We start from the raw sequence: 114,573 nt of genomic DNA, 5'->3' as shown, positions 1-114,573 counted from the left end.
CGTCCAGCAAGGCATCGCGCAGGTCGTCAGCCACCTGGAAGGCCTCTCCGATGAGGGCGCCAAGGTCCAGCCATTCCTCGGAGGGATGGCCCGAGGCGATGGCGCCCATCTCCGTGGCTGCGATGAACAGCGCCGCCGTCTTGGAGCGGTGGTAAGCGCCAAGGTCGATCTCTGCCTCGCTTTCCCAGCCCTGCCCGGCGCAGATACCGTTTGGCATCCCCGTGCGCCGGCTGAGCGCCAACAGCAGTTGTGCGCCCCGGCCGGGATGATCCACTGTCGCCCGCGCCAGCACCTCGAAAGCAAGGATGATGAGGCTGTCGCCGGTCAGCACCGCCAACGGCTCGGAATAGGCGCGATGCACGGACGGTTTCCCGCGCCGCAGGTCCGCATCGTCGAAACAGGGCAGATCGTCATGCACAAGGCTTGCGCAATGGATCAGCTCCAGCGCGGCAGCGGCGGCATCGGCCAGCGCCGGGCGGTCATCGCCACAGGAGGTGGCCACTGACAAGAGGATCGTCGGACGGATGCGTGCGCCGCCGGGCTGAGTGGCATATGGCAGGGCAGAGGCCAGTTTCGCCGGGGCCGATCCCCCTTGCGACAGCGCCAGCGCCCGGGCAATCGCCCTTTCGATCCGTGCGGTCATGGGCATTGCACACCTCCGAAGTGTAATTCATTAATTACATTCATAGTGTAAATTACAATGGACACATTGAGACCCCGAGTCAATAATTGCCGCATGACAGTTTCCGGGTTCAGCACAGACCAGGGGCGCGACGTCCTCATCGTCGGGGCCGGGATCGGCGGGCTGGCCGCCGCCGCGCGGCTGGCCCATGCCGGTTTGCGCGTCACGGTGGTCGAACGAGCCGCCACCTCGGGCGGCAAGATGCGCAGCCTGCCCTCACCCGCCGGGCCGGTGGACGCGGGCCCGACCGTTCTGACCCTGCGCCCGGTGCTGGACGACCTGTTCGCCAGCCTTGGAGAGAGACTGGATGCACACCTCGACCTGATCCGCCAACCGCTGATCGCACGGCATTTCTGGCCGGACGGCTCGCAGCTGGACCTCTTCGACACCGAGCTTGAAACCCATGAGGCGCTACGCGCCTTTGGCGGCGCCCGCGCCGTGGCGCAGTTCCAGGCCTTTTGCGACAGGGCGCGCGGTCTGTTCGAGGCCTTTGACGGGCCAGTGATGCAGGCGGCCGACCCATCTTTGACCGCACTTGCCGCCCAGACCCTGCGCAATCCCGGCCTGTTGCGAAGCATGGCCCCGCACCGCAGCCTTGCCGCCCTGCTGGACAGAACATTCGACGACCCACGCCTTGCGCAGCTCTTCGGGCGCTATGCCACCTACGTCGGCGCCTCGCCCTACCGCGCCCCAGCCCTGCTGTCGCTGGTCTGGCAGGCGGAATACGCGGGCGTCTGGAAAATCGCGGGCGGGATGCACCGGCTGGCCCGCGCGCTGGAAGCCATCGCCTGGGCGCGCGGCGCACGGTTCTGTCACAACGCCCATGTGACGCGGATCAATATCACTGAGGGCGGCGCGCAGGGGGTGACCCTGGCGGATGGCACGAGGCTGCGGGCGAACCGGGTGCTCTTCAACGGCGATCCGCGCGCGCTGGCGACGGGTGCACTGGGATCGGGGGCCATTCCCGCCGGCGGCCAAAGCGCGCGGCGGCGCCGCAGTCTTTCGGCGCAGGTCTGGGCCTTTGCGGCGCGGATCCAGGGGCCGGAGCTGGCCCATCACAACGTCTTTTTCCGCGCCGACCCAAGACCCGAGTTCGAGGCCCTGGCGCGTGGCGCGCTGGTGCCGGACCCCACGCTTTACCTCTGCGCGATGGACAGGGGCGGCCCCGCGCCGCCGCCAGATCTGGAACGGTTCGAGATCATCGCCAACGCGCCCCCGCTTCCCGCCCCCGACCAGGAGCCTGACCAATGCCGCACCCGTTGTTTCGACACGCTGGCCAGGGCGGGGCTGAGCTTTGCCCCGATGCCGGGACCGCAAAGCCTGACCACACCGAGGGGCTTGGAGAGCCTGTTTCCAGCCTCGCAAGGCGCGCTATACGGGCAGAGCCCGGAGGCGCTGATGGCGGCCTTTCAGAGACCGAAGGCGCGCAGCCCGGTGCCGGGTCTTTACCTGGCGGGGGGCGGGGCACACCCGGGGGCGGGCGTGCCGATGGCCATACTCTCCGCCCGGCACGCGGCCGAGGCGATCTTGAAGGACCGAACTTTTCCCTCGCCGTGCCGCCAAACGGCTACGCCTGGTGGTACATCGACGGAATCCGCGACGGTGGCGGGCGGGCGGTCAGCATCATCGCCTTCATAGGCTCGGTCTTTTCGCCCTGGTACGCCTGGTCCGGACGGCGCGACCCGGAAAACCACGTTTGCCTGAATGTCGCCACTTACGGGCCCGGCGGCCGATTTGCCATGACGGACCGGGGGCGCGACGCGCTGCGGCAAACGTCTCAGAGCATGACCATTGGCCCCTCCTCGCTCCGTTGGCAGGACGGCCAGCTGGAGGTCTTGATCGACGAGCGCGGCGCGCCGCCGATGTTCGGGCGCCTGCGCGGACGCATCACCGTGACGCCTTCGGCGGTGACGCAGGTCGAACTGCCCCTGACGCCGGACGGCGCGCATGTCTGGCGGCCATTCGCCCCGACCTGCCGGATCGCGGTCGACCTGGATGCGCCCGGCTGGCGCTGGCAGGGGCACGGCTATTTCGACGCCAATTTCGGCACCCGCGCGCTGGAAGAGGATTTCGACAGCTGGACCTGGGGGCGATTTCCCACCGGCACCGGCAGCAACTGCTTCTATGACGCCATACGGCGGGACGGATCGACACTTGCCGCTGCGGTCCGCTTTGACGCGGACGGCGCGGCCTGCGCTGTGGAACCGCCGCCCCCGGCGCGCTTGCGTCGCTCGCTCTGGCAGGTGGCGCGGCAGACGCGGGCCGATCCCGGCCATGCGCCCCGCCAGGTGCAGAACATGCTGGATGCGCCGTTCTATAGCCGCAGCATGGTGACAACCCGGCTGGACGGAGTGGAAACGACCGGCGTGCACGAGGCACTGGACCTGCGCCGCTTCCGGTCCCCGCTGCTCAAGCCAATGCTGGCGTTGCGCGTGCCGCGACGGGCGCGCTGGCCCTTCGACCCGGGCCGTTGAGCGGTTCAGGCAGGCGCCACGTTCGGGTTGCGGCGCAGGACCGAAAGGTTCAGCGCCCAGGCCACCGAAACCCAGCAGAGGTAGGGCACAAAGGCCAGTCCCGCCCAGCTATCCACTTGCCAGAGCGCGACCATCCCGGCTGCGACAGAAACCCACAATGCGCTGAGCACGATCAGCCCGGCCCGCATCCGCCGCAGCCCGAAAAAGACAGGCGTCCACAGGGTGTTGAGCGCGATCTGCAGCGCCCAGAGCGCAAGCGCCAGGCCATTGTCCGGCGCCAGCGCCACACGCGCGCCCGCAAAGGCGATCAGCAGGTAGAGCGTCGTCCAGGCCACGGGAAAGAGCCAATCCGGCGGCGTCCAGCGCGGCTTGTCCAGCGACCTGTACCAGTCGCCCGGCGGGAACATCCCGCCAGTGGCCCCGGCCGAGAAACAGGCCGCCAGAAAGATGATGAAGAGAATCCAGAACATGAAGTCTTACCTAGCGGCGCGCATGGGTGGCATCAACGGTGCGCGGCGGTTTTGCTCCTGCAACTTAAGCGCAACCAGCGCCTGGTGCAGGTTCTCGCTCCAGTCCGGCGCGGCGTCCTTGGCGGCGGCGCGAACCAGAAACTCCGTTTCCGGCAAGGCGCGCGCATGGATCACCGCCGAGCGCGGCAAAGCCACCGTCAGCCCCGCGCGGAGGCTGGAGAGCATCAACCAACCCAGTTTCTGGCCGCCCGAGGTCCGGGCACGGCGGGTGACGGAATCAAACCCGTTACGCGCCACCGAACCGCCGATCCCGGCATAGATGAACCGCGCCGCAAAGATCCCCGGGCGCGCCGACAGCGGCAGCGCGGCAATCCCGGCCTCTGAGCGATGATACAGCGCCCCGGCCTCGCGCAGCAGGCGCCGCAGGACAGCCGCCAACTCGGGCGTCGGTCTCGGGTCGCGCAACAGCTCGGCAAGATCGACGCCCGCCCCCGCCAGCCAGTCGGTCGGCAGGTAGAGCCGCCCCTCGCGCGCATCCTCACCCACGTCGCGGGCGATGTTGGTCAGCTGCATGGCAACGCCCAGGTCACAGGCCCTGGCCAGCGCATCCCGGTCGCGCACCCGCATCAGCACGCACATCATCGCCCCCACCGCCGAGGCGACACGGGCCGAATAGGCGCGCAGGTCCGACAAGGTGGCGTAGCGGCGTCCCATCGCGTCCCAGGCCAGCCCTTCAATCAGGGCATCGGGCAAGATGCGCGGCATGTCGAAATCCTCGATCACAGCGGCAAAGGCACGATCGGCAGGCGCGTTCAGCGGACGGCCCGCATAGGCCCGGTCCAGCCTGTCGTGCAGGCGCAGGACCGCATCCGCCTTTTCCTGCTGCAGGTCCACCGCGTCATCCGCCAGCCGGCAGAAGGCATAAAGCGCCAGCGCTGGCTCCCGCACTCTTGCGGGCAACAGGCGCGACGCCGCGTGGAAAGAGCGCGACCCATGCCGGATCGCCTCGACGCAATGGGCCATGTCCCGGGGCGCGATCATTGCGCCGCCACCGGCAGGTCCATGACCGGATGACCATCGGGCACCAGTTGGTCCAGGATCTCGGCGCTGCCGACAACCCCCGGCAGCCCCGCGCCGGGATGCGTGCCCGCCCCCACAAGGTAAAGCCCGCGCACCTCTTCGCTGATATTGTGGGGGCGGAACCAGGCGCTTTGCAGGATACGCGGCTCGATCGAGAAGGCGGCGCCATGCGGGCTGAGATACCTGTCCCGAAAGGTTTCCGGGGTAAAGACCAGCGACTCGGTCAGGTGCTCGGACAGGCCGGGCAACACTTCGCGCTCCATCACCTTGAGAACACGGTCCCGGTAGTGGCCTGCCATGTCCGACCAATCGACGGGCGCCTTGTGGCCAAGGTGCGGCACGGGGCTGAGCGCGTAAAAAGTGTCTCCGCCCTCGGGCGCCACACTGGGATCGGTGACGCTGGGGCGATGGATGTAAAGGCTCATGTCCTCTGACAGGTGGCCCTTGATGAAGATGTCGCGCAGCAGGCCGCGATAGCGGGGACCGTTGAGGATCGTGTGGTGCCCCACGTCGCGCCACTTGTCGCGCGTGCCCCGGGTGCCGAAATACCAGACAAACAGGCTCATCGACCAGCGCGTGCGCCGCAGGCGCGGCGTGGTCCAGCGGCGGCGGACGTGGCCGCGCAAGAGATGGTCGTAGGTATGCCCGGCATCGGCGTTGGAGACCACGATATCCGCTGAAACCTCCTCGCCCCCGGTCAGCCGGACGCCCCGTGCCCGCCCCTTCTCGACCCGGATCTCGTCGACCTCGGCGCGCTGGCGGATCAACCCGCCCTGATCGGTCACGACCTCTGCCATCGCCTCGGCGATCCGGGCCACGCCGCCCATCGCGTAATGCACGCCAAAGGCGGACTCGAGGTGGTTCACCAGGGCGTAGATCGAGGTGACATGGCAGGGATCTCCGCCGATGAAAAGTGGGTGGAAGGATAGCGCCATGCGCAGTCGTTCGTCCCGCACGCGGCGCGCCGCATGGCCATAGACCGACCGATCCGCCCGCAGGCGCGCGAAGGTCGGCAAGACTCGGATCAGGTCGGACAGGCGGTGCATCGGTCGGCGGCCCAGGTCCTCGAACCCGATCCGGTAGCGTTCTTCGCTGTCGCGCAGGAACCGGGTGTACCCCGCCAGGTCGCCGGGCGACAGGCGCGCCACCTCTTGCCGCATCGCCTCGGCATCCGGGCCAACGCGAAACCGGGACCCGTCCGGCCAGCGGATCTCGTAGAACGGGTCGAGCGGGCGCAGGGTCACGTCATCGTCGAAACGCCGCCCGCAGGCCGCCCAAAGATCGCGAAACACCTGCGGCACGGTGACGATGGTCGGCCCCAGATCAAAGCGGTGCCCGCCCTGGTGGATGGCCGACCCGCGCCCCCCGGGTGTCTCCAGCCGGTCGAGAACGGTGACGCGGTAGCCCCGCGCGCCCAGCCGCATTGCGGCGGCAAGCCCGCCCAGCCCGGCCCCGACGATCAGGGCCTTCGGGGCCCCGGGATCGACCGGCCTGTGCTTGTGAAAGGAGTCCGCGACTGCAAACATATTTCGAGCCTACATGTGTAAATCAAAATTGACAATCTCGCATTGCACCTCTTTTCCAGAGGGAAATTCCGTGTCAGGATACCCTGACACCAACCAAGAGGAGGAGAGGCCATCCAGGTCGTCAGCCTGAGCTTCTTTCGCTTTCCGCGCGGGGTCAGCCGGCTCTGGGCCTTTGCGATGATGGGCCTTGCCCGCCCGGCCATGCGCCGGACCAAGGGAATCGGTTTCTGGAAACTCTGCGGCTCGGGCACGGGCGAAGGGTTCACGCCGCTGCCGGAAACCGGTGTCTACGCGATCCTTGCCACCTGGCCTGACCTGGACTGCGCGCAACGGCAGACGCGCGATGCCCCGGTCTATCGCCGGTATAACGGGCGAGCGACAGAAAGCTGGACGCTGTTCCTCTCCCCGATCTCGGCCCGCGGGGCCTGGTCGCGGCAAACCCCGTTCGAGGTGGGGGACACCACTCCCGGCCCCGGCCCCGTCGCGGCACTCACCCGCGCGACGCTGCGGATGTCGACTCTCTGGCGCTTCTGGCACCGGGTGCCGGACATCAGCGCCGCCATCGGCGCCGATCCCTCCGTCGTCTTCAAGGTCGGCATCGGAGAGGTGCCCCTGCTGCACCAGGTGACCTTTTCGATCTGGCCCGACAGCGCCAGCATGGCCCGCTTTGCCCGCGCCGACGGCCCCCATGCCCGCGCCATCCGCGCCGTGCGCGAGGGCGACTGGTTCCGCGAGGAACTCTACGCCCGGTTCCATATCCTCGGCGCCAGCGGTCACTGGCCGGGCGGGCCTTCCCTGACACCAGCCGGACCGATGCAATGACCCAGAACTTTCCCTTTTCGGCCATCGTTGGCCAAGAGCAGATGAAACAGGCGATGATCCTGACCGCCATCGACCCCGGGCTTGGCGGCGTTCTGGTCTTTGGCGACCGGGGCACCGGCAAGTCCACCGCCGTGCGCGCGCTGGCCGCGCTCCTGCCCCCGATCACCGTTGTCGCCGGATGCCCGGTCAATTCCGAGCGGCTCGAGGACATCCCCGACTGGGCCGGGCCCGTGGACGGCACTCTGGCGGAACGCCCGACACCGGTCGTGGACTTGCCGCTGGGCGTGACAGAGGATCGCGTGACCGGTGCGCTGGACATCGAGCGCGCCCTGACCCGTGGCGAAAAAGCCTTTGAGCCGGGGCTGCTGGCGCGGGCCAACCGGGGGTATCTCTATATCGACGAGGTCAACCTGCTGGAGGATCACATCGTCGACCTGCTGCTGGACGTGGCGCAATCGGGACTCAACGCGGTCGAACGCGAGGGCCTGTCGATCCGCCACGCGGCGCGCTTTGTCCTTGTCGGCTCAGGCAACCCCGAAGAAGGCGAGTTGCGCCCACAACTGCTGGACCGCTTCGGCCTTTCGGTCGAGGTCCGCTCTCCCGACAGCATCGAGGAACGGGTCGAGGTCATCCGCCGCCGCCACGCCTATGAGACAGATCACGATGGCTTCATGGCCCGCTGGCAGGCCGAGAACGCGGCGTTGCGCACAGCCATCCTTGCCGCGCGTGCGGCCCTGGCCGGAACCGAGCCGACCGAAGAGGTGCTGACCGATTGCGCCCGGCTGAGCATGGCGCTGGGGGCCGACGGGTTGCGGGGCGAACTGACCCTTTTGCGCGCGGCGCGCGCCCAGGCGGCCTTTGAAGACAGCGCGATCACCCGCGATCACCTGCGCGGCGTGGCGCCATTGGCGCTAAGCCACCGATTGCGCCGCGATCCCCTGGACGAGGCGGGGTCGGCCGCGCGGGTGGCCCGCGTCGTCGCCGAGACCCTGCCATGATCACCGCGCCACCGGATTGGATTCGTGCGCAGCGGGCGCTTGCGGCCTTGGCCATCGATCCGGCGGGACTGGGCGGCATGGTCATCCGCGCCCGGCCCGGCCCGGTGCGTCAGCGGCTGGAACAGGCGCTGGAGACGCTGCCCCTGCCCCTACGCCGCGTCCACCCCAGGCTGGACGACATTCAGCTCTTTGGCGGGCTCGATGTCGCGGCCTCGCTTGCAGGGCGCGGACTGGTGCGGCAGGTGGGCCTCGCTGACCATGCCGCCGCGCTGGTCATGCCGATGGCAGAACGGGTGCCGCCCGGGCTGGCCGCACGCCTGGCCGGACTGCTGGATGGGGACAGAGGGCATTGCCTTGTCCTGCTGGACGAGGGCGCCGACCCGGACGAGACCGCGCCGCAGGTGCTGACCGACCGGCTGGCCTTTCACCTGGACCTGTCCGAGATCCGGGCCGGGGACGCCCTGCTGCGCCTGCCTGCACCGGCTGACCTGGATGCAGCCCGCGCGCGGCTCCCACGGGTCGAGGTGCCGGACGATCACCTTGCCCAGCTTGTCCACCTGGCCGCGCGCTTTGGCATCCACGGGCTGCGCACGCCACTGCTGGCCCTGCGCTGTGCCCGCGCGCTGGCGGCGCTCGATCTCCACGACCGCGCAACAGGCGACCACCTGCGCGAAGCGGCCGAGCTGGTCCTGCCCAGCCGCGCCACTCAGGTTCCCGAGGCACCGGACGAGGACGACAGCCCGGACCAGCCCCAGCAACAAGAAAGCGAAGCGCAGGGCGATGGCACCTCGATGCAGGACATCCCGGACGAGCTACTGGTCGAGGCCATTGCCGCCTGCCTGCCGCCGGACTTGCTGACCCGGCTGGACCGGGGCGGCAAGGCGCGCGGGGGCGGACAGGGTTTCGGCGCCGGGGGCAAACGCAAGGGCAACCGGCGCGGGCGTCCCCTGCCCTCGCGGCCCGGTCGCCCTGACGGACGCGCCCGGATCGACGTGGTGGCCACACTACGCGCAGCCGCGCCCTGGCAGCCCCTTCGGCGCGCGGCAATGCCCGGCACGACGCGCCTTGTCGTCCACCCGGGCGACCTGCGCCTGCGCCAGACCGAGGAACATTCCGACCGGCTTGTGATCCTGGCGGTCGACAGCTCTGGCTCTGCCGCGCTGGCCCGCATGGCCGAGGCCAAGGGCGCCGTCGAACTCTTGCTGGCGCAGGCCTACACCAAGCGCGATCTCGTGGCGCTGGTCACTTTCCGCGACACCCACGCCGACGTGCCGCTGCCGCCGACGCGGTCGCTGGTCCAGGCCAAGCGCCGTATCGCCGCCCTGCCCGGCGGCGGCGGCACACCACTGGCGGCAGGGCTGCGGGCGGTGCATGACCTGGCGCTGCAGGGGTTGCGCAACGGGCAGAGCCCTTGCCTGGCCCTGCTGACGGACGGGCGCGGCAACATCGCGCTGGACGGCAGCCCGGGCCGCACCGCAGCCGCCGCCGATGCGCGCGATATGGCCCGGCTATGGCAACGCCTCGGCCTGCCCGCCATCGTCATCGACACCGCCAACAGGCCCGGGGCCGAAGGCGCCGAGCTGGCAGCCTGGCTGGGCGCCCGCTACCTGGCCCTGCCGCGCGCCGACGCGCGGCGCATCAGCGCCGCTGCCGACGCTGCCCTGTCGCGGTAGCCGCCGTGGACTGGGACAGGGATTTGCCGACCTGGCCGCTCAACGCCCTGTCTCGGCGCATCGCCCAGCGCCCGCACCTCTGGCATGTGCAGGAAACCGGCTCCGGCGAAACGGTGCTTCTGCTGCACGGCGCGGGCGCTTCGACGCACAGTTGGCGCGACGTGATCCCCCTTCTGGCCGGGCGATACAGGGTGATCGCGCTGGACCTGCCCGGACAGGGATTTACCGGACTGGGCAGCCGCGCCCGTTGCAACCTGGCGCATATGACAGAGGACATCGCCGCGCTGTGTGACGCTCAGGGCTGGCGCCCCGCCGTGGTGATCGGCCATTCCGCAGGAGGCGCCATCGCCCTGAACCTGGCGCGCAGGTTGCAACCCGCGCCCGCCGTGATCTGCCTGAACGCCGCGCTGGGCCGCTTCGACGGAGCAGCGGGCTGGCTGTTTCCGATCCTGGCGAAACTGATGGCGGCGACGCCTTTGGCGGCGATGGCCTTCACGGCGGCGGGCGCCAGCCCGGCGCGCACCCGCCGCCTGATCGCCAGCACCGGCAGTCGGCTGAGCGACGCGGGCATCGATTATTACACTCGGCTGACCGCCGACCGAGAGCATGTGGACGGCACGTTGCAGATGATGGCCCGCTGGAACGTCGACCCGGTGCTAGACTGGCTGCCCCGGATCGAAACCCCTTGCCTGATGCTGGCGGCAGAGGGTGACCGGGCCGTCGATCCCGCCCTGTCGCGTCGCGCAGCCCAGCGCCTGCCACAGAGCAGCCACGTTTCCCTGCCCGGCCTGGGCCATCTTGCGCATGAAGAGGACCCGGGCGCCGTCATGCGCCCGGTTCTGGACTGGCTGTCGGACCTGCCCCCCGCCTTGGGAGCGGCCAGCCCAGCCCGGTGAGCCCTTACAGACCCACCGCCGCGAAGGCGCGGGCCAGCTTGTCGACCAGTTCCGCCGCCTGATCCTCTGTCAGGATGAAGGGCGGCGCCAGCAGGACATGCGCTCCCTGCTTGCCGTCGATGGTGCCGCCGCCCGGGTAGCAGATCAGCCCCTCGGCAAAGGCCGCCGCCTTGACCTGGGCATGGATCTTGCGCGCCGGGTCGATCGGCGCCTTGGTGGCCCGGTCCTGCACCAGTTCGAGGCCCAGGAACAGCCCCCGGCCCCGGATGTCGCCGACATGGGGGTGCTGGCCGAACCGCTCTTCGAGCAGCCCGCGCAGCACCGCGCCCATCGGATGCACTCGGCCCTGCAAGCCGTCCTTCACCAGCCGGTCCAGCACCGCACCCGCCGCTGCACAGGCGACCGGGTGGCCGACATAGGTGTGGCCGTGCTGGAAAAAGCCGCTGCCCCGCGCGATCACATCGTGCAGGGCCTCGGTGCAGAGCATCGCCCCGATGGGCTGGTATCCCGCGCCCAGCCCCTTGGCCACGCAGAGGATATCCGGCGCCACCCCGTCCTGTTCGCAGGCGAACAGCGTCCCGGTCCGGCCCATGCCGCACATGACCTCATCCAGGATCATCAGGATGCCGTGGCGATCACAAATCTCGCGGATGCGCTTGAAATAGCCGGGCACCGGGGGCACCGCGCCCAGCGTCGCGCCGACCACCGGCTCTGCCACGAAGGCCATGACACTTTCGGGTCCGACGCGCGCGATCTCTTCCTCGATCTCGGCGATCAGGCGGTCACAGTAGTCAGCCTCGGTCTCGCCTTCCTGCAAACCGCGATAGGCATAGCAGGGCGACACATGGCTGACCTCCATCAGGAGCGGCGCAAAGGGTTCGCGCCGCCAGGCGTTGCCGCCGGTGGCCAGCGCGCCCAGCGTGTTGCCGTGATAGCTCTGCCGCCGGGCGATGATGCGGCTGCGGCCCGCTTCGCCCCGCTCAAGGTGATACTGCCGCGCCAGTTTCAGCGCAGCCTCCATCGCCTCGGACCCGCCGGACACGAAATAGACGCGGTTCAGATCTCCCGGCGCCAGCGCCACCAGCCGATCGGCCAGCGCCTCGGCCGGGAGAGAGGTGAAGAACCCGGTATGGGCAAAGGCGACCTCGGCCAGCTGGCCCCGGATCGCCTCGGTAACATGGGCGTCGCCGTGGCCCAGACAGGACACGGCGGCGCCGCCGGAGCCGTCCAGGTAGGCCTTGCCGGACTGGTCATAGAGATAGGCCCCCTCGCCGCGGGAAACCGCGGGCGGCGCCGTGACGCTGCTGCGATGGAAGACATGGGACATGGGCGTTTTCTACCTTGCTTGGGTAAATTCCTCCGACCCGGTGGCGGGGGCCAGGGCGGATCGGAACTGACGGATATTGTCGGCGGTGCTGACGGCCAGAGAGCCATCGGGGCGGTGGATGTTGTTCTCGAACCCGATGCGGACATTGCCGCCGCGATTCGCGACCTCGACCAGCACCGCCTCTTCGGTGGGACCAAAGGCGCAGGCGGCCCAGTCGGGGAAGCCGCGTTCAAGCGCCTCGACGGCCTCGGGCACGGCATCAACACGGGCGGGAACCGGGGGTTCATAGGTGCCGAAAACCAGCAGCACCGAACAGTCCCCGGGTGGAATGACACCACCGGCACGAAAGCCGCGCAGGGTCTGCAAATCCCCCAGGTCATACAGGATGTGCTGCAGCGCGATCCCCGCCTCGTCGGCAAAGGCGTAAAGCCTGCCGGCGGTCTCGACATCTCGGGCCATTTCCCGGGTCGAGACGCTGGCGCCTTCGGGCACAACCTCGCGCAGACAGTCGAACTGCGCGGCGACCGAATAGCGGCCCACCGCCTCTGTCGTGATCTGGACGAACAGGCCCGGCGCGGCGCATTGCACCTCGGCGATGGCCTCGCGGTACAACACCTGGTCCAGCGAATGCCGGCCCAAGGTGTCGCGCACATGCATATGCAGCGCCCAGGCGCCGGCATCCTGGCAATCGCGCGCCTCTGCCGCCAGTTCTGACGCCGTCATCGGAAGGGCGAGATGATCCGATTTCGTCCGACGGGCGCCGTTCGGCGCGGCCATGATTTTCACGGAAGGTACGGATGACGCGAGGTCATGGCCCATGACAAAGGCACTTTTCGGCTAGGCTGCGAATGAGAGAAGCTGGCCACACTTGAAACATATGTTTCCAATCTTGACAACAATTAAAACATATGAAACACGCTGAAACAGTCGAAACGGTCCAGGAGAGCGGATGCCCGCCAAGCGTCTCGAAGCGCGCATTGCGCACCGCTACGGCGGGTTGAGCCACAAGTTGAGGGAGGCGGCGGACTACGTGATCGCCCATCCCGTCGAGGTGGCCACCCGTTCGCTGCGGTCGGTTTCGGCAGCCAGCGCCGTGTCCCCCGCCACCTTCTCCCGGCTGGCGCGGGCGCTGGAGTTCACCAGCTACGAAGAGTTGCGCGAACTCTCGCGACAGGCCATCGGCGACCAGGTGGTGTCCTTTGCCGAAAAGGCGGCGCAGTTGCAGACCCCCGGCGAGGAAGATGCTTCCATGCTGGACCGGCAGGCGGGCGCCTGCATGTCGAATATCGCCGGTCTGGTCCAGGGGATCGACCACGACCGCCTGCAAGAGGCAGTGGACGCCCTGGCGCGGGCGCGCCGCGTGACCGTTTTCGGGGCCTTCGCCTCACATGGGATCGCCGAGCATCTTGCCTACCTGGCCAATTATTTCCAGTCCGACTGGACCGTCCTGTCGCGTGCGGGCAGCGCGCTTTCGGCGGCGATCGGACTGATGGAACCGGGCGACGTTTTCCTGGTCATCACCAAGACGCCCTACGCCCGCCGCGCCGTCCTTGCCACGCAGATGGCACGCGAAAGCGGCGCAACGACACTCGTTCTGACCGACAGTCATACAAGCCCGGCATTGATGTATGCCGACTTTGGCTTTTGCGTTCCGTCGGACAGCCCGCAGTTCTTTTCCTCTTACGTGGCGACACTTGCGCTCATGGAAACTCTGGTTGCGATGCTGGTCGCGCAGTCCGAAGATGACATAGGCGAAAAGATTCGCCTGGTAGAGGAAAGAAACCGACGCCTGGGAGACTTCTGGGCGGATGAGACCTCACCATAACGACAACAGGAGAGAAAGTTATGTTCGATAATGTGAAACTCGGCGCCGTCGTGGCCCTGGGTGTGGCGTGCGCGGCACCGATGGCTTCGGCGCAGGAGTTCATCTCGATCGGAACCGGCGGTGTGACAGGCGTCTACTATCCCACCGGTGGCGCGATCTGCCGTCTCGTGAACAAGTCCCGCAAAGAGCACGGCATCCGCTGTGCGGTCGAATCCACCGGCGGGTCTGTCTACAACATCAACACCATCAAGGCAGGCGAGCTGGAATTCGGCGTCGCCCAGTCCGACTGGCAGTACCATGCCTACAACGGCACCTCGAAATTCTCCGACAATCCCTTCCCCGAAATCCGCGCGGTGTTCTCGGTCCACCCCGAGCCCTTCACCCTGCTGGTACGTGGCGACAGCGGCATCACGGACTTCGAAGGCCTCAAGGGCAAGCGCGTGAACGTCGGCAACCCCGGTTCGGGCCAGCGCGCCACCATGGAAGTGGTGATGGACGCCTTCGGTATCACCATGGACGATCTCGCGCTCGCGACCGAGTACAAGGGCTCGGAAATGGCCAAGCAGCTTTGCGACGGCAACATCGACGCGATGATCTACACCATCGGCCACCCGGCCGCCGCCATCAAGGAAGCGGCCACCACCTGTGACGTCAAACTGGTCGACGTCGTGGGCGAGCCGATCGACAAGCTGGTCGCAGACAACCCCTACTACCGCGTCGCGACGATCCCGGCGGGCATGTACTCGGGCAACGACGAGGACACCACGACCTTTGGCGTCGGCGCCACCTTCGTCACCTCGGCCGATGTCTCCGAGGACGTGGTCTACGTGGTCGCCAAGTCGGTGATGGAAAACATCGACGACTTCCGCCAGCTGCACCCGGCCTTCGCCAACCTGGAGCCGGCGCAGATGGTCAAGGACGGCCTCAGCGCCCCGCTGCATCCGGGCGCCGAGAAGGCCTACAAGGAACTGGGCCTGATCGAGTAATCCTCGGGCCACGGACGGCGGCAGGGCAACCCTGCCGCCGTTTTTCCTTGGCAGGACAAATTTCTTCGAAGAGATTTGAAATACGCCTAATGCGTTTTCCGGCGCCCGCGACGCGGCGCTGCTGACAGATACTCGGACGCGCCCGCACCCGGGCGCGCACGATCAAATGTCTTCGAGGGCATTTGCAGGGCATCCCGAACCGCCCGCGACAAAGAAAAAACACAGGGGGACATCATGGCCGATCCACAGGCTCAGGACCGCAGCGCCGACGACATGGTCGCCGAAGCGGATACCGGCGCGCGCAATCCGCAGGCCAGATGGCAGGCGCAGCTCATCATCGGCACCTGCATCGTCTGGTCGCTGTTCCAGCTTTACATCGCCTCGCGGGTGCCCAGCATGGTTGCGACGGCCACCGGCATCAGCTTTTTCGCCAATATCGTGGCGCAGGCGCGCTTCGTGCACCTGGCCTTTGCCATCGCCCTGGCGACAATGGCCTTTCCGCTGACGAAATCCGCCCCGCGCGACCGTATCCCGGCCTATGATTGGGCCCTGTTGTTCCTGGGCGTTGGGGCCTGTCTCTACCTTGTGGCCTTCCGCTTTCAGATCGCGGACAGGCCCGGCCTGTGGAACACCTCGGATATCGTGATGTCGGCCATCGGCATGATGGTCCTGATGGTATCGGTCTACCGATCTCTCGGCCTGCCGCTTGTCATCATCGCCTCCTGTTTCGTGCTCTTCGCCTTCTTCGGCGGCTATTCCGAATGGGCGCGAAACATCACCAACTACGGCGGCGCTTCCCTGTCCAAGGCTCTGGGCCACTACTGGATGCAGACCGAAGGGGTCTTCGGCGTCGCACTCGGCGTGTCCACGACGATGATCTTTCTCTTCGTGCTGTTCGGCGCATTGCTGGACCGCGCGGGTGGCGGCAACTGGTTCATCCGGGTGGCCATCGCGCTTCTGGGCGCGCTGCGCGGCGGACCTGCCAAGGCCTCGGTCCTGTCCTCGATGCTGACCGGGATGATCTCGGGATCGTCCATCGCCAACACCGTGACCACCGGCACATTCACCATTCCGCTGATGAAGCGCATCGGCTTTCCGGCGGAAAAGGCCGGCGCGGTCGAGGTGGCCAGTTCCACCAACGGCCAGCTTACCCCGCCCGTCATGGGCGCCGCCGCCTTCCTCATGGTGGAATACGTCAACATTCCCTACATCGACGTGGTCAAACACGCCTTCCTGCCGGCGGTGATCTCCTACATCGCGCTGCTTTACATCGTGCACCTTGAATCGCTGAAGATGGGCCTCAAGGGGCTGGAGAAACCCGGCCGCAAGATCGGGGTCCTGATGATCCTGATCCTGTTCCTGTCGGGCTTCATCTTCCTTGGCATCTGCGCCTTCCTGATGATCGGTCTGCGCGGCATCCTCGACCCGATCATGGGCGATTCCATCTATGCGGCAGTGGCGCTGGTCGGCGTGCTCTACGTCGCGCTGGTCTGGCTCTCGGCCCGTTATCCCGACATCGAGGAAGACACCGAGGGCGAACCGACCGCCCCCCGCCTGACGCCGACGCTGATCGGCGGGCTCTATTTCTCGGTGCCGATCTTCATCCTGGTGTGGAACCTGATGGTCCGGACCGAGAACCTCGACCGGCTCTCGCCCGCGCTTTCGGCCTTTTGGGCGACGATCTTCATGATCATCATTGCTCTCACCCACCGCCCGCTCAAGGCGCTGTTCCGCGGTGAGGGCCATGTAACCGAGGCGGTGCAGGGCTGGGCCGATTTCGTACAGGGCCTGATCCTGGGTGCACGCAACATGATCGGCATCGGCGTTGCCACAGGCGCCGCCGGCATCATCGTGGGCACCATCAGCCTGACCGGCGCACATCAGGTCATCGGCCAGGTGATCGAGGTGATCTCGGGCGGCAACCTGATGATCCTGCTGCTGCTGGTGGCGGTGCTCTCGCTGATCCTGGGGATGGGCCTGCCGACGACGGCCAACTATATCGTCGTCAGCTCGCTCATGGCGCCGGTCATCGTCAGCGTGGGCGCCCAGGCGGGCCTGATCGTGCCGCTGATCGCGGTGCACATGTTCGTCTTCTACTTCGGCATCCTCGCGGATGACACGCCACCGGTCGGCCTTGCCGCCTACGCGGCGGCGGCCATCTCGCGCGGGGACCCGATCAAGACGGGCGTCCAGGGCTTTGCCTATGACATCCGCACGGCGCTGCTGCCCTTCTTGTTCATCTTCAACACCGACCTGCTGCTGATCGACGTCGGGCTGTTCAAGGCGATCTTCGTCTTCTTCATATCCTTGACGGCGATGCTACTCTTCGCGGCGGCGACGCAGGGGTATTTCATCGCCAAGTCCAGGCTCTGGGAAACCGCGGTGCTGCTGCTGATCGCTTTCATGCTGTTCCGACCGGGCTACTTCCTCGACCAGGTCAGCGAAAAGTACAACAGCGCCGAAGGACCGGCCGCGCTGGCGCTCATGGCCGATGTGCCAGAGGGCAAGGACGTGCGGATCACCGTCGAGGGCCCCGATTTCGACACCTTCGAGGTCAGGCCCGTGACCATCGTCCTGCCCTCCGCCGGGGCCGAGACGCTGGAGGCCCAGGGGCTCCTAGTCAACGAGGAGGACGGCAAGCTGCTGCTGGACGAACCCTTTGGCGGGCCGGACCTGATCCAGCCGGTCAGCGGACAGGAGTTCGACTACTACGCCGACGATCCGGTCCAGGTCACCCGGGTCGAGATCGAGAACGAGCGCCTGCCCAAGGAGCTCTTCTTCATCCCGGCGCTGTTGCTGCTGGCGGGCATCGTCCTTGTGCAGCGCCGGCGCGCCACCCAGCCGCCGTTCTGAGCCGGCAAAGAGGAGAGAAAAGATGTACAGCAAGATCCTTCTCGCGGTCGACCTGAACGACGCAAGCGGTGCCGCACGTATCGCCGAGTATGGCGGTAAACTGGCCCGCATGTGCGAGGCAGAGGTCCATGTGATCAGCGTGGTTCCGGCGATGGGCTTCGCCCTCGTCGGCTCCGCCTTCACCGGCGATTTCGCCGGTACGATGATGGAGGAAACACGCGGCAACCTGCACAAGTGGATCGACGAGGTGCTGGGGATCGAGGCCCATGTCCACGTCGATCAGGGCACGGTCTACGACAAGATCATCCGCACGGCCCAAGACATCGGCGCCGAGGCGATCGTCGTCGGCGCCCACCGGCCAGAGCTGCGCGATTACCTGGTCGGCCCCAACGCCGCGCGGGTGGTGCGACACGCCAAACAATCGGTCCTGGTCGTTCGCTGAGCCCCCCAAAGACAAGCTAGGCCCCGGTCCCCAGGACCGGGGCCTTTTTCATGTGCCCTGTAGCCGGATCAAAGCGCCCGACACCACTCGGCCCTCAGCCTGTTCCCCGGAGCCCTCCGTCGCTTGAGGCCGATCAGAGCCAGGGCGTGGAGCGATGCAAGGGGCCGCAGGCCCGCCGACAGGCGGCTTGCCCTTGCATCGCACCGTGCGCTGGCTCAGGCCCTCAAAAAGCGAGGGAGGGCTTCGGGGAACAGGCAAGGCTTGTTCCTTGGTGACTCCCGAAGCCAAAACAGGCGCAGCCTGTTCCAAAGGGTCGGCGGGCGGGCGCCTTTGCGGCGCAGCCGCAAACAGTCCCGTCCCGGCGACGCGCTCAGTAATCCCGTTCGAAGAAAACGCCCAGCCCGCTCGATCCGTCGGAGCCCAGGCGCCCCCGCACCGTCACGTCGGAATTGACGTTCAGGTTCAGGTTGATCTCGGTCTTGCCCTTGGCATCGACGCTGACGTCGCTGTAGATATTTTCGCCCAGGTAGGCGCCGACACGGGCCCGGGCCGTGCCATCGTCATTGGTCCCGATGTCCAGATCCGCAACTCCCAACCCGCTGCGCAGGGATTCCGTCAGGCCCAGACCGCCACGGCCGGACAGGGTCCGGATCGCCGAGGCCAGCTGGACCGCCTGCAGCGCCGACAACTCTGTCACCGAGCGGCCAAAGAGGAAAAAGGACATGGCCTCGTCCTGGGGCAGTTCGGGCATCGAACCGACCTTCAGCTCCGGCGACGAGGCCGGCCCCTCGATGGTGATGGTGATATCCGTGTCCTCGACGCGCGTGGTCGCCACAAAGCGCACCACGGGGTCGAAACTGCCGCGCAGGAATACCGCGCCCTCCGTCAGATCCAGCCGACGGCCCAGCAGGTCCAACCGGCCCCGGATTAGGTCGAACTGCCCGACGGGCACGATGTCCGAGGTGGTGCCGTTCAGGCGGAGGCTGCCGCCCAGCTCCGCATCCAGCCCCCGGCCCCGCACAAAGATGCGGTTCTGCGCACGGACCGTCACGTCCAGCGGGAAGGCAGGCAGGGGCGCCGCGGCGGCCTCTGCGCTGCGATCCATGCCCGCATAGCGCAGGGTCACGGCCACATCGCCCGGCATTCCGCGGTGTTCCAACCCGTCCAGCGCCGCATAGCTGGCGCCGATATTCGGAATTCGCGCCTCGACATCACCGAGGTCGATGGTTCCCGCGATCCGTGCACCGCCGGTCAGGGGGCCCTCGATTTGGATGCGCCCGTTCGCCGTGGTCTCGAAGAGATCCGGCTGGCGCACGACCGCGCTTTGCAGGCGCAGGGCCAGCCCCGCGGTATAGGGCGCCGAAAGGCTCACGGGACCTTCCAGCGACACGCGTCCGCCGCTGTCGAGGGCGCCCGACATCGCCACATCAGCGCGCCCGCTGGACAGGCGGATCTGCCCGCCCAGTCCACTCAGCACGATGTTCTGCGCAGGGGCGGCGAACCGCGCGCCATCGGTCGAGATCGTGCCCGAAAGGGACGAGAGCGCGGGTCGGCCGGACAACCCCAGGTCAAACCGTGCAATGCCGCTGACCACCTGCGGCGCCAGCCGCCCGTTGGCCAGGGACAGCGGCGCCGATCCCGTCAGCGCTACGTCCAGGCGGCTGAAGTCCGCGGCGGCAGAACCACGCAGACGCGCGCCGATGCCCGCCGGTCCGGTTCCGTCCAGCGACAATTGCCAGGGGCCGCCGCTGCGCCGGGCGCTGCCCGTGACCTGCGCCGCGCCGGGCAGATCCGGCACGATCTGCCCAAGGTTGGCCAGTGCCAGCACCAGGTTCAGGTCCGCTGCCTCACCGGGGCCATAACTGCCGCTCACCCGCGCGTCGATGCCGCTGGCATCCAGCATCGCCTCATCAATGCGATAGGCGCCACTGTCCAGCCGCGCCACCTGCAGGTCCAGACGGGAAGTTCCCGCCAGCAGCGGGTCCACCGTGGGATTGCCGATCCCAAGCCCCTGCCCTCGCACAACCGCCGTCAGGGACAGCGGTCCATCCAGCACGCCGCCCGATGCCTCGGCCTCGACCTGGGCCGCACCGCGCAGGGCCTGCCCGGTCAGTCGCGACAGGGGCGACAGCGAGGCCGCGCTGGCGGTCAGTTGCCCGTCCACCTGCGGGCCAGAGGTGCCGCCCGGGTCCACCGTACCGGTGAACCGGGCGTTCACCACCCCATCCAGCCGCAGCGGGTCAAAGCGGATTGCCCCGTTGCCACTGCGCGTGGCCTTGACGCTCAGCGCGGTGCGGCCCACCAGCAGCGGGTCGATCTCCGGCAGGCCCAGGCGCACGTCGGTCACGCGCCCCTCGGCACTGACGTCAAACCCGGCGCCATCCAGGCTGCCCCGGCCCGTCACGGTCAGGTCGGCACTGCCGCCCAGGCGACGCCCGGCCAGACCGGAAAAGGCCGACAGGCGGGTCAGGGTCGCTTCGAGCCGTCCATCGGCAAGCGGCACATCGGGGCCAAGATCCACCGTCCCGGCATAATTCAGCCGCCCGGCGCGCGCCAAATCGCCCTCGGCCCCCAGCGTCCAGACATCGCCCGCCTGGTCGGCGCGCAGGGTCAACGTGGTCGGGCCGTTCAACTCGGGCAGGATAACCGCGGTTTCGCGAATGCGCGCCTCGGCCCGCAGGGTGCTGGCACCGGTGGCCAGCGTGCCGCCGCCCTCGATCCGCGCCTCTGGCGTAATCAGCAGGAGTTTCTCGGCCCTCAACCCGGCCTCATCGCGCACCGCCTCAACCTGCAGGCTGCCGACGCCCGCGATCAGCGGATCGACCTGCGCGATGCCGGTGGCAAGGCCGCGCGTCGTGCCGTCAAGAACAAGGTCGAAGCCGCCGGTGACCGGTGTCACCTCGCCCCGGATGGTCAGGTTGGCGGCCCCGTCCAGGGCAACCCCCGAAAGCGCGGCAAAGCGCGACAGATCTTCGGCCGCCAGCTGCAAGTCGGGCGAGACGCGCGGGTTCAGCGATTCAGCGTCGGTAAACGTGATCTCGCCGGTCAGGCCATAGTCGGCCCCCGACAGGTCGAGCCCCCGCAGATAGAGCGGCGCACCGGGTTGCCAATCGACAGAGAGCGCGCCGCGCAGCGCCGTGCCCACCGCCTCGGCCAGAGCCGGATCGGACAGTTTCAAACCACCCGCCGCCAGCATCAGGTCGCCGGTGACACGGGCCGCATCGCGGTCGATCTCGCCCACACCGCTCAGCAGCAGACGATCCGCCTGACCGGCCCCGGTGGTGATGCGGTCGGATTGCAGTCGCAGCGCCCAGCCATTGCCCTGCGACGCGTCAAAGGAGCCTTCCAGCGTGACGCCGGTGACATAGACCTGCTGTCCCGGCAGCGGCAAAAGCACCAGGTCGCCCTCGGGCGGCGTGATCTGCCCTTCGAGCGCCAGCCGTTCCGGCCAACCGTCGCCGGCGATCATCGCAGACCCGGTCAAGAGAAGCGCCTCGGCGCTCAACCGCAGGTCCTGCAGGGCAATGGCGCCGTCCGCGCTGCGCGTCGCCTCGGCCTTGAGCGCGATTTCGTCGCCCAGGAATTCGCGGTAGGAGGGCGCCAGCAACGGCGCCAGGTCACCGCCGATATCCAGCGAGACGCGCTGTGTCTCGGTATCGCCATCGGCACGCAGGACCACCTGCCCCGCAAGCCGTTCGACCCCATCCGTCGACAGGCGCAGTCGCGCTTCGAAATCGTCGATGGGCGCGTCGCCGGTCAGGCTGAGCGCCACGGCGGGTTCGCCCTCAAGGCCCAGCGCGCGGGCCACAAGGCCACCAGCCGGTTCCTCGAAACTGGTGTCCAGCGTCAGCACGCGGCTGGTGTTGGAATAGGCCCCCGACAAACGCAGGTTGCCGCCCTTGTCCAGACGTTTGACCTGTAGCTCTGCATTACCATCACCGCCTGACAGCCGGGCATTGCCGGTGACCCGGAGCACCAGGTCCTCGGTTGCGACGGGCGCGCCCAGAACCACTTCGCGCAGGTCAAGCTGTTCGAGGTTCAGGGACACCGGCAGTTCGGGCAGCTGAAAGGGGCTGCGCGCCTCGGGCGCGGGCGGCGTATCGCGGGCCAGCGGCACCGGCAGGCGCGGCATGTCGATCCGGCCCACGGTGATCTCGTCGATTTCGACCGCGCCGCGCACCAGCGCGGTCCGTGTCCATGTCATGGCCACGTCCGTCGCGGTCAGCCAGATACCATCCTCGTCGGCGATGGTGATCCGGTCGATCGTGGCGCGCGAACTGAGCGCCCCGGCAAACCCCTCGATCCGCACGTCGCGGCCCGCATCGGACAGCGCGTCCTCCAGCAGCCCCTGGATATAGCCACGGTCGTCAGTCTGTGCCAAAGCCGCCAGCGGCCAGAGCACCAGCACCAGAAAAACCCGTAAAAGTCGCATCAGAATGCCTGCCCGATCCCGATATAGATCTGTACGCCGTCGCCCGTGTCGCCACCCACCGGCCCGGCCACGTCAAAGCGGATCGGCCCGACCGGTGTGTCGTACCGCAGGCCCAGACCCGCGCCGGCATGCCAGTCGCCGGACCCATCCACGAAACTTTCGGCGCCGACATAGCCCGCGTCGGCAAAGCCCACGACGCCGATGGTGTCGGTCACGTCATAGCGGACCTCTGTCGAAAGGCCCATGAAGCTGCGCCCGCCCAGGCGCGTACCGGAATAATCCACATCCAGCGAGCGGTAGGGCTGGCCGCGCACGGTGCCGCCCCCGCCGGAGTAAAGCAGAAAGTCCGGCGGCGCGGTCTGCGCATCCGGGCCGACCACCCCGGCCAGTTGCAGCCGCCCGGCCAGCACGAGGGACTCGTCGCCCCCAAAGGCCCGGTAGCCGCGCAGGTCCAGCGCATAGCGCGCGCCGGCCTCGCCGTGGCTGACGATGGAAAAGGGTTCCAACTCGGCCCGCAGGTACAGACCCTCGGTCGCGTTCAGCGGATCGTCCCGCCGGTCGATGGTGAGCGCCGTTGGCAGCGACAACAGGGTAAGCATCCGGGTCGGATCGCCCGGCAAGTACAGATCGGTGATGCGCGAGCGGCTGTAGGCGATGCCCAGTTCGCCGCTGACCTGCTTGGAAAACTCTCGCGTGACCCCCATGCCCAGCGTGAAGGAGCGGTCGATATAATCCGGCTCATCGTCATAGCTGAGTCCCGTGGTGGCATAGAACATCGTGTCAGCGCCATAGACCGCCGGTTTCTCGAACCGGGCGTTCAGCGCGTAATCCGGCCGCATGCCCGACCCGCCCAACTGGGTGGCCTCGCCCTCGACGCGCAGCCGTTCCGCCCCGCCAAAGAGGTTGCGATGCAGCCAGAACGCCGACAGCCCGACCCCCTCGGATGAGGACAGTTCGGCCCCGAAACCGAAGCGGCGCGGTTTGCGGTCGGTCACGTCGATCATGATGTCGAGCGTGTCGTCGGGACCGCCCTGCTCTGCCTCGGAGACGGTGACTGATCGGAAGGTGCCGGTTGAGCGCAGCCGCCGCGCCGCATCCTCGACCTCGACCGGGTCGAATGTCTTGCCGCGCGGGATGCCCGCGATCTGGCGGATGCGGCCCTCGCGCACCGCGCTTTCCGAGGTGACGAGCACGTCACCGAAGCGGAATTGACGGCCCTTTGCGACCGCCAGTGTAACGTCCAGCTCTGCCGATGGGTGGCGCGCGGTGATGGATTGATCCGCGATGCCGGCCTTGGCATAGCCCGCCGCGCGCCAGCCGTCGACCGCTGCCTGGGCGGTGTCGCGCACCACGGTGGCGCGGGCAGGTTCGCCCCGGGCAAAACCCTCTGGCAGGGGCGTGCGCTTGTTGACCGGGGCAACGATCGCCTTGCCGAAGGTAAATGTCGGCCCCGGGTCCACCTTCACCTGCACCTTGCCGATGCGATCGGGCGCGGAGAACGGCGGGATGGTCGCGGCCTCGCGGCCGTCGATCAGGATGCGCACGACGGCCGAATAATAGCCCTGTGCATACAGCGCCTCGACCAGCCGCGCATAGTCGCCCTGGGCCGCAGCCAGCACGTCCTGAGGCGCGCTATCCTCCTCGCCTTCGAGCTGCGAGAGAATCGAGACCGAGCGCAGGCTCTGGATCAGCGCCTCCTTGTCGGGTCCGGCGACTTTGAAGCTGAGATTGTCATAGCTTTCCGCAGGGCGCGGAAGCGTCAGGCAAATGCCCGTCAACACGGTAAAAACGGTGCCGCGCAACAGACCACGCAGCCGCCCGGCCCCTGCCGGACCCCGGATGCGCCTGCTTGGACGCGTGGATATATCTAGACGTTGCCCCATTCTTCTACCCTATAACATGTGACTCCGGCGCAAAGAGGCAAATTGCAGTCCAGGGTCACTTTCGCGCGGGGTGGGCGCCGGATCGCGCAGCCGGGTCGGTCGAGGGCGACGGCCAGTCGGGACAACCGCAGCCAGAGCGCCGCCGCCTCGGGTGCCGGACCCCGGACATAGAGTGCCCCCCCTTCCGATAACACCAGATGCGCGCCGGACGGCAGCGGATCACCGTCACATTGCAGACCGACACGCTGGCGCTGGTCCACGCGCGTGGCCTCGGGCGTGAACAACGCGCGACGGCCGAAATACCCATCCTGCCGCCGGTCGCGCGGGTGCCCCGGCCGCAGTTGAGAAACAGCCCCTCTGGTCCGGCGGGGCCCAGGATGGGCGAGCTGTCGGGGACCAAGTCGACCACGCCGGCCCATTGGCGAAGCGGTTTCAGCTGACCAAAGGCCGGGACCGTTTCGAGCAGGCCCGACACGATGGTTTCCTGCATCGGCAGGTTGCCGCGCCGACAATGCGCCGGCACCCCACCGCCGAAGATCCGATCACCTTTGTCGGACCCGCTGACACAGGTGCCGGTGCCGAGGTACAGCAGCACCGTGTCCAGCATCGGTTTCACCGGCTCCGAGGCGACAGCCTGCAGCGCGTCGTCATGGATGGGCAGGCGGCCCCCAAGAGGCGCGACAAGACCCGGCACCGCCCTGCCAGACGCAGCCAAGGCATTGAGAGCGGGCATCGGGCGCGTTGTTGAGCAAGGGCAGGCGCGCACGGGCCTCCTCTGGCCCCATCAGACTGCCGTCCACACCATTGAGCATCATCATGGCATTGGCCTGTGGGCGGCGATCAGCATCCCGCGCTGGCTGAGCATGACGTTGTAGTTCAGCTCGTGGCTCACCCCATCGTAGAGCCGCAAGGCCAGATCGTAGAGCGCAACGCTTGCGGGAGAGAGAGTTCGACCGGATCACCGTGGCGTTGCGCCCGGTGTTTCCATCCCCGATCCAGCCCTTTTCAAGCGCGGCGCCCCGCCTGACGCCGTGGGTTTTTGCCAGGTCGTCGGCTGTTACCAACCCGTGCCCGCCGCCGACGACGATGACCGCATCATTGGCGGGTTTCGGGTCCGACTTGCGTCAGGCGGTGCGCCAGCCCTTGTGACCGCGCAACCGCTCTCGGGCCAGGGCAAGTGCGAAATAGCGCGTCATTCGGCAAGGCTCCGGGCGATGCGCTTGAAGTCCTCGACCTCGCTCGCGGCGGGGTGTCGGCCGGTGAAGCAATAGAGATACCCCGCGACCCTGGACAGGCGCTCCTCCAGCGTTTCGGACAGTTCCAGCGCGTAATAGCCGATCTGCTGGTAATAGAGCACGCGGGCCCGAATATCGGCCTCTTGCGGTGTGTATCCGTGGCGGGTGAACATCTCGGCAATGGCTTTTTGCCGGGCGGTGTCGGACCGGTCGAGCGCGGCGCGCACCGTCTCGTCGCGGCGGGCCCATTCGCGCACGGCAAAATCCAGCCGGTGGTTAAAGCCCTTCGGGTCCACGACGCAACGAAAGAAATTGTTGAGCGCGGCGGTGATGGTCGGCGCGGGCATCGCGGCATGGGCAATCATGACGCCGGTGTTGGTCCGCTCCCATTCGGCCAGCAACTGGTCGAGCAGGTCCTGACGGCTCTGGAAATACCAGTAGAAAGACGAGCGCGACACGCCGAGGCGCCCGCCGATGGTCAAGACCTTGACCGATTGCACGCCGTCAGAGATCAGCACCTCCATCGCGGCGTGCAGCCAATCCTCTCGTGTAACCTTGGTGTTGCCGGGGAGGTCGGTTGCCTCAACCTGCACCTGCTTTCCGGTGTCCTGTCCTGCCATCAATCCGCCGGCGCCGCGCCGCCCTCCCCGGTCCGTTTGGCGATGAAGCGGTCCAGCGCGGCCAGACGGTCGCCGGTGGCGCAGGCGGGGGCCTTGTGATCGGCCAGGATCCGCTGCCAGAGCGCCAGCGCGCGGTCATTGGCATCCAGGCTGCCGCGTTCCGTCCAGGTGCCGAAGTTCGACCAGTCCGCCACCAGCGGTTCATAGAAGGCTGTGGCATAGCGCTCCATCGTGTGGCCACAGCCGAAGAAATGCCCTCCGGGCTGCACCTCGGCCAGGGCGTCGAAGGCGATGTCCGCGTCGGAACAGGGCGTTGCGGCACAAAGCTCGGCCATGACCTGGACCATCTCCATGTCGGTGATGAACTTCTCGTAGCTGACGGTCAGCCCGCCTTCGATCCAGCCCGCGGCGTGAATGACGATGCTGGCGCCGGACATCAGCGCGCCCCAGGCGCTGATCTCGGTCTCATGCGCGGCCTGGGCATCGTTGGTGTTGGCCGCACATCCGGCGGCGTTGCGCCAGGGCAGCCCGACAAGGCGCGCCAGTTGCCCGGCGGCCAGGCTGGCCTTGACCTGTTCGGGGGTGCCAAAGGCGGGGGCACCGCTTTTCATGTCGACGTTCGACGCAAAGGCGCCATAGCAGACCGGCGCGCCGGGACGCGCCAATTGGGTCAGCGTGATGCCCGCCAACGCCTCGGCATGGCTCAGCGTGACCGCGCCCGCCACCGTCACCGGCGCCATCGCCCCCATCAGGCAGAACGGCGTGACGACCGAGGGCTGACCGTAGCGGGCAAAGTCGATCAAGCCCTGCGCCATTGGAATGTCGATCTGGCGCGGCGAGTTGGTGTTGATGATCGTGTAGCAATGCGGCTGCGTGCGGAACTCCATCTCTGTCAGGCCACGGAACTCGGCGATCATCTCGAAGGCGTCCAGCGCCTGCGGCGTGCCGCGCGAAAAGACAAAGGGCACCTTGTCCGAAACGCTGAGCTGCATCCGGGTAAAGGCGTAGTGGCGCAGGTGGATGGGGATGTCCTGCGGTTCCACCCCCGGCGAGAGCATTTGGATCGCGTCGAAATGCTGGACCAGCTTGGTCAGTTCCTCCACATCGCGCAGGCTGCCCGCGCGGCGTCCGCGCAGGAGGTCGGAACAATTGGGCGCCCCGGCTCCGGACTGGAAGGCCAGCGTGCCAAGAGCCATGTCCAGATCGCGCGAAGGATCGCCGCCATGCAGCATAAAGCGGCGGGGGGCGGTGGCCAGCGCGGCCTCGACCACCTCTCGCCCGATGCGGACCATCTGGCTGTCCTCATCCACAATGCAGCCCGCCTGCGCGTACAGCTTGCGGGCCTCGGGCAGCAGCACCTTGATGCCCAGCTCCTCCAGCACGCGCAGGGCGGTGTCATGGATCGCGGCGATGCGATCCTCGGGAAAGACCGCCTGCGGTGTGAACGGATTGGTCAGCTGGCGATAGTTGACCTTGCGCGCCGGGGCCGCCTCGTCGCCACCGCGTTTGCGGCGGCGACGGACCGGGGTCTGCGTTTCGGCGGCCATCAGACCGGCTTGCCGCGCATGGCACTGCCCGCCGGATCATAGGGCGACGGCGCGATCACGCGGGCGGGCCGTTCGGCGCCGACCACATGGACGGTGAGATCCGTGCCCTCGGCTGCCGCTTCGGCGTCCATCATGGCCAGGGCATAGGATTTGCCCAGCGTGTGACCATAGCCACCCGAGGTGACAAAACCCACGCGCTTGCCGTCTTTCCAGACCGGCTCGTACCCGCTGGCATCGGCATCCTTGGCGTCCACCTCCAGCGTCACGATACGGCGTTTTGCGCCCGCCGCGCGTTCCGTCAGCGCGGCCTCCTTGCCGATGAAGTCCTTGTCCCAGTCGATCCAGCGATCCATGCCGGTTTCACCCGGCGTGTAGCCCTGGGTAAATTCCGCCGACCAGATGCCAAAGCTCTTTTCCAGCCGCAGCGAGAGCATGGCGTTGAAGCCGTATTCGCGGATTTCCTGGTCGGCGCCCGCCTGCAACAGCAGCTCGCGCAGCTTGATGTGATCTCCCATGCGCACGTTGATCTCGTACCCCAACTCACCGGCCACGGACATGCGGGCGACGCGGGCGCGGAACAGGCCAACATCCAGCGCGGCGCAGCCCATGAAGGGCAGATCTCCGGCGCCTTCACAGACCTTTTCGATCACGGCGCGGGCGCGCGGGCCGGTCAGGGCAAAACCGCAGACCTCTTCGCCCAGGTCGCGCACCGTCACGCCCCCGGACAGGTGATCCTGGAACCAGCGCATGTGCCATTCGCGCAGGTAATAGCTGCCCATGATCCACCAGGTGCCGTCGCCCCAGTTCATCACCGTCAGGTCACCCTTGAGCCGCCCACCCGGTTCCAGCATCGGCGCCAGTTTCGCGCGGCCCGGCTTGGGCAGTTTCGACGCCATGATCCGGTCCAGCCATTTTTCCGCCTCCGGCCCCGAAACCTCGAAGCGCGAAAAGCCGGTGATGTCGATCAATCCGACCTTGCTGCGGACATGGCGGCATTCGGCACCCACGAGATCGAAGGCGTTCGAGCGTTTCAGCGTCGGCGTCTCTTCGAAGCCTTGCGGCGCAAAGTAAAGCGGCACCTCCAGATCCCAGCTACAGCCCCATTTGCAGCCTGCCTTGTTCATGGCGGTATGGGCCGGCGCGGTCTTGAGCGGGCGTCCGGCGGGCAGTTGTTCATTCGGGTAGGTCATCACGAAACGGCGCGAGTAGAACTGGCCGGTGGTTTCCTTGATGTACCGCTTGTTCTGGGCAAAATCGCCATAGCGCGCCACGTCCATCGGCCAGGCGTCGGCCTCGGGCTCGCCGTGGATCATCCATTCGGCCAGCGTCTTGCCCACGCCGCCGCCCTGAAGGAACCCGGCCATGACCGCGCAGGCCGTCCAATACCCACGCTTCCCGCGCACCGGGCCAACCAGCGGGTTGCCATCGGGCGAGAAGGTGAAGGCGCCGTTGACCCAGGTCTTGACCCCGGTGTTTTCCAGCACCGGGTAGCGGTGGAAGCCGCAGGTCAGTTCGTGTTCGATCCGGTCGGTCTGTTCCTGGAACAGCTCCATCCCGTAGTCCCAGGGCGCGCCGTCCATCGCCCAGTGTTCGTGCTCGATTTCGTAGATGCCCAGCAGCAGCCCATTCTGATCCTGCCGCATGTAGGTGAAACCTTCGAGGTCGACGGTCATGGGCACCTCGAAATCCAGCGCCGCGATCTCGGGGATGCTCTCGGTCACGAGGTAGTGGTGTTTCAGCGGAGAGACGGGCAGTTCGATGCCCGCCATGCGGCCCACCTGTTTCGCCCAGAGACCGGCGGCGTTGACCACATGTTCGCAGGTGATGGTGCCCTTGTCCGTCACCACCTTCCAGCCGTCCGCCGTCTGTTCCAGCGCTTCGACCTTGGTATGTTCGAAATAGCTGGCGCCGCGTTTCCTGGCGGCCCTTGCGTAGGCGTGAACGGTGCCGGTGGTGTCCAGATAGCCCTCGCGGTCGGCCCACATGGCGCCGAGGATGCCCTCGGTCGACATGATCGGGCAGCGGCGCTGCGCCTCTTCCGGGGTCAGCAGTTCGCAATCCTCGATGCCGATGGACTGGAATACACGGTAGGCCGATTGCAGCCATTCCCAGCGATCGGGCGTGCCTGCCAGCGTCAGGCCGCCGGTCATGTGCAGGTTGATATCCTGCCCGGATTCCGCGCCGATCTCTGACAGCAGGTCGATGGTATAGGCCTGAAGGGCGGCCATGTTGGGGTCGGCGTTCAACGCGTGGATGCCACCCGCCGCATGCCATGACGACCCCGCGGTCAGGACGGAGCGTTCGAGCAGGCAGACATCGGTCCAGCCGAACTTGGCAAGGTGATACAGCACCGAGGCGCCGACGACGCCCCCACCGATCACGACCACACGGTAATGCGTATTCATCTCCGCCCCTCCCCGGATTCGTTTGTCCCAGGCTAGGAGGGGCGCTGGGCCAAGTATAGACAGAAATGTCCAGAGATTGGCACAAGAGCGACATGGGGGCTTGGCCGCCGGGCACTGGCGTCGTGGGGGTCGCAAGTCTTGCGCACCCGGTTTGCTATATTTCAAAGGCTCCCTGCGGATGGTGAGGGACCGGTGCGCATGGCTTGCGCACCGTCGAGCCGATCAGACCGTCACGTCCTCGGCCAGGTCATCCTCTTCCTCTTCGGGAAGGTCGTAGCTTTCCCACTTGGAGGCATTTGGCAGCATCAGCTGTTCATAGAAACCGCCTGCACCAAAAGGATCGTCCCCACCCGGCGCCGGATCGGGTGTCGGATCGGGGATCGGGTCCGGCTCGGGTTCGGGTTCGGGTTCGGGCGCCGGATCCGGATCTGACGGGGCCTCGCCCTGCCACCTGTCCGCATAGCTGCCGAGGAACCGCGCATAGAGCCCGCCGGGGGCAAAGGCATCTGCGGTGGCCGGGTCCTCGGGCTCCGGGTTCTCGGGCTCCGGGTCCTCCGGTGTCGGATCCTCGGGCAAGGGATCTTCCGGGACAGGGTCTTCCGGAGCGGGATCCTCCGGCGTCGGATCTTCGGGCTTCGGGTCTTCCGGTTGCGGGTCTTCCGGTTCGGGATCGGGTTCGGGCTCCGGCAACGGGTCATCGAACCGCTCTCCGTCCACGAGGCTGTATTGCTCCGAGACATACTCGCGCAGGACCCAGTCGGTGTAAGGCTCGCGCAAGTCCCCGTTCTCGCCGGTCACCGCAGGGTCGAAGGCCGCGTAGGTCTCAAAGACCGAGGTGACCAGATCGGTCTCTTCCGGGGTCAGGTTCTCTTCCCCGGCCCAGCTTTCGTATCCGGTATACAGCGTGACACTCACGTCCTGGCCGTAGAGTTCCAGCGCCGCTTCGGCGAACTCGGTGGCATGAACGTGATCGCTGTGCTCGATCTCGCTGGAGTCGTCCTGCAACATCACCTCTTGCGGGGCATGCCGCGTCATGATCGCACCCAGCACCTGGGTCAGCTCCCCGGAGGTGTAGGTCACCGCGCCGTCCACGGTCGTCACTTCGGCCAACTCGCCCTTGGCCAGCTGCTCGAGGCTGCCAAAGCCATACGGCTCGGTCCCCGCGCCATCGATCCCGTCGGGCGTGCGCAGGAAATACAGCCGCACTTGGGGCGCATCGGCCAGATAGCTGCTCTGCACCTCCCAGGCCTCGCCACCGATGTCCAGGGTCACGGTCTCATCCACCCAGGCATCCGGGTCGGACCCGGCCATCTGGGCATAGGCGGCCTTGGCCCCGGCCTCGCGCGCCTCCCAATAGTCGGCGTTCTGTCCGGCATCCCCTGCCGTCAGGTAGACCGTGGTCATGGGATCGCCCGCGGCGATGGTCTCGGCAATGGTCGGGTTCATGAACAACAGGTCATCGTCTGTATGGGCAACGATCGCCATGTCTCCGCCCAGCTCCGCCGGGCTGAGCGGTTCGATCGTCATGTCGATCACGATGGGATCAAAGGCGGTCGCCAGGCCGGCCAGGTCACGGACAGGCAGGCCCACCGGTACCTCGGCCTGCATCTGCGCCAGCGGCTGATCGTCCTTGAGGATCGACATCACCCCATCGTCGTCGATCTGGGCCGAATAGGTGGCGGTTTCCCCGGCCACCAGCGCATCCTCGGCCACCAGGCGATAGGTCTCGTCGCCCTGGATGAAATCAAAGAAGAGATCGGCACTGGCGCCCAACTGGCCAAAGACAAGCTGGGGCACCTCGCCCTGGGCGCCCAGCGCCACCAGCGGCTTTGACGTGCCATCGCCCAGCGTGTCGAACTGCAGCGCCACGTCGATACGCAGCGGGCCTGTGAACAATCCGTTCAAGGTCGGCAAAGCCATTCGCCCAAGATCCCGTCCTGCTGCAGACCCTTTCGTTCCGGGGGCCTGCCGATCCGGTCCGGGCACGGGGTGCGCCCGACTCTGGCCATTAAAATGCCACACTCTTACCCGGCGACAAAATACACATACCACCATTGCGCGAGTCGGGTTTTGCGATTCAGCCCCGGAAAAACTTTGTCCCGGGGTCGCAAACGAAACAAAGCCCTTTCTTTGCGCGCACTAGTGACCGCTTTGCGCCAAAGCCTCGCAATGCCGTGACCATTCTGCCACGCAGCCGCGCAAAACCCAGCCCACCGCCGCGAATCGCGGCGGGGCCCGCGCAAGCGCCTATGCTCTATCGCCCCAGGAAAGACCCGACGGATGCCCCTGCCGCTTCGCCGTATTTCCGTCCTTTTAATGCTGCTGGCCTACAGCCTGATGCAGCCCCGCGCCCTGACCGCACAACCGGAGGGGCAAACAGGCTGGCCCGGCGGCGGCACCGTGACCGGAACCACGCGTGACGGCGTCCTGCGTGGCACATGGACCGAAGGCGGGGAAAGTGGAGAGTTCATCTTTGTGCTTTTGGCTGACGGCCAGAGCTTTGCCGGGCGTTTCGGCTCCGGCGGCTAATGGAACGGGCATCGCGCCCACGGACATCCTCGACAACGAGGGGCGCTTCGTTGAGCTGCGCTGGCGTTTCTCGCGCGAGACGATGGCAGTGCTGCCCGACATCTACGCGGCGCTGGAAAAGATGCCCCTGGCGCCGGGCCTAACCGCGCCACCGCCCCTGTCACAGGTCTTTGCCACGCGGTAGGCCATCCTGGCACGCGCGGCCTGTCTGCAGGCCAAGGCCTCGGGTCTGGAGATCTGGCAATGGATGGGCGTGCTGGCCTACCTGGGCGTCATGGCGCGGGTTCTGGTGTCGGGCCTCTCCGCGATGCTGCTGATCCTGGCCAGCGCCGCGCTGGCCTACCGCATCGTCTCGCTGGTCTCTGGCGCGCTGATGGCCAAGGCGACGCAGACCCGCGCCTACACGGACGAGATCGTCCTGTCCCAGGCACAAGGCCTGATGAAACTGCTGATCGTCATCGGGGCGGTCATCGCCTGCGCCGATGTGGCGGGCCTGCCCTACGAAGGCGTGCTGACCGGCCTGGGGATCGGCGGCGTGGCGCTGGCCTTTGCCGCACGCGAAACCGTGTCGAACATCATCGGCGGCGCGATCCTTCTGTCCGACCGCCCCTTCCGCAAGGGCGACCTGATCGAGACGGCGGATACGCTGGCGGTGATCGAGACGGTGGGCCTGCGGTCGACACGGCTGCGCAGGCTGGACGACACCCTGATGATCGTGCCCAACGCACAACACTCGGACCAGGTGATTTCAAATTGGGGCAGCCGGAGGCGGCGCCGCGTGTTGATGAAGATCGGCCTCACCTACGAAACTCCGCGCGCGCAGCTGGAACAGTTCGTGGCACGGCTGATGCAGGTCTACCGCGATCAACCAGAGGCCGAGGCCGATAATGTGACCATCGGGATCAAGTCGCTTGGCCCCCACAGCATCGACATCGAACTATGGGGGCATTTCCGCGTCTTCAGCTACGAGGCGCAGATTGCCGCGCAACAGGCACTGATCCTCGACATCCTGTCCCTCGCCGAAGAGCTGGGCGTCAGCTTTGCCTACCCGACGCAGACCGTACACTTGGCCGGGGCGCCGGGGACGGCTCCGACCACCGCCTGAACTAGGGCCAGCGCCGCACAGCCGGTCGCGGTCAGATCGACAGCCGCCGTTTCCGGGCCCCGCCGCGCCTTTGCGGCTGTGGCAAGGGCAGATCCAGCGGCACCGCCGGACGGCGGATCGACTGCTGCAGCATTTCGCAGAATACCGCCACCGCCGGATCGGTTCCGGCAAAGGGCTGGGCGCGCCTCCAGGCGCGCATCGCCTCTTTCTCGTAGCTCGCACAGCCCGGCAGGCTGCCCAGCCATTGCATGTACCCCATGCTGGCCAGTTCCCGCGCCCGTTCCGGCGTGTCGGCCCTTGTCTGCAAAAGGGTCAGTACCCGTTCGATTGTCATCGCGCCCTCCGCGCAAAGCTGGGGCGGGGGGTCATGGATCGGCGGCAGGACGGGCGGCAGGTTGCCGAACGTCTTTCGCGTCTCCGGGGCACCCCGCCCGGGTTGAGTGGCTTGGGCGCAAGGCGCCCGGCGATGGCAGGTCTCCTGACTTGCGGGTCAAGGCGCTTTCCCGAACCTTCCCGGGCCTTGCGGCCCAGTGGTCACTTCGGGATGGCTCGCCGCTTACAGTTGCGGGGGCAGTCACGGAATTGGGGCATGGCCCCGCACCGCGTTCCCTTTTCAGACCGCGCGAACGCGGTCACCATCAGGCTTAAAAATGGCGCAGCACCGCCACCCGGTCAAGCCGTTCGCTTGGGTTCGGTTTCCTTCAAGATAGCCGGACCGGACCCTTTGCACCGGTCCCGCAAGAAATCCTTCAAGGATTTCGCGCCCCTGCCCTTCGCTTGCGCCAGAGCGCCGCAGGCGACAAACTGCGGAAATGGGCCAGATCACCGTCAAACAACTCGAAGCCTTCGTGCAGGTGGCCGACCTGGCCAGCTTTCGTCGCGCGGCGGACCGGCTGAACACGACGCAGCCCAATATCTCGGCCCGGATCTCGGCACTGGAATCGCTGCTGGGGCTACGGTTGTTCAACCGCGACGCGGGGTCCGTCCGGCTGACGCCCACGGGCCGGACGATGCTGCCCCGCGCCCGGGCCGTGCTGACCGCGATGGACGGGTTCGTCGCCGCCGCCGGAGAGGATCACCTGTTCGAAGGCGTGCTGCGGCTGGGCGTGACCGAAATGATCGTGCACAGCTGGCTCGGCCCCTTCCTGCGCGCGCTCAAGGACCGGTTTCCGGCCATCGACGTGGAGCTGACCGTGGATCTGTCGGCCAATCTCTCACCCGCGCTGTTCAGCCGGGGGCTGGACCTGACGCTGCAAAGCGGGCCGTTCGGGCGGCAGATCTCGGGCGGGGTGGACCTTGGCGCCTTTCCGCAGGTCTGGGTGGCCGCGCCGGGGCTGGGGCTGCACGGACAGGCCCTGTCCTTGCGCGATATCGCCCGGCACCCGGTGCTGACCCATGCGCGCGGCACCCTGCCCCATGAACAGTTGCGCGACCATGTCGCCTCTCACCCGGACGTGGACGTGCGGCTGGTGCCCTCGACCAACCTGGCCGCCTGCCTGCAGATGACACTGGACGGGCTGGGCGTGGCCTGCCTGCCCGAGGTCATGCTGCGGGACCGGATCGCCGCCGGGCGGCTGGTGCCCCTGCGCTATCTCTGGGTGCCGGACCCGCTGCGCTTTCGCGCACGTTACGACGCGGGCCTTGCCCCGTCCTACGTGGTGCGGGCGGCGGAACTGGCGCAGGAGGTGGCACGGGCCCATCTGGCGGCCCCGGAAGATAAAGAAAAGCTATCCTCCTGATCCGATCAAATAATTGGATTGCATTGAGGCGCCTCGCTACGCTTCCCCGGACCACCGACAGGAGCCCATCATGCCCGATCCGCTTTACCGCCTTGGCGTCGACATCGGCGGGACCTTTACCGACGTTGTGCTGGAAGGGCCGGAAGGGCTGACCTCGACCAAGGTGCTGACCACCCATGCCGCGCCGGAAGAGGCCATCGTTGAGGGGGTGCACCGGGTCTGTGACCTTGCGGGTGTGGCGCCGGGGCGGATTTCACAGGTGATCCACGGCACCACGCTGGCCACCAATGCGCTGATCGAACGGCGCGGGGCAAAGACCGCCCTGGTCACGACCCAGGGCTTTCGCGACGTCATCGAGATGCGCACCGAAAGCCGGTTCGAGCAATACGACCTCAACCTGGTCCTGCCAGAGCCGCTCTTGCCCCGGAACCGCCGCTATACCGTGCATGAGCGCATGGACGCGGACGGCGGCGTGCTGATCCCGCTGGACCGGGCCGAGGTCGAGGCCCTTGCCGAGACCCTGCGCGCGGGCGGCTATGACAGTGTCGCCGTGGGCCTGCTGCACGCCTATGCCAACAACGCGCATGAGCGCATGGTGGCCGAGGTTCTGGCCGAGTCATTGCCGGAGGTGGATGTTTCTCTGTCGTCCGAGGTGTCGCCACAGATGCGCGAGTATGAGCGGTTCAACACCACCATCGCCAACGCCTATATCCGCCCTTTGATGGCTTCTTACCTGGGCCGCCTCAAGGATCGGCTAGCGGCTGAGGGCGCCGATTGCCCTGTGTTCCTGATGCATTCGGGCGGTGGCATCCTCTCGCTGGAGATGGCGGCGAAATTCCCGGTGCGGCTGGTGGAAAGCGGCCCGGCGGGCGGCGCGATCTTTGCCGCCGAGATCGCCGCGCAGCACGGGCTGGACAAGGTGCTGAGTTTCGACATGGGGGGCACCACCGCCAAGATCTGTCTGATCCGAGACATGGCGCCCAAGACGGCGCGGGTGTTCGAAGTGGCACGCAGTTATCGGTTCAAGAAGGGATCAGGGATGCCGATCTCGATCCCCGTGATCGACATGGTGGAAATCGGCGCGGGCGGCGGGTCTCTGGCCACGGTGGACGCGATGAACCAGATCCGCGTCGGCCCCGAAAGCGCCGGGTCCGAGCCCGGTCCGGCCTGTTATGGCCGTGCCGGGATGCGGCCTGCTGTCACCGATGCGGACCTCGTTCTGGGCAAGCTGGACCCGGCGAATTTCGCCGGGGGGTCAATTGCGCTTTACCCGGACCGGGCCGAGGCCGCGGTGCGGGCCGAGATCGGTGAGGTCTTGGAGATGGACGCGCTGGAAGCGGCCTATGGGCTGGCCGAGGTGGTGGATGAGAACATGGCCAATGCCGCGCGCGTACACGCGGTGGAAAACGGCGAGGACCTGAGCCGCTACACGATGATCGCCTTTGGCGGCGCCGCGCCTCTTCACGCCGCGCGCCTATGCGAGAAACTGGGCGTTTCGCGCTGCCTCGTGCCCCGGGGCGCGGGCGTGGGATCGGCCATCGGCTTCCTGCGCGCGCCCTTCAGCTTCGAGGCGAACCGGTCGGTCTTTACCCGGATGGCGGAGTTCGACGCGGCGTCGGTCAAGGCACTGTTCGACGAATTGCGCGAAGAGGCGGAGAGTTTCGTGCGCACCTGCGATGCAACGGCGCACATCCGGGCCGAGGCCAAGGTCTTCATGCGCTATGCCGGACAGGGCTGGGAAATCCCGGTGCCCGTCCCGCCCGAAGACATGAAGGCGCCCAATGCCGACCGGCTGCTGGCGCGGTTCGAAGCGGAATATACCGCCCTTTTCGGCCGCACGGTCGAGGGGCTGGAGGCGGAAGTCACCGTCTGGTCCGTCAACGCCTTCACCACCCGGCCCGCCGCCGAACGGGTCGCGGCGCCCACCCGCGCAGACCGGGTGACGGGCGACGCCACCCGCCCGCTGTTCGACCCCGCCCGCGGGGAGCAGCTGACGGCGCAAGTGCTGGCGCGCGCCGACCTGCGCACAGGGGCTCTTGTCACCGGTCCCGCGCTGATCACCGAGGACGAGACCACCGTTGTCGTGCCCGCCAGCCGCGAGGTCATCGCCCTGCCCGACGGCACGCTGGACGTGCGCCTGCCGAAGCCCGCAGACCAGAAGGACGCCGCCCATGTCTGAGCCGTCGAAGGTCGCCTACCAGGTGATGTGGACCCGCCTGATCTCTGTCGTCGAGGAACAGGCGCAGGCGCTGGTGCGTACCGCCTTTTCGCCCTCCGTCCGCGAGGCGGGGGACCTGTCGGCCGGGGTCTATGACGATGCGGGCCAGATGCTGGCGCAGGCGGTCACTGGAACGCCGGGCCATGTCAACGCGATGGCCGATGCGGTGGGTCATTTCATCCGTCGCATCGGGCGTCAGGCCATGTTTCCCGGCGACGTCTACCTGACCAACGATCCCTGGGAAGGCACCGGCCACAAGCATGACATCACCGTGGTCACGCCGGTCTTTCGCGACGGGGCGCTGATCGGGTTCTTTGCCTGCACCGCGCATGTGACCGACATCGGCGGACGCGGCTTTGGCGCCGATGCCAATGACGTGCACGAAGAGGGGCTGTACCTGCCGATCATGAAATTCGCCGAACGGGGCAAGGTCGACCGGACGCTCTTGCAAATCATCCGGGGCAACGTGCGCGAGCCCGACCAGCTGGTCGGCGACATCCACGCGCTGGCCACCTGCAACGAGATCGGGCAGCGCCGCCTTCTGGAAATGATGGAGGAATTTTCGCTTTCGGACCTTGCAGGCGTGTCCGACTTCATCCTGACCAATTCGCGCAAGGCCACGCTGGAACGGATCAATGCGCTGCCACCCGGCAAGGCGAGCGGGCACATGACCATCGACGGTTATGCAAGCCCCATCGACCTGCATGTGCGCCTCAGCATCGAGGAAAACCGCATCCTCTGCGACTGGACCGGCACCAGCGGTGTCGATCCCAAGGGCATCAACGTGCCGATGGTCTATACCAAGGCCTATGCCTGTTACGCGCTGAAATGCGCCATCGCGCCGGAGATCCCGAACAATGCCGCCTCGCTGGCGCCCTTCGAGGTGACCGCACCGGAGGGGACCATCGTCAACGCCCCCTTCCCCGCGCCGGTCGCCCTGCGCCACGTGATCGGCCACATGGTGCCCGACACGGTCTATGACGCGCTGGACAAGCTGCTGCCGGACACCGTGCCCGCCGAGGGCGCCGGGTGTCTGTGCAACTTCATGCTGTCGCTGCGGCCCGCGCCGGGGGCCATGACTGCGCGGCGGGCCGAGGTGCTGACCTTCAACTCCGGCGGGTCCGGCGCGCGGCCCGGGCTGGACGGGATGAGCGCCACGGCCTTCCCCTCGGGCGTGATGACCATGCCGGTGGAGGCGACGGAACAGACCGGGCCGGTGATCGTCTGGCGCAAGGAGCTGCGTCCCGACAGCGGTGGCGCGGGCCAGTATCGCGGCGGGCTGGGCCAGTTCATGGAGGTCGGCGCACGCGAGGGCCATGTGTTCGACTTTTCCGCCATGCTGGACCGGATCGATCACCCGGCGCGCGGGCGGCGCGGCGGCGAGGCGGGCGGCGCCACGGTCATCGCCCGGTCGGACGGCACGCAGATGCGCGGCAAGGGGCGGCAGGGCGTGCCCGAGGGGCAGCGCGTCCTTATGGAATTCCCCGGCGGGGGCGGCTATGGCCCGCCGTCGATGCGCGATCCGGCGCAGGTCCGCCGTGACCTTGCGCTGGGCTACATCACGCCCGACCACGCGGCCACGAATTACGGCATGACACCGGAAGAGGCCGCGCAGATCCTGAAAAATGCCCAAGACGGAGAGCACTTTTGATGGCGACCCCCGGTTTCTCCCCCACGCCCACAAAAACCACCTATGACGTGGTCATCATCGGCGGCGCGATCATGGGATCGGCCACCGCCTGGTTCCTGTCGGACAACCCCGATTTCAACGGCTCGGTCCTGGTGGTGGAACGCGACCCCAGCTATGCGCAATGTTCGACGGCGCATACCAACTCCTGCATCCGGCAGCAGTTTTCCGACCCGCTGAACATCCGCATTTCACAGTTCACGGCCCGCTTCATCAAGGAACTGCCGGAACGGATGAACGATGCCCGCGTGCCCCGGCTGGACGTGCAGAGCTATGGCTATCTCTACCTTGCCGACACCGAAGGGTTTGCCGATGTCCTGCGCCGCAATGCCGAGGTGCAGCGCGCCGAGGGCGCGGGCACCGAGATCCTGAACCGCGAGGAGATCGCGGCGCGCTATCCCTTCTACCAGCTGGATGACATTGTCGCCGGATCGATCAACACCCGGGATGAAGGCTATTGGGACGGCGGCACCCTGTTCGACTGGTTCCGCCGCTCGGCCCGCGACCGGGGCGTGGAATATGTCGCGAACGAGGTCACGGCGTTGACCCGCGAGGGCGGGCGCATCACCCATGTGACGCTGGCCAGCGGCGAGCATATCGCCTGCGGGCATGTGGTGAACGCCGCCGGGCCGCGCGCGGCGCGGGTGGCGGCGATGGCGGGGATCGAGATCCCTGTGGAACCGCGCAAGCGGTTCACCTGGGTCTTTTCCGCCGAAACCCCGCTGGACCGGGACTTGCCGCTGACCATCGACCCTTCGGGCGTTCACGTCCGGCAGGACGGGCCGACGACCTATCTTGCCGGCGCCGCACCCGATGAGGACCTGCCCGTCGATCCGGGCGATTTCGCGATGGATCACGCCCGCTGGCAGGATCACGTCTGGCCGATCCTCGCCACGCGCATCCCCGCCTTCGAGGCGATCCGCGTCGTGACCGAATGGGCGGGGCATTACGCCTATAACACGCTGGATCAGAACGCCATTCTGGGACCGCACCCGGAGATCGAAAACTTCCTGTTTCAGAACGGGTTTTCCGGCCACGGGTTGCAGCAAAGCCCGGCGATGGGACGGGGGCTGGCGGAGTGGCTGACCTATGGCGCATACCGCAGCCTCGACCTGACGCCGTTCAACTTTGACCGCATCACCGAAGGCCGCCCGATGATCGAACGCGCCGTGATCTGACGCACGGCAGAAGGAAAGGACACGACATGAAGAAACTCGTTCTGACTGGCGCCGCGGGACGGCTGGGGTCCTACCTGCGCGAACCGCTGTCGCGTCTGGCCGAGGAACTGGTGTCGACGGACATCGCCGAGGGTGTCGGCACGCTCTATCCCGGGGAACGCTATGTTCAGGCCGACTTGGCCGACCTGAACGCCATGTCGGAGGTGATCGAAGGGGCCGACATGGTGGTGCATTTCGGTGCCATCGGGGACGAAGCGCCCTTTGAGCAGATTCTCGGCCCCAACATCGTCGGCGCCTACAACGTCTGGGAGGCGGCGCACCGGCACGGCGTGCGGCGCGTGGTCTATGCCAGTTCGATCCACGCGGTCGGCATGTATCCCCGGCAAGTGCGGATCGGCACGGATGTGCCGCACCGGCCCGACACCTTCTACGGGCTGGCCAAATGTTTCGCCGAGGATCTGGCGCGCCTGTACTGGGAGAAACGCGGGGTCGAGGCGGTCTGCCTGCGCATTCTCTCCTGCGCGCAGGTGACGGGGGCGCGGGCGCTGGGGACCTGGCTCAGCTACGGCGACCTGATCCAGCTGGTGACGCGGGCGATCGACACGCCGACGACCGGCTTTACCGTGGTCTATGGCGTGTCGGACAACGACCGATGCCCGGTGGACAATTCCGCCGCGCGTTACCTTGGCTATGCGCCAAGGGACAACGCCGAGCAGTTTGCCGCACAGGTGCTGGCCGCCGAAGGGCCGGGTGATCCGCGCGATCCGGCACAGATGTGCCACGGCGGGCCTTTCGCGGCAGTGGACCTGGGCCAGAGCGGGCAGGCGCAGATGAACATCGTCGACGACCGCAAGGAGCCCTGAACCGCCCGATGACGGGGCCCCGGGGTCAGCCGCTGGCGCCGTTGCGGATGTTCAGCATCTTGCGCAGCAAGCGCTTCAGTTCGGCGGTTTCGGTCTGGGACAGGCCAGCGGCGCCGCCAGCCTCGTGCTCGGCCAGGATCGGACCCAGCACGGCAACCCGCGCCTCTCCGGCCTCTGTCAGCCGCAGTTCCATCGCGCGCTTGTCGTCTTCGGGCACGCGGCGCAGGATCAGCCCCTCGTCCTCCATCTGGCGCACCATCTTGGTCATATGCGCCCGCTTGATGCTGAGCGACTTGGCCAGCATGCCCTGGCGGATGCCCGGGTTTTCGTGCAGGACCATCAGCACCGTCAGTTCGCCCGGGCGGATGTCTTCTGCCTCGAACGAGCGAAAGAACCCGGCAAAGCTCTTCAGCTGCGCAAGACGCAGCAGAAAACCCATGGCCTCGGACAGCGGTCCGTAATGCACCGTGCCGTCCGGGCGGTCTTTGCGCGGATCATCCACGGCCGCATTCCCCGGTGCCCTGCCCGGCACGGACTCCTGTCCCCTCAGCGCCAATGGCCATGCAGATCCTCCCATGTTTCGCTGTTTGCGATATCATTATTGTTTCCCAGTAGACAATTTTTTCGATTCGAGTCAACATCCCACCCGTCAGATCAGGGGGGGTTCCCCCGGCCGTGCAGGAGGAGACATGGCCCATTTCCCGAGGCACCCGCGCCGATGTACCGGCGCAGATGATGCCATCCAGGGCGCGTTCACGCGCCGCGCCGACGCGCCTCCCGTCGAGAAGGTGACCCGATGACCCCAGAATTGCTAGCACAGATCCTTGCCCGCACACCCGGTTGGGCAGAGCAGGCCGCGCCCGCCGGGCTGGACGATACCGCCGTGGCCCAGATCCTGGGCGAAACCTTCAAGCTGGCCGAGGACACCCTAGCCCCGCTGGCCGCCACGGCGGACGCGGCGGGCTGTCAGGTCGAGGGCGGGCGCGTCCGCACCCCCGAAGGCTACGCCGCCGCCTACCGCGCCCTGGGCGAGGGCGGCTGGCTGGCCGCCGACCTGCCCGATGACCTGGGCGGCATGGGTCTGCCGCTGGCGCTGCATGTCGCCGCCGCCCTGCCGATGGAAGGCGCCGCCCTGCCCTTCATGATGCTGCCCGGCTCCAGCCGTGCCGCCGCCTTCTGCCTGGCCGCCAACGCACCAAAGCTGGCGGCAGACTGGTGCCCGAAGCTGGCCGAGGGCACCTGGGCCGCGACCATCTGCATTTCAGAACCGGATGCCGGATCGGACGTGGGCCGTATCCGCACGCGGGCCAAAGCCGAGGGCGACGGCTGGCGCATATCGGGCACCAAGTGCTGGATCAGCTTCGGCGATCAGGACATGACCGATCGGATCGGCCACCTGCTGCTGGCGCGCACCGGCACCCCAGAGGACGGCACGCGTGGTCTGTCGCTTTTCCTGGTGTCCAATGTCACCGACGCAGGTGCCACCAATGGCATCCACGTCGAGCGCATCGAGGAAAAGCTGGGCCTGCACGGCTCGCCCACCTGCGTGCTGCGCTTTGACGGGGCCGAAGGGGTGATGATCGGCGCGCCGGGCCGCGGGCTGCCCGCCCTGTTCCACATGATCGAACGCATGCGACTGCAGGTCGGCACCCAGGGCGCCGGGGTGGCCGCCACCTGCGCACGCCTGGCCCGCGCCTATGCCGAGGACCGCCGCCAGGGCGGCGCCCCCTCTGCCCCGCCGGTCGCTCTGACCGCGCATCCCGACATCCAGCGCATGCTGCTGACGCTGGATGCCCGCGCCATGGTACTGGCCGCGCTGGTGCTGGAAACGGCCACCGTGCTGGACATGGCCAAGGACGGTGACGATGGCGCTGCCGCCCTGGCCCCCTTCCTGTTGCCGCTGGCCAAGACCTTTGGCGGCGAGTTGGGACAGGACAGCGCCAGCGACGCGATCCAGGTTCTGGGCGGGGCAGGCTATACCCGCGAATGGCCCGCCGAACGCTATTTCCGGGATGTCCGGATCACCACAATCTACGAGGGCACCACGGGCATGCAGGCGCAGGACCTGGTCCTGCGGCGCCTGCTCAAGGACGATACGGCGCTGACTGCCTTCCTGGCGCGTGCCAAGGCGGCGCCAGGCAGCGCGGACCTGACCGGGCGGTTTGCCGCGCTGGTCACGCGCCTGCGCGAGGCCGCGCCCGAGGCCCGGCTATATGCCGCCGACTCTGTCCTGCGCGCCGCCTGGGTCGCGCAAAGCGCGGTGCTTGCCGAACGTCTGAAAGGCATCGACGCCGACAGCGACCGCGCCCTGGATCTCTGGCTGGCGCAGGGATCGGCCCGCATGGCGCTGGCGGAATCGGGCGTCGACTGGGCACTGACTCAGCCCGCCTAGAGGAGACTTGCAATGCCGGCCAAATCCCTTCCGGCCGGCATTGACTCCCCTCTCCAAAAAAATTCTATCTTGCGCATGTGTTTATTGTCGCAGTGACGCTGTCCGCTGTTTCCAGCGGCAGGCTTCCGTGACGTGATAGCGCCGGACCGATCAAGGTCCACGCCGTTCATGAGGATTGTGCCATGTCAGCCTTTATCAAGGGCATCGCCCGCAGCCTTGCCGTTGCCATTCCCGTCGCACTGGGCGCGCTGACCGTGGCCTATTCCGAAGATCTCAAAAGCCCCCCGGCCGCCAAGGAGGTGAAGCGTCCGCCAACCGCGGTTCGCGTCGTGACGATGGCCCCCGTGGACTTCGTTCCGCGCGTCAGCGGATTTGGCACCGTCACCCCGGCCCGCGAATGGCGCGCCGTGGCACGGGTGGATGGCGAGGTGATCGAAAAAGCCGACGGGCTGGCCAATGGCGGCGTCATCGCGGGCGGGACGCTGCTGTTGCGGCTGGACGATGCCGAACTGCAGCTGTCGCTGGCCCAGATCGACACGCAATTGGCCGCGCTGGACGTCAAGGACCGGACCCTGGCCGCAAGCCTGGAGATCGCAACCGCCGATCTGGATCTCAGCCGGTCGGAACTGGCCCGGCAGGAAACGCTGACGGAGCAGGGTGTGGCGACGCAGGTGCGGCTGGACAGCGCCCGGCGCGCCGAACTGGGCGCTCGCGCCAAGGTCGTGGAGGTCGAGAACCAGCTGGCGCTGAACGCCGCAGAGCGCGACGTCCTGAAAGCCCAGCGCGCGACCGTGGCGCGGTCGCTGGAATTCACCGAGATCACCGCCCCATACGACATCCGGATCGCCGAGGTCTCGGCGGAACTGGGCCAGGTGGTGACGCGCAACCAGACGCTGGTCAGCGCCGAGGGGATCGAGGCGGCAGAGGTCGCCGCGCAATTCTCGATCGGGCGGGTCGGGCCGATCCTGCGCATGATGGGAGACGGCGCAACGGTCGAGGACCTGAAGGCCCGCGTGCGCCTGCCCGCACCCGGTCACCTGGTAACGTGGGAGGCCAAGGTCGACCGCGTCGGAGAGGCGCTTGACCCGCGCACCCAGAGCACCGCCATTGTCGTCCGGATCGACGATCCCTACGCCCAGGCCGAGGCGGGCAAGCGCCCGCCCCTGCGCCGCAACACCTTTGTCGAGGTGATCCTGATGGCGCCAAAGCGCCCGGCGCTGGTGGCCCCGCTGGACGCGGTGCGCGGCGGCCAGGCGCTGGTGGTCAGTGCCGAGGGGACGCTGGAAAAACGCGCCGTGACCCTAGGGGTCACCATCGGCGACATCGCCGTGGTGACTGACGGCCTGGTCGAGGGCGACAGGCTGGTGGTGACGGACCCGGCCATCGCGGTCCCCGGAATGGCTGTCAAAGCCGTGGAGGACAAACAGGTGCTGGCCCAGATCACCGCCGCCGCCGGTGGCCAGGGCAAGCCGAAGGGCAACAAGTGATGATCCGTCTCTTTGCCCTGCATCCGACCGCCGCCAATATCCTGATGCTGGCGCTGGCCGTCCTTGGCCTTGCCGCCCTGCCGACGCTGCAGCGCGACACCTTTCCCCTGACCCCGCCCAGCCTGGTCGAGCTCCGCATCGCCTATCCCGGCGCCTCGCCCGCGGAGGTGGAAACCGGGATCTGCCAGGTCGCCGAGGACCCGCTGCGCAAGATCGACAACCTCGTGGAACTGTCCTGCCTGTCGCGGGACAACATGGCGGTCATCACCGCCGAGATCGCGGAAGGCGCGGACATGACCCGCTTTCACAACGATCTCAAGGCGGCGGTGGACGGGATCAACACCTTTCCCGAACGGGCCGAGGACCCGGTGACGCGCGTGGTCGAACGGGTCGCTTCTGTCGCCTCCATCGCCGTGACCGGCCCCGACGACCCGCATGTCCTTCTCGCCTATGCCGACATGCTGGCGGAACGGCTGCGCGCCGATCCTGAGATTTCGCAGGTCGAGATCGCGGGCTTTTCCGACCGCGAGATCGTCATCGAACTGGATGCGGCGGCCCTGCAGCGCCACGGGCTGCGCATCTCGGACCTGGGCCCGCTCTTGACCCGCAACAGCCTGGACATGCCCGCCGGCACGCTGGAAGGCCGCCAGGGCGACGCGGTGATCCGCTTTCTCGGCGAAAAGCGCAGCATAGGGGATTTCGCCCGCCTGCCGTTGACCAGCTCGGCCAATGGTGCCGAAATCACACTGGGCGAAGTGGCCAAAATCTCGCTGGTGTTCAGCGATCCGGCGCAGGCGGCCTATTACAACGGCGAGCGCGCCGCCATCATCCAGGTCAACAAGAGCGCAAGCCAGGACGCGCTGCGCGTCAAGGCCGCGCTGGACCAGATCATGGCAGAGGCCCAGGCCGAGGCCCCGGGAAACATCGCGCTGGCGATCTCGCAGGACAGCACGATGAACATCCGCGACCGGCTGCGCATCATCGCCGAAAACGGCATCCAGGGCCTGCTTCTGGTGCTGGTCGTCATGTGGCTGTTCTTTGGTTTCCGGTTCTCGTTCTGGGTCGCGATGGGCCTGCCGATCTCCTTCCTGGGCACGATCTTTGCGATGCAGCTTTTCGGGCTTACCATCAACATGATGACGATGGTCGCGCTGCTGGTGGCCATCGGCCTGCTTATGGACGATGCCATCGTCATCTCGGAAAATATCGTGCGCCGACGGCAGGCGGGAGAAACCGCGATGCAGGCGACGGTGAACGGCGCCGTGCAGGTGGCGCCGGGGGTCATCGCCTCTTTCCTGACCACGGTGATGATCGTCGGTCCTCTGGCCTTCATGCAGGGGCAGATCGGGGCGGTGTTGAAATACATCCCCATCGTGCTGGTGATGACCCTGATCGTCAGCCTGGTCGAGGCCTTCCTGATCCTGCCCAGCCACATGCACCATTCCCTGTCGGGTGAACTGCGGCCCAACCGGATCAGCCGCGCGGTGAATGCCGGGTTTGACTGGCTGCGCGACCGCGTGGTGGTGCCCCTGTCAGGCCTCAGCCTGCGTTACCGCTATTTCACGCTGGGCCTCGCCGCTTTCATGGTGCTCTTTTCCATCGCGCCCTACACCGGCGGGTTCATCAAGTTCCAGAGCTTCCCGGCGCTGGAAAGCGACACGGTCGAGGCGCGCCTGCTGCTGGTGCAGGGCTCGCCCCTGGAGCGTACGGAACAGCGGGTGGCGCGGGTCGTCGCGGCGCTGGACAAGATGAATGCGGATCTTTCCCCCGATCAGCCCGATGGCCAGCCGCTGGTCCAGAGCTACACGATCACCTACAGCGCCAATGCCGACACGCCCGAAACCGGCGCCCACATGGCCACCGTCAGCGCCAAGCTGCTGCCCGCCGGCATCCGCACGACCGAGGTCACGCAAATCGTCGACACGTGGAAGAAACTGGTGGGTCCGATGCCCGACATGGCCGCCTTTCGCATCACCGACAAGGAGCGCGGCGCCGGCGGCAAGCCCATCGACATCCGTCTGCAGGGCGACGACCTGGACGCGCTGCGCGCCACCGCCCGCGAGATGCGCAGGTTCTTTCGCGAGTTCGAGGGCGTGCGCGACGTGACCTATGACCTGCAGCCGGGCAAGACCGAGTACATCGTCACCCTGCGCCCCGCCGCGGCCTCGGCCCTAGGGGTCAGCGCGCAGGCCGTTGCGACAGAACTGCGCGCCGGGTTCCGGGGCGATTCCCCGCTGGAGGTCCGCGACGGGCTGGGTACGCTGGACATCGTGGCCCGCCTCTCAGACGAAAACCGGATGAGCCTCCAGGATATCCTGGAGATGCGCGTACCGGGGGCCGAGGGCGCGCTGGTGCCGCTGACGGCGGTGGCGGACGTGCGCATGGGGCGCGGGTTCGCCTCGATCAACCGGATCGACGGCCAGCGCACCGTGGCCGTTCAGGGCGCGATCAACCCCGCCGTCGCCAACGCACGCGAGCTGATGGCCGCGCTTCGTGCCGACTATCTTCCGGGGCTGGCCGACAAGCGGCCCGGCGTCTCCGTCACGATCCTGGGCGAGGCAAAGGACACGGCAACAACCGGCTCTTCGCTTGCGCGCAACATGATGATCGGATTGGTCGGGGTCTACCTGATCCTGTCGTTCCAGTTCCGCAGCTTTGTGCAGCCCCTCGTGGTGGTTGTCGCGATTCCGCTCAGCCTGATCGGCGTGATGTGGGGGCACATGGCGCTGGGACTGCAGATTTCCCTGCCCAGCCTGGTGGGACTGGCCACGCTGGCCGGCGTGGTGGTGAACGATTCGATCCTGCTGGTGACCTTCATGAAGGAACGTTTCGCAGAGGGCGAGGACATGCTGGCCGCCGGCCAGGCCGCCGTGCGCGACCGCTTTCGCGCGATCTTCCTGACCTCGCTGACGACAGTCGTGGGCCTTGGGCCGCTTCTGTTCGAACAAAGCACCCAAGCGCAATTCCTGCGCCCGATCGTGGCCAGCCTCGCCTTCGGCCTGACCGGCGCGACACTGCTCGCGCTCTTTGTCAGCCCAGCGGTCTTTGCCATCCTGCACGACCTGCGCCTGGTCCGGGCGCAGGAGGCCGCGGACTGACCACGTCAAGGCGCAGGCGGGTGTCCCCTGTCTGCGCCACGTGGGCGCAACCGGTGCAAGAACCCCCACGAAAAACGCGTCGATTGCAAGCGACACAAGTGCTTGGTTGGGAAAGCTGTTCCCAGCTGCGCGGGTGTTCATTTCAGGAGCAAGTGGCAGCCCGTAGGGGATCGCCACCTGCGCGAAAAGCTCAAGAAATAAAGAGGGAGGTGCCCCACGCCTTGGCAAAAGTCGACTCACGGAAAGCAACGACTTAACGTCCACTTGCCCCACGGGTCGGATCATGTCCAGCGGTCAAGTTACAGTCCTTGCCGGGCTTCAGCCTGCCGGATCACACTGCGGCACGCATTTCCGTGTGCACGTCGTCACGCTGCCCTGAACCTGACCCCCGCTGGCCCCTTGTTTGGGAACAGCACGAGACCGCCGATGCGGATGGTGATCACGGTCTCGGGCCAATCGGACTATCCTGAGGCTGCGCAGATTTTCCAACGACTGATGGCAGGATAACTCCGGCAAGCGACAAATTTCTGCGACTTCCAATGGCTTGCTTATCCCCTCACATGGCGGCACATTCATTTTGCGGGAGCCAGCTGGGCGGCCTACAGGGGTAAGGCGGAGAGATATTCTTGCAGTTCAACAATGCCACTTTGCAGAACGGCGTGGACGTGTTGCGTTCGCGCACGCCGCAAGAGTATCGAGCGAAGGCAGATAACTACGTTTTCGAGGAAGCGGTCTCGGACGAGCGGAGAGCGACGTTCGAAGCGTTCATCGGCGATTGCGCAAGTGACCAAGCGGTGATGGATGGTCATGTCGATTACGTAAAGGAAAATCTCGAGATCGAAGGCGAGACACCTGACACATTCCGAATTGATCTCGGACCTTCCGGAATGGGCGATCGGGATGAAGCGCAGGATCTGGTTCGTGTCGAGGGATTACGTGGCCCACTGGAAACGCATTTCGGGTTCACGGCTTCTGACGGCGTTGATGTTCTGCTCCAGCACTACGAGAAGTTGAAGGAAGCGTGGGAAGACGGCAGCCCTGAGGGGAATGCCTTGATAGATAAATTTCTCGCGACGTGGAAGCGCGACGAGCGTCCAGGTTTTGCTGCGTTCCTCGATGGTCTAAGGGACGACGCCGAGCACCCAGATTGGCAGCACTTGCTGCGCGATCGGTTGGGGCTCGCACACTACCAGCCGCAGCCCGGCACGCCGATCCCGGTCGCCATGATGGTCTACAGCGTCAGGGAAGTTACAGCCGCAGCGCGTGCGGACGCCGTGCCGATGACCTGTCCGACGGTGCTGGATTCCAAGCCGTGGCAGTATTACTTCCCGGCTCCGGAGGTGATCCCTTACGGTCGCGCGATGGCATTGCGAACCGATGGAGGCGAAGAGAGCTTGCAGCCGGAGCTGCTCCATACGAAAATAGAGTATAAACGAAGCCACATTAAAGCTATGGCATTGATCGAACGGCCTTGGGGGCCAGAGGAGCTTAGGAGCTTGCGCAACCACCACCTTCTGAAGCTTCGACTGGCGCTGCTGGACGAGCCGGCGGCGGCCGGGCGACCGGAGTTTGGTGAGGACATGCCCTGATGGGTCTGGCGTCCGACATAGCAGAAGGTGCACGCCATCCGTGGATCGCGGTCTTCGAGGCCGATCCGGAGACATCCTACGATCGGCTCATTCGCGGCTATGCCGAGGTGCCGCCCTATGAGCGCGCTGATGCGCCAGACGCGGCGCGCATGCTGTTCGGCCCGCTCGCCGCTGAAGATCCGGCACGGGCACGACTGGGTGACGCAGTTACAGCCTGGCTGAACGCGCGGCGGCGCGAGCCGATCCCGGCCGAACGGCGCAAGCGTGGCCGGCTGATCCGAGAGATTTCAGAGAGCTTCGAGATCATCCGCGCGCTGGCACCGGGCGAGGCGGCGCTGTGGGTGCATGACAACCGCATCAGGCTGATGGACTGGACATCACGACTCGTTGACACGCCGGCACGGGATGCACGGGCGGCCTTCCTGCTGACCTTGGCGGTCACGCAGCCGGTCGTCGACGGTGAGGACCTGACGCGGCTTTGGATGGACATCTGCCGCGAGGCTGGTGGGGTCTTGCCGGGGGATTACCTGGACGTTGGGCTGATGGGTCTGCGCCGATTGCCGCAGGTGGCGCACCAGACGTCGGAGGTGCCTTGGCTTGCGGGGCTGGCCCAGTGGGCGATGGCGCGGAAGCCCTCCGAGCAGGAATTCGCGGCGGAATGGCTGCCGTTGAAGAAGGTTTATCCGCGCAACCCCACTCAATGGCGGAAAGAGATATCAGCGCTCCTACGCACCAAGCAATACCAAGACGCAGAAATCGAGCCGCCGGCTTGGTGGGCGTGCGACCCGCAAATGGCGGTTATGGGTAGGCCGAATTTCCAGCCGGCCGACGGTTACCGTTCGCCGATGCCGGACGAATGCAAGGCGCTGATCGAACGGCTGCAAGCTACGTCCTATGGCGAGGTGGCGCCGGCGATTGAGACCTTCATGCAGGCGCATGTCCGGTTCGTGCGGGCGACGGGGATCAGCCAGCACATGGTCGCTGCGGTGCATCAACTTGGCACCGCGCTGGCCGCGACAAGCGACGAAGCGGCGTGCGTTAGGGCCGAGGAACTCGCGCGCGTCGCGCTCCACTGGCAGCCGTTCAATGTTTTGTTGTGGACCCTCTGGGCCGACGCGTTGGAAGCGCGCGGCGCGATTGCAGCGTTGGAGATCGTGCGGAGGGAGCATGTGCGGAGGCTGCCCTTCGATGTCGACGCGCGTAATCAACTCGCCGAGATGTTGATCGCGCTGGACCGTTGCGAGGAAGCGCGGACGATCGTCGACAATTGTTTTCCGGAGGGACTTGCTGACGAGGCGACGCATTCGCTCCGGATTCGGCTTACCGCGCATCGCGACGGGATCGAGGCGGCGCGGCATGTGGCGGCAGTGGCGGTGGAAGAGTTCCCAGAAAACCGGATCTTGGCCGACTACGCAGCGCGAATCGACCGCGAAGAGAAACCCGGGTTGATCGCCGCGCGCTATCAGGCAACTCGGCCGACATCGGCGTCAGATGCGCTGACCGCGTCGGAGGTTGCGGAGGACAGGACTGTCGTCCGATTGCGGGAATTGGCATCTGCGCGGGCGCTGGGGGAGCGGCTTATGTCCGGTCAGGACGACCTCGCTGTTGCCGAGGTCCGAGAATTACTGGCAGAGCAGCCGGACTTTGCGTATGCGCAACTGCTCGCCGTGCGGGCCGGCATCTGGGCGGGCGAGCATGCGGAACTCCCCAGCGTGCCAGCGGCTTTCGAGCGGGCGTTGGGCGACGAGGACGCGGAGATGTTGTCCCGTGTGACGAAGCGCGCCCCGAAGCTCGAAGCCCTGACGCTGGTGGCGCGCGCCCTGTTCGGCGATGTCGACGCCCAGAACCGGATCGCCGACTGGCTTGATGAGTCCCAAACGGACGAGTCGAGCCCGGTTGCTGACATGCGGCCGAGGCTGCGGATAATCTTGGGCGGCGCGACCGGCGCCGATGACGTCGCCACTGGTCTGTCATCCCAGCGCGAAAAAGTCCTGAACGTCCTTCGGCGGGTCAACGAGGCAATGATCGATTCAGACCTGATCGCCGCCTGAACGAGGCGCCGTCGGGGCCAGCTAAGACTGGCGCGATAGGGAGTCGTTCGAAGGGGGCGACAAATCCAAGGCTCCTTCAGAACAATGAAAAGCAAGCATCACCTCGACAGTGCGGCGTTTCTGTCAGGCCGCCGACCTTGAGAATCTTGGCGTCTTTCGAAAGGTCCGGAAAAAGTTTGTATCCACAACGGGATGCCTTGCAGAAACACAGTTGGATCGGTTCCGGGCGCTTCGGCTTCGACCAATATCCTTCCTGCCGTCCCGTCGTGGGGCGGTAATACCCGGTAATATCGCTACCGAGTATTACACCCCAGCCGGAGACGACAGATGTCCAAGCACGAAAAGACCTTCAATCCCGACGCCGAGATCGACCCCGATCTGCTACGCCGCACCGAGACCGCGATCCTTGCCCTGACGGCTGAGAACAACGGCAAGATGCCGACCCAGCAGGCAATCAACGAGCGTGTGAAGACGTCCTTCACGCGGCTTGGCCCCGCTGTGAATGCGGTCAAGGCGCGCTTGCTGGCGACCCAGACCAAACTCGCGAACATGCCGGAGATTCCCGAAGATCTGCGGCTCGCACACGAGCAGATGCTCAAGGACCTCTGGGCCCGCACGCGCGACCTTCAGAACGGCGAGATCGTGGACATGCGCCGCGCCCAGGCTGCGAAGGATGAGAGCCATCGCCAGGATATGTCCGAGCAGCAGGACATCATCGCCATGCTCGAGAACGACCGAGACAATCAGGCGGCGCGAGCCGAAGCCGCCGAGGCTGCGTGCGCTGAGCTCCATGAGCAGCTGAAGGCGGCAACCACCGACCTCGCCGCCGCACATGCCCGGCTGGCCGAGCGCGACGAGATCTTTGCCATGCTGGCATCGCGCGAGAGCGCTGAAGCTCACATTGCGGACGCCACAGCCGACGCGGAGACAAAGAAGACCTCCCGTCGCTCCCGGAAGACAGACGACCCCGAGACGGGTGACCTTCCCGTTCCGGATATCACTACCGAACAGGGGTCCGGTCCTTCCGCTTGACCTTCGGGCCCTCTTCGATCTGGTCGCGGTGCTGCGCGGCCAGATCGGGGCTCAACGCTTTCCCGATATCCTGGCGACCTGTGTTCAGATCGAAGCCCCTGTGGGCGGCACCGCCCTCGAGCACCTGCATCCCAATTTCGAACTTCGCCCGCAGCGGCGCATCCCCTTCGAGCAACCGGACGGCGTCGCGCGTCGCCATGTAGGCTGCGCGCAGATCCAGATTGGTCGTGGCGTTGAGGCGCTCCCCGATCTTCTTGGGATCGGCTCCCGGTGAGATCGCCCACGCCCCGGGAAAGCTGGCCTCGCTGTAGGCCGCAGCCTCGGCATTCGCGACCTCGCGCAGAGCCTCCGGCACAGCCTGCCGACTGCGCTCCAGCTCCTCGGCGACGACAGCCGCCCGGCGACGCAGCTCTGCTTCCTCTTTACGGCGTGCCGCCTCGCGCGACGCTTCCTCCTTGCGCCGACCGAAGGCGCGCTTGGCAATGTCGACCACGAAATCATAGGCCGGGCGGATAGCGTCGATCAGCGAGGCGCGGTCATTCTTCTCCACCGGGGCATTCGGCCCGAACTTCAGGCCCTCGCGCTTCTCTTCAGTCTTCTCCTGATAATCCACCTCACGGTTCTCGACGGCATCCCAGCCGCGGAGCATCGCCTTTTGAAGTGCCTCCGCGTCCGCCGCCTGGCGCGCTCCGCGTTCGATCGCTTCCTCGCCCTGCGCCTTGGTGGTGGCCGCCTCGTTCGCCTGCACGAGAACCCCGACCTTGTCGATCTGGAGCTCAACCGACTGGCGTGTGAGATCCTGCGCCGCTGCCCCCGCCTCACGGAGCATCTTGCGAATCTGATCCTCTTGGCGCGTGATCTGCGCCGCCAGAGCCTCGCTGCGCATCTGGTCTTTGGCGGCTTGTTCCTGTGCCGCCATGCGGACGTTGTATTCTGCGGTGGTGAGGCGCTCCGCTCCAGGTCCCATCCGGAGCAGACCGAACTTCCGGAAGACGTTTTTGTAGATCCTGTCCTGCCAAGCGCGCATTGCATCGCAGTAAGCGCGGTTGCCCGCCTTGCGGACGTCCTTTGGATCGTCATTGGTTCCTTCATACCCCGCATGGAACGCGGCCTTGGCCTTCTTTCCGGGGTGTAGGTGATCGACCCGCCCCTTCTTTGGATCAATCGTGTAGAAGTGTGCGTGAACCATTCTCTCGTCGAGATGGATCACGCCCATCATCATCTTCCCGCCGAGAGGCTGCATGCGCTCGGCTTCATCCTTCATGGCCTCCTCAAGCGCATTCCGACATTGCTCAAAGAGCACGGGATTCGCGAGGGCATCAGCCGATTTGACGGGAAGCGACATGACTGTCGTATGAAGGGTTGGCGCATCGGCACGAAGCTTTCGCCGACGTGTCTGCATGCTTCCGTCCTTTTTCGTATATCGGAAGCTCTCCTTCCGCTCAGCAGCGGCGGCATGCGCATCCCGTAGTGCCTCGAAGGTCGACACCTCACCGGCCATAATCACCGGCGGCGGTCCGCCTTCGTCCACGTGCAGGGAGGCCAGTTCCTTGCGCTCCGCCTCGTCGATGATTTCCCGCGCCGTCCAAGCCCTCTGCCCGTTCTTTTTCTTCGCGGTCGAGTCGGGCCCGGCGCCCGGCGCGCCCTTGACCGAGTAGGTCTCCATGTGGGCAAACTGATATCCCTGCATCGCTGCGCTCCGCCTCCTGATTTTGATTGAAGCGGAGGGGAAATAGGTAAGACCTGCTGGTTCGGAAAAATGGTCAGTGACGCCCGCCGGGAACCGGGCGCAATACTCATAGGGACCGACTATGCGTATTCCGAGACGCCCCTGAGGGGCTGAATACGCGCGGCTCTCCGAGGGCCCCACGCCGGGGAGGCGGTCCTGCGCGGACGGCGGCAGGGCGTTCGCCACCCCTGAACTCCGGCGCCTTCCGGCGGATCGAGGGGCATCGTTCGCCACTCCCCCTCGAACCCCCCTGGCGTCTCCGACGGCGCGGGGGAGCGTCGTTCCGCACTCCTCCCCCGAGACCCCCACCTGCTCGCCGCTCCCCACGGCCGGCGAAGAGAGGAGGGCCTCTCCTCGACCTCTCCCAACGGGCAGCCGGCGAGGCCGGCACGGAGAACAGATGCCGTGTCGCTGGCGACGGGAAAGAGATGCGGAGTGGGCGCGCTGGCCCATCCTTTCGTGCCGGCTCCTCGGGGCGAGAGCCGACACGAAAGGATGAACCGAGAGGCGCGAAACCACGAGATGAAGGTGAATCAGACGAACGCTTGACCCGGCCTTGGCGCCGGCCACTCCGAAGAATGGAGATACCATGTTCGATCTCACCGACGATCTCATCACCTCGCAATCGCCGACCCTCCGTGACCTGCGGTCCTTCACGGCCGAGAACGCCGACGCGCTCGCGTGCGCCGCCGCGTTGCTGGGCGCGGCGCCGGGCGTCCGCACCGCGCTGACGGCGCTGGACGGTCTGGCCGATCCCGGCCACCCGACAGCACGCACGATGCGCGCGCTCGACGATCTGGTCGACCTTCTCATGCTCGAGCATGTGCATGACCCGTATCGGATCGAAGCCACCTGCTTCGCGGCGCTGGACCCCGCCGAGCCAGTCGTCGAGGAAATTTGCATCCTCGCCGATGGCCTCGCCAACGCGCTCGAGGCATACCGCGAGGACGCGTGCGAGCCGGTCGCACCGGGAGTGGCGGCATGAGCAGGCCCCTCACGCTCCCCCGCTTCAGCGCCCTGATCGAGGGCATCGAGATGACGCCCGATCTGATCGCAGGGATCGTCACCGCGGCGCTGATGCAAGCCGATGCGGTTGCGGACGAGCTCTACGACACCGTCACCCCGGAGCTACCACCTGCGCAGCGCGCGTTCCCGTCGGCGATCGCGAGCAAGATCGCCCGTCGCGACATCTTCGACGACAGCTTCGCCCGGGATCTCAGGACGCTCATCGAGAGATTGGGCGGGCAGGTCAGGAACCGCACGCACGTCTACTTCCATGCCGATGAGAACCACGTCCGCGGGGGCTACGAGAGCATCTTCCGCGAGCCCGGAGCGCAGCCTCTCGCAGCCGCGCTTGGCGAACTCGATCTGCTCTACGATCTCGTCACCGCAGCCCTCAGCGCCGCGGGCGCGGCGCGCGTTGCGGCGAACATGATCGACGGATGAGCATCACGGCGCCCCTCGACGGGGCGCCGTCCTTGAGGGTCGAAAGACCCATGCCCGCGCACGGATCATCGCGGGTCGGTGCGCCGGCATTCCCTCCGACTGCTGCTCCAGCCGGCGCGCCATTGACCAGAATCACCTTCCGAGCAAGAAAGATTCAATTCCGATCAATGGATTGAGGTAAATCTCTCGCTCCGATGCGATTTTTCTTCGGATTTCGGCGACTCGATCGAAAGCGATCCACCCACTCTTCTTCCGTCAAAGGAAGTGAAGACCAATGCCCGCCGCTCAGCCATCCCGATCCTCAGTCTCCAACGTGATCCACGCCATGATTGCCGCCGGCCTCCAGCCGGGTGCTGTTCGGGTGAATCCAGACGGATCTTTTTCGGTCGATGTGGCGGGCAATACGAACTAGGCGCCGTCGGGGCGCCGGATGACAACCAACGGGCACAGTATCAGCGCGGAAGCCGATGAGGCCCTATCCTGGGAAGATGGAATATGAAGATCGAGAAGACCTATGAGGGCCTTTGTGAAGAGAAAACGCCGGCGGGGACACCTCGCTGGCGTGTTCGCGTTGAAGGGCAGAAGACGAAGAGGATCACCATCCCGGTGGGTCCGGACCACGAGGATTTCGAGGACCATTACCTTTCCGCCCGGGCTGGGTTGAAGCTGATCGTGAACGAGAAACCCAAGCCGGCGAAGAACACCGTCGACGAGCTTTGCGAACGGTTCCTTGCCTGGATGGAGGTGCAGGTCAAAGCCGGCAACCTCAAGCAGCCGACGGTCAACAGCCGCATTACCGGCCTCACCCAAGCTCGAGAGTGCCTCTCGCCCAACAAGAAGGTTCGCATGGGTTCGATGAAGGCCTCGCTTCCGCGCGAAGCCTTCGCACACATCCGGGATTCGTTCGGGGTCCACACAGGTGCGGCACATACCTGTCTGAAGGCTCTTCGCGCCGCGTATCGATGGGGCGAAGACCACGGCTATCCTGTCGACAGCCCGGTTCACAAGGTCAAGAGCGGACATGTCGAGAAGGGCGGCGCGAAACCGTGGAGCGACGCGGACGCCGAGAAGTTTCTGGCACATCACGGACCGGGAACGATGGCGCGCCGGTGGTTCCTCTTGGCCGAGGCCACCGCGGGCCGCATCGGCGACATGCACCTCCTCGGACCGGAGCACGAAATGACCCGCAATGAGCGTCTCTACATCCGGTATCAACCGTCGAAAAAAGGCTCTTCCGAGGTTCAGCTACCGCTGCCCTGGAACTTCATGCTCGAGGTCGCGGATCTCCCCGTGGACGCTCCGGCCTACCTTCTGACAGCGAAAGGCGCGCCTTTCGCATCGTCGGGTTCGCTCGACAACGCGGTGCGCAAATGGATCATTGCCGCTGGTCTCTGCGAACCAGTGCTCGACGACGACGGCAATCCGGTGCTGGAGAAGAACGGGAAACCGAAGGTGCGCGCGACCCGCTCCCAGCACGGTATTCGAAAGCGGCGCGCCGAGCAGATCGCCGAGGCGTCTGGATCGGTCTACGAGGTCATGGCGCACCTGTCGCACAGCGACCCGAAAACCGCCGCGATCTATACCAAGCGGGTAGACCGCGCGCGCCTGGCCGAGCGTGCCGCGCTGCGCGCCGAAGCCGCCGCAGAAGCGCAACGTCTCCCACGCTCCGAAAATCGTGGGACCCTGGACGACGCAACGTCCAGTAAACTAAGGGAAAATGAGGAAAAGTGGCAGCCCGTAGGGGAATCGAACCCCTCTTTCCAGGTTGAAAACCTGGCGTCCTAACCGATAGACGAACGGGCCACTCTGGTCCGCCGTGGCGCTGTCTGTGTGACCATCGCTGCGGCGTGAGGCGGGTTCTATGAAAAGCGCGCGGTGCTTGCAAGCACAAAATTCAGAAATTTTCGCGCCCCGGTGACAAAGGCAAAAAGCGCCTCGATTCAGTCCTGAACAGCGGCCGGAGCGGCGTCGTCAAGGCGCAACTGGACCGTCGTCCTGCCTTGCCAGAAATTCACGTCCAGCTTGCCCGCAAGGTGGAAGCGTGCGCCCTTGTGGTCCTCTAGCGCCGGTCCCAACGGCCCGTCGAAGGCCGAGAACATAATCGCATCCAGCGAGGCGCCCATTCCGTCAGAGACCGTCAGTTTCAGGTGCCCCTGCCCGACCCGCCGCGCGTAGCGGATCTGCATGTCGGGCAGCACAAAGCGCGGTCCGGGCACCGCCGCGCCAAAGGGGCCGGCGCGTTCCAGCTGTTCGACCAGCTCCACGCTGGCCGCGCCCGGCATCAGCAGCCCGTCGACCCGCAGATCTGCCGCACCACCCTGCCCTGCGCCCTGGCGTTCCAGCAGTTCCGACAGGCGCGCCATGGCCGGTTCCAGCTGATCGCGCAACACCGTAAGTCCGGCGGCCATCTTGTGGCCACCGCCCTTGACCAGCAGCCCCTCGGCGGCCAACTTCTGGATCGCGGCGCCCAGGTCGACACCGGGCACCGAGCGTCCCGATCCCTTGCCCTCGTCGCCCTCGAACCCGATCACGATGGAAGGACGGTTGGTCTGTTCCTTGAGACGAGAGGCGACAATCCCCACCACGCCCGGATGCCAGCCGTCCTCGGCGGCCCAGACCAGCGGCGCCTCCAGCCCGCGCGCCTCGGCCTGCGCCAGCGCGGCCTCGCGCACTGTCGCCTCGATCTCTCGCCGCTCGGTGTTGAGCTGGTCCAGGCGTTCGGCCATGGCCTGCGCCTCGGCGGGGTTGTCACAGGCCAGAAGCCGCGCGCCAAGGTCCGCCTTGCCGATCCGACCGCCCGCGTTCACGCGCGGCCCCATGACATAGCCCAGGTGATAGGCGGCGGGCGCCCGTTCCAGCCGCGCCACGTCCGACAGGGCGACAAGCCCGGGCCGCGCCCGGCCCGCCATGACGCGCAGCCCCTGGTGCACAAAGGCCCGGTTGACGCCTTTCAGGGGCGCCACGTCCGCCACCGTGGCCAGCGCCACCAGATCCAGGGCCGCCATCAGGTCAGGCCCCTTGGCCCCCGCCTCGCGCAGCTGGCGCCCGGCTTCGACCAGCATGAGGAAAACAACCGCGGCCGCACAGAGATGCGCCAGCGCGCCATCCTCGTCCTGACGGTTGGGGTTCACCACGGCCACGCAATCGGGCAGCGTCTCGCCCCCCAGGTGGTGGTCCAGCACCACGACATCCGCCGCCCCTTTGGCCGCCGCGATGGGTTCGTGCGAAAGCGTGCCGCAATCGACGCAGATGATCAGGTCATGCTCGGCGGCCAGCGCCTGCATGGCGGGCACATTGGGGCCATAGCCCTCGTCGATCCGGTCCGGAACGTAAAGCGTCGCCTGCCGCCCCATCTGCCGCAGCCAGTCCAGCAGCAGCGCCGCAGAGCTGCCGCCATCCACGTCGTAGTCGGCAAAGACCGCGATCCGCTCACGCCCCCGCACCGCCTGCAGGAACCGTGCGGCTGCCCGCTCCATGTCCTTGAGCGATCTCGGATCGGGGAGCAGTTCGCGCAGTTTCGGGGCCAGGTAGTACTCCGCCTCCTCGGCGCCCACGCCCAGCCGCGCCAGCACGGCACAAAGCGCGTGAGTCAACCCGGTGCGCTGCACCAGTGCCTCGGCCTGCCGGGTTTCCTCGGGGCCGGGACCGACCCAACGCCGCCCGGTCAGACTGCTTTCGACCCCCAGATAGGACAAACCCTCTCCCGGCTTCTTCTTGGAAAAAATACTTCAGCGGTGGTCGACCGAAGGGAGCCAGAGGTCATGCGAAAGTCATACCTTCGACTCGACGCCCCGACCAACAGCCGCCTGCGCCCCGCTCAGCCGCCGCGATTGACCGGGTTGCGATAGCTCATGCGCCGGACGGACCCGGTCTTGGAGCGCATCAGCAGCGTCTCGGTGGTGATCCAGCCGATCTCGCGCTTGATCCCCGGCAAAAGCGATCCCCCGGTCACACCGGTGGCGGCAAAGATCACATCGGCGGTCACCATTTCGTCCCGGTCATAGATCTTGTCCAGGTCGGTGATTCCCGCCTTGGCCGCACGGCCGCGTTCGTCATCGTTGCGGAACAGCAGGCGACCATAGATCTGCCCGCCCATACATTTCAGGGCCGCAGCGGCCAGCACGCCCTCGGGCGCGCCGCCGGATCCCATGTACATGTCGATGCCGGTCATGTGGGGTTCGGCGCAATGCATGACACCGGCCACGTCACCATCCGTGATCAGGCGGATCGAGGCGCCGGTGGCACGCACCTCTGCAATCATTTCCTCATGGCGGGGCCGTTCCAGGATGCAGACGGTGATGTCGCTGGGGCCACAGCCCTTTTCCGTGGCCAGCGCCGAAACGCGGGTGGCGGGCGGCATGTCCAGAGTCACGATCCCCTCGGGATAGCCCGGACCGATGGCCAGCTTGTCCATGTAGACATCCGGCGCGTGCAGCATCGAACCGCGCGGCCCCATCGCGATCACGGTCAGCGCGTTGGGCATGTCCTTGGCGGTCAGCGTCGTCCCTTCGAGCGGGTCCAGCGCAATGTCCACCCCGGGCCCCTCGCCATTGCCGACCTCTTCGCCGATATACAGCATCGGCGCCTCGTCGCGCTCGCCCTCGCCGATGACGACGACCCCCTTGATGTCCAGCTTGTCGAGCTGTTCGCGCATGGCGTTGACGGCAGCCTGATCGGCGGCCTTCTCGTCGCCGCGCCCGATCCAGTCGGCACTGGCGATGGCGGCCTGTTCCGCCACGCGGGCAAGGCCGAGAGAGAGCATGCGGTCATTGAAATCGATGGGCGTGGACATGGGATTTCCTCGAAAACTTCTTCTTCTTCGTCTACCCGGCGGTTTCCGCCGGGGCAAGGCCGCCGGCGGGTGCCGTCTCAGACTTCCTCGATCCGCAGCGCGACCGGCGCGGTGATGACGACGCCGGTGGCCTCCATCGCCACAAGCGCCTGGTCCAGCGCGTTGCGCGTGGTCTTGTGCGTCACGATCAGCACCGGGGCGCTGTCGTCGGTATGGTTGTACTGGCGCATCCGGTTGATGGACACCCCGGCCTCGCCCAGCGCGGTAGCCACCTTGGCCAGCGCCCCCGGCTTGTCCGCCAGCGTCATGCGCAGGTAGTAAGGCGCAGGCGTCGAGGCGCGCGCCGGCGTCGCCTCTGTCAGGCTATCGGCCGGACGGCCAAAGGTCGAAACCCGCAAGCCCCGCGCCACGTCCATGACATCGCCCATGACGGCGCTGGCGGTGGGGCCTTCGCCGGCACCGGCCCCGCGCATGACGATCTGGCCCACCTGGTCGCCCTCGATCACCACCATGTTGGTGCCGCCCTGCAGCTGTCCCAGCGGAGAGTTCGCCGGCACCAGGCAGGGCGCCATGCTCTGCTCCAGCCCACGGCCGGTCATCCGGGCCACGCCCAGCAGCTTGATCCGGAAGCCCATGTCCGCAGCCTGGCGGATATCCTCGATGGTGACGCTGCCGATGCCTTCCAGCTCGACCGCGTCGAAATTCACCTGCGTCCCAAAGGCGATGGACGACAGAAGCGACAGTTTGTGCCCGGCGTCGATCCCGCCCACGTCCAGCTGCGGATCGGCCTCAAGAAAACCGAGGGCATCGGCCTCGGCAAAGGCCTCTTCATAGGTCAGGCCGCCGTCCTCCATCCGGGTCAGGATGTAGTTGCAGGTGCCGTTCATCACGCCCATCACCCGCTCGATGTCATTGCCTGCCAGGCCCTCGGTCAGCGCCTTGATGACAGGAATGCCGCCCGCCACCGCCGCCTCGAAGCGCAGCACCGCGCCATTGTCCTCGGCCAGCGCCGCCAGCGCCTGGCCGTGATGCGCCAGCATCGCCTTGTTGGCGGTGACAACATCCTTGCCCGCCTTCAGCGCGGCCTCGACGGCGGCCTTGGCCGGTCCGTCGCTGCCGCCCATGAGCTCGACAAAGACATCCACATCGTCACGCGTGGCCAGCGCCACCGGGTCGTCTTCCCAGGCATAGCTGGACAGGTTCACGCCGCGATCCTTGTCGCGGGTCCGGGCGGAGACAGCGCTGATCTCGATGCTGCGGCCCGACCGTTCGGTCAAGAGCGCAGCCTTCTGCCGTACGATCTTGACGACCCCTGTGCCCACGGTCCCCAGACCGGCAATACCAAGACGGAGTGGCTGGGACATGGGCGGGCTCCTTTTTCCCTAGGGGTCAATTCCGGATCGGGGTTATCGCCAAGCCTCGCCGGGGACAAGGGCGTGCGGCACGACACGGGGCTTTGACCCTGTCATCCGCCCGAGTGATGCGCAAAGACACCGCAACTTGCGGCGCTCTACTCCGACCGAAGCGCCGCAGCCTTCCGCCGCAGGCGCAACAGGCGGCCATCGACACCGCGCGGGGCGATCTCCACACGTTGCAACCGGCTGGCCCGCGCCTTCAGCGCGGCCACCCGCCCCTCGACCGCGGCGGCCTCGCCGGGGGTGGCGCGTGGCACGGCCCCGTTCAGAAGCGCGTCCAGCGGCAAGAGGTCCGGATAGGGCGCGTCGGCCACACCCGGCGTCTGCGTCGCGTCCAGTTCAGGGAACTGGGTGCAGCCGGTCAGCGCCGCCAGGACAGCGGCGCAAAACAGCGGATATGGGAACCGAACAGCCATGTGTCAGTCATGCCCCAGCCCGCGCGGGCTGGCAAGCATCCGGGTTGATCTGAACGCCCGTTCAGATATTGATGGGGACATGGCACGCACCCAGGGAAGCCACGCCGGGATCACCGGCCCACGCATCCGCGACGCGGCGCTGCGGCTTTTTGCCGAACACGGTTTTGCGGCCGTCTCGATGCGCCAGATCGCCTCGGCGGTGGGCCTGCAGGCCGGGGCGCTCTACAACTATACCCCCGACAAGCAGGCGCTGCTGTTTTCGCTGATGAAGGAACACATGGACGACCTGCTGGGCGATCTCGCCCGCCTGCCATCCAGCGCCTCTCCGTCAGCGCGGCTGGAGGCCTTCGTCCGGTTCCACATCGCCTTTCACCTCGAACGCCCGGAACTGGTCTTCATCGCCTACATGGAACTGCGCAACCTCACGCCCGAGAATTTCGCGGTGATCGAAGGCCTGCGCCGCGACTACGAAAATGCGCTGCAGAGGATCCTGAGCGACGGAGTCGCCTCGGGCTGTTTCGAGGTCGCCGATACCAAGCTTGCGACGCTGGCCGTGATCGCCATGCTGACCGGCGTCACCACCTGGTATCGCCCGGACGGCCGCCTGAGTGTCCCCGAGGTGCAGGATCTCTACTGGGACATGGTGCGCAAGTCGGTCTCCGCCTGACGGCGCCCCTCGGGACGCGTCACATGTCGGCCCCCAGCCTGTTCCCCGGAGCCCTCCGTCGCTTGAGGCCGATCAGAGCCGGGGCGGGGGGCAATGTAAGGGGCCGCAGGCCCGCCGACAGGCGGCTTGCCCTTGCATTGCCCCGCGCGCTGGCTCAGGCCCTCGAAAAGCGAGGGAGGACTCCGGGGAGCAGGCGAGGCTTGTTCCTTGGTGACTCCCGAAGCGAAAAACAGGCGCAGCCTGTTCCAAAGGGTCGGCGGGCGGGCGCCTTTGCGGCGCATGCCGCAAACAGTCCCGTCCCGGCGGCCCTCAGCGCTCCACCTGGATCGATTCCAGGTATTCGGCCAGCGCTACCAGCTTGCGCGGCGTCGGCGTCGGCTTGCCGTCGCCGCTGTCGTAGGGCACCAGGTCGCCCTCCAGCAAGGCTCCAAACTCCGGCATCCAAGAGGCCGACCGGTCCGACCGCGCATAGCCGTCGATGATCGACATCACCTTGGCCCGCGGAAAAACGTCACCGTGGCGCACCTTGATCAGCGTCAGGTTCTTCGGCGCGACGCTCATCGCGCGCGCCATCTGCCCATTGCCCTTGGCATCCGCCCCGTGACAGACCGCGCAGTTCTCCATGAAGAGCGACCGTCCGTCCGAGGCCCCCGGCATCGCGGTCTCCTCGACGCAGCCCGCCAGTGCCAGTGCCGCCACAAGTCCGAGTGTCATTCTGACCATACCTGCCCCTTTCATGCCTGCTTCCCCCGCTTCCTGCCAAAGCCCCGTCGCCTCGGCAAGCCCGTTCAGCCGTCGGCGGCGACTTGCAGCCCCTCGATATGGGCCACCACGTCCAAAAGCCCCTTGGGTGTCATGATCACCTCGCCCGAGGGCGCGCGCCATTCCACCACAGGGCCGCTCAGCTCAGCCGCGAATTCGGGCATGGAGCCGCGGTGGAACTTGCCCGGGTAGCCGTAGATCGTCTCCATCACGCGTTCGGCGGGAAAGACGCCGCCGTTGGCCAGGGTCAATCCGGTCAGGTCAGGCGGCGCCACCGGCAGATCCGTGGCCAGCGCGCCATCGCCACGCCCCTTGGCGCCGTGACAGCCCGCGCAGTTGGTCGCGTAGATCCGTGCCCCCGGCTCAACCGGCTCGCCCCTGTCCTGCGACGGGCTGAACCAGCTGCGGCTGGTGCCCCCCTGCCCCGGCCAGAACACCGCGCAACCGGACAGTGCGATCAGCGCGGCCCCGGCCAGTATCCTCATGTGCATGTCCCGCTCCGTTTTCCTGTCCGGTCCCTGGACGGCCCACCGGACCGGCGCCCCCCCCTGCCCCCGTCCCGGCCCAAGGCCGCGTGACAGTGCCCGCGCCTCCGGTCATAGTCGCGCCGGAAAGACGGGAGGTCCACATGCTCGATCCTGCCACCGCACAGCATCTGTTGAAAGAGAATTTCGCACCCTGGGTCCAGGCCCTGCAGCCAGAGATTACCGAGATCGGCCCGGATCAGGCCGTGCTCGAGATCCCCGTGCGCCCCGAGATCGCCCGCATGGGCGGCATCGTCTGCGGGCAGGCGCTCGCAACGCTGGCGGATACCGCGATGGTCTTTGCCTGTGCCGGACGGCTGGGCCGGTTCGAGCCGGTGGCCACCACCAACCTGGAAACCCGCTTTCTCAGCGCGGCCCGGGGCGAGGCCGTGCGCTGCACCGCGCGGGTGATCAAGGCCGGGCGGGCGATGATCTTTGCCGAAGCAACGCTGATTCGCCTTCCGGACGCGGCCACGGTGGCCGCTGCCAGTGCCACGTTCTACCTGCCGTCATGAAGGGACCCGGGATGACACAATACGCGGTGATCATGTTGCTGGCGGGGATCGGCATTCCGACGCTGGCCGCGCTCAATGCCGCGCTGGGGCAGCGGCTCGGCTCTCCGGCGGCCGCCGCCCTGGTGCTGTTCTGCGTGGCCCTGATTTCGACCGGCACGGTCTGGGCGCTGATGGGGGCGAAGGGCTTTGGCGGGCTGGCCACAGCGCCCAGGCATCTCTTGCTGGGCGGCTGCCTCGTGGCTTTCTACGTGTTGTCCGTCACCTATATCGCGCCGCATTTCGGGGTCGGTAACGCGGTCTTCTTCGTGTTGATCGGGCAGCTTATCAGCGCGGCGGCGATCGATCATTTCGGGCTGTTCGGGGCGCGGGTCTCACCGCTGACCCTGACGCGGGCGACGGGACTCGCGGTCATGGCGCTGGGGGTCTGGATCACCCAGCGCGCGTGACCGTCCGTCTCAGGCCCCGGCGAGTGACCGCAACTGCTGCCAGAGGGCATCGGGCAGGTCGATTGCCTGCTGCACGGCGCGGCCCGCGCCGGGCATCCTTGCGCCTTCGTCCTGGGTGACCACCCGGCCCAGTTCCGCAAGCCGATCGTAGAACGCCCCCTGTCCCGGGTCGATCAGCAGGAAATACTGGCCAAGATCATGCGGGGCACCCTCGGGCGCCTTGAGCGGCTTGACCTCCGAACTCAGCACGCCACCGCCCAGACAGGCGGCCAGGATCTCGGCCATCAGGCCAAAGCCCCAGCCCTTGTAGCCCCCCGCACTGGTCAGCGATCCGGCCAGCGCCGCCTCGGGGTCGGTGGTGGGGGCGCCTTCGGCATCCACGGCCCAGCCCTCGGGGATCGAGCGCCCCGCCGCCTTGGCCAACGTGATATGGCCCAGAGCCACGGTGGTGGTGCTCTGATCGAACATTATTGCAACCCCGCCCTTGCCGTCGGGCACGGCGAAAGAGATCGGATTGGTGCCGATCACGCGGGTCTTGCCGCCCGGCGCCGCCACGATGGGCGAAGCATTTGTCAGCCCCAGCCCCAACGCGCCGCCGCGTGCGATCTGTTCGGTGAAATAACCCAGCGCGGTGCAGGTATGGGCGTGGTGCAGGGCCAGGCTGACAACTCCGGTTTCCTGCGCCGCCTCCAGCGCCAGCGGCAGCGCGGCGGCAAAGGCTGGCTGGGCAAAGCCATGCGCCGCATCGACACGGATTTCCGAGGCCCGTGGCCGACTGATACCCGGCACGGCCCGGCCATCGACCCGGCCAGAGGTCAGCTGCTGGCAATAGCTTTCCAGGTAGTAGAGGCCGCAGATCCGGTTTCCCCGCGCCTCGGCCCAGGCGATGGCCCGGGCCATTTCGGCGGCGATGGCCGGTCCAGCCCCATGCGTGGCCAGGGCAGTTTCGGAAAGGCGCTGGATTTCGGCAATGGCGATTTCGGGCATGGACGGCTCCTGCGTGTTTGGCAGGACCCTAGTGCGCGTATGCCGAAACGAAAAGGGAGGGGTCAGAACCGGTCGAACCGGCTTTCATGACGGCGTCGGGCCAGGTCAAGCCGGGTGATCAGATGGTTGAGCAAGACAGAGAGGATGAGAACCGGCCCCAGCCCCCACCACGACCACAGCAGCACAAAGACCCAGAGCAGGTTGACGAAGATCAGGACCATGTTGGCGGTCGTGTAATCCTCGACCGGTTGCGGATGACGGTTCTCCATCGCGGTGCCTCCTGCCTGCGGCTGCATGCAAAGACCATTTTAGCGCATCCGGCCTGCAAGTCAGGTCAGGATTCCGCGATCAGCTGAAATTTCGGTTAATGGGCGCCGTTTTGCCTAGGCCGAGACGCTTTCGCGGGCCGCGGCAAGTGCTCCGGGCAGCGCCTCTTCCAGCACGGCCAGATCCTCTGCCCTGCCGGCGCTGATGCGGATACAGCGATCCTGCGGCGCGACAAAGGGCATGCGGACAAAGACGCCGCGCTCGATCAGGGCGGCCAGCACCGCGCGGGCGAAATCTCCGTCGCGCCCGCAATCCACGGTCACGAAATTCGTCGCGGAGGGCAGCGTGGTCAGACCGTTCGCCCCGGCGATGCGGGTGATCTGGTCGCGCGCCTCTTCGGTCAGGCGCAAGACCTCTTCGAGCCATTCGGTATCCTGCAAGGCCGCCAGAGCCCCGGCCAGGGCCATGCGGTTCATGCCGAAATGGTTGCGGATCTTGTCAAAGGCGCGGATCACCGGCGCCGCCGAGATCGCATAGCCGATGCGCGCGCCCGCCATGCCATAGGCCTTGGAGAAGGTGCGCAGACGCACGACGCGGTCATCCTCGGGGTCGATCCGGGGCGCGGTGCCATCGGGGGCGAACTCGATATAGGCCTCGTCCAGCGCCAGCACGCAGCCATCGGGAAGCGTGTCGAGCGCCGCCTCGATCGCGGCCCCCGAATGCCAGCTGCCCATCGGATTGTCGGGATTGGCAAGGTAGATCAACTTGGCGTCAACCTCTGCCGCCTTCTCGATCAGCCCACCGAGATTCTCGTGATCGCCGGCATAGCGGATCCTGTGCAGCACCCCGCCGTATCCGTTCACATGGTAGTTGAAGGTCGGATAGGCGCCGTCAGAAGTCACGACCGAGTCACCCGGCGCAACCAGCAACCGAACGAGATAGCCCAGCAGCCCGTCGATCCCCTCTCCGATCAGGATGTTGTCCGGGGCACAGGCCATCTGCGCGGCCAGCGCGCCTTTGAGGTCCAGGTGCGAAGGGTCTGCATATTTCCAGACCTCCGCCGCCTCGTCCTGAATCGCGGCAATGGCGAAGGGGGACGGGCCAAAAACGCTTTCATTGGCGCCAAGGCGGGCCTTGAAGGTAGCGCCACGGGCGCGCTCCTGCACCTCGGGCCCGACGAAGGGCACGGTTTCCGGCAGGGCGGCGATCAGGTCGGGATAACGAGGTCCGGTCATGGCGCATTTATGAAACGCGCACGGCCCGCGTCAACGCATGAATTTGCGCCGCGCGTCCCGGGCGATTTCGTACCGCATCTGCAAATCCGCGATGCGGCCCATCAGACGCTTCTTGTCGTCCGGATCAGAGGCCCGCTGCCAGTCGACCCGGGCGGCATCCAGTTGCGCCTTCAGGCCCACTTCCTCGGGCAAGGCACCGGCCTCGGCCATGATGCGATAGCCGACCGCCTCACCCGCGTCGATCAGCGCATCGCCGGGCCGCTGCGGCAGGGGCTTGCCCTCACCTTCGAGGTTTCGAAGCTTGCCTTCGGCCTCTGCTTTGCGGATCTGCGCCTCGGTCAGGCGGCTGAAGTCGGGCATGGGGCAGCTCCGCTGTTGGGATGATCCAAGGATAGACCTGCGCCGGCCCGCTCACAAGCGCCACCACAGCTTGACCCCGGCGGGGCAAAAGGCCAGTTTCCCGCGCGAGCAGCACAAGAAAGATCGCAGATGACGCGCCAGCCGCCGCCTTTCGCCCCTTTCGAATGGATGATCGCCTGGCGCTATCTGCGCGCCAAGCGCGCCGAAGGCGGCGTGTCGGTCATGACCTGGATTTCGCTGATCGGAATCACGCTGGCGGTCTTTGCGCTGATCGCGACGCTGGCGGTCCGGTCGGGTTTTCGGGCGGAATTCGTCGATACCATCGTCGGTGCGAATGCCCATGTCACAGTCTACCACATTCAGCGCACCGGCGAGGATGGCCAGCCGACGCGCACCCTGCCCGATTATCAGGCAATGGCCGAGCGCGTGCGCCAAGTCGACGGCGTGACCCGTGTGGCCCCGCTGGTCAAGGGGCAGGTCATGGCCACGGGCAAGGGCCGCAACGCGGGTGTCGAAGTCTTCGGCATCGCCGAGGCCGACCTGATCGAGATCCCGCGCATCGCCGACATGGAAACCGGTATCGGCAATATCGTGGATTTCGACATGGGGATCGCCATCGGGTCAGGCGTGGCGCAGGTGCTGGGCGTGGGGCTGGGCGACAGTATCGACCTGATCTCTCCCAACGGGGTCAAGACGCCGTTCGGGGTCAGCCCGCGGGTCAAGAGTTACCAGGTCACCTATATCTTTACCGCCGGGCGCTATGACATCGACCGCACGCGGGTCTACATGCCCTTCGAGGAGGCGCAGCTGTATTTCAACCGCGAGGGCGTTGCGGACGAGCTGGAAATCACTGTCGAGGACCCCGAACAGGTCGAGCAATACACCCGCGCCATTGGCGAGGCAGCAGGCCCCGGCGCGCTGGTCTGGACATGGCAGGATGCCAGCGGCGGTTTCCTGCGGGCGCTGGACATCGAGGATAACGTGATGTTCGTGATCCTGTCAGTCCTGGTGCTGATTGCGACCATGAATATCGTCTCCGGCCTCATCATGCTGGTCAAAAACAAGGGCCGCGACATCGGCATCCTGCGCACGATGGGGCTGACCGAAGGGTCCATCATGCGCGTCTTCTTCATCTGCGGCTCTTTCACCGGGCTGATCGGCACGGCGCTGGGGGTTCTCCTGGGGTGCCTTTTCGCAATCTACATCGACCCGATCTTTGCCGCCGTGAACTACCTTTCCGGCGGCGGGGTCTGGGATCCGTCTATCCGGGGTATCTATGCCCTGCCCGCCGAGTTGCACCTCAAGGACGTGCTGTCGGCGGTGGGCCTGTCCCTGGGGCTGAGTTTCATCGTCACGATTTTTCCGGCCCGGCGCGCGGCCCGGATGAACCCGGTGGAGGCGCTGCGCTATGAGTGACACGGTCCTGCGCCTGACGGGCATCGAGAAGAGCTATAACAAGGGACTTCCGAACGAGGTGCAGGTCCTGCGCGGCATCGACCTGGAGGTCGCCCGAGGCGAGGTGGTGGCACTGGTCGCCCCCTCTGGTGCGGGCAAGTCGACGCTGTTGCATATCGCGGGACTGCTGGACACGCCGGACGCCGGCACGGTCGAGATCGGCGGCGAGGCGATGCAGGGCCAGAGCGACCGCCGCCGCACGGCGGTACGCCGCGCGGACGTGGGCTTTGTCTACCAGTTCCACCACCTGCTGCCGGAGTTCACGGCGCTGGAGAACATCGTGCTGCCGCAGCTGGCCAATGGCGTGGCCCGTGGTGCCGCCGAAGAAAGGGCACTGGCACTGCTGGACAGTGTCGGCGTGAAGGACCGCGCCGCTCACCGGCCTGCAGCCCTTTCGGGCGGCGAACAGCAGCGGGTCGCGTTTTGCCGCGCGATGGCCAATACGCCGCGCCTGTTGCTGGCGGACGAACCGACCGGCAACCTCGACCCCTCGACATCGGACCGCGTGTTCGGCGCGCTGATGACGCTGGTGCGCGAGACCGGGCTGTCCTGCCTGATCGCGACGCACAACCTGGAGCTTGCGGCCAGGATGGACCGCCAGTTGCGGCTGGACGCGGGCGGGCTGCACGCGGGGTGATCTCTCATCTGTCGCGACGACAGCAGAGCCGACGCCGCGTCTTTTACCCTGTCACGACCTTGACGGCAGCCTCCACCGCCCCTGCCCCGTGAGGGATTTCCAGCGCCGTCAGCCCGGCCTCGACCGTGCCAATCAGGCCAAGGATGCCATGCGCGTTCACATGCCCCATGTGGCCGAAGCGGAAATAGCCCGAGCCGGTGGGGTCCTCCGGATCGCCGACGCGCAGCCCGACGCCCAGCACCAGGCCCGCCTCGTCACGGCACCAGTGGCGCAAACGGTCCCCCAGCGGCGCGCCAAGCTGCGCTGCCGTCACAGCGTGCGAGCGATGCGCGCGCTCCGGCACGTTCAAGCGGAACGGGCCGTCCTCGGCCCAGGCCTCGCCCGCGGCCCAGATCGCCTGCGCCAGGGTGGCATGGCGCGCCCAGATCGACTCGATCCCTTCCTCGCGGATCATGTCCAGCGCGGCGCGCAGGCCATAAAGGTGGTGCGTGGGCGCAGTGCCCCCGAAATACTGGTAGAACATCGCCGGATCCGCGCGCGGCCCCCAGTCCCAGTAGCGCGAGACGCGCGGCATGGCGCGGCGCACCTCCGCCGCGCGGGCGTTGAAAAAGACAAAGCCCAGCCCCGGCGGCACCATCAGCCCCTTTTGCGAGCCGGTCACCATGACGTCGGCCCCCCAGGCGTCCATGCGAAACTCGTCGCAGCCCAGCGAGGCGATACAATCGACCATCAACAACGCCGGGTGTCCGGTCTCGTCCAGTACGGCGCGCAACGCGGCGATGTCCGACCGAACGGAAGACGAGGTATCGACATGCACCGCCAGCACCGCCTTGATGCGCTGGCCCTTGTCCGCCAGCAGGGCGGCGCGGACCCGCTCGGGGTCAATCGGTGCCGTGCGACCGTGGTCGATGATCTCGACCTCGGCGCCCAGCCCCTGGGCCATCTCGGCCCAACCGTGACCGAAGGCACCGGTGGTGGGCGCAAGCACCGCCTCGCCCGGGGCCACGGTATTGGACAGGGCCGCCTCCCAGGCGCCGTGGCCGTTGCAGATATACATCGCCACCTGTCCCTTTGTCTGCGCCACATGGGCAAGGTCGGGAACGATGCCAGCCACCATCTGATGCAGTTCCGGCGAATAGATGTCGGGCGCCGGGCGGCGCATCGCCTGCAAAACGCGGTCGGGCATCATCGACGGCCCCGGCAGGGCCATGTGAGGGCGGCCGTTGGACAAGGGCATGGGCGACTCCTGTAACTGTGCGGCGCGACGTTAACGGGCGGCGCCCTGCCGTCAATATCTGCCCTTGCTGGACAGGCCGCGGAATGCCGCGTAAACCGCGCGCCTGAACGTCGGGGATCCTATCGCGCATGCTGGCAAAACTCTGGAGCAGGCTGGACAAGGCGGAGCGCAGGCTGCGCCGCTCGTTTGGCACTGATATCTCGACGCCCGAGACACGGCGCTGGTCGTCCCTGCACTACAACCTGTTCGACCATGCCTTTCTGCGCGTGCTCTGGACCAATTTCTTTCAGATCGCGCCGGGAGTTTACAGGTCGAACCAGCCGACACATCGACGGTTCGAACGCTATGCCGCGATGGGCATCCGGACTGTCGTCAACCTGCGCGGCGAAGACACCTACGCCCACTACCTCTTTGAAAAGGAAAGCGTCGAGGCGCTTGGCATGACCTTGGTCGATGCCAAGCTCTGGGCACGCGAGGCCGCGCCGCGCAAACGGATCATCGGCGTGATCGACGCCCTACGGGCCGCGGAACGGCCGATGATGTTCCACTGCAAGTCCGGGGCCGACCGGGCCGGTTTCGTCGCGGCCATGTACCTGCTGATCTTCGAACACGCCCCCATCGCGGAGGCCAAGAAGCAGCTGAGCATCCGCTACATGCACCTGGATTTCACCAAGACCGGGGTGCAGGACTACGTCCTGCGCGTCTTCGAGGCGCGCCAGGGTCTGGGCGAAATCGGCTTCGAGGACTGGATCCGGACCGAGTACAGGGCCAAGGCGATCCAGCCTGCCTGGGAAGCACGGCGCCCCGAAATCGACTGCGCGCGGGAGATGATGGGTGGCTAGTCCAAAGGGCGAACCCAACCGGAAGGGCCTGTTTCGCTGGCTCTGGCGGCACTACCTGAAACGCTACGCCGGGCTGATGGCGCTGGCGATGGTTTTCATGTCCATCGAAGGCAGCATGTTCGGCCTGCTCAGCTACATGATGAAGCCGATGTTCGACGATGTCTTTGTCGGCGGCAATTCGGATGCGCTGGTCTGGGTCGGACTGGCGGTCATGGCGATCTTTTTCGTGCGGGCCGTGGCCAGCGTGGTGCAGAAGGTGCTGCTGACTCGGGTCTCGCAGATGTCGATGGGCGACATTCGGCAGGACCTGCTGGAACACCTGATGCGGCTGGATCCCGGGTTTCACCAGGAACACGGACCGGGCTACCTGATCCAGCGGGTCGAAGGCGACGTGAACGCGATTGCCAAGGTCTGGAGCACGCTGGTCACCGGCGCTGGCCGCGACGTCGTCGCGCTGATCTCGCTGTTCGGCGTGGCGTTGGCGATCGACTGGCGCTGGACGCTGGTCGCACTGATCGGCGCACCGCTTCTGGTCTTTCCCTCGGTGCTGCTGCAACGGTTCGTGCGAGGGAACGCGCGCGAGGTCCGCGATATCGCCGCGCGCCTGTCGACCCGTCTGAACGAGGTCTTTCACGGCATCACACCGGTCAAGCTCAACCGGCTGGAAGGCTGGATGGCGGGGAAATACCGCCACCTGACGCGGGCCCGCATCCGGGTCGAGACACGCAGCGCCGCCGGGCAGGCCTCTCTGCCCGGGTTGATAGACCTGATGTCGGGGATCGGCTTTGTCGGCGTGCTGTGGTTCGGCGGCGGAGAGATCCTGGCCGGCGAAAAGACCGTAGGCGATTTCATGGCCTTCTTCACGGCCATCGGCCTGGCGTTTGAACCCCTGCGTCGCCTCGGTGCCGTGTCCGGCGTCTGGCAGGTGGCCGCCGCCTCGATCGAGCGGATCATCGAGATGCTGAACACGCAGCCCGCCATGCGCGACCCGGACAGCCCCCTGCCCCGGCCCGTCGGCGTGCCCGGGATCACCCTGCGGGACGTGGACCTCAGCTATGGCGAGGCGCAGGTTTTGCGCGGCATGACGCTTGAGGCGGCGCCGGGGCAGACCACGGCGCTGGTCGGGGCCTCCGGTGCGGGGAAATCGACGGTCTTCAACCTGCTGACACGCATGGCCGACCCGCAGGCGGGCGCGGTGGAAATAGGTGGCGTGCCGGTGGCCTCCCTGCGGCTAGCGGATCTGCGCGGCATGATCTCTGTCGTCAGCCAGGAGGCGCTGCTTTTCGACGAAAGCCTGCGCGACAACATCGTCCTGGACCGCGAGGTGCCCGAGGCGGACCTGCAGCAGGCCCTGGATGCGGCGCATGTCTCGGACTTCCTGCCGCGGCTGGAAGCGGGGCTGGACACACAGGTCGGCACGCGCGGTTCTCGCCTGTCCGGTGGCCAGCGCCAGCGTGTCGCCATCGCCCGGGCCTTGCTGCGTGACACGCCCGTGCTGCTTCTGGACGAGGCGACAAGCGCGCTGGACGCCCAGTCCGAGGCCGTGGTGCAGGCGGCATTGGAACGCCTGTCCGAGGGGCGCACGACGCTGGTGATCGCACACCGGCTGTCGACCGTGCGCAACGCCGACCGGATCGTTGTCATGGAAGCGGGCCGGGTCGTCGAGACGGGCACCCACGATGAGCTGATTGCCCGGGGCGGCGCCTATGCCGATCTCTACCGCCTGCAGTTCGACGAGGCAGAGTAAGCCTTTCGCCTACCGCCGGTAACGTCGCGCCAGCCGGGCCACATCGCCCCCCGCGAAATAGCGCGCCAGCGTGCCAAGGTTGTACGCCCCGCGCCGCAACCAGCCCTGGCGGCGGTATTTCTCGGCCGAGGTCACGGCGGTCGCGGGCAAGGCGCGCAGGCGACGTTTCAGGCGCCGGGCCAGGGCCACATCCTCCATCAGGGGCAGGTCCGGATAGCCGCCGACCGCCTCCAACACGTCGCGGTGGATCAGCAAACCCTGGTCGCCATAGGGCAGGCGAAACAACCGCGACCGCAGGTTGGCCCAGCCCGCAACCCAGCGCGGCATGAGTCCGTTCGCATCGAACCGCAGCCTGAAGTGCCAGGCGCCGGGCTGCGTCAGCACGGGCAGTACCGCCTGCGCCCACCCCTCTGCCAGGTGGGTGTCGGCATGGAGAACAAGCAGCCAGTCGGCCTCTGCCGTTGCGATTCCGCGCCCGATCTGCCCCCCGCGCGAAGGCGCGCCGGTCACGATCCGCGCGCCCGCCTGTTCCGCGATGCGCAGGGTCGCATCGCCAGAGCCACCGTCGCTGATCACAAGTTCGCGGATCAGCCCGGCGTGCAACCCTTCTCCAAGACAGCCCAGACAGGCCGGCAGGCCACCATCGGCGTCGAGGGTGGGGATCACAATGGAAATCGGTGCACGCATTGGCCTGTTCGCTTGTTGCCTAGGCGCCTATATGCGACCCAAAGGCAAAAGGAAAAGCGAATGGCAGACGAAAAGCGAAAGCTCCTGCGGGTGCGCGGCGCCGAGGCACGCGACTTCCTTCAGGGATTGGTGACAAACGATGTCTCCGGGCTGGACCGGGGGATGGTCTATACCGCCCTGCTGACGCCACAGGGCAAGTACCTGGCCGATTTCTTCATGGTGCCCGAGGGTGAGAACGTGCTGCTGGATCTGGACGCGGACCAGGCGCCCTCGGTCCTGCAGCGGCTGACCATGTACAAGCTGCGCCGCCCGCTGGAGATCGAGGAAACCGACCTGACCGTCAGCCGGGGCATCGGAGAGCCGCCGGAGGGCGCATTTGCCGATCCCCGCCACCCCTCGCTTGGCTGGCGGGGCTATGCCGGACAGGCGGGCGAAACGGCGGACTGGGAAGCCCTGCGCGTGGCCGCCTGCGTGCCCAGGACCGGTGTCGAGCTGACGCCAGATACCTTCATCCTCGAAGCCGGGTTCGAACGACTGCACGGGGTCGATTTCCGCAAGGGATGTTTCGTGGGCCAGGAAGTCACCGCGCGGATGAAGCACAAGACCGAACTGCGCAAGGGGCTGGTCACGGTCGAGGTCGAGGGCTCCGCGCCCGTGGGCACCGAGATCATGGCCGGCGAGAAAACCGCCGGGACACTTTACACCCAAGCCGAGGGGCGTGGCATCGCCTATCTTCGGTTCGATCGGGCCAAGGATGACATGCGGGCCGGGGATGCCGTGGTGCGCCTGGCGCAATGACCTGGCAGGCCCGCATCGCGCAGGCGCTGGGGGCCGGGGTTGCCAGTGCCATGCCCGTGCAGGGCGGCGACCTCTCGCAGGTGTTCAGGGCCGACCTGGCGGATGGGCGTCGGGTGGCGGTCAAGCTGGGGGCGCTGGTGGGCACCGAGGCCCGAATGCTGACCGCCATGCGGGCAACAGGGGCGGCTGTGCCCCGGGTGATCTGGGCCGGGGACGATCTGCTGTGCCTCGAATGGCTGGAGGAAACGCGGCCCACGCCAGAGGGCTGGCACGCCCTGGGCGTTGCTCTGTCCCGGCTGCACGCCACACAGGCGCCGCGCTATGGCTGGGGCGCGGACTATGCCTTTGGGAAGGTTCGGATCGACAACGCGCCCGGTGACAGCTGGCCCGCGTTCTGGGCCGACCGCAGGCTGATGCCCTTCGTGCCCGATCTGCCCGCCCCGCTGGCACGGCGCATCGAGGCGCTGGCCGCGCGCCTGCCAGAGCATCTGCCCAAGACCCCTGCCCCCGCTCTCTTGCACGGGGATCTCTGGACCGGCAATGCGCTCTTTTCCGGCGACCAAGCCTACCTGATCGACCCCGCCTGCTATCACGGGCATGGCGAGGTCGACCTTACCATGCTGGAGCTTTTCGGGCGGCCAGACGCGGCTTTCTGGACCGGATACAGCGCCTGCGACCCGGGTCGCGAGACACGCCGACCGGTCTACCAGCTCTGGCCCGCGCTGGTGCACCTGTCCCTGTTCGGCGCGGGCTATCGCGGCCTGGTCGAGGGATTGCTGGATCAACTGGGGTCCTGAATCGGCTTTTCGAAGACCTGTACCGCCAGACTGGCCCCCGCCTCCTGCATCATCCCGGCACTGGCTTCGTTGAAGGCATGGACGCGGGTCACCCACGAGGTACAGCCCAGCGCCGCGCTCTCGGCCTCGAACCGGGCGATCAGACGGCGGGCCAGCCCTCGGTGCCGCCAGATCGGCGCGACATAGATATGATCCAGCAGGGCCAGTTTGCGGGCATGTTCCAGCGCGGTCGCGGGCTGGTCGATCACCTGCCACAGCAGGTAGGCGCGCGCGACGCCCTCTGTCCGGTAGACCAGCGCCCGGGCGCCTTCGGCCATCTTGTCCGCGAAAAACCCCTGCAGGTCACCCTGCGGCCCCTCGGTGTGGAACCGTCCCGGCAGGTCGGTGGCATGGTGGGCATTGAGCGCGAACAGCATCTCTGCCAACGCGGGAATGTCCCTGTCGCTTGCGGTGTCGATCATGAAAAAAGCCTCCTGGCATTGCGCCGGAGGCCCTTTCGTCATCGATATGTCACCCCCGGCAGTTTCGGGGGTATGTGCGCGCGGGCCCCGAGGTCAGGCGCGCTCGGAATACTCCATCGTTTCGGTGTTCACGACGATATCCTCGTCCTGCCCGACGAAGGGCGGCACGGTGATGCGCACACCATTGTCCAGCACGGCGGGCTTGAAGCTGTTGGCCGCGGTCTGTCCTTTGACCACCGGCTCTGTCTCGGCGATCTTGCAGACCACCTTTTGCGGCAGCGTCGCGTTCAGCGCCTCGGTGTCGTAGAATTCCACGACGATGGTCATGCCATCCTGCAGGAAGGGGCGGCGTTCGCCAAGGATGTCCGCGGGCAGTTCGACCTGATCGAATGTCTCGGTGTCCATGAAGGTCAGCATGCCGTCACTCTCGTAGAGGAATTGCATGTCCTTCTGTTCCAGGCGCACGCGCTCGACCTTGTCCGCGCTGCGGAAGCGTTCGTTCAGCTTGGACCCATTGCGCAGGTTCTTCATCTCGACCTGGGCAAAGGCGCCGCCCTTGCCGGGTTTGACGTGGTCGACTTTGACCGCGACCCATAGACCGTCGTTATGTTCCAGCACGTTGCCGGGGCGGATTTCGTTACCGTTGATCTTGGGCATGGTCAGAACCGTGGCAAAAGGTTGATGATAAGTTGACGGTTCCTATATCTGGCCTGTTAGCGTCTGGCAAGACAACGTATCTCGTGCTGCACCTGCAGAAAGCCATGCAAGAGGCGCATGGGAGCTATGCCAAATCGGGGTATCCGAATCGGAACGAATGGTCCATAACCCCCGTTACGCCAGAAAACACAAGAGCAATAATCAAAGGTCGAAACATGAAGGATTTCGTTGACAGCACAGCGTTCAACGCAGAGCAAGGCAACCGCGCCCGCAAGCTGTTCGCCGCCGTGGTGCTGGCTGCACTGGACGATGCTATCGCCGACGACAAGAAGTACGGCAATGGCCCTGAACAGATCGCCCGCTGGGCGCGCTCCCGCGATGGCCGCGAAGTGCTGTCCTGCGCCGGGATCGACCCCAATGAACGCGTGGTTTCGGGACTGATGGAATTTGTGGGCAAAGGTGTCCGCACCTCTGTTGCCCTGTCGCGTGAAGAAAGCGAGCGCCGCCATGCGGCGCAGCAGGCCGAAGCCGCCTGACCGGCCCGAGACCATTCAAAGACCTATGAACTGACGCGCCCTTCAAGGGGCGCGTTTTTTCATGGGAGCATGGATGACGTTGCGTGAACTTTTAGAAGGCTCCGCCGCCCGGATGCCGGCGTCAGTCGAAGTCCTGGTTCATCATGACGCGGTGAATTTCACGCCGGACCAGTTTGCGCACATTGCGGGTGATCCGCTCTCCCAATGCGCCCTGCAATTCCCGCCGAACGATATCGGCGACCATGCCTTGCAGCGCTTCCTCGCTCAATTCCGCCAATGCGGCTTGTTCCGTCGTCTCGGCGAGCGACGTGTCGGCGCGGGGCACGTCGGCATCGGTCATTGCATCCGCCGAAGGTTCATCCGGCGTGTGATCTTCCCAATCCAGCGTCTCTGCCGTCTCTGCATGACGAACAAAAGCCGGTTTTGCCTGCGGGTCTTCGGCATCCGAGGTCTCAATCGGCGTCTCTGACGGGTCACCCGATGACAGCCCGGCGTCGGCAGCAGGGTCTTCGGTTTTGTCGGCCACCGGTTCGCCGAACTCCTCGGTGACAGTCTCCAGCGCGGCGGCGGCAATCAACTCCTCGATCACGCTGTCGGTTTCCGGCGTCTCATCCTCCTCGGGCCCGGAGTCCGGAATGACATCCTCGAGCGCAACATCCTCATCCGACGGGTCATCATCGTTTGCCGGCGTCCAGCCCTGCGACTGGCGCTGCAGCATCGCCTCAAGCGTGGCGATCTTGCGTTCCAGCGTATCTTCACCGGCGTCCGCCTCTTCGGTGGCAAGGACGTCGTCGAGGTCCAGCGGCTCGCCGTCTTCTGTCCAATCGGTGTAATCGGCGGCCAGGCCGGGTGCCTCCCCTGCCTCTTCGGCCTCATCGTGATCCCGGAGATTGGTCAGGCTGGCCCGCAGCGCCGCGATCTGTTCCGCTTCTGCGAGGTCCTCTGGCACCGGGTCGTCGGGCAGATCGGTCAAGACAGTCTCGACCACGTCGTCGGGCGCCTCGGACAGGTCGACCGTCGGCACGGCATCCGCCGGTTCCGCGATACGGGTCTCTGCCCAGTCCGCCACTTCGGGCAAGTCCTCGGCCGCATCGTCCTGCCCGAGCACCAGCGTCGCCACGGGCGCGCGTGCCTCATCCTGATCGTCGGGCAGATCCGCCGCATCCATCAGCATCATCGGGGGATCGGGCTGAGGATCTTCCTCGTCCTCCGGTACGCGCAGCGCGGGCGACAGGACCAGACGCTCTGCCGCCTGAGGCGTTGCGCCATGGTGCGGTCGGCCCTCTTCGGACACCAAGCGGCGGATCGAGGACAGCACGTCCTCTATTTCGACGTTCGTTACGGAATTTGACATTGTTCCTGCCACTCTTGCCTCAGGGCAGAGTGTACCTGCAAAGCGGGACTGCACACAACAGATGCGAAAAAAACTACTCTTTTCCCAGCGCCTTCAGGACACGGTCCAGCTCGGCCCCCTGTTTCGACCGGTTGCGCGGCGCTTTCTTGACCAGGTTGTAATAGGCCGACGGGTCGAACGAGGGCACATCCAGGTGCAGCGCCTCGGCGGTCAGCAAGCCCAGAGACGACAGCACCTGATACGAGGCGATGGCCTCGTCCACCTGCGCCCCGACAAGGCTGGCACGGGCGTCAAGCAGTTCCTGTTCGGCATCAAGCACGTCCAGCGTTGTCCGCGCCCCCAGCTTGGCCTCTTCCCGCACGCCACGGAAGGCGACGGTGGCCGCACGCACCTGCTCTTCGAAGGAGGTGCGGTTGGCGCGGGCGACCCGCAGGTTTGCATAGGCCTGACCGACGTTCTGTTCGATCTCGGACAGAACCACATGCAGGCGACCGCGCTGCGCATCCCGGTTGGCCACGGCCTGACGTTCGGCCGAGTCGAGCGCCCCACCGGAATAGATCGGGCCGCTGGCCCCCAGGGTGATCGAACCGCCGTGCGAATAAGCGGAATTGTCGAAATTCTCGGTGACCCCATAACTGCCTTCGAGGCTGACCGTGGGTTTCTTTGCGCCCTTGGCGATCAGGATGGCCAGCTCCGAGGCGGTGACCGCATGTTGTTGGGCAATCAGCTCCGGGTGCTGGTACAGCGCCTGTTTCTTGGCCTCTGCCACGCTGGCGGGCAACTTGGGCAGCGACCGCGGGTTGACCAGGTTGCGCGGCTTGACCCCGACGGCGGCGAGATACTCCTCACCTGCGACGATCAGATCCCCCTGCGCGGCGGCCAGCGCGGCACGGGCCTGTGCCAGGCGTGCCTCGGCCAGGGCCACGTCGGTCCGCGTCACCTCGCCCACATCGAAACGGTCACGGGCGGCGCGCAATTCCTGCTGGATCACGCGCACGTTGTTCTGACGCAAAGCCGTGGTCTCGCCAAAACGGCGAATGTTCATGAAGGCCGCGGCGGCGCGCAGCAGCACCTGCTGTTCGATCGCGACCAGTTGTGCGCGGGTTGCCAGAACCTGTTCCTTGGCGGCGTCGAGGCCCAGCTTGTTGCGGCCCCCGGCATACAGAACGATTTCGGCGATCAGGTTGATGCTGGCGGTCTGGTTGATCCGACCGCTTTCCACAAAGACGCCGAAGGTATTTGTACCACCACTGTAGCCATATTCGCGGCGGATGTTTCCGGTCCAGCGCAGCACCGGGCGCAGTTCGGCCAAGGCCTGGGCGACATCCTCGTCCGCGGCACGCAGGGTGGCCCGGTTCTGATCCAGCAGCCCGCTGTTCATGTAGGCCGCAGTCAGCGCTTCTGCGAGCGTTTCGGCCCAGGAAGGTGTTGCCAAGGCCGCCACCAGCGCGATGCCCGCAGCGCCCTGAAAAAATGTTCTGCGAATCCTGCCCAGCACCGTTATCCCCACTGTCCGTCAACCCCGACCGATCCGCCCATCCAGACTAGAGAGCGAATTCAGCCTTTTTCTCAAAACCCTGAATAACGGGCGCCGTGCCGTTGAAGGCAAAGCGCCAGTTGATATGGCCGTCCAGCTTGTGCCCGATCTTCACCGTGCCCAACGCGTTTTCCATGGAGATGACCGCGATGCGCCCCCCATCCTTGAGCTGCGCCTCCAGCCCCTCGGGCAGAACCTCGACGCCGCCTTCGATCACGATAGCGTCGTAGGGCCCGTGTTCCGCGGCACCTTCGGTGAGAGCACCGGGCTGCAATACGACATTGTCCGCATGGTGTTCCGTCAGCAGCGCCTGAGCCTCATCGACGAGGCTTTCATCCTCTTCGAGCGCGACGACAGCCTCGGCGATATGCGCGATGACGGCAGAGGAGTAGCCGTAGCCCGCGCCGATATCCAGAACGAGATCCGCATTGGTCAGGTTCAGCGCATCCAGGATCTTGGCAAAGACACGCGGATCCAGCAGGACACGTCCCTCCCCGAGGTCCACATGCTCGCTGGCATAGGCGGCCTCGATACGGTCGCTGGGCACAAAGGCCTCACGCGGGACGCTCAACATTGCGTCGATGATCGGGAATTCCGTGACGTCCGACGGGCGTACCTGTGTATCGACCATCATCCGGCGGCGGGTGGCGAAGTCAGTCATGCACTAAACTCTTTCGTTCAGAAGCTTGAGAAAGGTTGTGCCACAACTGCCGTGTAGCGGCAATGACCCAAGCCACCAAACTTTGCGAATGTGACCGCATGACCCGCCGGGAGATCGTTTGAGATATCTGCTTGACGCCCACGACCGTACCGCCTAATCAGACGGCCACTCTGGCGAGTTGGCGGAGTGGTGACGCAGCGGATTGCAAATCCGTGTACACCGGTTCGATTCCGGTACTCGCCTCCATTTACTTTCAATCACTTAGACAAACAGACAGGCGGCAGGATACTGCCGGCCAAAGATTTTGCTTTTATTCCGCTCTCATTCTCTGCGCTTCAATCGCCCTGACCTTCTGGCGCACCTTCTTGGTGTAGTGCAGGACCATCGCCAGGCTTTGGCCCGTCACGGATGCCACCAGGTCACCGCCGCAGCCTGCCTCGACCAGCTCGCAGGCCGCATTGTAGCAAAAGCTACGAACATCACAGTCCTGCGCACCGATACGGCCCCCAATAGCTGCGCGGCAAAGTCCGGGAGTACGTAGCGGGGCCTGCGGAATCCGCGCGGCGGCGAACCCCGATGTGCGCCTCTATCCCGCCTCCAGCCCGAGCAGCTCTGTCAGTTTTCGGGCCAGCGCCTTTTCGGTCATTGCGCCCCCGATTTCCTGGTTGTCCAATGCCCCGATGATGGCACGCGTCTCATCATCGATGGGTGAGAAAAAGCCGTTTTCCGAGGTCGCCAGGACAAAGCGACGGGAAAAGGAATTGCCCCGGATCTCTCCCAGCATCTGCAATTGGCGCCCGTTGGACTTGTCCGCCAGCACCACGCGGTTGTTCAGGCTGACCTTGACGTAGGGCTCTGGCACCTCGCTTTTCGAAGGCGCCTTGAGATCGTGGATCATCAGTCCTTCGGGCTTTGGCTCTTCGCGGCGGCGGGCCTGGTCCTGCTTCATCTTGGTGAAGCCGCCGTTGCTGATCGTGTCGGCCAGCCGCCGAATGGTGCCAGCGTTGTCCTGCAACAGTTTCCTGGCCTTGACGTCCTCGGGACGTGGGCCGTCGCGCTTTGAAAAGATATCCATCGGTGGTCCTCCCTCTGTGTCGGGGGACCGACACACTGGCCGGTCCCCCTTTTTATGCCTCAGGCCAGGTCGAAACGATCCGCGTTCATGACCTTCACCCAGGCGGCGATAAAATCGGCGACGAAGTGATCCTCGTTGCCGCCGCTGGCGTAGTATTCGCTCAGCGCCCTCAGCTGCGAGTTCGAGCCAAAGACAAGATCCACGCGCGACCCGGTCCATTTCTTCGCCCCGCTCGCACGGTCGCAGCCTTCGAACACCCGTTCCGACGTATCGACCGGCAACCACTCGGTGGTCATGTCCAGGATGTTGCGGAAGAAGTCATTGCCCAGCACGCCCGGGCGGTCCGTCAGAACGCCGGTATCCGAGGACTGGTAAGTCGCGCCCAGCACGCGAAGCCCGCCGACAAGCACGGTCATTTCCGGCGCGCTCAGCCCCAGCAGCTGCGCCCTGTCCACCAGAAGCGCCTCTGCCGGGTAGGTAAAGGCGGTCTTCTCGTAGTTGCGGAACCCGTCCGTGGCCGGTTCCATCGGTTCGAACGATGCCGCGTCGGTCTGGTCTGCGCTGGCATCGGTGCGGCCCGGCGTAAAGGGCACACGAACGTCACGCCCACCGTCACGGGCCGCCTTTTCGATGGCGGCAGTCCCGCCCAGAACGATCAGGTCGGCAAGCGAAACCATCTTGCCCCCGGACGCGCCCCGGTTGAATGCGGTGCGAATGCCGTCAAGAACCTCCAGCACGCGGGACAGCCGGGCCGGTTCGTTCGCCTCCCAGTCCTTCTGCGGGGCAAGGCGGATACGCGCCCCATTGGCGCCGCCGCGCTTGTCCGAGCGGCGGAAGGTCGAAGCCGAGGCCCAGGCCGTCCAGACCAGATCGGCCACCGACAGGCCCGAGCCGAGGATCTGTTCCTTCAGATTGGCGATATCGTCGTGGTCGATCAGGACGTGATCCACCGGCGGCACCGGGTCCTGCCAGATCAGGTCCTCGGCAGGGACTTCCTTGCCCAGGTAGCAGGCCTTCGGTCCCATGTCGCGGTGGGTCAACTTGAACCAGGCGCGCGCAAAAGCCTCGGCAAAATCCTCGGGGTTCTCGTGGAACCGCTTGGAAATCGGACCATAGATCGGGTCCATGCGCATGGCCATGTCAGCGGTGGTCATCATCACCGGCACCTTGGCGACCGAGGCATCGACCTGCGGCGCGTGGTCCTCGTCCGCCAGCCCCTTGGCGTGCCAGATGTGGGCACCTGCCGGGCTCTTGGTCAGTTCCCAGTCATAGCCGAAAAGAACATCGAAATATCCGTTGTCCCATTGTGTCGGGTTCGCCGTCCACGGCCCCTCGATCCCCGAGGTCGTGGTGTCCACGCCCTTTCCGCTCTTGTGCGCGTTCTTCCAGCCAAAGCCCATTTCCTGCAGGGCGGCGGCCTCGGGTTCCGCGCCCACAAGTGCGGGATCACCCGCGCCATGCGCCTTGCCAAAGGTGTGCCCGCCCGCGACCAGTGCCACGGTTTCCTCGTCATCCATCGCCATCCGGCCAAAAGTGTCGCGGATATCGCGGCCCGAGGCGAGCGGATCGGGATTGCCGTTCGGCCCTTCGGGGTTGACGTAGATCAGCCCCATCTGCACGGCGGCCAGCGGGTTCGCCAGATCGCGGTCACCGGAATAGCGGCTGTCGCCCAACCACTCGGTCTCTGCCCCCCAATAAATGTCCTCTTCGGGCGCCCAGACATCCTCGCGCCCGCCAGCGAAACCGAAGGTGCGGCCACCCATGCTCTCGATGGCGACGTTTCCGGCCAGGATCATCAGGTCGGCCCAGGAAATCGCGTTGCCGTATTTTTCCTTGATCGGCCAGAGCAGGCGGCGCGCCTTGTCCAGGTTGCCATTGTCGGGCCAGGAGTTCAGCGGTGCAAAGCGTTGCGTCCCGGTCGAGGCGCCACCGCGCCCGTCCGCCGTGCGGTAGGTGCCCGCGCTGTGCCAGGCCATGCGGATGAAGAAAGGACCGTAGTGGCCATAATCTGCGGGCCACCAATCCTTGCTGTCGGTCATCAGCGCGGTCAGGTCCGCCTTGACCGCATCTAGGTCCAGCGCCTTAAACGCTTCGGCATAGTCAAAGCCCTCGGGCGCCGGGTCGGCCACGGGCTGATGCTGGTGCAGGATCGACAGGTTGAGCTGGTTCGGCCACCATTCCCTGTTGCCCGTGCCCGCCACGTTGGTTGCCCCGTGCATCACGGGGCACTGCCCCGCCTGACGCATGTCGTTTCCGTCCATCATTTTCTCCCTCGTTCGGAATTCTGTTGCTTTGCCGCCCCCGCGTGCCCGGGTGACGTCGCGGCGGCCCACTCTGCGCGGGCCGCCGAAACCGTGGTCGCCTGCGATCAGATGTTCTGCCGGCCCATCTCAGCAGCGATGAAATCCGCCTGCCGGATCGCCAGCGCCACGATGGTCAGCGTCGGGTTTTCCGACGCGCCGGTGGTGAACTGGCTGCCATCCGAGACAAAGAGATTGGCAATGTCATGCGACTGGCCATGTGCATTCACGACCCCGTCCTGCGCATTGGCCGACATCCGGTTGGTGCCCAGGTTATGCGTCGACGGATAGGGCGGCGTCGGGAAGACCCGTGTCGCGCCCACCGCGTCGTAGATCGCCATGCCCTGCTTGTAGGCATGGTCGCGCATCGCGATGTCGTTGGCGTGGTCATCGAAATGGACGTTGACCACCGGCAGGCCGTTGGCGTCCTTCACGTCGCTGTTCAGGGTCACGCGGTTTGTTTCCTGTGGCATGTCCTCGCCCACGATCCACATGCCGGCCATGTTCTCGTAGTGGTCCAAAGCGGTGGTGAACTCGCGCCCCCAGGCGCCCGGATCGAGGAAGGCCGCCATGAAGGGCAGACCCAGCGAGAGCGTCTCCAGCTCATACCCGCCGACAAACCCGCGCGAGGGATCGTGGCGTGCCTCGTCCTGGATGATGCCGGCCATCGTGGTGCCGCGCCACATCCGCACCGGCTGGTCAAAGACCGCGTAGACCGATCCAGTGGTGTGCCGCATATAGTTGCGCCCCACCTGCCCCGAACTGTTGGCCAGCCCGTCCGGGAACATCGACGAGGCCGAGTTGAGCAGCAGCCGCGGGCTTTCGAAAGAGTTGCCCGCGACGCAGACAACCCGCGCCTTCTGCAGCTGCAGATTGCCGTCCGCGTCGAAATACTCGACCCCGGTCACCTTGCCGTCGTCGTCATGCAGGATACGCGCCGCGTGGCAGTTCTCGCGCACTTCGAGGTTGCCGGTCGCCTCGCCGCGCGGGATGTCCGTATAGGCCGAGGACCACTTGGCCCCCCACTTGCAGCCCTGAAAACAGAAACCCGTTTGCTGGCAGGCCATCCGGCCGTCATTTTCGGCCGAGTTGATCGCCATGCGCCCGGTGTGGACCTCTTCATAGCCCAGAGCGCGCGCGCCCTTTTCAAAGACCTTGAAGTTGTTGTTGCCCGGCAGACCCGCGCGGCCATTGGTGCGGGTCACACCCAGCTTGTCCTCGGCCTTGGTGTAGTAATCGTCCATCTCGCGCGGATCGATCGGCCAATCCAGCAGGTTGGCCCCCGCCACCTCGCCATAGGTGGTTTTTGCCTTCCACTCATGGTCCTGGAACCGCAGGCTGGCCCCCGCCCAATGGGTCGTGGTGCCGCCGACCGCCTTGACGATCCATGCGGGTAAGCCGCTGAAATCCTTGGCCACCCGCCAGTCGCCGGAGGTGGTGCGCGGGTCGGTCCAGGCCAGCTGGCCAAAGCTGGCCCATTCATCGTTGATGTAATCGTCCGGCAGATAGCGCCCGCCCGCTTCCAGCGCGACGACGGACACGCCCTTCTGGGCCAGTTCATTGGCCAGGACGCCGCCGCCCGCGCCGGTGCCGATGATGACGACAACCCCGTCGTCGGTCAGGTCAAATGGTGCAGTCATTGCTCTTGCCCCCTCAAAGCCAGTTGATGTCGTCGAAACCGCGATACAGGTAGCCGCCTTCGGAGTAGCTCTCGCCCTCGTAGCCGAAGATCGGCCAGACGGCCTTCTGGTTATAAAGCCCGGTCACAAGCCCGCCGCGGACCTGCTGGAAAAAGGCGCTGTCCTCGATGCCGCGCAGTACCGCGACACGGTCGCGTTCCCAGCCGATGTCGAGGTAGCCGGAATGCCCCGTGGCCTGCGCCGCCTCGTTCAGCATGGCGACACCCGCCTCGATGGCCGGAGCGGCCTCGGCGGTGTCATAGCCCTTGACCGCCAGCGCGTAGAACCGATCGGCCACCTGGTCATGCGGGTAGATATCCCGCGCCATCTGGATCAGCACCGCCATCGTCCCGGGCGCCAGGTGATCCACCTCCATCGCCCAGTTCTCGGCCTCTGCCCGACCGGCGACAAAGCCCGCGCCGATGGCAAAGCTGGCGCCAAGCGCCGCGCTTTGCGACAGCAACTGGCGGCGTGTCAGGGTTTTCATTGTGTTGGACATCGTCTCTCCTCCTCCTTGGATGCGGGTCACTGGAAACGGCCGCCGCGCTGAAGCACTTCGATCTGGTAGCCGTCGGGATCGGCCACGAAGAAGAAGCGGGCGAAGGGCTTGCCGTCGTAGTCAAAGCTGACCAGTTTGCGCGGCGAGAGACCGGCAGCGGTGAAGCGCGCGTGTTCGGCCTCGACGTCCTCGACGCTGAAAGCCAGGTGGCCATAGCCATTGCCCAGGTCATAGGGGTCGGTTGCGCCCGCGTTGACGGTCAGTTCCAGTTCGAAACCGGTCTCGTCGTTGGACAGGTAGATCAGCGAGAACCCCTCGAAATCGACGCGCTGTGCCACCTCCAGCCCGAATGCCTCGCGGTAAAAGGCGATAGAGCGGTCCGCGTCCAGCACGCGGATCATGGAATGAATTGCCTTGGCCATGTCTGTCCTCGGTATTTGGGTATAAGGGGCCCTGCGGCGTGGCCGTGGGGAGGACGCCGCAGGGCAGGACCGCCCCACCCCGCGCCTTGCGGCACAGGGGGAAGACGGTCGGGGAGTAACCTCAGGGAACGATCACACCGCGCCCGGTAAAGCGGCGGTTCTTGAAATCGTCGATGGCCTGGTTGATGTTCGCCAGCTTGTATTCGGTCTGGTGCATCATCACCTTGCCGTCGGCGTTCAACTCCATCAGTTCGACCAACTCGATGTAGTCACCCACCAGGCTGCCGCCGATCTTGATTTCGTTGGCCACCAGATCCAGCGTCGGGATCTCGATCTTGCCGCCATAGCCGACCATGATCAGCTCGCCGCCCTGGCGGAGCAGCTTCCAGCAGATGTTCTCGACGCCCAGCTCACCGACAAAGTCGATCACCACATGGGCGCCGCCGCCGGTGATGTCCTTGACCTGTTCGATCAGGTCGGGACCGCCGTCCAGCACGACATCGGCACCCAGATCCTTGGCCAGTTTCTGCGCCGCCGGTTCGCGGTCCACCGCGATCACACGACCGCCGCTGATGTGCTTGAGGCATTGCAGCGCGATATGGCCCAGCCCGCCGATGCCCAGAAGGACGGTCCAGGACCCGGGATAGGACAGCCGCGCCGCCTTTTTCGCCGCGCGGTAGGCGGTGATCCCGGCATCGGCCATCGGCGCCACCGACAGTGGCGTGATCCCGGTGTTCAGCTTGATCAGAGAGCTTTCCGAGGTCTTGAAGTACTCGGCAAACCCGCCGTCGATCCCCAGCCCCGGAAAGGTACCGTGATCGCAGTACATGTCATGCCCGTAACGGCAGTTCAGGCAGATGCCGCAGCTCTGGAACGGGTGGCAGATCACCGCGTCGCCGGGTTTCACCGAGGTGACGGCACTGCCCACGTCCTCGACCCAGCCGGCGTTCTCATGGCCCATGACATAGGGCAGAAGGGTGCCCTGGGTGTCCATGATGTCCTTCCAGACTCCCTCGATGATATGGAGGTCGGTACGGCAGAGACCCGCCGCACCGACCTTGACGACCACCTCGTCAGGGGCTGTGATTGTGGGGGGAGGAACATCTTCAATCTTCAGCTCCACGTTCATCGCGGGGTCGTAGTCGTAAAGTCTTGCAGCCTTCATGGTCTTGTCTCCTGATCTGCGGGATGTGGCGGCGCGTCGGGTCCGGCCCGGCGCGCCGCGTGACAGGGTTAGGGACGGCCGAGCAGTTCGGCACCACCGCCCAGAGCCGGGCCCTCGGTCGGGTCGGCCTCGCCTTCGTCGAGATCACCCACCAGCGTCTCTGTGGTCAGGATGAGGGTCGCGACAGAGGCCGCATTCACCAGGGCCGAGGCCGGCACGCGCGCAGGATCAATGATCCCGTCTTCGTACATGTCGCCGAAGGCCCCGGTGGCCGCGTTGTAGCCGTGGCCCTTCGCGCCGCCGGTCACCGTGTCGGCCACGGTTTCGGGATCGGCCCCCGCGTTCGCCGCGATGCGCCGCACGGGCTGGGTCAGGACAGAGCGGACAAGCTCGATCCCTTTGCCGATATCCCCGATGGCCGAGAGGTTTTCCAGAACCGGCGCGGCCTGCGCCAGCGCCGTGCCGCCCCCAGCGACAACGCCGTCCTCGGCTGCGGCACGCACCGCGCAGAGCGCGTCCTCGATCAGCTGGATCTTGCGCTTCTGCTCGACCGGGGTGAACCCGCCCGCGTAGATGATCGCGCTGCCGCCCGAAAGCTTGGCCAGCCGCTCGCGCAGCTTGTCCTGCTCGATGTTGGGCGGTGCCACCTCGTACATGCGTTGCACCTGGTTGCGGCGGGCGACGACCGCGGCGTGATCGCCCTCGCCGCGCAGGACACTGGTCGACGTGGAGGACGCGCGCACCATTTCGGCCCCGCCCAGCTGCGCCAGGGTCACGTTCTCCAGCTTCTTGCCCAGGTCACGCGACAGCACTTCGCCGCCGGTGATGATGGCCAGATCATCCATCATGGCGGTGCGCCAATGGCCGTATTCCGGCGGATGCACGATCAGGAACTTGCCCGCGCCGCCGTTCTCCAGCAGGCGGATGACCACCTCGGGGGCGATTTCCTCTGCGATGATCGCCAGCGGGCGACCTTCGCCCTCGGCGATCTCGATCGCCTTGTCCAGGATCGAAGGCTGCAGGATCTTCTGATCCGTCATCAGGATCAGCGGGTTACGCAGCACCGCCTCCATGTGCTCGCGGTCCGTGACCATGTGGTGCGAGATGTAGCCGCGCTCGAAGGACATGCCTTCCATCACTTCCATCGTTGTGTCGATGGTGACGCCGAAATCGGCGGAAATGACGCCCTCGCGGCCCACCCGGCGCCAGGCCTCTGCGACCAGATCGCCAAGATCGGGGTCCGTTGCGGAAACCCGCGCCACGGCCTCCAGGTATTCGGGGTGTTCGTCGCAATCGCGCGATGTCTCGTCGATCTCGTCCACGATGCGCTGCACCGCCATGTCGATGCCCTTGCACAGGTCCACCGGCTTGGCGCCGCTGTCGGTCATCGCCACGCCCTTCTGGATCAGCGCGTTGGCCAGCACGATGGCGGTCGTGGTGCCGTCACCGGCAACCTCGTTGGTCTGCATCGAGACCTCGCGCACCACCTGCGCGCCCATGTTCTCGAAACGGTCGGTCAGCTCGATCTCGGACGCGATCGAAACCCCGTCACGGGTGATCAGCGGGGTCCCGACGGGGCGGTCCACCATCGCGTTCAGACCCTTGGGTCCCAGCGTCGGCTCCACCGCCGCCGCCAGGCGCGCAACACCGCGTGCCAGCGCCTTGCGGGCGAAATTTCCGTGTACAAGCAATTTGGCCATGTCTTCCTCCTTCGCCGCACGGGGGTCCGTGGGCGTCTCCCTGATTTCTCTCGTGTTTTCAGTCGGTCAGCGCCGGGTGGCGTGGTCCTCTCGCGGCGGTACGCGACCCGCGATGAAATCCACCAGCGTCGGTCCCTCGGGGCCGATCTCGACCTCCTTGTAGCGGGTCGTTGCCAGCCCACGGCACAATGCGCCGTTGAATTCCATGTTGATCCGCGTGCCTTTCAGCCGCACCAGATGCGTCGCCAGTTCCTGCGCCTCGATGGCCTGCCCGTCCCAGGTCGGAAAAGCCAGATCCTCCGGGTTTTCCGCCAATCCCTGGTCAAGCAGCAGGTCACGATAGCGCGGCTTCTGCCGCTCTTCTTCTTCGCCATGCATGGTGATGCGGTCGAAGGCCGCCAGCGTCAGCGAGACGATCTCTGCCTCGGTCATCCCCTGGGCCTGCAGGGCCAGCAGCATGACCTCCTGACGCCGGTCAAAGGCCTTGGCACGGAAGGTGTCGACCACCTCTGCCAGGTTCGCGCCATCGCAGTATTGCGCAAAGACCTCTTCGAACGGCTTGCCGCTGTTCACGCCCTCGTTGACCTCGTCGCCGAAGCAATGGTCGTTCAGCGTGACCTGCACCTCCTGGACCCAGGGCAGCGCACAGACTTCTGCGCGAATGCCGAAGGCCATGAGGAAGGCAAAGTTGGGCGAGCACCAGTAGGTTGGCAACCGGAACTCGACCTCGACGCGCTTGGAGCCGATGACCTCGGCACGCTCGACGAACCCCATGTCGGTGATGGGTTCGTCGAGCTCCGGATCGGTCACCGCCTCAAGGCTTTCCCAGAGCTCGCACTCGAGGTCGGCCTTGATGATGTCCGTCAGCATGGGCCTTACTCCGCCGCGATCTGAACCGGGGCACCGGCCAGCTGCGCCTTCTTGGCCTCGACGTCGATGCCGTAGATCCGCGCCGCGTTCAGGCCCAGGATCTTTTCCTTGATCTCGTCGGTCAGCTGAACGCCGCGCTCTTCGGCGATGTCGTCGGGGATCTGGAAGTTCCAGAACTTCTCGACCAGCCATTTCGGAGTCCAGATCGCGTAGTCGGACCCGAAGAGGATCTTGTCCTCGCCGACCCAGAACAGCAGTTCGGCCATGACCTCGGCGAAGTAACGCGGGCGGGCATGGATGAAGGGCAGCGCCACGGCAAGACCGGCGTAGACGTTGGTTTCCTGCACGGCGATCCAGCAGAAGTCGTCCAGCCGAGGCAGGCCGCAGTGTTCGACGATCCAGTTGAGGTTCTGGAAATCGGTGGCCGCATAGTCCACGTCATCGACGCTGAAGGCGTCCTTGGACAGCGGGATGATGGTCGGTCCCTTGTGGACGTGGATGTTCTTGATGCCCAGCTTTTCGCACAGTTCGAAGCACTTGTAGGCATCGGGATCGTTCAGCGCCCAGCCCTTGGAGTTTCCGTTCCACTCGGCGGTATACATCTTCACACCGGTGATATCGAATTCCTCCTTCATGTAGTGGATGTACTCCAGCGCCTTCTCGCCGTCGCGCGGATCGAAGGACCCGTTCACGATGAAGCGTTCGGGATGGCGCGACGCCATCGAGGAACTGCGCTCGATCGAGGAAAAGCCGTTCTTGTAGAAGTCACGCAGGTAGGTCGACTGGATGATCGCCATGTCGTCCGGCCCGTCGACAAAGAGATCGCGGTAGATGTCGTCCTCCGAGTATTTCTCGAAGCGGGGCTTTTCCCACAACTCTTCCTGCGGGCTGAGGTTGGTATGGTAGGCATAGAAACATTCGATGAACTGCTTGCCATGCACGTTGGCCTGGTTCTCGGGGCTGCCGTCCCAGAAATGGGTGTGGCCGTCGAGAACGAAGATTTCCTTGCCGTCCGGTGTCTTGTACATGAGATCCTCCCTGGAATTCTGTCGGATTGGCTGGGGTGTCAGGGGGCCGGTTCAGGCCCGGCCCCCGATCAGGGCAAAGCCCTCAAATGTATTCCATGACCTCGTTCATGTCGCCGAAGAGGATGACGGTGTCGTCATCGACCCGGACCATGCGGCCATAGTGGGTGGAGGTGTTGACCTCGAAGGTCTCGGCGGTCATCTCGCGACCCAGGAACTCGGTGATCTCGCTCATCTTGAAGATCAGCTTGCCTTCGCCGTCGATCCGGATGGTCGCCGGGTTGTAGGTGATCGTCACCTTGGGGTCGTTCTCTTCCATGAACTCGGCGATGGCGCGGGCCTCGACACTGTCGTTCATGGTGACACCGCACTGGTGCGAGATCTCGCGCGAGGTCAGGTCGATGTCCTTCATCGACTTGAAGATGTTCTGCTTTGTCGCGTCACGCGCTACGTTTGACATCAGTCTTTTCCTTCTTGTGTTGCGATTAGCGGCTGAGGCCGAGTTCCCCGAGGATCTGGCCGATGCGCTCCTGCGACACGGCTTTCACGTCCTCGAAGGAGACGGGCTTGGAATGCGGCTGCGACCAGATCGGCTGCAGCGCGGCGGCGGCCTTGTCGGCCAGGGCGCCATGCTTTTTCAGCCAGGACTGGAACAGCGCCTTGTTGTGGGCGGCGTGCTGTTCGTCGTTGGCCAGCAGGTAGATCAGGTCGACCGTGTTCGCGAGGTTGCGTTCGTAGTCGGCCTCTGCCGCCGAGATCACCGGAGGCGTGATGAAGTCGTTGTTCGCCGCCGCCGCCTGCATCAGGAAGCCGGACCGGAACAGTTCGCCCACCAGCGGTTCAAAGACGATATTGATGGCGAAATACTGCTCGAGGTAGTCCTCGCAGCCCATGATCGTCTCGACCGCCTCGCGGCAGGGCTGCCAGATCGGGTCTTCCAGCCAGGTCTTCTTGCCCAGCGTGTCGTCCCAGCCCTCGATCTCCATGCCGATCTCGGCGAGGTACAGGGTGATGTCCTGGGTCAGGCGCATCTTGTAGGACGAGTTGGTCAACGTGGCGTTGTTGATCATCTGGGTGTAGCCGTAGCGCTGCGCCTGCATCAGCGAGGTGCCAAGGCCGAATTCCGCGTGTTTCCACGCGCCCAGATGCTTTTGCAGGATCTTGGTCCAGACCTTGTCGAAGGCCGCGGGCGCGCCGGCCTTGCGGGCGTTCGAGATCACGCTCTGCACCATGGTCTCGATCTTGGCCTGGCGCTGGTAGTGGGTGCGCTCCCACTCCTGGTCGGGGGCACGGAAAGCGTGCCAGTTCGACGACAGCGCCGCGGTGCTGTCCTTGCGGTAGGCACCGCCGCCCTTGCCGCCCTCGAATTCGATGATCCAGTCCTGGATCAGATAGCGTTCGGGATCGGGCTGGACGTCGACGGTGACGTCCTCGTAGTGGGTCGCCCGCTTGCCGCGCGGTTCAAAGTAGTTGTACTTGCGGCTCTTCGAGCCGACGAAAACGGCTGCGCCTGCTGCCCCGGATCCAACCGAGCTTGATGTTGCTACCATAGTAGCCTCCCTTGTCTGGTTTTACGTTCGCGTCACTTGCGTTCGGGCCGGTATCAGTGGCCCGAAGAACCGGAAGTGGGCGTGAACTTGTCGTAGAAGATGCGGTCCGTATCGAAGTCGTGCATGAACAGGACCGGCGTCAGCGCGTCGATCATCGGGGGCGGACCACAGGCATAGACATCGCCTTCGCCGTCGATCCCCAGTTCCTTGAGCTTCCGGTCGACACATTCGTGGACAAAGCCGCGCTCACCGGCCCAGCCGTTGCCCTCTTCCTCGTGGCTGAGCACGGGAATGAATTCGACGCCCGGGTGCGCGTCGGTCAGCGCGCCGATCTCGTCCAGCTTGAACAAGTCCGACTGCGAGCGGGCCCCGTAGAAGAAATAGACCGGGCGGTCCTCGCCGCTTGTCACGTGATCGTTGAGGATCGACCAGACCGGCGACATGCCGGACCCGGCCCCGACCAGCACTACGGGTCCTTGCCGTTCTTCGCGTCGGAAGCACATCCCGTAGGGTCCTTCGACGGAGACTTCGGCGCCTGCCTTGATTCCGCCGTCGTCGAGTTCGTTGGAGAACCGTCCGTCGGGGTATTTCTTGATGATGAAGGAGAGTTTTTGGGTTTCGCTCGGCGGATTTGCCATGGAGAACGAGCGTGTAATCTCCTCCCCCGCTTCGGTCCTGACCGTGATGTCGACATATTGGCCCGCCCAGAATTTCAAAGGCGCATCCAGTTCGATCTGGACGCCACGAATGTCGTGGGTCAGCTTTTCAAAGTCGGTAATCTTGCCGGTGAACGTCTTGACCGGGATCGACTTCGCAAGCACCTCCTCGTCATAATTCAGCAGTTCGATCTCGACGTCGCTCCAGGCCAGGGTGCGGCACATCAGGACGTGCCCGCTGTCCTTTTCCATGTCGTTGAGCGCGAAGGTCGAGTATTTCAGCATCTCGGTCTCGCCGTCCAGTTGGACGCATTTGCAGGCCGAGCACTGTCCTTCCTTGCAACCATGCGGCAAGGCAATGCCCTGGCGAAAGGCCGCGTCGAGGATGGTCTCGTTCTCCTCGACCTCGAATTCCACGCCAACTGGTTCCAGTCGGACTGTGTGGACGTCCGTCATCTTTCTTCTCCCTGATCCTTCTCACGCCCCGTTTCGGGCGTCGGGTCTGGTGGGGAAGGCCGCGCGCGGCCTTCCCGGTTGTTCTGCGTCAGTTGCAGGGATTGATGGTGAAGCCCGCGCGGTATTCCGCGATGTGGGCGTCACGCTCTGCCGGCGACATGGCACGCAGGGCGTTGAGCGGCGAAGCAAGGGTGTTGCCGCGGACGTGCTCCAGCTTCCACATGTCCTTGTCGTCGAAGCGCAGGTGCGGCTGCGGAACCAGGGTCTCGCCGTCTTCGCGGACGAAGTTGAGATCCTTGATGGCGTCGGCCAGGTCCCAACCGTCGTACATCGACTCCCACTCGCGCTTGCCCGAGAACTTGCCCATCGCCGGGGTCGGCCGGCCCTGGTACTCGTCCGCGAAGGCCTCGACGGCCGTCCAGCGGTCCAGTTCGTGGGCGAAGGTGTGAAGCTGCCCGTCGATCTCGTCGACGACCATGTCCTCGCGGATCAGGCAAGGCACCAGGCAGGACCAGCAGCGATGCGGATAGACATAGCCCACGTCCTCGTTGAAGGTGATCACCTTCTCACCCGGCGTGCTGAGCTTCGCATGCCACTTCCAGAACTCGCCGAATTCGGCGTACCAGCCCGGGTACTTGTGCTCGAACCACTCGAAGTCCTTCTCGGTCTGGGCCTCGATGCGCCAGAAGTTGACCGGCCAGCCGACGGTGAAGAACTGTGCGACCTTGTGCACGTAGTTCTTTTCGGTGATCCGCTTCCAGGCTTCCTGGACGTCGTCGTGGTGGATCTTCACACCGTACTTTTCGAGCGGCAGCATGTAGGTCCGGTAGTAGTCTTCAAAGATCCACCGGTGCCACATCTCCGCGTAGGATTCCTTTTCCTTGTCGCGGTTGGTGGTGCCGTATTCGATGAAGGTACCGATGGCGGCGTCGACGATCGCGTGGTTCTGCCAGAAGGCGTACCGCAGGTCGCGTTCCAGAAGCAGGTGGTTTTCCGGCTCTTTGAGCGCGGCCATCAGCAGCGAGTGACCGTTGCCGATGTGGCGGCTTTCGTCCGACTGCACCGACAGGAACACCGTGGGCAGCGCGTAGTCGCCGTTACGGGCGGCTTCGGACGGCATGGCCACGAAGAGCGTGTTGGTGAACGCAGTCTCGGCAACCACCGTCAGGTACATGCAGGCGGCGGTCATGGTGTCGCCGGTGATGAACCCTTCGCCGAACTGGCGACCGATGGTGGTTGCGTAGCACTTGCCAAAGGCCTCTTCGGTGATGTCGAAGCCCGCCGGGTCGATGTAGTTCTCCATGTACCACTTCTTCAGGTTCATCTGAATCGTGGAGTGACGGAATTCATCAACCATCTGCATGGTAAAGCCGGTCCGTAGATCCTCGCCCGGCGACAGCCGTGCGACCATCGCCATCGAACGCGCGGCCGAGATTTCCGGGAAGGGGATGATGGCCAGGAACAGCTTCATCCACTCGATCCAGCGCGGTTCCACGTTGCGGAACATGTCGCCGCGCAGGGCGGCGTCGAGCGCGCCGTACACCCGGTTGTCCTTTTCCTCTTCCATCGGGAAGTAGGAACGAAGGACCTGTTTCATCGGGTCACGCGGGGCTTTGGTGATCTTGTAGTCCGTGGGGAAGGTGTTGGCCTCCTGGACATACGTGGGGTTCCACCCGAGATCCGAGATCTTCTTGGTGGCCTCCCCGACCGAAATGCCACGCTGAGACGTGATTTTGTTCAACGTCAAAGTCATGCCATGAGCCTCCTTTCAAGCTCTGCGGCCGGTAGTCCGACCGCTGTTTCAGGCGACATGCGTCGCCGGTTCATTGGCCGGACGGCAAAGCGTCCGGCGCGGATCACGGCAAAGGTTGGAAAGTCCGGTCTTCCGTCAGCGCCTCCGGCCTGTATCCGGCTGCGAGGAAATGCTGCGGTGCGGCTTCCACTCCTTCGTTCTTGCGCGCCTGCCATCGGGGCGAGGCGTCATGTTGTGCCAATCTAATAGGCAAGCCGCGTTCCAGACCGGGCCGGACAGACCCCAAAAAGGCCAAAGATCACCCCAAGATGCTGCTTTTACTAATTTTTAATTTCTGATTTTTTCTTCAGCACCGCAGGTCTGTTTCCTGGGAAACTGCGTCAGGCCGTCGCAGTGTCACGTAGCGTTACGCATGGACGTTACAGTGAACACTGGACATTACGGATGACCGTACTAAGGCGTTACACTTGCCCGGCGGCAGGACGCGCAAAGTCTTGGGAACATGGGGTGTTTCAGGCCGATTTACGCCGCAGCGCAGCACGGGCAATGCCGCTGTCCTGACGATATTTCGCGGCAACACGACGCGAAACGGCGATGCCCTCATGGCGCAGCCGCTGGACAAGATCACCGTCCGACAGGGGGCTGGCCGGGTCTTCGGCCTGGACAAACGCTCGGATGCGGGCCTGGACCTGGGCCCTGCTATGCGTACCGCCAAGACGAGAGACCGACCCCGGGCAAAGGGTCCGCGCGGGGATCACCCCCTGCGGAGTCTCGATCAGATAGCCGTTCATGACCCGGCTGACCGTGCTGGTGTGAAACCCGGTGGCCTCTGCCAGCTCTGCCTGGGTCAAAGGGCGCAGCGCCGCATCGCCGCTATCGAGGAACCCGGTTTGTCGGGCGATCAGGGCCTCGATCACCTGCCGCGTCGCGGATTGCCGCAGGTTCAGCGCGAATTGCAGACTGCGCGCCTGTTTCAGCGCCTCGGCCAGGTCCGGGTTGTCGCCAGCGCGCGGGATGGCCGCAATCTCGACAGTGGGTTCGGTATCGCGGTTAAAGCGGACCTTCCAGGCCCCGCCCTCGCGCGTCACCCGCGCATCGGGTTCCCGTGTCAGGGCCGGATCCACGTCGAACCGGGCGCCGGGTTTCGGGTCCAGCGTCCGGATCTGCGCCAGGCAGGCGCGCACGCGCTCGGCGGTCAGCCCGGTCCTTTCCGCCAGTGCATCCGCGCCGCCGGTCTGCAGCAGGTCCAGATGCGCAAGGACCGCCTCCATCTCGGGCGAAACCTCGCCCCGTTCCGACAATTGCAGATGCAGGCACTCACGCAGGTCCCGGGCGAACAATCCGGTGGGAGAAACCCGTTCCTGCACCAGTTTCAAGGTTGCCTCGACCAGTGCCTCTCGGATGCCAAGGTCCCGCGCGATCCGGCCAAGATCTGTCTTGATCCATCCGCTAGGCTCCAGGTCCTCCATCAGCCGGGTGAGGATGCGTTCCATCGGCCCGCCGCGCGACAAGAGATCGGACAGTTCCGCCTGCACATGGGCGATCAGGCTGCCAGAGCTTTCGGCCAGGGTCGCCTCCAGCGCATCGCTGGCGCCAAGACCGACCAGAAACCGCCGCCGTGGCCGGCGCACCAGCAGGTGCGGGTTGACCTCGGCCACCTGGGTCAACAGCTCAGTCACTTCGGCTGCCGTCAACCGCAAGAGCGCCATCGACTGGTGCAGGACAAATGTCTGCGTCTGGCGCGTGACATGTCCCAACGCCGGGGTCATACACCCACCGCCTTTTGTCCGCACAGGGTGGTTTTTTCTGGCCGCACAACCCCGCCCGCGCCTAGACTGGTCCCAACCCCAACGGCGAAACCCCGGACATGAGCCAGAAATTCCCCTTTGGCGATATCGCCACCCTGGGCACGGCCCCGCCCGAGATGTCCTATCCCGGACTCTCGCCGCAACTGCTTGCGCGGACGCGTCAGCTTTGGTCGGTGCGCGGGCTGGACTTCGACAGTGCATGGCGTCAAGCGATCCGCCAGATGCCGGGCTTTCGCGCCCTGCCCCGCCTCGACGACACCGCGACCAGCGCGCAGGTCGACCTGGTGTTTCTGTTTGATCAGGGCCTGATCTGGGTAAAGGCGGTCCACGCGGCCGCCCGCCGTGGATACGACCACGACATCCCCGGACTCGACCCGGCGCAATGGCATGGGCTGGCGGCCCTGACCGCGCGGCTGATCGAACAGATGACCGCGCTCAGGATGTTGGCGCTGACCGACCTGCCGCTGCCCGCGATGCAGATCGCGCGCTCTGTCTCGGAAGACGTAGACATGCTTTTGGTGCTGCTGGTGCGGCGCAAACTGGCCGCGCGCTTCATCGCCTGCCGCACCGTCGAAGAGGCCAGCAGTTTCTGGCGCCGCCATATCGCGGGCGGTCGAGCGTTTCGCGCACTGACAGAGAAACTCTACGAGATCGGGCTGGATTACGCGCCCGACACGGATTACGGGCGCTGGCGCAAGGACGTTCTGGCCAATCTCGGCGCCGCCGTTCACAGCAATGCGCTGGCCATGCCCGGCACGGACCGTCAGCCCGGCACCCATCTTGGCAATGACAACAGCCTGCATTTCGCGACATTCCGGATTCATGAACTCTGCGCCTATGCCCAATTGATCAAGCCGGACCTGGTGGAGGCGCTGACACGGGCCGCGACGGAACCAGCGGACACCGACAGCCAGGCCGGTCTCGCCGCCCCGCTGAGCGCGATCATCGTCAACCAGATACAAAGCCTGTCACAACCCGCCGCCGCCCCTTCGGCCGGTGGCGCGACCCGCCACTAGGGCGGGTCCGCGCGGCTGCCTCGTCACCTGGCGGCGCGGGCGGCAACCGCGACCCAGCCCCTAGGGGCTGGGCCATGCCCCGGTTGGGGCCGCATGCCTCAGTGCATGCTTTCCTCGGATTTGCCGAGCTTGCCCTCGGCGATCCAGCGCGCCGCAAGGACAAAGGCGCCCATCGCGAAATCCTTGCCGTGCTCGTCCATCATCTCTTCGGCCATCTTGGCGATTTCCGAGAAATAACGGTCCTTGCTCTGCTCTTCCTTGGACAGTTCGAGTTTCATGGTTTCCTCCCGTTTTCGTTTGTCTGACAGTTACTTGAACATGACCTTGGGAAAGGTCAGGATGGCCGCCCGGCCATCGGCAAAGCCCAGCGCCAGGTGCTGCCCGTCGGACGACCAGTCCATCGCCGTGACCCCCGCGCCCTTGCCCTCGACCAGCATCAGCTCGTCGGGCTGGCCGATCGGGCACAGCGTCACAAGGCCGTTGGCATAGCCCACAGCACAGCTGTCGCGTGTCGGGTTCGGCGCCACGCGGTCCACCAGGGTCAAGCCCGGCTTGCCGGTGTGCACCGGGTCCCCCTCATACGTGCCAAAGGGCAGATCCGGGCAACGCCAGCCGACCACGCGAAAGGCGCCCGAGGCGACCAGAACGTTGGCCTTGTCGCTGAAGGCGGCAGAGGCGACCGGCGCCGGAAAGCCCTCGATCACATCCGCCTCGCTGCGCAGGACATTGGCGACCACCAACGAGGTCTCGCGGCATCCGGCGACGATCCACTTGCGATCCGGCGACCAGGCCAGGCTGTCCAGCGTGCCCTTGGCGGCGATCTCGGCCCGGGTCTCCAGCGTGTCGGCCTTGAGGACGACGATCCGATCGCCGCAACGCGCGGCGATCAGCACACCATCTGCGGAAATGGCCAGTTGCGTAACGGGCTCCCCCAGGTCGCAATCCGCCAAGGGCGCCAAATCTTCGGCCCGCAGCAATGTCAGCGCCCCGCCCCGCGCCACGCAGATCGCCTCTTGCCTCGGCACGGCGCAAAGCGCCGTGACCGGCCCGGCACCGGCCTGTGCCAGCTTGACCACCTGCCCACGCGCCGTCACCCGCGTCAGGGCGCCGGCCTGGTGGACGGCGGCAAACCCCTGTTCGCCCAGCGCGCAAAACCCCGGCGCCTCGGACAGCGACACCTCGGCCCCGACGGGCGGGGCCACCGGATTTTCACGCGGACGGATGGTTGTCCGCCCGGTGTCGAATTCCATCCGGATCCGCTTTTCCGGATGTTCCGCGTCGGCCATCGGCAACAGCGCCAGCCCGCCGCCTTCCATGCGGCACGCCACGGCAGAGCCGCTGGCGTTGAACCCGACCTGTTGCACAGGGGCGGACAGCGTCCATTCCCGGCCAATCAGGTCGAACAGGCTGAGCGCCTGGGGTGGTTTCGTCTCGATCATGTCTCTCCTCCTTCGACCTTGGCCTCGAGTTCTTCGTCCAGCTCTGCCAGACGCCGCTCAAGCGCGTCGATCTTCTCTTCACAGGTTTCCAGCGCGCCCTCGGTGCGCCCCATCTCGCGGGCGACGCCCGGATCGTCCTCGTCCTCGGACATGTCCAGAACCTGCATTCCGCTCTGTTTCTGGGTCAGCCGAAGATGCTCTGCCGTGATCTCCGAGATCCCCTGGATCGTCTCCAGACGCTCCATCAGGATGTCCTGTACGGTTCGCCGTTGATCGTTCATGCGTGCCCCCTATAGTGCCCGCCCAGCCGGAACAGAGAGGTCCCGCCCAAATGCTCAGCCAATTCGACACCCGTTTCTTCGCCACCCTCGCAGAGGTCGCGGCCCAGGTGCTGGACCCGCAGGACAGCGCCATCGGGATCGCCCGCAAGGCCGCCGAAACGGGCGCCCCTGACGACCTGCGCATGGCCCGTCAGGCGCTTGAAAACCTGCCCGCGGACAAGCGCGACAGGCTGATGGCGGAGACCCACAGGCGCCTGGCGACGGACCTCTCTGCGATCTGGGACCAGATGCCAGGCGCGCCCTCGAACGGACGCATGAACTGATCGGGAAATTCCCCTGCAGCGAAGCCTCGCAGAGCGGGTCAAGCCGGTTCCGGTGCCGGGTGATTTCGGCAAACCGGTCAGGGTCGGGGGATGTTGGGTAAGGCGTGTCATGGTCGCGCCATGCTACCTTTCGCCCGGCCCGGCGCAACGAAAACCTGTGAAAATTCAACTTATTAGGCCACAAGTGGACAAGTAGACGGAAAGTCGTAAAGCTTCGTTACACTGTCCGGGAAGCATCGTAAAAATCTGTTCCGGCGACGTCGACCGAACTGACGCGGCACCGGCGAATCTGCCGCGATGCGGCGAATCGTTGCAGCTGAGATGGCCGGCTTTGCCTCGGGTCTTGCCGCCCTTCGAACGGCGGCACCGGGGCCGCCGGCAGAGCGATGCCACCGCCTTTGCAGAGAGAGCGGACAAGGAGGACGGCCCCCTACCCGGCACTGGCCAATCAGGTCGGCGCGCAAGCTGGGCGAGGCCTTTGACTTGAACCACTTGCAAGGCACAGCCCCCTGCCCGACTACTGGTTCACGACACTAGATACCGGACATCCCGGGCCTTGACGCCACGGCGGTCTTTCGGTCTCACTTGGCCCCCTCGAACCGGGCGTCACGCCGCCGCAGGCGGGCGGCGCTATGCAAAATGTTTATGACATGATAATCTTTTGAGCGGGGAGACGTGGAAATGGACATCTTTGCGATGGGCGCCAATCGGTGCCCGTATCAACATGACGCCGAAGGAGCCATGTTCGACGATGCCATCGCCAACCTGGTTCGCGCCCGGCCCAAACAGGCGACGCTTGCCTGACCGCCAAACCTTCACCGCCGCGGCAGTTCTGTGTGCGGCCCTGACAGAGTGACCGATGGGGCGACCTAGATATTTCAAGGCCACGCAAGGTGGCAACGACGACGCCGGCCTCTACTCCGAGTATTCGGAAGGAGAGACCCGACGCGCCTGGGAAAACTATGTGACCGGCCAGACCGAGGCCGGTGAGGTGCGCAGCGAGATCGTCCAGTCCTGGCAGCGCAGCATGAGCCTCGGCGTCGATGCGACGCGCCAGCAATCGCGCAAGATCGAACGTGACGAGGAACTGAAGAAACTGCGCCGCCGCAACGCCAACCTGCGACAGGCGGCACGCGCGGCCTTTGCCCGGCTGGAGCCTCATCTGGCCGGGGCACAGGTGATGCTGCTCCTGACCGACAAGAACGGGGTCATCATCGACGCCATCGGCGACCATTCGGTGCTGGACGCGGGACAAAACATCCACCTTGAAGTCGGCGGGGTCTGGAACGAGGACGCGATCGGCACCAACGGGATCGGCACCGCGCTCAAGACCGGCAAACCGACCTATGTCCACGCGGCGGAACATTTCTGCCAGGGCGTTCAGGCCTGGACCTGCGCCGGGGTTCCGATCTATGACCCTTTCGACCGCTCGGTGATCGGCGTTGTGGACCTGTCAGGCCCCCCCGACATCTTTCAACGCCACAACATCGCGCTGGTCGTCGCGGCCGCGCGCGAAATCGAGATCGCGCTGGCCGAACAGCAGCGCGAGGAACGCACGCGCCTTCTGGAAACTTTCCTGAACTCGGATGCCAGCCGCCCGGACACAAGCGTCCTGCTGCTGGACAAGGTCGGGCGCATCATGTTCCGCCGCGGCCTGGACGACCGATTGCACCTGCCGCGACCCGATTTCGCGGTCGGACATCAGCTGTTGCCGCTCCAAGCCAACATGACCGAGGGCGACATCCGCGCCGCCCTGCCCCGCGATATCGAGACCGACGGGATCACCCGACTGGAATTCGACGGCAGCCTGCGCGGTGCAGCGCTGTCGCTGAAACGCTCTTCCGCCATCCGGCCACAGGACACGGTCGCCGTGCGCATCAAGCCGCGCGCCAATGTCGACGAGGACGAGATCGTGATCGTGGGCAACGCGCCCAAGATGCTGGAAGCGATCGAACTGGCCGAACGCGCGGCCTCTGCCGGCGTGACGGTTCTGATTCAGGGCGAAACCGGCGTCGGCAAAGAGCTGTTCGCGCGCCTCGTGCACAACCGCCTGGAACGCAAGAACGCGCCATATGTCACCGTCAACTGCGCCGCGATTTCGAAGGAACTGATCGGGGCCGAGCTTTTCGGCCATGTCGAGGGTGCCTTTACCGGCGCCCTGCGCGGCGGCAAGCCGGGCAAGTTCGAACAGGCCGATGGCGGGGTGCTCTGCCTCGACGAGATCGGCGACATGCCGGTAGAACTGCAGCCCTACCTGTTGCGGGCGCTGGAACAGCGCGCCGTCTACCGGATCGGCGACGACCAGCGCCGCCCGGTCAACGTGCAGCTGGTGGCGATGACCAACCGCAACCTGCGCAGCGACGTGGAACAGGGGCGGTTCCGCCGCGACCTGTTTTACCGGATCGGCATCGTCGCCATCGACGTGCCGCCATTGCGCCAGCGCGGTGACGACGTCGCCCTGCTGGTCGATTATTTCAACAGCGTCTTCGCCGAGCGTTTCTCGCGCCCGCGCCTTGTCTTTGCCCCGGCGGTGATGGACCGGCTGAAGGACTACCGCTGGCCCGGAAACGTGCGCGAGTTGCGCAACCTCGTGGAACGGCTCTACCTGCTGAAATCCGGCCCCGAGGTCGGCTTGAACGATCTGCCACCCGAGATCGTGGAACCGGCGGACGGGCTGGGGTTCAGCCATTACGTCGACGTCGAAGAGGCGCCCATCAACCTCGAAAACATGGAGGCGTTGACCATCCGCCGCGCCATCCAGGCGGAAAAGGGCAACCTGACCCGCGTGGCCGAACAATTGGGCATCTCGCGCCCGACGCTTTACCGCAAGATCAAGCAATATGGCATTCCGCGCGACTGACCGGGCCGCCTGCCACCCGGAGTGACAGGCCGTGACACTGCATGACTTCCCGGCCCGCCTGGCGGCGGAGCGCTTCTGCCTGAGGCCGCTAGCCGAGGCCGATCTGCCCGAGGTCATGCGACAATTGTCGGACGAGCGCGTTGCGCCCTGGCTGGCGGCGGTCGCGCAGCCTTTCGGCCTGACCGAGGCACAGGCGCTTCTGGACCACGGCCAGCACCCCGGCGAACATCTACGCACCATCGAGATCAAGGGCACCTTCGCGGGCTGCATCTGTCTGGGTGCGGGCCTGTGGTACTGGCTGGACCCGGCCTTTCAGGGCCGCGGGCTGATGAGCGCGGCCCTGCGTCTTGCCCTGTCGGAATGGTTCGCTCGCCCGGCGCCGCCCCTGCTCGCCACCTGCCGGACGGACAATGCGGCCTCTCTGTCGCTGCTGGCACGCCTTGGCTTTGCCCGCTTTCCCGGATCCCGTCGCATGTTCTTTCAGTCCAGCGGGCGGTCCGAACCCTGCCACGACCTCTTGATGGCGCCCGAGCAGTGGCACCTGCTCAACCCACCCCGGCATGCACTGGACGGGCTGAGCCTGCGCCCGGCCCGGCAAAAGGACGTGCCGACGCTTGCGCTGATGCTGCCCGGCACCGCAGCCCCTTGGCCTTCGGCGGAAGCGCTGCCCGGCTTTGTCGAGCAGCACCGCTTTCGCGGCGCGCCTTCGGGGCTTTTCGTGATCGAGGACGACCTGGGGCGGAGCATCGGCATGGCCTTGATGGCCGAAGGTACTCCGCCCGCGCTCGCGTTTCTGTCCCGTGAAGAGGCGGGCGCTCACGCGGACACGGTGAAACAGGCCCTTGCTGCAGGCCTGCCCAGCGTTCCTCTCGGTCGTTAGCAACGCCACGGGGCGTTGGCCTCGGGGCCGATGGCCCAGACGTCAACCATCTTGCGCAGGCTTTCCGGCGGCAGGCCACCGGAGCGCAAGCGCCTCTATCGCAAGAGCGCTCCAGCGGATGACCAGGGCGCCCGGCCTGGCCTCGATCAAATCATCTATCCCGATCCGGCGCGTCAAGAAGGGGGCGCGCGACTGGACCGATCCCCCCCCCGTCAGTCACCGTCCAGCGGGTGGAAACAGGCCGCATGCACGCGGTTGCCTTCCAGCCGGGGAACCTCCTTGCGGCAGAGGTCGCTGGCGCGCGGACAGCGCGCGGCAAAGGCGCAGCCCGGCGGCGGGTTGAGCGGATCCGGCAGTTCGGTTTCCTTCGACTCCGGCGCTGTCAACGGCCGCCCCACCACCGGCGCACTGTCGGCCAGGAGCTTGGTATAGGGATGGCGCGGGGCGCGGAAAATCTCCTCTGCCGGGCCAAGTTCCACCACCGAGCCGAAGTAGAGCACGGCGATCCGGTCGCTGACCGCCTCGACCACCGCAAGGTCATGGCTGATGAAGAGGTAGGTCAGGCTGAATTCCTTCTTCAGGTCAGCCAGCAGGTTCAGCACCTGCGCCTGTACCGAGACATCCAGCGCCGAGACCGGCTCATCGAGGATCAGGATACGCGCATTCGCCGCCAGCGCCCGGGCGATCCCGATCCGCTGCGCCTGCCCGCCCGAAAATTCATGCGGGTAGCGGTCCAGGAACTCCTCGCGCAGGTTCACGCTGGCAAAGATCTCGGAAATCCGCTTGGTCCGCTGAGAGCGGTCCATGCCATAGAGGCGTTTCAACGGCGCCTCCATGATCTGCCGGATCGTCTTGCGCGGGTTCAGCGAGGAGATCGGATCCTGAAAGACGTACTGGATGCGCTTGCCAAAAACCGCCGGGTCGGCATTGTCGAGCGCCGCGCCGTCGATCTCGATGGTGCCGGTCGTCGGTTCCAACAGGCCCACCAGCATCCGCGCCAGCGTGGACTTGCCACAGCCGGATTCGCCAACGATGCCCAGCGTCTCGCCCTGCTGCACCGACAGGGAAATCGGATGCACCGCCTTGACCGATCCCTTGGCCGCGGAAAGGAATCCGCCGCCCACCGCAAAGCTCTTGGACAGGTCCGTCAGTTTCAGCGCCTCTGTCATTCTGCGGCCTCCTTCAGCGGGATCACGGGATGGATGCAGCGCACGGCCCGCGTGCCTTCGCGTTCCAGGTCGATCTCGCCCTGCCGGCAATCCGCCTGCACCCGGTCGCAGCGGTCGGCAAAGGCGCAGCCCTTGGGCAGTTTGTCGACCACGGGTGGAAGTCCCGGGATCGCCTCCAGCCGCCGCTTGCCCGCGCCCAGTTCCGGAACACAGGCCATCAGCCGCGCGGTATAGGGATGGGTCGGGGTTTCCAGCACCGATTGCGTCGGCCCTTCTTCGACGATGCGGCCCGCGTACATGACCGCCACCCGGTCACAAAGCTGCCCGACCACGCCAAAATCATGGGTGATGAAAACAATGGCCAGCCCGCGAGACCGGCGCAGGTCATCCAGCAGCGACAGGATCTGCGCCTGCACGGTCACGTCCAGAGCCGTCGTCGGTTCGTCCGCGATGATGATGTCGGGATCATTGGCCAAAGCCATGGCGATCCCGACGCGCTGGCGCATCCCGCCCGACATCTCGTGCGGGTGGTCCGATATGCGCTTTTCGGCGTTCGGGATACGCACTGCCTTGAGCAGGTCTATGGCCTTGGCCTGCCCCTCGCTCTTGCTGATGGGCCGGTGCGACCGGATCGCCTCGATCAGCTGGTCGCCCACCTTGTATAGCGGGTGCAGCGTCGCCAGCGGGTCCTGGAAAATATAGGCCACGTTGCGCCCGCGCATCTCACGCAGCTTGCGATAGGGCGCCCCGATCAGGTCCTCGCCGTCATACCGCACCGCCCCGCCAGTGATCACCCCCGGAGGCGAGGCCACCAGCCCCATGACCGACAGCGCGGTGACGGATTTCCCCGACCCGCTTTCGCCGATCACGCCCAGGCATTCGCCAGGTTTGACGTGCAAGGACACGCCGCCCACCGCACGATAGACTCGGTCCTTGACGTGGAACTGGGTCTGCAACTCCTGCACTTCCAACAGGCCCTTGCCCTCCGCCGGCGGCACCGGATCTTTGCGGCTGACCAGCGTGGCGGCCATCGGGCGCGACAGGGCGCCGGATTTCAGGCGCGGGTCCAGCGCGTCGCGCACGCCGTCGCCCAGCAGGTTGATCGACATGACGATGATCAGGATCATGATGCCCGGAACGACCGAGGTATGCGGATTGGTGATCAGCGCCGAGCGCGCCTCGCCCAGCATGGAGCCAAGGTCGGCCTGCGGCGGCTGCGAGCCCAGCCCCAGGAAGGACAGGCCGGCGGTCTCAAGGATCATCCAGCCGATGGTGGTGGACATGGCAATCACGATCACCGGGATCACGTTGGGCAGGATCTCGGTCAGGATGATGCGGGTGTTCGACAGACCCGCCAATCGCGCCGCATCGACGAATTCCTTGTGCGCGATGCCCACGGTGATGCCCCGGATGTTACGCGCAAAAAAGGGCACGTTCACGGCGGCCACGGCGATCAGCGCATTGAACAGCCCCGGGCCAAGGGCGGCCACGATGGCCAGTGCCAGCAGGATGTAGGGAAAGGCCATCAGCATGTCGACGCCGCGCATGATCAGGTTGTCCGTGCGCCCGCCGTAGAACCCGGCGACGATCCCGATGGCCGCGCCGAGCGTGGCGGCGACCACTGCGGCGGCAAACCCCACCGCCAGCGACAACCGTGTGCCCCACATCAAGCGCGACAGCAGGTCCCGGCCCAGGTGATCTGTGCCCAGCAACGCGCCCTCGGAAAAGGGTTTCTGGAACCGCGCGGCGGTGTTGGTGACATTCGGTTCCGCCAGCGGCAAGAGCGGCGTGATCAGCGCCAGCAGGACGACGAAGCTCAGCACGATGCCCCCGGCCAGCGCCAGCCGGTTGCGGGCGAGGAGTTTCAGAAAACCCATCATGTCTTGATCCTCGGGTCCAGCAGGCTTTGCGCCACGTCCACCACGATATTGAAGAGCACGTAACAGGCGGCGACAAAGACCACGCCCCCCTGCACCAACAGGATGTCGCGTGTCAGGATCGCATCGACCAGCATCCGGCCCACGCCGGGCCACTGAAAGACGATCTCGATATAGACCGCGCCCGACAGAACGAACCCGGCCTGGATGCCAAGGACCGGGATGATCGAGACCATGGCGGCCTTCAGCGCATGGCGCCAGATCACACCGCGCTCATGCACGCCCTTGGCCCGCGCCGTGCGGATGAAATCCTGCCGCAGCACCTCCAGCATGGCGGAGCGCGACAGACGGGCAATCACGCCCGTGGCCACCACCGCAAGTGCGGTTGCGGGCAGGACAAGATGGTTGAGCAGGGCCCAGATGTCGCGCGTGCCATAGATCGGCCACATGCCGGACACCGGAAACACCCGGAGGTTCACCGAGAAAAACAGGATCATCATCATGCCGAGGAAGAAACTCGGGATCGAGATCCCCAGCAGCACGACAAAGGTGATGCCCTTGTCGGCCCAGCCGTACTGGTTCGCGGCAGAGATCACGCCCGCCATGATGCCCAGCACAGAGCAGATGACAAAGGAGGTGCCGGCCAGGATCAGCGTGGCATTGAAGCGTTCCAGCACCTCGTCGATGACCGGCCGGTTGAGCGAGAAACTGGTGCCGAAATCGCCCTGCAGCATATTGCCGAGCCAGATGAAATACTGCGACACTAGGGGCTTGTCCAAACCAAGGTCACGGTTCAGCTTTTCCACGTTCTCCGGCGTCGCGTAACTGCCCAGGATGGCCGTGGCCGGATCGCCGGGGATCAGCGCCATGATCAGGAAGACGATCACGGTAATGCCCAGAAGCACCGGAATGGCGGAAATCAGTCGTCCGAGGATATAGCGCCCCATGCGCACTCCCTTTTTCTGGCTGGAGAACGCCCCCTGGCTTCTTTGGGCAAGAAATACCTCCGGGGGTGTGCGCCAAAGGCGCACTTCGGGGGCAGAGCCCCCGGCGGGCGGGGCCGGGCTCGATGCCCGGTTCCGCCCGCGCTGGCGATCAGTTCTTCACCACGTCGTCGAGCAGCAGAAAGAACGACGGCTGCAACGAGAACCCTTCGACCCGGTCGCTGGTCACTGCGTTCTGCTTCCAGTTGGCGACAAAGACCCAGGGCGCATCTTCCTGCACGATGGTCTGCATCTCCTTGTAAAGACGCGCGCGTTCATCCTGGTCGGTGGCCACGCGGGCCGCTTCCAGCAGCTCATCGACCTTCGGGTTCGAATAGTAGCCCGAGTTGAACCCGCCCGCATCGGGCCAGGCATCGGTGCGCAGCGCGAGGAAGGGCAGCGTGTCGGGGTCATTGGTCATCCAGGCCATCTCGGCCATGTCAGCCTTGCCCTCCAGACCCGGGTTCACTTCGCCCAGGAAGGTGTTCCACTCGTAGGTCTCGATCTTGACGTCGAACCCGACGGCCTCAAGGTCCGCCTGGATCGCCGTGCCCATCGCGATCGGGTCCAGCATGCCGGACCCGCCCTCGGTCACGAAGAAGGTCAACTCGGCCCCCTCGGCCCCGGCTTCGGCCAGCAGCGCGCGGGCCTTGTCGGGATCGTAGGGATAGGGTTCCAGCGCCTCGTTGTAGGCCCAGGCAAAGGCCGGCGGTGTCGGTCCGGCAGCCACGGCGGCGGTGCCTTCCAGAACGTCGTCGACAAGCGCCTTCTTGTTCACGGCATAGTTCGCCGCCTGGCGCACCTTCTTGTCGGCGAAGGGGCCTTCCTTGGCGTTCAGGATCAGGAACCAGACATGCGGGCCGGCCTGTTCGTGCACGCTGTATTCCGCGCCCTGGAACTCGGACAGGGCCACGGGCGGCACCTCGACCATCAGATCGATGCCCCCGGCCAGCATCTCTGCGGTGCGGGTGTTGGCATCGGTGATCGGGCGGAACACCACGGCCTGCAGTTCGGGCGCGCCGTCCCAGTAGTCCGGGTTGGCCTCGATCACCACCGCCTCGTTCGACCGCCATTCGGCGAATTTGAACGCGCCGGTGCCCGAGGGGTTGCGCCCGAAGTCCGACCCGAATTCCTCGACCGCGGCGGGCGAGACGATCAGCCCCGTGGGATAGGCGAGGTTCGACAGGAAGGGCGCATAGGGGGCGTTCAGGGTGAACTTCACCGTCAGGTCATCCACCGCCTCGACGGTTTCCACCGCCGAGAAGAAGAAGGCCAGCGGGAAGGGCCCGGTGTCGTGATAGGGATGGTCCTCGTTCAGCATGCGCTCAAAGTTGAACTTCACCGCCTCGGCGTTGAACGGGCTGCCGTCGTGAAAGCTCACCCCCTCGCGCAGGGTAAAGGTATAGACCGTGCCATCCTCAGAGATGGTCCAGTCGGTCGCCAGCGCCGGTTCGACCTCCAGCGTGCCATCCTTGTAGCGCACCAGCCCGTCGTAGACGTTCATCAGGATGCGGAAGTCGTTGACTGCCGTCACTGCCGCCGGATCCAGCGCCTTGGGTTCGGCAATCTGGCCGACAATCAGGACGCCCGGCGGCGTCTGCGCCTGAGCCCCGGTCAATGTGCCGACCGTCAGCGCAAGCGCCGTCCCGGCAGCAAGCAGCCCTCGGCGGGTGAAAGAGAAGAGCGACATTGCGTTACCTCCGCTGTTGTCCTTGGGTCTTGTTCTTCGTTTTTTATTTTTCATGATAAATTGCATGAGGCCAAATTTTCATGATAAATTCAAGTCTCATGATGAGGAGGCCCCCGCATGACGATTTCGATCCTTGCATTGGATGAAAAAACAGGCCGCTACGGCGGCGCCGCCACGACGGGCAGTCTCTGCGTCGGGGGCTGGGTTCTGCGCGGGGATGCCGAATCGGGGATGTCCGCCTCGCAGGGGTCCCTGCCCTCGACCATGTGGGGCACGCGGACGCTGGAGCTGATGAAATCCGGGCGATCGGCGCAGGCGGCTTTGGACGAGGTGACCGGCGCCGACAGCGGGCGCGGCCAGCGGCAGCTGGCAACGCTGGACCCGAAGGGCGGCACGGCAAGCTTTACCGGCGCCGACAGCATCCAGGTCGCGGGGGCTCGCCGCGCGGACAAGGTGATCGTCACCGGCAACCTGCTCTCGTCCGAGGAGGTGCTGCAAGCCATGCTGGACGGGTTCCTTACCGCAGAGGGCGCTTTTGACCTGCGCCTTCTGGCGGCGCTGGACGCCGCCTCTGCTGCCGGGGGGGACAGTCGCGGGCTGCTGTCAGCCGCGCTGCTCATCGTCGGGCGGGACATGGCACCGCTGACCCTGCGCGTGGATCATTCCGAAACCCCGCTGGCCGACCTGAGGGCGCTGCACGGGCGGGCCACCAGCGGCGACTATGCCGATTGGGTCACCCATGTGCCCACGCTCGACGATCCCGAACGCGCCGCCCCCTACGGCGCGAAGACCGACCAGCCGGTGTAACCAGCGATCCGCTCTGCCAGCCAGGTGCCCACCTGAGAGTTGCCGTAGCCGTCCAGCCCCGGCGACCAGACCGCCACCGAGGCCACGCCCGGCGCCACCAGCAGGATCCCCCCGCCGACCCCGCTTTTGCCCGGCAGGCCGACGCGAAAGGCAAAATTTCCCGATCCGTCATACTGCCCGCAGGTCATCATCAGCGCATTGATCCGTCGCGCCCTGAGCGGTGAGATCATCGCGGGCACATCCGGCAGCATGGCCAGCATCCGCCCCGCTCGCGCCAGTTGGCGACAGGTCATCTCGATGGCGCATTGATGGGCATAAGTGCCCATGACCATCTCGGGCGGGTTCAGCAGATTGTCATGCGATTGCAGGTAGTAGAGCAGCGCCATGTTGCGGCTGGCCGTGGCCTTTTCCGACTCGGCCACCGCCTTGTCGATGTGGATGTCGTCATCCTCGGCCGCCGCGCGGACAAGGTGCATGATCTCCGACAGGGCCTGCCGCGGCGCGCGCCCGCCCAGCAGGGCATCCGTCGTCACCAGTGCACCCGCGTTGATGAAGGGATTGCGCGGGCGGCCGTTCTCATGTTCCAGCAGAAAGATGCTGTCAAAGGCGGTGCCCGAGGGTTCGCGCCCGACGCGCCGCCACAGGTCGTCCCCCAGTCGCCCCAGCACGGCGGCCAGCGAAAACACCTTGGAAATGCTCTGGATCGAAAACGGGGTGTCGGCCTCTCCTGCCCCGAGTTCCGTCCCGTCGGCCAGACAGACGGCGACGCCCACCTGCGCCGGATCGATCTTGGCCAGTTCGGGGATATAATCCGCCGGATGTCCCCAGTTGCCCGCGCCGCGCGCCTCGGCCACAAGGCGTTCCAGCTCCTCCGCCAGACCGTCCACGCTCATTCCGCCATGAACCGTTTCATGACCACCGCCTCCTGATCCTCCATCAGTCGGCGCGCCATCTGCATGTGTTCCCGCATGATCGCACGCGCGGCTTCGGCATCGCCGTCGCGCAGCGCCTCGACCAACCCGGCCTGGTGGTCACGCCCCTGCCGCCACAGCTCGTGGTTGGGCTTGGAGTAGAGGCGTTTGTAGACGGTCAGATCGGCCAGGATCTGCGCCATGAAACCGATGAAGAACCCCAGCAGAGCGTTATCCGCGAATTCCGCCAGCCGCGCGTGAAACACCAGAGAGGCGACATGCTGGGCGCGCTCGCCCTCGGCATCCTCGGCCGGTTCCGCGTAGGTGGTCATGATCTGCCGCAGCTCTGCCAATTGCTCCGGCGTCAGCCGCCCGGCCAGCGAAGCAGCCAGTTCCGGTTCCAGCGCAATACGCACCTGGTAGATGTCGTCAATCGAGATATTGCGGAAGTAGAAATAGTTCCCCAGCAGCGCATGAGCCCGGTCCTTGCCGACCTCGCCCACGAAACTGCCGCCGCCCGGGCCGGTCTTGGTCACGACAAGGCCCTGCGCCTGCAACAGGCGCATCGCTTCGCGGATCGTGCCCTTGGACATGCCGAATTCGGCGATCAATTCGGCCTCGCCAGGCAGCCGGTCGCCGGGTTGCAGCCCACGTTCGACGACCCAGTCCTTGATTGCCTCGGCCACGCGCACCGGGCGCGAACGGCGCGCGCCATCGCGCGTCAGGGGGCCTGGACCTTGCAGGCCGGTCATTTGGAACGGGTTCGTGACGACATTGACAGAGACAAGCAATTCATCATGATAGATTCAAGGGCATTCCTCCGCACCATAGCGGATCGGGTCACAGATTCTCGGACGTATGGATGTCGAAATCCAACATGACATTCTGCGCCCCGGCGTCCGGACCGGCGCGTTTCGACTTGATCAATGCCGCCAGAGTCTGACGGGCCAGGGCCTCCATCGGATGCGAAATCGCCATCGTCAGCGTCCCGTCCAAAAGCGCCCGCCGCGTGACATCCATCAGTTCATAGCCCACCGCAACAAAGCCCGGACGCCGGGGCATCTCACGCAGCGCAGCCAAGGCGCCGGTGATCCCCCCACCTGAGATGAACAGGCCGCACATCTCGGGGTGCCGGGCAAAAAGCTCTTCTGTCATCTCGCGGGCCACATCCGCCAACTCGAAGGTCGCGCGCGGCTGACCTGCCCCCAAAGAACTGGGCCATTCAAAAGTAGAGTTTGTTCTCGTAACGTTCAAAACGACGAGGAGAA

100 protein-coding genes, 2 tRNA genes and 1 riboswitch (1 of these 103 only partly in view) are annotated in these 114,573 nt (G+C 65.9%); of the genes, 43 read left to right on the top strand and 59 right to left on the bottom strand.

Translation table 11 applies throughout. From position 1 onward, the window contains the following. Positions 1-649 carry the 5' portion of a polyprenyl synthetase family protein gene (locus KZZ07_RS17590; RefSeq protein ID WP_219516129.1) on the bottom strand. 221 nt of this gene lie to the left of the window's left edge, so only the first 649 of its 870 coding nucleotides appear in the window; the start codon lies at positions 647-649; the stop codon falls past the left edge of the window. A gap of 87 nt (positions 650-736) precedes the next feature. Here KZZ07_RS17590 and crtD point away from each other — a divergent pair, with 87 nt between their 5' ends. Then, positions 737-2,320 (top strand): 1-hydroxycarotenoid 3,4-desaturase CrtD, encoded by a 1,584-nt coding sequence (gene crtD, locus KZZ07_RS17585; protein ID WP_219516128.1) that lies wholly within the window; start codon positions 737-739, stop codon positions 2,318-2,320. Next, the gene (gene crtC / locus KZZ07_RS17580) at positions 2,236-3,156 is read left to right on the top strand and encodes a carotenoid 1,2-hydratase (RefSeq protein ID WP_500862243.1); all 921 of its coding nucleotides are present in this window, start codon (positions 2,236-2,238) and stop codon (positions 3,154-3,156) included. Before crtD ends, crtC begins: the two co-directional genes overlap by 85 nt. 5 nt (positions 3,157-3,161) lie before the next feature. On the opposite strand, the gene tspO is transcribed toward crtC, so the two are convergent. From tspO to KZZ07_RS17565, 3 genes are read right to left on the bottom strand one after another with little or no spacing between them, the layout of a single operon-like run. Continuing rightward, positions 3,162-3,626 carry a tryptophan-rich sensory protein TspO gene (gene tspO / locus KZZ07_RS17575; protein WP_219516127.1) on the bottom strand — a complete coding sequence of 155 codons (465 nt, stop codon included), beginning with the start codon at positions 3,624-3,626 and terminating at the stop codon, positions 3,162-3,164. Between the two features lie 6 nt (positions 3,627-3,632). Then, positions 3,633-4,667: a 15-cis-phytoene synthase gene (gene crtB, locus KZZ07_RS17570; RefSeq protein WP_219516126.1), complete on the bottom strand. Its 1,035-nt coding sequence runs from the start codon at positions 4,665-4,667 to the stop codon at positions 3,633-3,635. Next, positions 4,664-6,232: a phytoene desaturase gene (locus tag KZZ07_RS17565; RefSeq protein WP_219516125.1), complete on the bottom strand. Its 1,569-nt coding sequence runs from the start codon at positions 6,230-6,232 to the stop codon at positions 4,664-4,666. Before KZZ07_RS17565 ends, crtB begins: the two co-directional genes overlap by 4 nt. 111 nt (positions 6,233-6,343) lie before the next feature. Here KZZ07_RS17565 and crtA point away from each other — a divergent pair, with 111 nt between their 5' ends. Genes crtA through bchO form a run of 4 tightly spaced genes read left to right on the top strand, consistent with a single transcriptional unit; the run spans position 6,344 to position 10,621 of the window. Continuing rightward, positions 6,344-7,054 (top strand): spheroidene monooxygenase, encoded by a 711-nt coding sequence (gene crtA, locus KZZ07_RS17560; protein ID WP_219516147.1) that lies wholly within the window; start codon positions 6,344-6,346, stop codon positions 7,052-7,054. Next, positions 7,051-8,052: a magnesium chelatase ATPase subunit I gene (bchI, locus tag KZZ07_RS17555; protein ID WP_219516124.1), complete on the top strand. Its 1,002-nt coding sequence runs from the start codon at positions 7,051-7,053 to the stop codon at positions 8,050-8,052. The genes crtA and bchI overlap by 4 nt, the downstream gene beginning before the upstream one ends. Further along, the gene (locus tag KZZ07_RS17550; protein ID WP_219516123.1) at positions 8,049-9,725 is read left to right on the top strand and encodes a magnesium chelatase subunit D; all 1,677 of its coding nucleotides are present in this window, start codon (positions 8,049-8,051) and stop codon (positions 9,723-9,725) included. The genes bchI and KZZ07_RS17550 overlap by 4 nt, the downstream gene beginning before the upstream one ends. A 23-nt stretch (positions 9,726-9,748) precedes the next feature. Further along, entirely contained in the window at positions 9,749-10,621 is an 873-nt protein-coding gene (bchO, locus tag KZZ07_RS17545; protein WP_255564423.1) for an alpha/beta fold hydrolase BchO, read from the top strand. 4 nt (positions 10,622-10,625) lie between these two features. Here the strand turns inward: bchO and KZZ07_RS17540 are convergent, their stop codons facing one another. Continuing rightward, the gene (locus KZZ07_RS17540) at positions 10,626-11,948 is read right to left on the bottom strand and encodes an aspartate aminotransferase family protein (protein ID WP_219516119.1); all 1,323 of its coding nucleotides are present in this window, start codon (positions 11,946-11,948) and stop codon (positions 10,626-10,628) included. A gap of 9 nt (positions 11,949-11,957) precedes the next feature. After that, on the bottom strand, positions 11,958-12,725 hold the full coding sequence (locus KZZ07_RS17535; protein WP_219516118.1) for a beta-keto acid cleavage family enzyme: 768 nt from the start codon (positions 12,723-12,725) through the stop codon (positions 11,958-11,960). 172 nt (positions 12,726-12,897) lie between these two features. Between KZZ07_RS17535 and KZZ07_RS17530 the strand changes: the two genes are divergently transcribed. The 4 genes from KZZ07_RS17530 to KZZ07_RS17515 all read left to right on the top strand — a co-directional run bounded on the left by KZZ07_RS17530 (position 12,898) and on the right by KZZ07_RS17515 (position 18,054). After that, positions 12,898-13,773, top strand: a complete 876-nt coding sequence (locus KZZ07_RS17530) for a MurR/RpiR family transcriptional regulator (protein WP_219516117.1) — start codon at positions 12,898-12,900, stop codon at positions 13,771-13,773. 20 nt (positions 13,774-13,793) lie between these two features. Beyond that, complete coding sequence (locus KZZ07_RS17525) at positions 13,794-14,759, top strand: TAXI family TRAP transporter solute-binding subunit (RefSeq protein WP_219516116.1); 966 nt, start codon at positions 13,794-13,796, stop codon at positions 14,757-14,759. A 234-nt stretch (positions 14,760-14,993) separates the two neighbouring features. Further along, positions 14,994-17,612 carry a TRAP transporter permease gene (locus KZZ07_RS17520; protein ID WP_219516115.1) on the top strand — a complete coding sequence of 873 codons (2,619 nt, stop codon included), beginning with the start codon at positions 14,994-14,996 and terminating at the stop codon, positions 17,610-17,612. Positions 17,613-17,634: 22 nt separating this feature from the next. Further along, the gene (locus KZZ07_RS17515) at positions 17,635-18,054 is read left to right on the top strand and encodes a universal stress protein (protein WP_219516114.1); all 420 of its coding nucleotides are present in this window, start codon (positions 17,635-17,637) and stop codon (positions 18,052-18,054) included. A gap of 370 nt (positions 18,055-18,424) precedes the next feature. Here the strand turns inward: KZZ07_RS17515 and KZZ07_RS17510 are convergent, their stop codons facing one another. From KZZ07_RS17510 to KZZ07_RS17480, 7 genes are all read right to left on the bottom strand, one after another. Then, the gene (locus KZZ07_RS17510; protein WP_219516113.1) at positions 18,425-22,486 is read right to left on the bottom strand and encodes a translocation/assembly module TamB domain-containing protein; all 4,062 of its coding nucleotides are present in this window, start codon (positions 22,484-22,486) and stop codon (positions 18,425-18,427) included. Beyond that, complete coding sequence (locus KZZ07_RS17505; protein WP_219516111.1) at positions 22,486-24,288, bottom strand: autotransporter assembly complex protein TamA; 1,803 nt, start codon at positions 24,286-24,288, stop codon at positions 22,486-22,488. Before KZZ07_RS17505 ends, KZZ07_RS17510 begins: the two co-directional genes overlap by 1 nt. 136 nt (positions 24,289-24,424) lie before the next feature. Beyond that, positions 24,425-25,102 (bottom strand): FAD-dependent oxidoreductase, encoded by a 678-nt coding sequence (locus KZZ07_RS17500; protein WP_219516110.1) that lies wholly within the window; start codon positions 25,100-25,102, stop codon positions 24,425-24,427. A gap of 459 nt (positions 25,103-25,561) precedes the next feature. Further along, positions 25,562-26,224 carry a TetR/AcrR family transcriptional regulator gene (locus KZZ07_RS17495; RefSeq protein ID WP_219516109.1) on the bottom strand — a complete coding sequence of 221 codons (663 nt, stop codon included), beginning with the start codon at positions 26,222-26,224 and terminating at the stop codon, positions 25,562-25,564. Further along, entirely contained in the window at positions 26,224-27,771 is a 1,548-nt protein-coding gene (locus KZZ07_RS17490; protein ID WP_219516108.1) for a trimethylamine methyltransferase family protein, read from the bottom strand. The genes KZZ07_RS17495 and KZZ07_RS17490 overlap by 1 nt, the downstream gene beginning before the upstream one ends. Then, positions 27,771-30,176 carry a GcvT family protein gene (locus KZZ07_RS17485; protein ID WP_219516107.1) on the bottom strand — a complete coding sequence of 802 codons (2,406 nt, stop codon included), beginning with the start codon at positions 30,174-30,176 and terminating at the stop codon, positions 27,771-27,773. Before KZZ07_RS17485 ends, KZZ07_RS17490 begins: the two co-directional genes overlap by 1 nt. Positions 30,177-30,398: 222 nt before the next feature. Next, positions 30,399-32,096 (bottom strand): PIG-L family deacetylase, encoded by a 1,698-nt coding sequence (locus tag KZZ07_RS17480; RefSeq protein WP_219516106.1) that lies wholly within the window; start codon positions 32,094-32,096, stop codon positions 30,399-30,401. Between the two features lie 360 nt (positions 32,097-32,456). On the opposite strand from KZZ07_RS17480, the gene KZZ07_RS17475 reads away from it, so the two are divergent. The 3 genes from KZZ07_RS17475 to KZZ07_RS17465 all read left to right on the top strand — a co-directional run bounded on the left by KZZ07_RS17475 (position 32,457) and on the right by KZZ07_RS17465 (position 33,810). Next, on the top strand, positions 32,457-32,705 hold the full coding sequence (locus tag KZZ07_RS17475) for a hypothetical protein (protein ID WP_219516105.1): 249 nt from the start codon (positions 32,457-32,459) through the stop codon (positions 32,703-32,705). Then, entirely contained in the window at positions 32,677-32,889 is a 213-nt protein-coding gene (locus tag KZZ07_RS17470) for a hypothetical protein (protein ID WP_219516104.1), read from the top strand. The genes KZZ07_RS17475 and KZZ07_RS17470 overlap by 29 nt, the downstream gene beginning before the upstream one ends. A gap of 63 nt (positions 32,890-32,952) precedes the next feature. Continuing rightward, a complete protein-coding gene (locus KZZ07_RS17465; RefSeq protein ID WP_219516103.1) occupies positions 32,953-33,810 on the top strand; it encodes a mechanosensitive ion channel family protein in 858 nt (285 codons plus the stop codon). Between the two features lie 31 nt (positions 33,811-33,841). On the opposite strand, the gene KZZ07_RS17460 is transcribed toward KZZ07_RS17465, so the two are convergent. After that, positions 33,842-34,144: a hypothetical protein gene (locus KZZ07_RS17460; protein WP_219516101.1), complete on the bottom strand. Its 303-nt coding sequence runs from the start codon at positions 34,142-34,144 to the stop codon at positions 33,842-33,844. 117 nt (positions 34,145-34,261) lie between these two features. Further along, positions 34,262-34,462, bottom strand: a riboswitch (cobalamin riboswitch). Between the two features lie 160 nt (positions 34,463-34,622). Here KZZ07_RS17460 and KZZ07_RS17455 point away from each other — a divergent pair. From KZZ07_RS17455 to KZZ07_RS17435, 5 genes are all read left to right on the top strand, one after another. Continuing rightward, on the top strand, positions 34,623-35,549 hold the full coding sequence (locus tag KZZ07_RS17455) for a LysR family transcriptional regulator (RefSeq protein ID WP_219516100.1): 927 nt from the start codon (positions 34,623-34,625) through the stop codon (positions 35,547-35,549). Positions 35,550-35,619: 70 nt separating this feature from the next. Next, entirely contained in the window at positions 35,620-37,728 is a 2,109-nt protein-coding gene (locus KZZ07_RS17450) for a hydantoinase/oxoprolinase family protein (RefSeq protein WP_219516099.1), read from the top strand. After that, entirely contained in the window at positions 37,721-39,418 is a 1,698-nt protein-coding gene (locus KZZ07_RS17445; RefSeq protein WP_219516098.1) for a hydantoinase B/oxoprolinase family protein, read from the top strand. The genes KZZ07_RS17450 and KZZ07_RS17445 overlap by 8 nt, the downstream gene beginning before the upstream one ends. Further along, complete coding sequence (locus KZZ07_RS17440; protein WP_219516097.1) at positions 39,418-40,632, top strand: NAD(P)/FAD-dependent oxidoreductase; 1,215 nt, start codon at positions 39,418-39,420, stop codon at positions 40,630-40,632. The genes KZZ07_RS17445 and KZZ07_RS17440 overlap by 1 nt, the downstream gene beginning before the upstream one ends. Positions 40,633-40,658: 26 nt before the next feature. Next, positions 40,659-41,495: an NAD-dependent epimerase/dehydratase family protein gene (locus KZZ07_RS17435; protein ID WP_219516096.1), complete on the top strand. Its 837-nt coding sequence runs from the start codon at positions 40,659-40,661 to the stop codon at positions 41,493-41,495. A gap of 25 nt (positions 41,496-41,520) precedes the next feature. Here KZZ07_RS17435 and KZZ07_RS17430 read toward each other — a convergent pair whose 3' ends face one another. Continuing rightward, complete coding sequence (locus KZZ07_RS17430) at positions 41,521-41,997, bottom strand: MarR family winged helix-turn-helix transcriptional regulator (RefSeq protein WP_300437311.1); 477 nt, start codon at positions 41,995-41,997, stop codon at positions 41,521-41,523. Positions 41,998-42,291: 294 nt separating this feature from the next. Here KZZ07_RS17430 and KZZ07_RS17425 point away from each other — a divergent pair, with 294 nt between their 5' ends. From KZZ07_RS17425 to KZZ07_RS17400, 6 genes are all read left to right on the top strand, one after another. Next, entirely contained in the window at positions 42,292-43,887 is a 1,596-nt protein-coding gene (locus tag KZZ07_RS17425) for an acyl-CoA dehydrogenase family protein (RefSeq protein ID WP_219516093.1), read from the top strand. Between the two features lie 182 nt (positions 43,888-44,069). After that, positions 44,070-45,374 (top strand): efflux RND transporter periplasmic adaptor subunit, encoded by a 1,305-nt coding sequence (locus KZZ07_RS17420; RefSeq protein WP_219516092.1) that lies wholly within the window; start codon positions 44,070-44,072, stop codon positions 45,372-45,374. Beyond that, a complete protein-coding gene (locus KZZ07_RS17415) occupies positions 45,374-48,472 on the top strand; it encodes an efflux RND transporter permease subunit (RefSeq protein WP_219516091.1) in 3,099 nt (1,032 codons plus the stop codon). The genes KZZ07_RS17420 and KZZ07_RS17415 overlap by 1 nt, the downstream gene beginning before the upstream one ends. Positions 48,473-49,098: 626 nt before the next feature. Further along, positions 49,099-50,061 (top strand): hypothetical protein, encoded by a 963-nt coding sequence (locus tag KZZ07_RS17410; RefSeq protein WP_219516090.1) that lies wholly within the window; start codon positions 49,099-49,101, stop codon positions 50,059-50,061. After that, on the top strand, positions 50,061-52,112 hold the full coding sequence (locus tag KZZ07_RS17405) for a tetratricopeptide repeat protein (RefSeq protein ID WP_219516089.1): 2,052 nt from the start codon (positions 50,061-50,063) through the stop codon (positions 52,110-52,112). Before KZZ07_RS17410 ends, KZZ07_RS17405 begins: the two co-directional genes overlap by 1 nt. Positions 52,113-52,439: 327 nt before the next feature. Then, positions 52,440-53,144 (top strand): hypothetical protein, encoded by a 705-nt coding sequence (locus KZZ07_RS17400; RefSeq protein ID WP_219516088.1) that lies wholly within the window; start codon positions 52,440-52,442, stop codon positions 53,142-53,144. Here KZZ07_RS17400 and KZZ07_RS17395 read toward each other — a convergent pair. Further along, the gene (locus KZZ07_RS17395; protein WP_219516086.1) at positions 53,113-54,834 is read right to left on the bottom strand and encodes a hypothetical protein; all 1,722 of its coding nucleotides are present in this window, start codon (positions 54,832-54,834) and stop codon (positions 53,113-53,115) included. The genes KZZ07_RS17400 and KZZ07_RS17395 overlap by 32 nt on opposite strands. Positions 54,835-55,462: 628 nt before the next feature. Between KZZ07_RS17395 and KZZ07_RS17390 the strand changes: the two genes are divergently transcribed. Then, entirely contained in the window at positions 55,463-55,858 is a 396-nt protein-coding gene (locus KZZ07_RS17390; protein ID WP_219516084.1) for a hypothetical protein, read from the top strand. Then, a complete protein-coding gene (locus KZZ07_RS17385; RefSeq protein ID WP_219516082.1) occupies positions 55,855-56,319 on the top strand; it encodes a hypothetical protein in 465 nt (154 codons plus the stop codon). The genes KZZ07_RS17390 and KZZ07_RS17385 overlap by 4 nt, the downstream gene beginning before the upstream one ends. A gap of 408 nt (positions 56,320-56,727) precedes the next feature. Here the strand turns inward: KZZ07_RS17385 and KZZ07_RS17380 are convergent, their stop codons facing one another. From KZZ07_RS17380 to KZZ07_RS17355, 6 genes are all read right to left on the bottom strand, one after another. Then, positions 56,728-57,495, bottom strand: a complete 768-nt coding sequence (locus tag KZZ07_RS17380; protein WP_219516081.1) for a hypothetical protein — start codon at positions 57,493-57,495, stop codon at positions 56,728-56,730. A 552-nt stretch (positions 57,496-58,047) separates the two neighbouring features. Next, a tRNA-Glu gene (locus KZZ07_RS17375) sits at positions 58,048-58,122 on the bottom strand. A gap of 137 nt (positions 58,123-58,259) precedes the next feature. Next, entirely contained in the window at positions 58,260-60,014 is a 1,755-nt protein-coding gene (recJ, locus tag KZZ07_RS17370) for a single-stranded-DNA-specific exonuclease RecJ (protein WP_219516080.1), read from the bottom strand. A 122-nt stretch (positions 60,015-60,136) separates the two neighbouring features. Next, positions 60,137-61,111 carry a class II fructose-bisphosphatase gene (glpX, locus tag KZZ07_RS17365; protein WP_219516079.1) on the bottom strand — a complete coding sequence of 325 codons (975 nt, stop codon included), beginning with the start codon at positions 61,109-61,111 and terminating at the stop codon, positions 60,137-60,139. Positions 61,112-61,188: 77 nt separating this feature from the next. Further along, on the bottom strand, positions 61,189-62,475 hold the full coding sequence (locus KZZ07_RS17360) for a homoserine dehydrogenase (RefSeq protein ID WP_219516078.1): 1,287 nt from the start codon (positions 62,473-62,475) through the stop codon (positions 61,189-61,191). Positions 62,476-62,621: 146 nt separating this feature from the next. Beyond that, complete coding sequence (locus KZZ07_RS17355) at positions 62,622-62,942, bottom strand: hypothetical protein (protein ID WP_255564422.1); 321 nt, start codon at positions 62,940-62,942, stop codon at positions 62,622-62,624. A 79-nt stretch (positions 62,943-63,021) separates the two neighbouring features. Here KZZ07_RS17355 and KZZ07_RS17350 point away from each other — a divergent pair, with 79 nt between their 5' ends. Beyond that, positions 63,022-63,609: a TetR/AcrR family transcriptional regulator gene (locus tag KZZ07_RS17350; RefSeq protein ID WP_219516077.1), complete on the top strand. Its 588-nt coding sequence runs from the start codon at positions 63,022-63,024 to the stop codon at positions 63,607-63,609. Between the two features lie 309 nt (positions 63,610-63,918). On the opposite strand, the gene KZZ07_RS17345 is transcribed toward KZZ07_RS17350, so the two are convergent. Both KZZ07_RS17345 and KZZ07_RS17340 read right to left on the bottom strand, forming a co-directional pair. Next, a complete protein-coding gene (locus KZZ07_RS17345; protein ID WP_367181438.1) occupies positions 63,919-64,323 on the bottom strand; it encodes a c-type cytochrome in 405 nt (134 codons plus the stop codon). 74 nt (positions 64,324-64,397) lie between these two features. Next, positions 64,398-64,862: a c-type cytochrome gene (locus KZZ07_RS17340; RefSeq protein WP_219516075.1), complete on the bottom strand. Its 465-nt coding sequence runs from the start codon at positions 64,860-64,862 to the stop codon at positions 64,398-64,400. Between the two features lie 137 nt (positions 64,863-64,999). Here KZZ07_RS17340 and KZZ07_RS17335 point away from each other — a divergent pair, with 137 nt between their 5' ends. Beyond that, entirely contained in the window at positions 65,000-65,410 is a 411-nt protein-coding gene (locus KZZ07_RS17335; RefSeq protein ID WP_219516074.1) for a PaaI family thioesterase, read from the top strand. Positions 65,411-65,421: 11 nt separating this feature from the next. Beyond that, on the top strand, positions 65,422-65,856 hold the full coding sequence (locus KZZ07_RS17330) for a DMT family transporter (protein WP_219516073.1): 435 nt from the start codon (positions 65,422-65,424) through the stop codon (positions 65,854-65,856). Positions 65,857-65,865: 9 nt separating this feature from the next. Here the strand turns inward: KZZ07_RS17330 and KZZ07_RS17325 are convergent, their stop codons facing one another. The 4 genes from KZZ07_RS17325 to KZZ07_RS17310 form a co-directional block, all read right to left on the bottom strand. Then, entirely contained in the window at positions 65,866-66,843 is a 978-nt protein-coding gene (locus KZZ07_RS17325) for an Ldh family oxidoreductase (protein WP_219516072.1), read from the bottom strand. Between the two features lie 62 nt (positions 66,844-66,905). Further along, positions 66,906-67,112 carry a histidinol phosphate aminotransferase gene (locus KZZ07_RS17320; protein WP_219516071.1) on the bottom strand — a complete coding sequence of 69 codons (207 nt, stop codon included), beginning with the start codon at positions 67,110-67,112 and terminating at the stop codon, positions 66,906-66,908. 114 nt (positions 67,113-67,226) lie between these two features. Continuing rightward, positions 67,227-68,345 (bottom strand): pyridoxal phosphate-dependent aminotransferase, encoded by a 1,119-nt coding sequence (locus tag KZZ07_RS17315; RefSeq protein WP_219516070.1) that lies wholly within the window; start codon positions 68,343-68,345, stop codon positions 67,227-67,229. Between the two features lie 30 nt (positions 68,346-68,375). Further along, positions 68,376-68,705 (bottom strand): DnaJ family domain-containing protein, encoded by a 330-nt coding sequence (locus KZZ07_RS17310; protein WP_219516069.1) that lies wholly within the window; start codon positions 68,703-68,705, stop codon positions 68,376-68,378. A gap of 129 nt (positions 68,706-68,834) precedes the next feature. On the opposite strand from KZZ07_RS17310, the gene KZZ07_RS17305 reads away from it, so the two are divergent. Next, positions 68,835-70,121, top strand: coding sequence for a lipoprotein-releasing ABC transporter permease subunit (locus tag KZZ07_RS17305; RefSeq protein ID WP_219516068.1), 1,287 nt, complete (start codon positions 68,835-68,837; stop codon positions 70,119-70,121). Beyond that, positions 70,114-70,797, top strand: a complete 684-nt coding sequence (locus KZZ07_RS17300) for an ABC transporter ATP-binding protein (protein ID WP_219516067.1) — start codon at positions 70,114-70,116, stop codon at positions 70,795-70,797. Before KZZ07_RS17305 ends, KZZ07_RS17300 begins: the two co-directional genes overlap by 8 nt. Positions 70,798-70,840: 43 nt before the next feature. Here KZZ07_RS17300 and KZZ07_RS17295 read toward each other — a convergent pair whose 3' ends face one another. Then, positions 70,841-72,034 (bottom strand): pyridoxal-phosphate-dependent aminotransferase family protein, encoded by a 1,194-nt coding sequence (locus KZZ07_RS17295; RefSeq protein ID WP_219516064.1) that lies wholly within the window; start codon positions 72,032-72,034, stop codon positions 70,841-70,843. 128 nt (positions 72,035-72,162) lie between these two features. Here KZZ07_RS17295 and KZZ07_RS17290 point away from each other — a divergent pair, with 128 nt between their 5' ends. Together KZZ07_RS17290 and KZZ07_RS17285 are read left to right on the top strand one after the other, a co-directional pair. After that, positions 72,163-72,876, top strand: a complete 714-nt coding sequence (locus KZZ07_RS17290) for a phosphatase domain-containing protein (protein ID WP_219516062.1) — start codon at positions 72,163-72,165, stop codon at positions 72,874-72,876. A 76-nt stretch (positions 72,877-72,952) separates the two neighbouring features. Then, positions 72,953-74,623, top strand: a complete 1,671-nt coding sequence (locus tag KZZ07_RS17285) for an ABC transporter ATP-binding protein (protein ID WP_219516145.1) — start codon at positions 72,953-72,955, stop codon at positions 74,621-74,623. Between the two features lie 9 nt (positions 74,624-74,632). Here the strand turns inward: KZZ07_RS17285 and KZZ07_RS17280 are convergent, their stop codons facing one another. Then, entirely contained in the window at positions 74,633-75,310 is a 678-nt protein-coding gene (locus KZZ07_RS17280) for a TIGR04283 family arsenosugar biosynthesis glycosyltransferase (RefSeq protein ID WP_219516061.1), read from the bottom strand. 60 nt (positions 75,311-75,370) lie between these two features. Between KZZ07_RS17280 and ygfZ the strand changes: the two genes are divergently transcribed. Further along, positions 75,371-76,108: a CAF17-like 4Fe-4S cluster assembly/insertion protein YgfZ gene (gene ygfZ / locus KZZ07_RS17275; protein ID WP_219516060.1), complete on the top strand. Its 738-nt coding sequence runs from the start codon at positions 75,371-75,373 to the stop codon at positions 76,106-76,108. Then, complete coding sequence (locus KZZ07_RS17270) at positions 76,105-76,905, top strand: fructosamine kinase family protein (protein WP_219516059.1); 801 nt, start codon at positions 76,105-76,107, stop codon at positions 76,903-76,905. The genes ygfZ and KZZ07_RS17270 overlap by 4 nt, the downstream gene beginning before the upstream one ends. Here the strand turns inward: KZZ07_RS17270 and KZZ07_RS17265 are convergent. Both KZZ07_RS17265 and efp read right to left on the bottom strand, forming a co-directional pair. Then, positions 76,890-77,366 (bottom strand): GNAT family N-acetyltransferase, encoded by a 477-nt coding sequence (locus KZZ07_RS17265; RefSeq protein ID WP_219516058.1) that lies wholly within the window; start codon positions 77,364-77,366, stop codon positions 76,890-76,892. The genes KZZ07_RS17270 and KZZ07_RS17265 overlap by 16 nt on opposite strands. A gap of 93 nt (positions 77,367-77,459) precedes the next feature. Beyond that, a complete protein-coding gene (gene efp, locus KZZ07_RS17260; RefSeq protein ID WP_219516057.1) occupies positions 77,460-78,023 on the bottom strand; it encodes an elongation factor P in 564 nt (187 codons plus the stop codon). A gap of 215 nt (positions 78,024-78,238) precedes the next feature. Here efp and KZZ07_RS17255 point away from each other — a divergent pair, with 215 nt between their 5' ends. Continuing rightward, positions 78,239-78,559, top strand: coding sequence for a DUF6280 family protein (locus KZZ07_RS17255; protein ID WP_043146277.1), 321 nt, complete (start codon positions 78,239-78,241; stop codon positions 78,557-78,559). Positions 78,560-78,680: 121 nt separating this feature from the next. Here KZZ07_RS17255 and KZZ07_RS17250 read toward each other — a convergent pair whose 3' ends face one another. The 3 genes from KZZ07_RS17250 to KZZ07_RS17240 all read right to left on the bottom strand — a co-directional run bounded on the left by KZZ07_RS17250 (position 78,681) and on the right by KZZ07_RS17240 (position 82,111). After that, positions 78,681-79,913 carry a hypothetical protein gene (locus KZZ07_RS17250; RefSeq protein WP_219516056.1) on the bottom strand — a complete coding sequence of 411 codons (1,233 nt, stop codon included), beginning with the start codon at positions 79,911-79,913 and terminating at the stop codon, positions 78,681-78,683. A gap of 73 nt (positions 79,914-79,986) precedes the next feature. Next, entirely contained in the window at positions 79,987-81,357 is a 1,371-nt protein-coding gene (locus KZZ07_RS17245; RefSeq protein WP_367181439.1) for a TolC family outer membrane protein, read from the bottom strand. A 100-nt stretch (positions 81,358-81,457) separates the two neighbouring features. Then, positions 81,458-82,111 (bottom strand): protein-L-isoaspartate O-methyltransferase family protein, encoded by a 654-nt coding sequence (locus KZZ07_RS17240; protein WP_219516055.1) that lies wholly within the window; start codon positions 82,109-82,111, stop codon positions 81,458-81,460. A gap of 172 nt (positions 82,112-82,283) precedes the next feature. On the opposite strand from KZZ07_RS17240, the gene KZZ07_RS17235 reads away from it, so the two are divergent. Continuing rightward, positions 82,284-82,357 (top strand) — tRNA-Cys (locus tag KZZ07_RS17235). Between the two features lie 340 nt (positions 82,358-82,697). Here the strand turns inward: KZZ07_RS17235 and KZZ07_RS17230 are convergent. The 14 genes from KZZ07_RS17230 to KZZ07_RS17165 all read right to left on the bottom strand — a co-directional run bounded on the left by KZZ07_RS17230 (position 82,698) and on the right by KZZ07_RS17165 (position 99,030). Beyond that, complete coding sequence (locus tag KZZ07_RS17230; protein ID WP_219516054.1) at positions 82,698-83,186, bottom strand: hypothetical protein; 489 nt, start codon at positions 83,184-83,186, stop codon at positions 82,698-82,700. Between the two features lie 59 nt (positions 83,187-83,245). Next, positions 83,246-85,447 (bottom strand): catalase/peroxidase HPI, encoded by a 2,202-nt coding sequence (gene katG / locus KZZ07_RS17225; protein WP_219516143.1) that lies wholly within the window; start codon positions 85,445-85,447, stop codon positions 83,246-83,248. Positions 85,448-85,554: 107 nt separating this feature from the next. Next, on the bottom strand, positions 85,555-87,126 hold the full coding sequence (locus KZZ07_RS17220; protein ID WP_219516052.1) for a GMC family oxidoreductase: 1,572 nt from the start codon (positions 87,124-87,126) through the stop codon (positions 85,555-85,557). A gap of 13 nt (positions 87,127-87,139) precedes the next feature. Beyond that, positions 87,140-87,664 (bottom strand): twin-arginine translocation signal domain-containing protein, encoded by a 525-nt coding sequence (locus tag KZZ07_RS17215; RefSeq protein ID WP_219516051.1) that lies wholly within the window; start codon positions 87,662-87,664, stop codon positions 87,140-87,142. A gap of 26 nt (positions 87,665-87,690) precedes the next feature. Next, positions 87,691-88,086 (bottom strand): VOC family protein, encoded by a 396-nt coding sequence (locus KZZ07_RS17210; RefSeq protein ID WP_219516050.1) that lies wholly within the window; start codon positions 88,084-88,086, stop codon positions 87,691-87,693. Between the two features lie 121 nt (positions 88,087-88,207). Beyond that, positions 88,208-89,251 carry an NAD(P)-dependent alcohol dehydrogenase gene (locus tag KZZ07_RS17205; protein WP_219516049.1) on the bottom strand — a complete coding sequence of 348 codons (1,044 nt, stop codon included), beginning with the start codon at positions 89,249-89,251 and terminating at the stop codon, positions 88,208-88,210. 68 nt (positions 89,252-89,319) lie between these two features. Next, positions 89,320-90,951, bottom strand: a complete 1,632-nt coding sequence (locus tag KZZ07_RS17200; protein WP_219516048.1) for a molecular chaperone GroEL — start codon at positions 90,949-90,951, stop codon at positions 89,320-89,322. A gap of 66 nt (positions 90,952-91,017) precedes the next feature. Further along, positions 91,018-91,821, bottom strand: coding sequence for an iron-sulfur cluster assembly protein (locus KZZ07_RS17195; RefSeq protein WP_219516047.1), 804 nt, complete (start codon positions 91,819-91,821; stop codon positions 91,018-91,020). 5 nt (positions 91,822-91,826) lie between these two features. Then, a complete protein-coding gene (locus tag KZZ07_RS17190) occupies positions 91,827-92,849 on the bottom strand; it encodes an amidohydrolase family protein (RefSeq protein ID WP_219516046.1) in 1,023 nt (340 codons plus the stop codon). Positions 92,850-92,931: 82 nt separating this feature from the next. Beyond that, entirely contained in the window at positions 92,932-93,306 is a 375-nt protein-coding gene (locus KZZ07_RS17185; RefSeq protein WP_219516044.1) for an MmoB/DmpM family protein, read from the bottom strand. A 25-nt stretch (positions 93,307-93,331) separates the two neighbouring features. Next, positions 93,332-94,396: an aromatic/alkene monooxygenase hydroxylase subunit beta gene (locus KZZ07_RS17180; RefSeq protein WP_219516043.1), complete on the bottom strand. Its 1,065-nt coding sequence runs from the start codon at positions 94,394-94,396 to the stop codon at positions 93,332-93,334. A 53-nt stretch (positions 94,397-94,449) separates the two neighbouring features. Beyond that, the gene (locus tag KZZ07_RS17175; RefSeq protein ID WP_219516042.1) at positions 94,450-95,508 is read right to left on the bottom strand and encodes a 2Fe-2S iron-sulfur cluster-binding protein; all 1,059 of its coding nucleotides are present in this window, start codon (positions 95,506-95,508) and stop codon (positions 94,450-94,452) included. Between the two features lie 88 nt (positions 95,509-95,596). Continuing rightward, the gene (locus KZZ07_RS17170; RefSeq protein WP_219516041.1) at positions 95,597-97,261 is read right to left on the bottom strand and encodes an aromatic/alkene/methane monooxygenase hydroxylase/oxygenase subunit alpha; all 1,665 of its coding nucleotides are present in this window, start codon (positions 97,259-97,261) and stop codon (positions 95,597-95,599) included. A gap of 512 nt (positions 97,262-97,773) precedes the next feature. Beyond that, positions 97,774-99,030 carry an RNA polymerase factor sigma-54 gene (locus KZZ07_RS17165; RefSeq protein WP_219516040.1) on the bottom strand — a complete coding sequence of 419 codons (1,257 nt, stop codon included), beginning with the start codon at positions 99,028-99,030 and terminating at the stop codon, positions 97,774-97,776. Positions 99,031-99,128: 98 nt separating this feature from the next. Between KZZ07_RS17165 and KZZ07_RS17160 the strand changes: the two genes are divergently transcribed. Beyond that, positions 99,129-100,085 carry a hypothetical protein gene (locus KZZ07_RS17160; RefSeq protein WP_219516039.1) on the top strand — a complete coding sequence of 319 codons (957 nt, stop codon included), beginning with the start codon at positions 99,129-99,131 and terminating at the stop codon, positions 100,083-100,085. A 98-nt stretch (positions 100,086-100,183) separates the two neighbouring features. Here KZZ07_RS17160 and KZZ07_RS17155 read toward each other — a convergent pair whose 3' ends face one another. The 3 genes from KZZ07_RS17155 to KZZ07_RS17145 are packed head-to-tail and all read right to left on the bottom strand — an operon-like array spanning position 100,184 to position 101,805. Further along, positions 100,184-100,363 (bottom strand): hypothetical protein, encoded by a 180-nt coding sequence (locus KZZ07_RS17155; RefSeq protein ID WP_043145837.1) that lies wholly within the window; start codon positions 100,361-100,363, stop codon positions 100,184-100,186. A gap of 30 nt (positions 100,364-100,393) precedes the next feature. Next, positions 100,394-101,524, bottom strand: a complete 1,131-nt coding sequence (locus KZZ07_RS17150) for a WD40 repeat domain-containing protein (protein WP_219516038.1) — start codon at positions 101,522-101,524, stop codon at positions 100,394-100,396. After that, positions 101,521-101,805, bottom strand: a complete 285-nt coding sequence (locus tag KZZ07_RS17145) for a hypothetical protein (RefSeq protein WP_219516036.1) — start codon at positions 101,803-101,805, stop codon at positions 101,521-101,523. The genes KZZ07_RS17150 and KZZ07_RS17145 overlap by 4 nt, the downstream gene beginning before the upstream one ends. A gap of 50 nt (positions 101,806-101,855) precedes the next feature. On the opposite strand from KZZ07_RS17145, the gene KZZ07_RS17140 reads away from it, so the two are divergent. From KZZ07_RS17140 to KZZ07_RS17130, 4 genes are all read left to right on the top strand, one after another. Then, entirely contained in the window at positions 101,856-102,128 is a 273-nt protein-coding gene (locus KZZ07_RS17140) for a hypothetical protein (RefSeq protein WP_219516035.1), read from the top strand. 681 nt (positions 102,129-102,809) lie between these two features. Continuing rightward, a complete protein-coding gene (locus KZZ07_RS27750) occupies positions 102,810-102,932 on the top strand; it encodes a hypothetical protein (protein ID WP_255564420.1) in 123 nt (40 codons plus the stop codon). Between the two features lie 55 nt (positions 102,933-102,987). After that, positions 102,988-104,988, top strand: a complete 2,001-nt coding sequence (locus KZZ07_RS17135) for a sigma-54-dependent Fis family transcriptional regulator (protein WP_219516033.1) — start codon at positions 102,988-102,990, stop codon at positions 104,986-104,988. A 31-nt stretch (positions 104,989-105,019) separates the two neighbouring features. Then, the gene (locus KZZ07_RS17130) at positions 105,020-105,868 is read left to right on the top strand and encodes a GNAT family N-acetyltransferase (protein ID WP_219516032.1); all 849 of its coding nucleotides are present in this window, start codon (positions 105,020-105,022) and stop codon (positions 105,866-105,868) included. A 212-nt stretch (positions 105,869-106,080) separates the two neighbouring features. Here the strand turns inward: KZZ07_RS17130 and KZZ07_RS17125 are convergent, their stop codons facing one another. From KZZ07_RS17125 to KZZ07_RS17110, 4 genes are all read right to left on the bottom strand, one after another. After that, on the bottom strand, positions 106,081-107,037 hold the full coding sequence (locus KZZ07_RS17125; protein ID WP_219516031.1) for an ABC transporter ATP-binding protein: 957 nt from the start codon (positions 107,035-107,037) through the stop codon (positions 106,081-106,083). Further along, positions 107,034-108,914 (bottom strand): dipeptide/oligopeptide/nickel ABC transporter permease/ATP-binding protein, encoded by a 1,881-nt coding sequence (locus KZZ07_RS17120; protein WP_219516142.1) that lies wholly within the window; start codon positions 108,912-108,914, stop codon positions 107,034-107,036. Before KZZ07_RS17120 ends, KZZ07_RS17125 begins: the two co-directional genes overlap by 4 nt. Beyond that, positions 108,914-109,861, bottom strand: a complete 948-nt coding sequence (locus KZZ07_RS17115; protein WP_219516030.1) for an ABC transporter permease — start codon at positions 109,859-109,861, stop codon at positions 108,914-108,916. The genes KZZ07_RS17120 and KZZ07_RS17115 overlap by 1 nt, the downstream gene beginning before the upstream one ends. 148 nt (positions 109,862-110,009) lie before the next feature. After that, positions 110,010-111,587 (bottom strand): ABC transporter substrate-binding protein, encoded by a 1,578-nt coding sequence (locus tag KZZ07_RS17110; protein WP_219516029.1) that lies wholly within the window; start codon positions 111,585-111,587, stop codon positions 110,010-110,012. 117 nt (positions 111,588-111,704) lie between these two features. On the opposite strand from KZZ07_RS17110, the gene KZZ07_RS17105 reads away from it, so the two are divergent. Then, positions 111,705-112,394 carry a DUF1028 domain-containing protein gene (locus KZZ07_RS17105; protein ID WP_219516028.1) on the top strand — a complete coding sequence of 230 codons (690 nt, stop codon included), beginning with the start codon at positions 111,705-111,707 and terminating at the stop codon, positions 112,392-112,394. Here the strand turns inward: KZZ07_RS17105 and KZZ07_RS17100 are convergent. From KZZ07_RS17100 to KZZ07_RS17090, 3 genes are all read right to left on the bottom strand, one after another. After that, a complete protein-coding gene (locus KZZ07_RS17100; protein ID WP_219516027.1) occupies positions 112,364-113,287 on the bottom strand; it encodes a glutaminase in 924 nt (307 codons plus the stop codon). The genes KZZ07_RS17105 and KZZ07_RS17100 overlap by 31 nt on opposite strands. Next, a complete protein-coding gene (locus KZZ07_RS17095; RefSeq protein WP_219516025.1) occupies positions 113,284-114,057 on the bottom strand; it encodes a FadR/GntR family transcriptional regulator in 774 nt (257 codons plus the stop codon). Before KZZ07_RS17095 ends, KZZ07_RS17100 begins: the two co-directional genes overlap by 4 nt. Positions 114,058-114,145: 88 nt before the next feature. After that, positions 114,146-114,573, bottom strand: a 428-nt coding sequence (locus KZZ07_RS17090; RefSeq protein WP_500862242.1) for a type 1 periplasmic-binding domain-containing protein, incomplete at its 5' end; no start/stop codon positions are given.

This window comes from Mameliella sp. CS4, assembly GCF_019392335.1.
Lineage (GTDB): Bacteria > Pseudomonadota > Alphaproteobacteria > Rhodobacterales > Rhodobacteraceae > Antarctobacter.
The sequence above is the reverse complement of the archived record's forward strand: the minus strand, read 5'-3'. Positions and strand labels throughout refer to the sequence as shown.

Coding starts and splice junctions, on each gene's coding strand:
- KZZ07_RS17565 (WP_219516125.1), bottom strand. CDS start 6,232: ATGTTTGCAGTCGCGGACTCCTTTCACAAGCACAGGCCGGTCGATCCC.
- KZZ07_RS17305 (WP_219516068.1), top strand. CDS start 68,835: ATGACGCGCCAGCCGCCGCCTTTCGCCCCTTTCGAATGGATGATCGCC.
- KZZ07_RS17400 (WP_219516088.1), top strand. CDS start 52,440: ATGTCCAAGCACGAAAAGACCTTCAATCCCGACGCCGAGATCGACCCC.
- KZZ07_RS17435 (WP_219516096.1), top strand. CDS start 40,659: ATGAAGAAACTCGTTCTGACTGGCGCCGCGGGACGGCTGGGGTCCTAC.
- KZZ07_RS17200 (WP_219516048.1), bottom strand. CDS start 90,951: ATGGCCAAATTGCTTGTACACGGAAATTTCGCCCGCAAGGCGCTGGCA.
- KZZ07_RS17340 (WP_219516075.1), bottom strand. CDS start 64,862: ATGCACATGAGGATACTGGCCGGGGCCGCGCTGATCGCACTGTCCGGT.
- KZZ07_RS17270 (WP_219516059.1), top strand. CDS start 76,105: ATGACCTGGCAGGCCCGCATCGCGCAGGCGCTGGGGGCCGGGGTTGCC.
- KZZ07_RS17485 (WP_219516107.1), bottom strand. CDS start 30,176: ATGAATACGCATTACCGTGTGGTCGTGATCGGTGGGGGCGTCGTCGGC.
- KZZ07_RS17165 (WP_219516040.1), bottom strand. CDS start 99,030: ATGACCCCGGCGTTGGGACATGTCACGCGCCAGACGCAGACATTTGTC.
- KZZ07_RS17500 (WP_219516110.1), bottom strand. CDS start 25,102: ATGCCCGCTCTCAATGCCTTGGCTGCGTCTGGCAGGGCGGTGCCGGGT.
- ygfZ (WP_219516060.1), top strand. CDS start 75,371: ATGGCAGACGAAAAGCGAAAGCTCCTGCGGGTGCGCGGCGCCGAGGCA.
- KZZ07_RS17360 (WP_219516078.1), bottom strand. CDS start 62,475: ATGTCCCAGCCACTCCGTCTTGGTATTGCCGGTCTGGGGACCGTGGGC.
- KZZ07_RS17300 (WP_219516067.1), top strand. CDS start 70,114: ATGAGTGACACGGTCCTGCGCCTGACGGGCATCGAGAAGAGCTATAAC.
- KZZ07_RS17530 (WP_219516117.1), top strand. CDS start 12,898: ATGCCCGCCAAGCGTCTCGAAGCGCGCATTGCGCACCGCTACGGCGGG.
- KZZ07_RS17510 (WP_219516113.1), bottom strand. CDS start 22,486: ATGCGACTTTTACGGGTTTTTCTGGTGCTGGTGCTCTGGCCGCTGGCG.
- KZZ07_RS17325 (WP_219516072.1), bottom strand. CDS start 66,843: ATGCCCGAAATCGCCATTGCCGAAATCCAGCGCCTTTCCGAAACTGCC.
- KZZ07_RS17490 (WP_219516108.1), bottom strand. CDS start 27,771: ATGGCCGCCGAAACGCAGACCCCGGTCCGTCGCCGCCGCAAACGCGGT.
- KZZ07_RS17195 (WP_219516047.1), bottom strand. CDS start 91,821: ATGCTGACGGACATCATCAAGGCCGACCTCGAGTGCGAGCTCTGGGAA.
- KZZ07_RS17120 (WP_219516142.1), bottom strand. CDS start 108,914: ATGGGTTTTCTGAAACTCCTCGCCCGCAACCGGCTGGCGCTGGCCGGG.
- KZZ07_RS17255 (WP_043146277.1), top strand. CDS start 78,239: ATGAAGGATTTCGTTGACAGCACAGCGTTCAACGCAGAGCAAGGCAAC.
- KZZ07_RS17250 (WP_219516056.1), bottom strand. CDS start 79,913: ATGTCAAATTCCGTAACGAACGTCGAAATAGAGGACGTGCTGTCCTCG.
- KZZ07_RS17515 (WP_219516114.1), top strand. CDS start 17,635: ATGTACAGCAAGATCCTTCTCGCGGTCGACCTGAACGACGCAAGCGGT.
- KZZ07_RS17535 (WP_219516118.1), bottom strand. CDS start 12,725: ATGGCCGCGCCGAACGGCGCCCGTCGGACGAAATCGGATCATCTCGCC.
- KZZ07_RS17320 (WP_219516071.1), bottom strand. CDS start 67,112: ATGGAGAACCGTCATCCGCAACCGGTCGAGGATTACACGACCGCCAAC.
- KZZ07_RS17445 (WP_219516098.1), top strand. CDS start 37,721: ATGTCTGAGCCGTCGAAGGTCGCCTACCAGGTGATGTGGACCCGCCTG.
- katG (WP_219516143.1), bottom strand. CDS start 85,447: ATGGACGGAAACGACATGCGTCAGGCGGGGCAGTGCCCCGTGATGCAC.
- KZZ07_RS17105 (WP_219516028.1), top strand. CDS start 111,705: ATGACGATTTCGATCCTTGCATTGGATGAAAAAACAGGCCGCTACGGC.
- KZZ07_RS17330 (WP_219516073.1), top strand. CDS start 65,422: ATGACACAATACGCGGTGATCATGTTGCTGGCGGGGATCGGCATTCCG.
- KZZ07_RS17175 (WP_219516042.1), bottom strand. CDS start 95,508: ATGACGGACGTCCACACAGTCCGACTGGAACCAGTTGGCGTGGAATTC.
- KZZ07_RS17390 (WP_219516084.1), top strand. CDS start 55,463: ATGTTCGATCTCACCGACGATCTCATCACCTCGCAATCGCCGACCCTC.
- KZZ07_RS17440 (WP_219516097.1), top strand. CDS start 39,418: ATGGCGACCCCCGGTTTCTCCCCCACGCCCACAAAAACCACCTATGAC.
- KZZ07_RS17110 (WP_219516029.1), bottom strand. CDS start 111,587: ATGTCGCTCTTCTCTTTCACCCGCCGAGGGCTGCTTGCTGCCGGGACG.
- KZZ07_RS17395 (WP_219516086.1), bottom strand. CDS start 54,834: ATGCAGGGATATCAGTTTGCCCACATGGAGACCTACTCGGTCAAGGGC.
- bchI (WP_219516124.1), top strand. CDS start 7,051: ATGACCCAGAACTTTCCCTTTTCGGCCATCGTTGGCCAAGAGCAGATG.
- KZZ07_RS17350 (WP_219516077.1), top strand. CDS start 63,022: ATGGCACGCACCCAGGGAAGCCACGCCGGGATCACCGGCCCACGCATC.
- glpX (WP_219516079.1), bottom strand. CDS start 61,111: ATGTCCACGCCCATCGATTTCAATGACCGCATGCTCTCTCTCGGCCTT.
- KZZ07_RS17190 (WP_219516046.1), bottom strand. CDS start 92,849: ATGTACAAGACACCGGACGGCAAGGAAATCTTCGTTCTCGACGGCCAC.
- KZZ07_RS17220 (WP_219516052.1), bottom strand. CDS start 87,126: ATGACTGCACCATTTGACCTGACCGACGACGGGGTTGTCGTCATCATC.
- KZZ07_RS17385 (WP_219516082.1), top strand. CDS start 55,855: ATGAGCAGGCCCCTCACGCTCCCCCGCTTCAGCGCCCTGATCGAGGGC.
- KZZ07_RS17145 (WP_219516036.1), bottom strand. CDS start 101,805: ATGAACGATCAACGGCGAACCGTACAGGACATCCTGATGGAGCGTCTG.
- KZZ07_RS17465 (WP_219516103.1), top strand. CDS start 32,953: ATGGGCGTGCTGGCCTACCTGGGCGTCATGGCGCGGGTTCTGGTGTCG.
- KZZ07_RS17405 (WP_219516089.1), top strand. CDS start 50,061: ATGGGTCTGGCGTCCGACATAGCAGAAGGTGCACGCCATCCGTGGATC.
- KZZ07_RS17335 (WP_219516074.1), top strand. CDS start 65,000: ATGCTCGATCCTGCCACCGCACAGCATCTGTTGAAAGAGAATTTCGCA.
- KZZ07_RS17460 (WP_219516101.1), bottom strand. CDS start 34,144: ATGACAATCGAACGGGTACTGACCCTTTTGCAGACAAGGGCCGACACG.
- crtB (WP_219516126.1), bottom strand. CDS start 4,667: ATGATCGCGCCCCGGGACATGGCCCATTGCGTCGAGGCGATCCGGCAT.
- KZZ07_RS17520 (WP_219516115.1), top strand. CDS start 14,994: ATGGCCGATCCACAGGCTCAGGACCGCAGCGCCGACGACATGGTCGCC.
- KZZ07_RS17230 (WP_219516054.1), bottom strand. CDS start 83,186: ATGGATATCTTTTCAAAGCGCGACGGCCCACGTCCCGAGGACGTCAAG.
- KZZ07_RS17215 (WP_219516051.1), bottom strand. CDS start 87,664: ATGTCCAACACAATGAAAACCCTGACACGCCGCCAGTTGCTGTCGCAA.
- KZZ07_RS17150 (WP_219516038.1), bottom strand. CDS start 101,524: ATGATCGAGACGAAACCACCCCAGGCGCTCAGCCTGTTCGACCTGATT.
- KZZ07_RS17355 (WP_255564422.1), bottom strand. CDS start 62,942: ATGGCTGTTCGGTTCCCATATCCGCTGTTTTGCGCCGCTGTCCTGGCG.
- KZZ07_RS17415 (WP_219516091.1), top strand. CDS start 45,374: ATGATCCGTCTCTTTGCCCTGCATCCGACCGCCGCCAATATCCTGATG.
- KZZ07_RS17550 (WP_219516123.1), top strand. CDS start 8,049: ATGATCACCGCGCCACCGGATTGGATTCGTGCGCAGCGGGCGCTTGCG.
- KZZ07_RS17180 (WP_219516043.1), bottom strand. CDS start 94,396: ATGGTAGCAACATCAAGCTCGGTTGGATCCGGGGCAGCAGGCGCAGCC.
- KZZ07_RS17170 (WP_219516041.1), bottom strand. CDS start 97,261: ATGACTTTGACGTTGAACAAAATCACGTCTCAGCGTGGCATTTCGGTC.
- KZZ07_RS27750 (WP_255564420.1), top strand. CDS start 102,810: ATGGACATCTTTGCGATGGGCGCCAATCGGTGCCCGTATCAACATGAC.
- KZZ07_RS17140 (WP_219516035.1), top strand. CDS start 101,856: ATGCTCAGCCAATTCGACACCCGTTTCTTCGCCACCCTCGCAGAGGTC.
- KZZ07_RS17455 (WP_219516100.1), top strand. CDS start 34,623: ATGGGCCAGATCACCGTCAAACAACTCGAAGCCTTCGTGCAGGTGGCC.
- KZZ07_RS17480 (WP_219516106.1), bottom strand. CDS start 32,096: ATGGCTTTGCCGACCTTGAACGGATTGTTCACAGGCCCGCTGCGTATC.
- KZZ07_RS17280 (WP_219516061.1), bottom strand. CDS start 75,310: ATGCGTGCACCGATTTCCATTGTGATCCCCACCCTCGACGCCGATGGT.
- KZZ07_RS17420 (WP_219516092.1), top strand. CDS start 44,070: ATGTCAGCCTTTATCAAGGGCATCGCCCGCAGCCTTGCCGTTGCCATT.
- KZZ07_RS17425 (WP_219516093.1), top strand. CDS start 42,292: ATGACCCCAGAATTGCTAGCACAGATCCTTGCCCGCACACCCGGTTGG.
- KZZ07_RS17135 (WP_219516033.1), top strand. CDS start 102,988: ATGGGGCGACCTAGATATTTCAAGGCCACGCAAGGTGGCAACGACGAC.
- KZZ07_RS17185 (WP_219516044.1), bottom strand. CDS start 93,306: ATGTCAAACGTAGCGCGTGACGCGACAAAGCAGAACATCTTCAAGTCG.
- KZZ07_RS17115 (WP_219516030.1), bottom strand. CDS start 109,861: ATGGGGCGCTATATCCTCGGACGACTGATTTCCGCCATTCCGGTGCTT.
- efp (WP_219516057.1), bottom strand. CDS start 78,023: ATGCCCAAGATCAACGGTAACGAAATCCGCCCCGGCAACGTGCTGGAA.
- KZZ07_RS17240 (WP_219516055.1), bottom strand. CDS start 82,111: ATGACTGACTTCGCCACCCGCCGCCGGATGATGGTCGATACACAGGTA.
- KZZ07_RS17205 (WP_219516049.1), bottom strand. CDS start 89,251: ATGAAGGCTGCAAGACTTTACGACTACGACCCCGCGATGAACGTGGAG.
- KZZ07_RS17315 (WP_219516070.1), bottom strand. CDS start 68,345: ATGACCGGACCTCGTTATCCCGACCTGATCGCCGCCCTGCCGGAAACC.
- KZZ07_RS17265 (WP_219516058.1), bottom strand. CDS start 77,366: ATGATCGACACCGCAAGCGACAGGGACATTCCCGCGTTGGCAGAGATG.
- KZZ07_RS17450 (WP_219516099.1), top strand. CDS start 35,620: ATGCCCGATCCGCTTTACCGCCTTGGCGTCGACATCGGCGGGACCTTT.
- KZZ07_RS17285 (WP_219516145.1), top strand. CDS start 72,953: ATGGCGCTGGCGATGGTTTTCATGTCCATCGAAGGCAGCATGTTCGGC.
- KZZ07_RS17525 (WP_219516116.1), top strand. CDS start 13,794: ATGTTCGATAATGTGAAACTCGGCGCCGTCGTGGCCCTGGGTGTGGCG.
- KZZ07_RS17095 (WP_219516025.1), bottom strand. CDS start 114,057: ATGACCGGCCTGCAAGGTCCAGGCCCCCTGACGCGCGATGGCGCGCGC.
- KZZ07_RS17155 (WP_043145837.1), bottom strand. CDS start 100,363: ATGAAACTCGAACTGTCCAAGGAAGAGCAGAGCAAGGACCGTTATTTC.
- KZZ07_RS17125 (WP_219516031.1), bottom strand. CDS start 107,037: ATGACAGAGGCGCTGAAACTGACGGACCTGTCCAAGAGCTTTGCGGTG.
- KZZ07_RS17495 (WP_219516109.1), bottom strand. CDS start 26,224: ATGGCAGGACAGGACACCGGAAAGCAGGTGCAGGTTGAGGCAACCGAC.
- KZZ07_RS17210 (WP_219516050.1), bottom strand. CDS start 88,086: ATGGCCAAGGCAATTCATTCCATGATCCGCGTGCTGGACGCGGACCGC.
- KZZ07_RS17310 (WP_219516069.1), bottom strand. CDS start 68,705: ATGCCCGACTTCAGCCGCCTGACCGAGGCGCAGATCCGCAAAGCAGAG.
- KZZ07_RS17345 (WP_367181438.1), bottom strand. CDS start 64,323: ATGACACTCGGACTTGTGGCGGCACTGGCACTGGCGGGCTGCGTCGAG.
- KZZ07_RS17540 (WP_219516119.1), bottom strand. CDS start 11,948: ATGTCCCATGTCTTCCATCGCAGCAGCGTCACGGCGCCGCCCGCGGTT.
- KZZ07_RS17475 (WP_219516105.1), top strand. CDS start 32,457: ATGCCCCTGCCGCTTCGCCGTATTTCCGTCCTTTTAATGCTGCTGGCC.
- KZZ07_RS17160 (WP_219516039.1), top strand. CDS start 99,129: ATGAGCCAGAAATTCCCCTTTGGCGATATCGCCACCCTGGGCACGGCC.
- KZZ07_RS17290 (WP_219516062.1), top strand. CDS start 72,163: ATGCTGGCAAAACTCTGGAGCAGGCTGGACAAGGCGGAGCGCAGGCTG.
- crtD (WP_219516128.1), top strand. CDS start 737: ATGACAGTTTCCGGGTTCAGCACAGACCAGGGGCGCGACGTCCTCATC.
- KZZ07_RS17100 (WP_219516027.1), bottom strand. CDS start 113,287: ATGAGCGTGGACGGTCTGGCGGAGGAGCTGGAACGCCTTGTGGCCGAG.
- tspO (WP_219516127.1), bottom strand. CDS start 3,626: ATGTTCTGGATTCTCTTCATCATCTTTCTGGCGGCCTGTTTCTCGGCC.
- KZZ07_RS17295 (WP_219516064.1), bottom strand. CDS start 72,034: ATGCCCTTGTCCAACGGCCGCCCTCACATGGCCCTGCCGGGGCCGTCG.